Below are 82,664 nucleotides of genomic sequence, written 5' to 3'. Positions count from 1 at the left end.
GGACGGCGTACATCCATGTACGCCGCCCTTCGGGTTTTTCCCCGCGATGGCCGCCGCTTCGGAAGGGAACCCGGTAAGTCAAAAGCCGGAGCAACAGCCGAAGCACAGCAGAGGCAACGGCAACGGCAACGGCAACGGCAACGGCCAAAGCATCGCGCAAGGCTGCCCGCGTCACACGCCCATCTTCGCTCAGCAACCGCAGCACCCCTGACCTAATCTCCAGGCATCCAACCATGGCCACCCCCGACCTGCCGACCTTCGACAAGATCCTCATCGCCAATCGCGGCGAGATCGCCTGCCGGGTGATCGCCACCTGCCGCAAGCTCGGCATCGCCACCGTGGCCGTGTACTCCGATGCCGACCGCGACGCCCGCCACGTGCGCCTGGCCGACGAGGCCGTGCACATCGGCGCCGCGCCGGCGCGCGAGAGCTACCTGCGCGGCGAGCGCATCCTCGAGGCCGCGCAACACAGCGGGGCGCAGGCCATCCACCCCGGCTACGGCTTCCTGTCCGAGAACGCCGAGTTCGCCGAGGCCTGCGCCGCGCGCGGGCTGGTGTTCATCGGGCCGCCGCCGGCGGCGATCCGCGCCATGGGCGACAAGAGTGCGGCCAAGGCGCTGATGCAGGCCGCCGGGGTGCCGCTGACGCCGGGTTACCACGGCGAGCAGCAGGATGCGGATTTCCTGCGCGCACAGGCCGCGGCCATCGGCTACCCGGTGCTGATCAAGGCCAGCGCCGGTGGTGGCGGCAAGGGCATGCGTCGGGTCGATCGCGATGAGGACTTTGCCGCCGCGCTCGCCGCCTGCCAGCGCGAGGCGCAGGCCGCGTTCGGCAATGCGCACGTGCTGGTGGAGAAGTACGTGCTGCGGCCGCGGCACATCGAGATCCAGGTGTTCGGCGACACGCATGGCGAACTGGTCTACCTGTTCGAACGCGACTGCTCGGTGCAACGCCGCCACCAGAAGGTGCTGGAGGAAGCCCCCGCGCCAGGCATGGACGCGGCGCGGCGTGCGGCGATGGGCCAGGCCGCGGTGGAGGCGGCGCGCGCGGTGGGCTACGTCGGTGCCGGCACCGTGGAGTTCATCGTCGCGCCCGATGGTGCGTTCTACTTCATGGAAATGAATACCCGCCTGCAGGTGGAGCATCCGGTCACCGAGTGCATCACCGGCACCGACCTGGTGGAGTGGCAGTTGCGCGTGGCCGCCGGCCAGCCGCTGCCGCAGCGCCAGCACGAACTGACGATCCACGGCCATGCGCTGGAAGCGCGGCTGTACGCCGAAGACCCGGCGCGCGGCTTCCTGCCCTCGATCGGCACGCTGCAGCACCTGCGCCTGCCCGCCACCGATGCGCATACCCGGGTCGATGCCGGCGTCGAACAGGGCGATGTGATCGGCCCGCACTACGATCCGATGATCGCCAAGCTGATCGTCTGGGATGCGACCCGCGAGCGCGCGCTGCGGCGCATGCAGGCGGCGTTGGCCGCGTGCCAGGTGGTCGGTGTGTCGACCAATGCCGCGTTTTTGCAGCGCCTGGTCGGCACCACCGCGTTCGCGCAGGCGGACCTGGACACCGCACTGATCGAGCGCGAGCACGCCGCCCTGTTCGACACCCGCGCCCCGACCACCGACGCGCTGTGGAGCCTGGCGGCACTGGCCTGGCAACTGCACGAGCACGCGCCAGCGGCGCAGGCCGCCGATCCGCAGTCGCCGTGGGATCTGCGCGACGGCTGGCGGCTGGGCGCGCCGGCGCCGCGTGCGCTGACCCTACAGCACGGCGAGACGCAACGCACGCTGCAGCTGACCGCGCATGCCGGCGGCTGGCGGATCCGCGCCGCGCCAGCGCAGGACGCGCTCGAGGCGAGCGGCCAGTTGCGCGACGGGCGCCTGTCCGCGTTTCTCGGCACGCAGCGGGTGCAGGCCGATGCGGTGTTCGCCGGCACGCAGCTGCACCTGTTCGTCAACGGCCACGGCTATCTGTTCGAACGCCACGACCCGGTCGCCGATGCCGACCAGCCGGCGGTGGAAAGCGGCGGCCTGACCGCGCCGATGCCGGGGCGCATCGTCGCCCTGCTGGTGGCGCCCGGCACCCAGGTAAGCCGTGGCACGCCGCTGCTGGTGCTGGAGGCAATGAAGATGGAGCACACCCTGCAGGCGCCGGCCGACGGCACCGTGCACAGCTTCCGCGTGCGCGAGGGCGAACTGGTCGGCGACGGCGTGGCGCTGCTGGACTTCGAAGCGGCCTGAGCGCCGCCGCCCGCCAAGCCGCGGTCGCCAAGGCCGCGGCTTGGCGTCACACTCGGCGCTGGTCCATCGTCCTGCCCGCGCCATGAAACTCACCGCCCACGTTCTCGACGGCCATACCCTCGACGTGCGCCCTGCGCCACGCGAGCGGCCGTGGATGGACCAGACCGCCGAGCGCTACGCCTACCGCTGCCTGCCGCTGGACATCGCCAACGCGCACGGCTGGGAACTGTTGTGCCAGAGCGCGTTCGAGGCGGAGTGGAACGGCGGCAACGCGCTCGACGACCTGCGCGTGCAGCCGGCGCCGGGCACGCACGCGCCGGCGGTCAGCCACTTCGGCTATGGCGTGCTCACCTTCCACGTGCCGTGCCTGTTCCGCACCGAGGCCGGCGTGGACCTGTACGTCACCGCGCCGGTGAATCGGCCCAAGGACGGCATCGCCGGGCTCACCGGGCTGATCGAGACCGACTGGAGTCCGTACACCTTCACCATGAACTGGCAGTTCACCCGGCCCGGCCGGGTCCGGTTCGAGGCCGGCGAACCGTTCTGCCACTTCTTCCCGGTGCAGCGCCGGGTGCTGGCCGAGACCGAGCCGCGCTGGCAGCCGCTGTCGCAGACGCCGGAGCTGGAGCGCGAACACCAGGCGTGGATGCGCAGCCGTGGCCAGTTCCTGCACGACCTGGAGCAGCCCGATTCCGACGCCAGCCGCGAAGGCTGGCAGCGCAGCTATTTCCGCGGACCGGCGCCGGGCCAGTGCCCGGCCGGCGTGGAGCACCGGGTGAAACTGCGGCTGGCGCCGTTCACCCGCGACGACGCCGCGGAGTGAGGACAGCTCAGCGCGCGTGGCGCTGGCGCACGCGGGTGGACAGGCGGAACACGCCGTAGGCCAGCAGCATGCCCAGGATCCCGGCCACGGCATGCGCCCAGTCGAATACGCGCGGGCCGATGCCGCCGACCTGGTCGCCCCACAGGTTGAACAGCACCAGGACGATGGCGGTCAGTCCCAGGCCGGCCAGGAACGCGGCGCGGTTGGCGCCCAGCGCGTAGAACAGGAACGGCAGGCCCAGCCCGACCAGGAAATGCACCGGGAAGAAGTACACCGAGCCGTACGGCCGCAACAGCGTCCAGACGATGGCGGTGAAGACCGCGACGAAGACGAACAGACCCAGCGACAGGGCGCGGGTCTTGGCGGGGGAAAGACGTGGCTCGGTCATGCGTCACCTGCAGGCAATCGGCGACCGTAACGGAGTGCGGATCACGGCCCGGTCAAGACCCCGCGTTGCCCACGCGGCTGCAGACGCTCAACGCGAGGCTCGGCACCACTGCCGCTCGCACGGCACGCCGTCGTGGTTGCCGTCCATCTCCACACCCGGGCAGTGCTGCAGGAAATACACCGCTTCGTCGCACGAGGTCATCTGCGCACAGTGCGTGCGGCCGTCGCAGTGGAAGGCGGGCGCCGTCGTGGGCGCGGTGCGCGCGGTGGCCGCTGACGACTCCGGCACCGAGGGCGCCGCAGGGCTTGCCTGCGGTGCCGCCACGAAGCGCAGCGCCGCGTACGCCGCGATCGCGAGCACCGCCAGCAGCATCAGCACGCCGAGCCAGAGACCGCGACGCGGACGCGGTGCCGCACGCTTGGGCGATGCCGGTGCCCGACCGGGACGCATCACCCGCAAGGCCCGCGGCCGTCCCTGCGCGTCGTGCTCCAGGTCGAAGGAGATCAGTTCGCCCACCCGCGGGGGAACGCCGTCGGCAGGAAACGCCGCGCGTTGCACCTCGGCTTCGGTCTCGCGATGGGCAAGGCGCACCCGGCCGCAGCCGCGCTCCTCGTTCCAGTGAATCAAGGTCCCGTGCGTGCGCATGGCGTCACCGCAAGAAAGTGCATCGCCGCGGTGGACGCCGCCGTGCCCGGTGCGTCCACCGTCCCCACCGCGCCTGCTCCCGCCAGGCGCGGCCCCGCGTGCAGCATGCCATGGCTGTGGCCGGCGTGCCGACCGGCCACCTGCTGCAGGCGCGGTCGCGCGACGGCCGGCCAGCCACGCGCCGCGGCGTCGCCGGCGGTCGCAACTGTCTACCACCGGCGGCGCGGCGCTCGCTAGAGTCCAAAGCGTCGAGCAACGCCGACGCCCGCTCCCACGCGGGGTTGGCGATCGACGCGCAACCCGGCATCGCGGCCGCCGCATGGCGCCGCCCCCGCAGCATTCGTCCCCCGATGCTGCCCTGCCGGGCACGCGCGTTTCCCCCACGCTCGACGCGACAACAATCTTCAGCGCAGTTGCCTTCCACACGGGGTCAGGAGAGCGACATGGACACGTCTTCGGTCCGCTAGGCCGTTTCACGCATCTACAGCAGCGCCGCCGCGTCTCCACGGTAGCGGTGGATGCTGCACCTCCCATCGCGTCTCCCGCTTCGTCTGCGCGCGCAGGCGGATGCGTACGCCCGTGCCTGCGCGTGGCCCTGGCGCGACGGGACTCCTTCCATTGCGGCCGCGCAGCAGCGCGGGCGTGCGGCCGGTCCGGGGCCAGGGGATGTCCGGACACAGGACGCGGCATCGCCCGCACGCACCGACGCACACGACCGGAGGTCCATCATGCAACTGCCCCATCCGCGCATTCTCGCCATCGCCACCGTGCTGACCCTTGCCAGCGGCGCCGCCTCCGCCGGGCGCTTTCCGGATTTCGGCTACGCGCCGCCTTCCACCTACAAAGGGCCGCTGTTCCAGCTCAGCCAGGACTATCCGCAGCAGCCGCCCAGCGGCCCGTTGCCGGCGTTCTTCCAGAAGCTGCCCAAGCCGCTGAGCAACAACTTCGAAGCCTGGCGCGGCTACGCCGACGCAGTGAAGGCCTACTGCCTGGAAGGCAACGTCGAAAGCGACTGGTACGTGCAGAACAACAAGGTGCGGCGCTGGTACCACGCGCCCTGGCAGCACTACGGCCCGCTCGGGCGCGAAGGCGTGCATGGGCTGACCAAGGAGGCGCAGATCCAGGTCAAGCAACTGGCGCCGACCCAACTCACCACCGGCCAGACCTTCGCGGTCGGCATCTACAACGATGTCGGCGCCTACACCTTCGGCCAGGTGTGGAAGGACCCGCAGAACCCGGACCCGAGCTTCACCACCAAGCCCAACACCTTCCGCGACGGCACCGTGGTGTGCAAGGCGCTGTTCGCCGACGTGGATCTCAGCCAGGTGCCGTTCCTGCAGAACCCGGTGCTGTGGAACGCCTGGGTCACCAACAGCTTCAAGTCCGCCGACCGCGGGTTCAAGCAGGTGGCGCTGATCCAGATGGATTTCGCCGTGCGCGACAGCCGCGTGCCCGGCACCGGCTGGATCTTCGGCACCTTCCAGTACAACGGCGCGGTCAGCGGCAAGCCCGGCTGGCAGAACCTGGTGCCGGTGGGCGTGATGTGGGGCAACGATCCGCAGAACACCGGCGACGACTACACCAACAAGCAGCCGACCCAGACCCGGATCAATCCGCGCATCCTGCAGTCGGCGATCAATGCCAGGCCGGAACTGCCGCCGACCCACCTGGGCTGGAACGGCCGCCTCAACGGCCCGGTGGACAATCCGATCAGCTCCTGCATGAGCTGCCACATGACCGCCGAGTCGCCGCAGCTCTCGCCGATGAACCCGACCTTCCAGGCGCCGGACAAGGTGCCGCCGGTCGGCTCCAAAGAATGGATGCGCTGGTTCCAGAACATCCCCGCCGGGCAGCCCTTCGACGCGTCGGCCAAGAGCACCGACTACAGCCTGCAGTTGGCCGGCGGCATCGCCAACTTCTACGACTGGAAGTGCACCCAGGACGGCGTGTTCGTCAGCGGCGGCAACCTGTGCGAGCAGAGCAAGACCTCGCTGAAGCTGATGCGCTCCACCACGCCGCCGCCGACCGTGTACCCGGTCGAGCGCGGGCTGAGCAACCAGGACCTGGAGTAAGCACCGCAACGCCGTGCCTGCTGCGTGCCGTCCGACGGCATCGGCAGGCACGGCTGCGCCGAGTGCGGCGCAACACGCAGGGATGAGCGGCGTCAGACGTGCTGCCGCCTGCGCTCGCTCAGCCGATCTGCTGGCCGACCCACCAGGTCGTGCCGCCGGCATCGCGGAAGCCGCCACGCCGGTCCGGATCGTCCTTCTGCACCGGCGCCTGCACCGCCGTGGCACCTGCGGCCAGCGCACGCTGGTAGGTCGCATCCACATCGCGCACGTAGACGTGCACATGCGCCGGCAGCGCCGGCCAGCCCTCGACCGCATCGCAGAACATCACCACGGTGTCGTCGATGCGCACCTCGCCGTGGGCGAGCAGGCCACCCTCGCCGGGAATCTGCCGCAAGGGTTCGGCGTCGAACACCGCGACCAGGAACGCGATGGTGCGCTGCGCACCATCGACAATGAGATACGGCGAGACCGAGGTGTAGCGCTCTGGCTTGAACGACATGAAGAACTCCCGAGGGTCGAGTGTCGCAGGCGGGTCGACGTGTGCGGTGGTGAAGCGCCTCATGCAACGTGCGGTGTGCCGGGAAGCCAGTGCGCCGCGGCGCACCGCCGCGCTCACAGCGCGCAGGTGCTGAGCCGCGCGGCCAGGGTAAAGGGAACCGTGCCCAGGTCGCCCAGGCCTTCGACATCGAACGCATACGCGCCCTTGGCCACGAGCGTCAGTTGCCCGTCGCGCGAAAGATTGAAGGTCAGCGTGTCGATATCGACCGGGTGGTGCGCGCCGGCCACATACAGCGAGCCGTCGATGTAGCCGTCCTGCGGGTTGCGCGGGAAGTCGAAGCGCTGGCCGGCCAGCTCGCCGAGCCTGAGCGACGGCAGCGCGATGCCGTCCAGGCGGATCGCGGTGTCCACGATCTCGCCGGCGTGCAGGAACGGGCGCAGCAGGATCTCCAGCGAGGCGGCGCCCGGCAGGCCGGACAGGATCGCGTGGCGCGGCTTCAATGCGCTGGGCGAGAACGTCGACATCGCGGCGCCGTCCTCAGTGCTGCGCCACCGGCAACACCACGTCCATCAGCGTGGCGTCGTCCGGATCCGGCGTGGCCTTGAAGCCGAGCTGCCGGCACATCGCCAGCATGGTGCGGTTCTCGCGCAACACCTGGCCTTCGACCACCTTGAGGCCGAGCCAGCCGGCGTACTCGATCATGATCCGCATCAACTGCCAGCCGATGCCGTGGCCCTTGAGGTCGGAGCGGATCAGGATGCCGTACTCGCCGCGGTCGTAATCGGCGTCGGCATGCAGGCGCACCGCGCCGAGCATGTCGCCGCTGCGTGGCTCGATCGCCACCAGCGCGATCGAGCGCGCGTAGTCGAGCTGGGTCAGGCGCGCGATGAATTCGTGACTGAAATGCTTGACCGCCTGGAAGAAGCGCAGGCGCAGATCTTCATCGGTGACGCGGGCGAAGAAGCTGCGGAACAGCGCGTCGTCCTCCGGCCGCACCGGGCGCACGAACGCGGCGCTGCCGTCGTTGAGCACGATGCGCCGTTCCCACTCCTTGGGGTACGGGAAGATCGCGAAGCGCGGATGGCCGCGGCCCTTGTGCAGGCGCCGCGACGGCGCCACCGCCACCCGCGCGTCGACCGCGATCACCCCGTCGCGATCGGCCAGCAGCGGATTGATGTCCAGTTCGCGAATCTCGGGCAGGTCGGCGGCCAGTTGCGCGAGCTTGACCAGCACCATCGCCACCGCACGCTCGTCGGCGGCCGGCACGTCGCGGTAGGCCTTGAGGATGCGGCTGACGCGGGTGCGGCCGATCAGTTCGTGGGCCAGGCGCAGGTCCAGCGGCGGCAGCGCCAGCGCCTTGTCGTCGATCACCTCCACCGCGGTGCCGCCGCGGCCGAACACGATCACCGGGCCGAAGGTCGGGTCGTCGGCGATGCCGGCGATCAGTTCGCGCGCCTTGGGCCGCAGCAGCGAGGGCTGCACCAGCACGCCGTCGATGCGCGCGTCCGGACGCGCGGCGCGTGCGCGGGCGAGGATGCCCTCGGCCGCATCGCGCACCGCCTCTACGCTGACCAGGTTGAGGCGCACGCCGTCCACGTCGGACTTGTGCGGGATGTCGGCCGAATGGATCTTCACCGCCACCGCCGAGCCCTGCGCCAGCATCGGCGCGGCCACCTGCGCCGCGGCCTCGGCATCGGCGGCGTGCGCCACCGGCGCGGTGGGGATGCCGTAGGCGGCCAGCAACCGGGTGGTCGCCAGCGGGTCCAGCCAGGTCTGCCCGGCGGCCAGCGCCGCGTCGACGATGCCGCGCGCGGCGGCGGCGTCGAAGGCGAAATCGTCGGGCAGGCTCGGCGGCGTCTCCATCAGCGCTGCCTGCGCCTCGCGGTAGCGCACCAAGTGCATGAAGCCGCGCACCGCGTCGGCCTCGGTGGCATAGGTGGGGATGCGCGCGGCATTGAGCGTGGCGGTGGCGCTCTCGTCGTTGCCCAGCCACACCGCGAACACCGGCTTGTCGCGGTGATGGCGCGGGCGCTGGCCGAGGATGCGGGTCAGCGCCTGCGCCGCCTCGGCGGAGGAGGTGAACGCGGTCGGCACGTTGACCACCAGCACCGCGTCGTTCTCCGGATCCTCCAGCAGCGCACCGGCGGCGGCGGCGTAGCGTTCGCCGTCCGCGTCCACCACGATGTCCACCGGATTGCGATGCGACCATTCCTGCGGCAACGCCGCGTCCAGTTGCTGCTGGGTGGGCGCCGACAGCGCCGCCAGGGTGCCGCCGAGATCGGCCAGCGTATCCACCGCCAGGCGGCCGACGCCGCCGCCGTTGCTGAGGATGGCCAGGCGCCGGCCGGGAAAGGTGCTGAGCCGGCCCAGCGTCTCCGCCGCGGCGAACAGTTCGTCCAGCGCGCGTACCCGCAGCAGCCCGGCGCGGGCGAACGCGGCGCCGTACACCGCATCGGAGCTGGCCAGCGCCTGCACGTGGGTGTCGGCGTTGGGATCGATGCGCAGCTGCCGGCCCGACTTCACCACCACCACGGGTTTGGCGCGCGCGGCGGCGCGCGCGGCGGACATGAACTTGCGCGCGTCGCGGATGTGTTCGACGTAGAGCAGGATCGCGCGGGTGCGGTAGTCGGTGGCGAAGTAGTCGAGCAGGTCGGCGAAGTCCACGTCCAGCGCGTCGCCCAGCGAGACCACGGCGGAGAAGCCGACCGCGCGCGCCACGCCCCACTCCACCAGCGCCGCGGCGATGGCGCTGGATTCGGAGATCAGCGCCAGGTCGCCCGGCTGCGGGCAGTGCGCGGCGATGCTGGCGTTGAGCCGCGCATGCGGCGCGATCACGCCCAGGCAGTGCGGGCCGAGGATGCGCAGGCCCTTGGCGCGCGCGGCGCTTTCCACCCGCGCCGCGGCCGACCCCGGCCCACTGCCGAGCCCGGCGGTGAGGATGATCGCCGCGGCGACGCCGCGCCGGGCGGCGATCGACACGATGCGCGGCACCATCCGCGCCGGCGCGGTGATCACCACCAGGTCCGGCACCCAGGGCAGGTCGGTGAGGCGGCGCACCGTGGGCACGCCATCGATCTCGCGGTAGCGCGGGCTGACCCAGCCGATCTGCCCGGGAAACCCGGCCGCGCGCAGGCTGCGCACCACCGCCCGCCCGGCCGAACGCTCGCGCGGGCTGCCGCCGACGATGGCGACCGAAGCGGGGCGGAACACGGACTGCAGGTGATAGGTGCTCATGGCGGCGGCGGAGGCGAGCGAATGCGCTAACGGTACACGGCTGGCCGCTGCGCGGGGATGATCCGGGTCGCGCGCTGCGGCGTTGACGGCGATGCCGCGCATCCGGCGACAGCTGCGCTGGCGAGATTCCGGCCTCCGCGCGTCGGGGCTGAAGCCCCTCCCACAAGGACTCCAGTCGGCCGCCCGGTGCTCATCGCTCACGTGTGCTGCTGGGTCAGGAGCGGCATCGCCGGCAGACCTCCTTGAGGAGGCGCTTCAGGACACCTCGAATCCCCTTTTCTGCGACGCATCGCGCTGTCTGGTAGGAGCGGCTTCAGCCGCGACGAGGCGTTACCGGTAAGGCACGGTCGCGGCTGAAGCCGCTCCTACGGGTGTGCGTTTGTGCTCGCTCGAGGCGCGCTTCAGGCGCGACGCGACCAAGCCACAGGCCCACAAGGACAGCGCCCTGATCGGGCTGCCGTCCCCTCCCCGACCGCAAGGCCAGCACCGCCCCCCGGTCCGTCCCCAACCTCTCGGGTTCGCAAAGCCAGCGAACACCACCCACACGCCCCGGGTCAGCACCCGGTCGCATTGGCGGCCGCATAATGCGGCGATGGAGACGACTCGTGCATAGCGGCGGCCTGGAACTGGCGCTGGTTCTGCTGCTGGCCGCGGTGATCGCGGTGCCGGTGTTCAAGCGCCTGGGCTTGGGCGCGGTGCTGGCCTACCTGGCCGCGGGCGTGGTGCTGGGGCCGGACGGGCTGGGCTTCGTGCAGGACACCGAGCGGATCCTCAACGCCGCCGAGATCGGCGTGGTGATGCTGCTGTTCCTGATCGGCCTGGAACTGTCGCCGGCGCGCTTGAAAGTGATGCGGCATGCGGTGTTCGGCGCCGGCAGCGCCCAGGTCGCGCTGACCGCGCTGCCGCTGGGCGCGCTGGCGCTGTGCATGGGCCTGAACTGGAAGAGCGCGCTGGTGATCGGCCTGGCGCTGGCGCTGTCCTCCACCGCGGTGGGCCTGCAACTGCTGGCCGAGCGCAAGGCGCTCAACAGCGACTACGGCCGGCTCGGCTTCGCCATCCTGCTGTTCCAGGACCTGATCGCGATCCCGCTGCTGGCCGCGGTGCCGCTGCTCGGCGGCGCCAAGAACGACACCCTGACCTGGACGGAAGTGGGCCAGGCGCTGGGCGCGCTGGCGCTGGTGGTGCTGTGCGGGCGCTTCGTGCTGCGCCACCTGTTCCGCACCGTGGCGCGCACGCGCATGCCCGAGGTGTTCACCGCCAGCGCGCTGCTGGTGGTGCTGGGCAACGCCTGGTTCCTGCAGAAGGCCGGGCTCAGCCCCAGCCTGGGCGCGTTCCTGGCCGGTGTGCTGCTGGCTGATTCGGAGTTCCGCCACGAACTGGAGGCGCAGATCGAGCCGTTCCAGGGCCTGCTGCTGGGCGTGTTCTTCATCGCCGTGGGCATGGGCATCGACCTGGACCGCATCGTCGCCGAGCCGTGGCTGATCGCCGGCGCCGTGGCCACGCTGCTGCTGGTCAAGTTCGCGCTGCTGGCCGGCATCGGCCGCGTGCTGCGCCTGCCCTGGCGCAGCGCGCTGCTGCTGGGCAGCCTGCTGTGGCTGGGCGGCGAGTTCGCCTTCGTGGTGTTCACCGAGGCGCAGCGCGTGCGCCTGCTCGACGACGCCACCCACGACCGGCTGGTCGCGGTGGTCGGCGTATCCATGGCGCTGACGCCGCTGCTGCTGATCGGCATGCAGCGCCTGCTCGGCGCCAGCGAGGCCGGCAAGGGCAAGCAGCCGCCACCGCCGGCGGCGCAGTACGACACGGTGGACACGCAGCGCGCGCAGGTCCTGATCGCCGGCATGGGCCGCTTCGGCCAGATCGTCGCGCGCCTGCTGACGGCGCAGCGCATCCCGTTCGTGGCGCTGGAACACAATCCGGACACGGTGGAGGACCTGCGTCGCTTCGGCAACCAGCTCTACTACGGCGACCCCAGCCGTCCGGACCTGCTGCGCGCGGCCGGCAGCGACGGCATCCGCATCTTCGTGGTGGCGATGGACGACCCGGAGACCAACATCAAGACCACCCGGCTGATCCGCCGGCTCTACCCCACCGCCAAGGTGCTGGCGCGCGCGCGCAACCGCCAGCACGCCTGGCGGCTGATGGATCTGGGCGCCGAACCGTTCCGCGAGGTGTTCGCCTCCAGCCTGGAGCTGAGCGAGCAGGTGCTGCTCGGCCTCGGCCTGGATGCGGCGACCGCGCGCGACCGCATCGCCCGTTTCCGCGAGCACGACACGCAACTGCTGCGCGCCCAGCACCTGGTCTACGACGACGATGCAGCGGTGGTGCAGACCGCGCGTGCGGCGCGCGCCGACCTGACCAAGCTGTTCGAGGCCGACGTCAACGATCCCACGGCGGGGCCGGCGGAGACGGCGGGCGCGGGGCAGCCGCGCGGTTGAGGCGGGTGGCTTGGATGCTGCGGCCGGGGCCGCACGGCCAACGGCGTCGCAGGCGTGCGCTGCGCGCTGTGCGCTCGTCGCTGCCGATCGCGGTGGGTCACGTCGGGCATGTCATCGTCGCGTTCGACGGAGCGCGATTGGATACTGACTAATCGCCCAGCAGCGCACCGACTACAGCGTGGTGCACGTGAAGGGCACCTCTAACAACGCGTCATTGCCGCGGCTCGGCACGATGTATCTCCGCGATTGTAGGAGCGGCTTCAGCCGCGACAGGCATCACCGGGAATGCCCGTCGCGGCTGAAGCCGCTCCTACGAGGGAATTCGACGGCTTCCGCCGCGGTGACGCAGCCGCTGGGCGGCGATGATAGGGACGACGGAAGTGGGCACTGGCATGCCGACACGAAGGCTGATGGCGGGCGCACTCGCTGTCCATTGTGGGAGGGGCTTCAGCCCCGACTGCTGGATCCAGCCGCCATGCATCCGCCCGCCTTTTCATGGAGGCATCTCCCCGAGCACTGGCGCGCTCACGCCAGCGCCCGGGGCAGCGCTCAGCGTTTGCGCGCGGGACGCTTCGCGGTGCCGCTGGCCGCACGCTTGACGGTTTTCTTCGCGACTTTCTTCGCGGCCTTCTTGGCGACCTTCTTCGCCGCCGGCGTCTTCGCCGGCGCCGGGGCAGTCTTGCGCTTTGTCGACTTGCCTGGCTTCGCCGAAGCCGAGGCATCGCCCGCCTTGGCCCCGCCACGCTTCGGCGCCGGCGTCACCGGCCGGGTCTCGGTGGTGGCGGTGGCTTCCGGCGGGCGCCGCGGCGGCGGACGGCGCCCGGCGGTCAGGGTGCGCCAGGTGTGGCCGCCGTTGAGCGCCAGCAGCGCATCGGCCGCGGCCGGGCCGGCACTGCCGGCCGGGTACTGCGGGGTCTCGTCGGCCGAGGTCTGCCAGGCGTCGAGGATCGGCTGCACGATGGTCCAGGCCGCCTCGACCATGGTCGCGTCCTGGAACAAGCCGGCCTCGCCGTGCATGCAGTCCTGCAGCAGGCGTTCGTAGCCCACCGTGTATTCCTTGGGGAACCAGTCGCGGTAGCGGAAGTCCATGCGCACCGGCGCCAGGCTGACCCGCGCGCCCGGGCGCTTGACGTCGAACTGCAGCGAGATGCCCTCGTCGGGCTGGATGTGCAGCACCAGCCAGTCCGGGCCGTAGCCGCCGATCTCGGCGCTGCGCAGCGGCGCCAGCGGCGCCGGCTTGAAGCGGATCGCGATCTCGGTGGTGCGCTCGCGCAGGCGCTTGCCGGTGCGCAGGTAGAACGGCACGCCGGCCCAGCGCCAGGTGTCGACCTGCAGCTTCATCGCCACATAGGTCTCGGTGTTGGAATCCGGCGGCACCGTGTCTTCCTCGCGGTAGCCCGGCACCGCGTTGCGGCCGATCGCGCCCGCCGCGTACTGGCCACGGACCACGTCGGCCGGACTCAGCGGCCGCACCGCCTCGATCACCTCGGCGCGCCGGCGCAGCATCGCCGCCGGGGTGAACGCGGCCGGCGGTTCCATGGCGATCATCGCCAGCAACTGGAACAGGTGGTTGGGCACCATGTCGCGCAGGCAGCCGGTGGGGTCGTAGAAACCGCCGCGGCCTTCCACGCCGATGGTCTCGGCCGCGGTGATCTGCACGTGGTCGATGCGGTCGCGGTTCCACACCGGCTCGAACAGGCCGTTGGCGAAGCGGAAGGCGAGGATGTTCTGCACCGTTTCCTTGCCGAGGAAATGGTCGATGCGGAACACCTGGTCCTCGTCGAGCACGCGGCCGACGATGGCGTTGAGCTCGCGCGCGCTCTGCAGGTCGTGGCCGAACGGCTTCTCCACGATCACCCGGCGCCAGCCGCCGTTGGCGCTCTGCTTGACCAGGCCGGCCGCGCCCAGCTGCTCGATCACCGGGGCAAAGAAACGCGCCGCGGTGGCCAGGTAGAACAGCACGTTGCCGCCGGTGCGGTACTGCGCGCCGATCTTCTCCAGCAGCGCGCCCAGGCTGCGATAGGTGCCGGCATCGTTGAAGTCGCCGCGCAGGTAGTGCAGGCGCGAACGCAGCCAGCCCCACACCTCCTCGTCCAGGCCATCAGCCTTGAACTCCGCGTCGCGGTCGGCCATCAGCCCGCGCATCGCATCGCCGAGCATGCGCCGCCACGCCACTTCGCTGACCGCGCCGTGGTCCACGCCGATCACCGCGAATTCCTCGGGCAGCGCACCGCTGTGGCGCAGGTTGTACAGCGCCGGCAGCACCAGGCGCCGGGTCAGGTCGCCGCGGGCGCCGAACACCACGATCAGGCAGGGAGGAGTGGTCTGGGAAGCATCGCTCATGGATGGGTGTCCTGTTCGCCGATCAAGCCATGCAGGCGCAGCGCCGCGTGGACCAGCGCCACGTGCGAATAGCCCTGCGGGAAATTGCCGAGCATGCGGCCGCTGCGCGGGTCGTACTCCTCGGCCAGCAGGCCGACGTCGTTGCACAGCCCGAGCAGACGCTCGAACAGGGTGCGCGCCTGTTCGCGGCGGCCGAGCAGCGTGTAGTTCTCCACCAGCCAGAAGCTGCAGGCGATGAAGGTGCCCTCGCCGGCCGGCAGGCCGTCGCCGCTGGCGTCGTCGGCGCGGTAGCGCTCGACCAGGCCATCGATGCTCAGGTGTTCGGCGATGGCATCGGCGGTGGCGGCCACGCGCGGATCGTCCGGCGGCAGGAAGCCGACCAGCGGGATCAGCAGGGTCGCCGCATCCAGCCGCTCGCTGCCGTAGCTCTGCACGAAGTAGCCGTCGCGGTGCACGCCCTGCGCCAGCACCTGCGCATGGATCTCGTCGGCCAGCGCGCGCCAGTGCGCGCGTTGCGCGGCGTCGGCGTCGGTGACGCCGTCGCGCGCGCCGCAGTCGAACGCCAGCCACGCCATCACCTTGGAATGCACGAAGTGCTGGCGCTTGTCGCGAATTTCCCAGATGCCCTCGTCCGGTTCGCGCCAGCGCTGCTCCAGCTCCTCGAGCAGTTGCCGCGCCAGCGAGCGGCCATGCACCGCCGAGGCCATGCCCTCGTGGTGGCCGCGGTGGAACGCGGCGATCACCTCGCCATAGACGTCGAGCTGGAACTGGCCGACCGCGGCATTGCCCACGCGCACCGGCGAGGCGCCTTCGTAGCCGGGCAGCCAGTCCACCTGCCATTCGGACATGCGCCGTTCGCCGCCGATGCCGTACAGCGCCTGCAACTGGTCCGGCGACCCGGCCACCGTGCGCTGCAGCCAGCCATGGAACGCGGCGGCCTCGTCGAAATAGCCGGCCGAGCGCAATGCGGTCAGGGTGAACACCGCATCGCGCAGCCAGCAGAAGCGGTAGTCCCAGTTGCGCTCGCCGCCCAGGCGCTCGGGCAGCGAGGTGGTCGGCGCGGCGACGATCGCGCCGGTGGGCAGATAGCTCAGGCCCTTCAGCACCACCAGCGAACGCCGCACCGCCTCGGTCCACGGGCCGGCATGCAGGCAGCGGTGCGACCAGCCGTGCCAGAACGCCTCGGTCTGCGCCAGCGCCTGTTCCGGCGCCAGCAGCGGCGGCAGTTCCAGGTGCGAGGCGCCGTGGCTGAGCACGAACCAGGTGCTCTCGCCGGCCTCCAACACGAACTCGGCCTCGGTGGCGAAACCGTGGCCGTGCATGGCCTGCGGGCTGCGCAACGCGATCTGGTCCGGCCCGGCCACCGCCTGCAGGCCGCCGTCGATCTGCGATACCCAGGGGATGGTGCGGCCGTAGTTGAAGCGCAACTGCAGTTGCATGCGCAGCGGCACCTTGCCGTCCAGGCCACGCACGATCCGCACCACGTGGTTGTGCAGCACCTCGTCATGGCTGGCGACCATGAAATCCAGCAGCGCCACCGTCCCGGTCTCGGTCTCGAAGCGCGTCTCCAGCACCAGGCTGCCGTTGCGGTAGGCGCGAGTGCTGGTGAAGGCGCCCTGCGGCGCGATCGCCCAGCGGCCGTGGTCGGGCTCGCCGAGCAGGGCGGCGAACAGGGCATCGGAATCGAAGCGTGGCAGACACAGCCAATCGATCGAGCCGCAACGGTCCACCAGGGCCGCGCTGCGGCAGTTGCCGAGCATGGCGTAGTCTTCGATTCGCGAGGCCATCGTCGGCGCCGGGACGGAGGAGCGGCGAGTCTGCCAGCGCCGGTGTTTGCGTCGCGTAATCGCCGCGGCACGCCGTTCAGGCGCGCGCAAGCGCGCGGCTACGGCTACACTGCGGCTGCGCATGACTTCCGATCCCGCTGCCGCCGCCCTGCGCACTCTGGTCCTGGAGGACGATCCGATACTGCGCGATCGCATCCTGGTACCGGGCCTGCGTCGCTTCGGTTTCGCCGCCGACGGCTGCGGCACCGGCGCCGAACTGCAGCAGCGGGTACAGCGCGAGGGCGCCGAGATCGTGGTGCTGGATGTCGGCCTGCCCGATACCGATGGCTTCACCCTGGCCGGCGCGCTGCGGCAGCAGTACCCGGACCTCGGCATCGTCATGCTGACCAGCCTGGGCCAGACCGAAGACCGCATCCGCGGCCTGACCGGCGGCGCCGATGCCTACCTGTCCAAGCCGGTGGAAATCGACCTGCTGGCCGCGACCCTGCACAGCCTGGCGCGGCGCGTGAGCGGGCGTCCGCCGGCGGCGCCGGCGCGCGGGCGCTGGCAGATGAGCGAAGACGGCTGGTGCCTGCTGTCGCCGTCCGGCGCCGCCGCCGCGCTGACCGGCAGCGAACGCCGCCTGTGCCTGCGCCTGCTCGAGCAACCGGGCCTGCTGGTGGCGCGCGAGGCGTTGATCGCCGCCCTCACCGACCGCGTCTACGACTTCGACGCGCACCGCCTGGATTCGATGGTGCACCGCCTGCGCAGCAAGGTGCAGCGCCGCTGCGGCGAACCGCTGCCGCTGGCCGCGGTGCACGGCAAGGGCTACATCCTCGATCCTGCCGGCTGATCCGCCCCGCGCCAGCGCGCGCCGCGTGGCGCGGGCCGCCGCGGCAGGCCAGGCCTACGCCGGCACCGCGGCCGGCACCGCATCGGCATGCGGCAACACGATGCGGAAGCGCGTGCCCACGCCCACCGTGCTGTGCACCTGGATCCGGCCACCGGCGCGCACCACCAGGTCGCGCACCACCGCCAGGCCCAGGCCGGTGCCGCTGTCGGCGGGCTTGGTGCTGTAGAACGGCTCGAACACCTGCGCGGCCACCTCCGCCGGCATGCCGTGGCCGTCGTCGGCGACCTCGATGACGGTGCCGTCGTCCTCGCTGGAGACGGCGATGTCGAAATGGCCGCGGTCGGCGATCGCGTCGCGGCTGTTGGACGCCAGGTTCAGCAGCATCAGGTCGAACTGGCTGCGCTCGAAGCGGATCGGTGCCGGCGCCGCCGGTAGCGAACAGCGCAGCACGATCCGCGCTTCCAGCAACTGCCGCAGCATCGGCTGCAAGGCCTCCACCGCGGCCGCGGCGTCGAAGCGTTCGACATGCTCGGCATCGCGACGGCTGAAGCGCAGCAGCCGGCGCACGATGGTCATGCCGCGTTCGGCCGATGCCTCCACCGCCGCCAGGCTGTCTTCCAGTTGCGCGATGCGTTGCGCGTCGCTGACCAGGTCGTCTTCGTGGCGCGTGGCGGCGAAGCCGGACATCACCGCCAGGATGTTGTTGAAGTCGTGGGCCAGGCCGCTGGCCATGCGCTCGGTGATCTCGCGCTTCTGCGCGTGGATCAGTTGGGCCTGTGCGCGTTCGCGCTCCTGCATTTCCTGCTGCAGGCGCTGGCCGCGCGCATTGGACTCGCGCAGGCTTTCGCGCAGCGCCTCGGTGGTGCGGTCCAGCAGCAGCGCCACCAGCAAGTAACTGAACAACACCGGCAGCACGTTGAAGAGCGCCTGCGCCGGGGCGCCGGCCAGTTCTTCCAGCGCATCGCGGCCAACGCCGACACCGAGCATCAGCAGCAAGACGGCGAAGGTCACCCACAGCGCGCGGCGCCCAAGCACCAGTCCGGCCAGGATCAGCGCCAGCAACTGCGCCAACTGGTCCGGCAATTGCCGCTGGAAGCCGTGGATGGCGGCGTTGACCAGCAACGAGCCGAGCATCGCCCCGAGCAGCAGCCGCACGCCGCCGCGCAGGGCGCCATGGCGCACGCGCACGAAGCCGATCGCCGCACATACCCCGATCAGCAGGCTCATGGTCAACGAGATGATCAGGCCGGGCTGCAGCGGCTGCCCGCGCAACTGCGGCCAGGCCAGCACCAGCGCGATCGCCAGCGTGGCGGGAATGGTCACCGCCAGGAACAGCAGCAGCAACTGGATCACCCGCGCGTTGCGCCGGTCCACCTCGTCCAGCAGCGGCGCGCGGCCCAGCCAGTTCCAGAACGCCTTCATGCCGCCGTGCCCAGCCCGTTCAGTGAGAATCCTGTGATGATCATGCGAGAACTTGCGGGTGACAAGCCGGTGACGGCGGGCCTAAGTTCACATGACGGAACGCGCCCGGGGACGACGGCGCGACATCCAGACCACTCCTGACCGATACGGAGGCGCACACGCGCCGCCGACGTCGCCTTCTGCCTGCCGTTTCCCAGCCCGAGATCGCCATGAACGATTGTACTTCCCCCCTTGGCACCGCCGCCCGTCATCCGATTCCCCGCGCCTACAGCACCCTGGCCCTGGCCTGCGCGCTGTGCCTGGCATCGACGGCCATGGCACAGACCCCCTCCGCTACGACCGCCACCACCGCGACGACCACCGCGCCCGCCCAGCCCGCCCAGCCCGCCACCACCGGCACCGGCACCGGCACCGGCACCGACGCCAACGCCAACGCCAACGCGACCCCGGCCGCGACCACCTACGACCCCAGCGTCTACTTCAAGGCCACCGGCAGCGCCAACAGCAATGCCGGCGCCGACGCCGAAGGCGACGAAGCGCTGGCCGCCGGCGAGGCCGCCTCGGCGGTCGGCACCGGCGCCATGGCGCTGGGTGGCGGTGCGGTCGGCTATGCCGACCACGCGCTGGCGGTGGGCCACAACAGCCTGGCCACCGAGATCTCCACCACCGCCGTCGGCGGCATGCTCGACGTGGACTACTCGTACCTGTCCGGCGGCGTGAAGATCCTGCAGCAGACCTCCGCCACCGGCATGGCCGCCACCGCGCTGGGCGCCGGCGCCCAGGCCAGCGGCAAGTTCAACGTGGCCGCCGGCGCCGGCGCGATCGCCAGCGACCGTTCCAGCGTCGCCGTCGGCGGCATCGTCGACATAGGCGAAGACGGCTTGAGCGCGGAAGGGATGCAGTTGCAGGCCACCCAAGCCACCGGTCCGCTGTCCACCGCGCTGGGCGGCGGCGCGCTGGCCACCGCCTACAGTTCCACCGCGGTCGGCGCGCTGGCCGAGGCCAGTGCGAACCGCACCGTGGCCGTGGGCTCCAGCTCGCTGGCCAACCAGTACGCCGCCGTGGCAGTGGGCGCGCAGAGCCAGGCCACCGCCGAATGGGCCACCGCCTTCGGCAATGGCGCACGCGCCTGGGGCACCCACAGCGTGGCCATGGGCCCCAGCGCGTTCGCGCAGAGCGACGACGGCACCGCGGTCGGCCCGGCGGCGTTCGCCGGCGGCGTCGGCGCCACCGCGCTCGGCAACGGTTCCTGGGCCGGCGGCACCCGCAGCCTGGCCCTGGGCGGGGGCATGGTGTGGAACGGCGAGTTCTTCCGCGAGACCCCGGTGCTGTTCTACGACAGCATCGCGGTGGGCACCGGCGCGGACGTGTTCGGTGACCATTCGATCGCGATCGGCCCCGGCGCCCGCGTCGGCAACTCGCAGTTCGTCAACGGCCAAACGACCATCACCAACAACAGCGTGGCGCTGGGCGCCGGCTCGGTCGCCGAACGCGACAACACCGTGTCCATCGGCGCGGCGGGCGCCGAGCGCCAGCTCACCAACCTGGCCGCCGGCACCATGGACACCGACGCGGTCAACCTGGCGCAGCTGCGCAACGTCGCCGCCGCGTTCGGCGCCGGCAGCGTGGTCGACGCCAACGGCACCCTGATCGGCGGCAATTACCTGGTGCAGGGCAGCCACTACACCGACCTGGGCTCGGCGATGGGCGCGCTCGACACCGCCCTGACCGGCTTCGGCAACCGCCTGAACACCATCGGCGGTTCCGGCGGCATCAGCGTCGGCGGCGGCGACGGTGCGGCGAGCGCGCCCAGCACCGGCGCCGGCACCAATGCCGTGGCCGTGGGTTCCGGGGCCACCGCCAACGGCAACAACGGCCTGGCGATGGGCGCGCAGGCGCTGGCCTATGGCCCCAACGACACCGCCATCGGCGGCAACGCCACGGTCAATGCCGACGGCAGCACCGCGGTCGGCGCCAACGCCCGCGTCGCCGCGGTGGCGACCAATGCGGTCGCGCTCGGCGAGAGCGCCAATGCGTCGGCCGCCTCGGCCACCGCGCTCGGCCAGGGCGCCTCCGCCAGCGCCGCCAACGCGGTGGCGCTGGGCCAGGGCTCGGTCGCCAACCGCGCCAACACGGTCTCGGTGGGCAGCGCCGGCAACGAGCGCCAGGTCGCCAACGTCGCCGCCGGCAGCGCCGACACCGACGCGGTCAACGTGGCGCAGATGCGCGCCGGCAACAACGCCACCCTGAGCAGCGCCAACGCCTACACCAACACCCGCATCACCGCGCTGGACGACAGCTTCAACCAGTTGCGCACCGACACCGAGCATCGCCTGGACGGCATGGACCGGCGCATGGACAAGCTCGGCGCGATGAGCGCGGCGATGCTCAACATGGCGGTCAACGCCGCCGGCACGCAGAGCCCGCGCGGGCGCGTATCGGTCGGTGCCGGCTTCCAGGGCGGGCAGCAGGCGCTGTCGATCGGCTACGCCCGCAAGCTCGGCGAGCGCGCCTCGTTCAGCCTGGGGGGCGCCTTCAGCAACGGCGAGTCCTCGGCCGGCATCGGCGTGGGTATCGATCTGTGACGTACCGCGGCGCCGCGAGCGCCGCGGGTTTCTCCTTCTTTCCTCTCTCTTCCAGGATCCGCAGATGATGTCTTCCAACACCCTCGCCGCCGCCCTCGCCGCCGTCCTGTTCGCCGGTGGCGCGCAGGCGGCCACTCCCACCATCCCCCTGGGCGGCGTGCAGGGCCCGGTGCCGCAATCGGCCAGCGCCAACGACCTGGGCCAGCGCTTCATCGTCAAGACCCGCGATGGCGGCACCCAGGCACGCAGCATGCTCGCCACCACCCTGAGCAGCGCGGTGGCGCGCAGCGGCATGCAGCGCGCCCAGATCGGCAGCAATGGCCTGACCCTGCGCAGCGCGGTCAGCGCCAAGGTGCTGCGCGACATGGCGGTGCCGGGCTGGCACGTGGTGCAGACCTCGCGCCACCTCAGCGACAGCGAGCGCACCGCCTTCATCAACGAACTGAAGGCCGACCCGTCGGTGGTGTCGGTACAGGTCGACCGCCTGTACCAGCGCCTGGACGAGGCCAGCGTGCGCGGGCCGGCCGTCGCCGCGGCCGCCGCCTCCACCACCCCCAACGATCCGGCCTACGCCAAGCTGCAGTGGAACTTCAACAACGCGGTCGGCGGGGTCAACGCCGAGCAGGGCTGGACCCGCTCCACCGGCAAGGGCGTGGTGGTGGCGGTGGTCGACACCGGCGTGGTCAAGAACAACCCCGACCTGGCCGCCAACGTGCTGCCGGGCTACGACATGATCACCGACCACCGCGTCTCGCGCCGCGCCACCGATGGCCGCGTGCCCGGCGGCGACGACCTGGGCGACTGGGTGGAGGCCGACTACTGCGTCCCGCTGGGCGCCAGCGGCAATGCGCCGGAAAACAGCTCCTGGCACGGCAGCCACGTCTCCGGCACGATCGCCCAGGTCACCAACAACAACCTGGCCACCGCCGGCCTGGCCTACGACGCCAAGATCCTGCCGGTGCGCGTGCTCGGCTCCTGCGGCGGCTTCGGCAGCGACATCGCCGACGGCATGCTGTGGGCCGCCGGCCTGCCGGTGGACGGCCTGCCGACCAACCCGAACCCGGCCGAGGTGATCAACATGAGCCTGGGCAGCAGCGCCCCGGACAGCTGCCCGCAGCTCTACCAGGACGCGATCGACAAGATCAACGCCAAGGGCACCATCATCGTCGTCGCCGCCGGCAACTCCAACGCCGATGCCGGCACCTACACCATGTCCTCGTGCAGGGGCGTCATCAGCGTCGGCGCCTCGCGCATCAACGGCGGCCGCGCCAGCTACTCCAACTACGGCACCCGCGTGGACCTCGCCGCGCCGGGCGGCGGCGGCGACGTCGACGGCAACCCCGGCGGCTACATCTTCCAGGTGATCAACGGCGGCACGCAGAGCCCGACCGGCGACTGGCAGATCGGCGGCATGGCCGGCACCTCGATGGCCTCCCCGCACGTGGCCGCGGCGGTGGCGATGGCGCAGAGCATCGCCAAGACCCCGTTCACCTGGACCGGCATGCGCGAGCTGCTGCGCGCCAGTGCGCGGCCGTTCCCGGTGGCGATCGCCAGCACCACGCCGATCGGCGCCGGCATCCTGGACGTGGACATGCTGCTGCAGATGGTCACCAACCCGCCGTGCGATCCGTCGGACAGCAGCTGCGTGCCGCCGACCAAGACGATGACCAACAAGGTCGAGATGCGCGGCCTCAGCAGCCAGGGCGGCGACGCGCTGTACAGCTTCCAGGCCGCGGCCGGGAGCACGGTCAGCTTCATGACCTTCGGCGGCACCGGCAACGTGGCGATGTACGTGTCGGCCGGCAAGGTGCCGACCAGCAGCAGCGCCGACGCCCGCTCCACCCGCCCCGGCACCACCACCCAGACGGTCCGCCTCACCCCGTCCAGCGCCACGACATACTACGTGCGCCTGAGCGGCAGCTACAGCGGCCTGACCGTGGTCGGCCGGCAGTAAGGCCCTATCGCGCGGCGGCGCCGTTCGCCGCCGCGCGGCGTGCGCGGGAGGAGACCCTCCCGCCGCGCATCCGAAAGCAGCGACGTGCCCGCCATGACGAAATTCGCCCGCCCTCCGGCGGGCATTTTCTTGGGCGCTGCGGCGTACCGCGATGCCGCGCGATGCCGCAAGCCCCTCTCCCACCGGGAGAGGGGTTGGGGTGAGGGTGCGGCACGAGGCGTGGCGCACTGGGCGAGGCGGGGCTGCGCCCTACCCTCATCCGGCCCTACGGCCACCTTCTCCCGGTGGGAGAAGGAAGATCGCTAGCGGCTTTCGCGCAGGAACCGCGCCATCGACGACACCCCCGGCAGCGCCGGCTGGAACTGCCCGGCGACGTCGACGAAGCCGCGCATCACCGCGATCTCGCGCGGGGTGCGGTTCAAGGTATCGCGCAGTTCCGGATCGGCGCCGGCGCGCAGCAGGCGCTGCACCAGCAGCGGCAGGCCGTGCAGCGCGGCCAGGTGCAGCGGGCCGAAGCCACGCGGATCCTGCACCTCCAGGCTGACCTCCTCGTCGAGCAGGCGCTCGACGCCGGCCAGCACCACCGGCTCCTCGCAGGCCGTGCCCGGTTCGGCGCGCGCGCCCAGCAGCAACAGCAACGGCGTGACCCCGCCGGCGGAACCGCGGTCGGCCTCGGCGCCGGCCAGCAGCAGCGTGTCCAGCAGGGCCAGCAGGCGCGACTTGTCGCGCGCGGTGAAGCCGTACAGCGCGGCGCAATGCAGCGGCGCCAGTTGCTGGGCATCGCCGGCATGCACGTCGGCACCGGCGGCCAGCAGCCGCGCGGCGATGTCCGGCAGACCCAGTGCGCAGGCCAGCATCAGCACGGTGACCCCGCCCGGCAGGCGGTGTTCGATCTGCGCCCCGGCCTGCAGCAAGGCCGCGACGATCTCGGTCTGGCGCATGCTCACCGCCGCCGACAGCGGCGTGGCGCCGCTGGCCGCGGCGTGCTGCAGATCGGCGCCGCGCGAGAGCAACAGTTTCACCGCCTCGGCATGGCCGCCGCCGGCGGCGCGCAGCAACGCGGTGCAGCCCTGCGCGTCCACCGCATCCACCGGCAGGCCGAGGTCGATCAGGCGGCGGATCGCCTCGGCGTCGCCGACCATCGCCGCGGCCGGCACGTCGGCCTCGCGCAGCGGGCGCCGCGGCAGCGGCCAGGTGCGCCAGTCCAGCCAGTCGGCCAGGTCGCGGCGGCCGCTGGCCAGGGCCACGCCGAGTGGGGTCTGGCCGTCGGCGGCGCGCGCGTCCGGCGAGGCGCCCTGCTGGATCAGCAGTTTCAGGGAGGCCTCGCGGCCCAGCGCGGCGGCCAGGTGCAGCGCGGTCATGCCGTGGCTGTCGCGCGCTTCGCGGTCGGCGCCGCGCTCGAGCAACTGCAACTGCAACCGCAGCCAGCCCAGCCGCACCGCCAGCGACAGCGGCGGATCGCCAGCCGGCGACGACGCGAACGGATCGGCGCCGCGCTCCAGCAGTTCCAGGGCGAACTGTTCCAGCGCGCGCGAGGCGTGATCGTGCTGGGCGCAGGCGGCGAGCAGCCGGGTCAGGCCGCCGCGGCCGGCCGGCGACACGCCGTGGCGCAGCATCGCCTGCAGGCTGGGCACCGCCTCCACGCCGCGCGAGAGCAGCGCGAACATCGGGGTGTCGCCGCAGGCATCGAGCACCTCCGGCTCCGCGCCATGCGCCAGCAGCCAGTCCACCGCCTGCGCGTTCAACGCCAGCGGCGGCTCGTGCAGCAGCGCGCCCAGTTCCTCGGCCGCGCACAGCCGCGCCAGCGCGGCCAGGCCGTCGCGCGGCTGGCCCAGTTGCAGGCCTTCGCGCAGCAGTTCCAGCGGCGGCCGGTCGGGCAGTCCGGCCGGGCCGGTCTCGCCCTGACCGTCGCTGACCGCGGCCGGCAGCGGATAGTCCGGGTCCAGCGCGGACACGATCGCCCAGCGCCCGGCCTCGGCGGCGAGGTCGACGGCGCGGCGGCCGCTCTGGTCCGGCTGCGCCGGCGCCACGCCCAGTTCCAGCAGGCGCCGGATCAGCCCGGGGGCGACATGGTCGGCGGTGCAGGCCAGCAGGATCGCGTTGCGGCCATCGGCATCGACCGCAACCAGGTCCGGCTTGTGCGGCAGCAGCCGTTCCAGCACCGCCACGCGGCCGTGGCGGGCGGCTTCCAGCCACGGCGTGCGGCCCAGCGCGTCGCGCGCTTCCAGGTTGGCGCCGGCGCCGAGCAGGGCCTGCACGATCTCCACGTGGCCGGCCTGCGCCGCCTCGTGCAGCGCGCTGCGGCGCTGGCGATCGCGCGCGTCGACCCGCGCCTTGTGCTTGAGCAGCAATTGCACGCCGGCCGGATCGTCTTCCTCGGTGCCGGCCGCGGCCAGCAGCACCGGGCTGGCCTCGGCCGGCTCCGGCTTGGCGCCGCGTTCGAGCAGGAACTTGGCCATGCGCCAGTTGCCGACCTGGCAGGCCACGGCCAGCGGGGTCAGGCCGTCGCGATTGGCCGCGTCCAGTTCGGCGGCGGCGTCGCGCAGCAGCGCAGCCACGCCCGGGTCGGAGCTGCGTGCGGCGTGATGCAGCGGGGTGTTGCCGTCGCCGTCGCTGGCGCGCGGGTCGGCGCCGTTGGCGAGCAGGGTCATCACCGCCTCCGGGCGGCCATGCCAGCTGTCGCGGGTGGCGGCCAGCAGCGGGGTCATGCCCAGGTGCGGGCGATTGACGTCGACCCCGCGCACGATCAGTTCGCGCAGCAGGCGCAGGTCCGGCAGCACCGCCGCCAGCACCGGCAGGCTGCGCTGGTCGCGCCACTCGGCGGCGGGCAGCGCATGCGGATCGGCGCCGGCCTGCAGCAGTTGCAGCGCGCGATCGACGCGGCCACCGCGGGCGGCGTCGTACAGCGCCGCATGCAGTTCGTCCTGCGCCGGCGGCGGCTCGTCCGCGCGCGGCGCGGCGGTGGCGCTGAGTTCGGCGAACAGGTCGGCGGAGGACACCGGCGGGGTCAGCGTCTGCGGCGGCGCCACCCGTTGCAGGCCGGCGTGCAGCAGCGGCGACAGCAGCGCATAGGCCAGCGCCAGCGGCCAGCGCGCGGCCTCGGCGAGCAGCCCCGGCCAGGCCATCACCACGCCGAGCCCGGCCAGCACCAGCACCAGCGCGGCCACCGCCAGCCCGCGCCAGGCCTGCACGTCCTGCTGCGCCAGCGCATGCCAGCGCGCGCCCAGCGGGCCGCCCTCGGCATCGCTGCCGTGCCACAGCGGCCAGGTCCGCCACAGCCCGAGCAGCGCGGCACTGGCGGCCACGCTCAGCGCCAGTGCGGCGGCCAGGCTGCCGCTGTCGTGCAGCGCCGCCAGCGGCCAGGCCACCAGCACCGCGACCAGCGCCATGCCGCCGGCCCACAGCACCAGCAGCGGCGCCGCCGCGCCGACCAGCTCGCGCGCGGCGCGCGGACGCGGCCGGCTGCCACGGTGCCAGGACAGCGCCAGCGCGAACGCCGGTTGCGCCAGCCATGCACCCAGGGCGGCGGCCAGCGGGCCGATTCCGGCGGCCAGCGCCAGCACCGCGCCCAGGGCGGCGGCGAGCATCGGCGCACGCGCGCGGAGGAAAGAGTCAGTCATCGTGTCGATCGGTGGTGCCGGGCAGGGACGGCGGCAATTGCAGATGGAAGCCGCAGCCGGCGAGGTTGGCGCGCACCGCGGCCGGATCGGCGCGGGCCAGCGTGCGTTCGGCGGTCAACGCCACCTCGAGCACGAACGCCAGCGGCTGCAGCGACGCCAGCAGCGCCGGCGGCAGACGGCCGAAGTCGTCGCGGGCGGCGAGATACAGATAGGTGTCCGGCTTGCGTTGGCTTTTGTAGACGTAGGCTTGCATGCCCGTGGCGTGCGCCTGGCGTGGAAAGGCAAGCGATTGTGGAGGAAATGCGCCAGCGGCGAAAGCGCACGCCGGCCCTGCGCTGAACGGATCCGGGCGCGGGCGCTATTCACGTTCGCGTCGCCGGTGTTTCACGGCATGACCGGATGCGTCGATATACTGCGGTGATTGTCCTTGTATGGAATACCGCGTGACCGAAGCGTCCCCGTCGCCCCGCATGGCCCCGGTGGCCATCCGCGCCTACACCGCGACCAACGCGCTCGGCAGCGGACTGCAGGCCCAGGCCGCGGCGCTGCGCGAGGGCCGCAGCGGCCTGCGCCGCAACGACTTCGGTCCGCAGCCGCTGGAATGCTGGATCGGCCGGGTGGACGCGCTGGAAACCGCCGCGCTGCCGGAGCCCCTGGCCGCGTGGGAATGCCGCAACAACCGCCTGGCCTGGCTCGCCCTGCAACAGGACGGCATGGCCGCCGCCGTGGCCGCCGCGGCGCAACGCCACGGCGCCGAACGGGTGGCGGTGGTGATGGGCACCTCCACCTCCAGCATCGGCGCCAGCGAGGAGGCCTACACCCGGCTCGAGCACGACGCGGACGGCCCGCGCATGCCCGCCGACCTGGACCGGCCGATCGTGCACACCCCGCATTCGCTCGGCGATTTCGTGCGTGCCGCCACCGGCCTGCGCGGCCCGTGCATCACCGTTGCCACCGCCTGCTCGTCCAGCGCCAAGGTGTTCGCCCAGGCGGCGCGGCTGATCGCCGCCGGCGTGGTCGATGCGGCGCTGGTCGGCGGCGTGGACACGCTGTGCGGCAGCGTGCTGTTCGGCTTCAACTCGCTGCAGGTGGTGTCGCCGGAACCGTGCCGGCCGTTCGACGTGCGCCGGGTCGGGCTGTCGCTGGGCGAGGCCGGCGGCTACGCGCTGCTGGAACGCGCCGATGCCGCCGACGCGCCGCCGGCGCAGGCGCTGCTGTGCGGCTACGGCGAATCCAGCGACGCCCACCACATGTCCGCGCCGCATCCGCAGGGGCTGGGCGCCGGCCTGGCGATGCGCGGCGCGCTGCAGCGCGCCGGCGTGGACCCGGCCGAGGTCGGGTATCTCAACCTGCACGGCACCGCGACCCCGGCCAACGACAGCGTCGAGGCCGCCGCGGTGGCGGCATTGTTCCCGCCGACCCTGCACGCCAGTTCGACCAAGGCCTGGACCGGGCACACGCTCGGCGCCGCCGGCATCGTCGAGTCGGTGTTCGCACTGCTGGCGCTGCGCGACGGCCTGTTGCCCGGCACCCTCAACAGCGAACTGCCCGACCCCGCCTGCGGCCCGCAGATCCGCTTCGCCACCGCCCATGCACAGGTCCGCTACGCGATGAACAACTCCTTCGGCTTCGGCGGCAACAATTGCTCGCTGCTGTTCGGCCGCGCATGAGCACGCCCATGCTGAGCGCCACGATCGAAGGCATCGGGTTCTGGGCGCCCGGCCTGCCCGGGTGGGCGGTCGCGCAGGCCTTCGCGCGCGGCGACGGCGCGCTGCTGGAGACGCCGGCGCGGCCCTCGCCGCAACTGCTGGCGCCCAACGAGCGCCGCCGCGCGCCGGACACGGTGGCGGTGTCGCTGGACGCGGCGCTGGCCGCCTGCCAGGACGCCGGCCGCGATCCGGCCACGCTGTCGTCGGTGTTCACCTCCACCCACGGCGACCTGGCGATCACCGACTACATGTGCACCACCCTGGCCAGCGAACCGCTGTCGGTGTCGCCGACCAAGTTCCACAACTCGGTGCACAACGCCGCCGCCGGCTACTGGACGATCGGCGCCGGCGCCACCGCCGCGGCGACCGCGATCAGCGCGCACAGCGGCAGTTTCGCGCAGGGCCTGCTGGAAGCGCTGTCGCAATTGGCCGCAGGCGAGGAGGCGGTACTGCTGGTCGGCTACGACAGCCGCTCGGTGGGCGCGCTGGGCCGGATCGCGCGCAGCGAGGGCCTGCTCGGCGGCGCGCTGGTGCTCAGCGCCGGCGCGCGCGACGGCAAGCCGCAGCTGCAGGTGCAACTGCGCGACGGCACCGCGCCGGTCGGCGATGGCGCGCTGGCGCGGCATGCCGCGGGCAACGCGATGGCGCCGATGCTGCCGCTGTTCGACGCGCTGGCGCTGGGCGGCAGCGGCTGCGTACTCGATGCCGGTGGCGGCCGCTGCCTGCAGGTGGAGCTGCGCGCATGAGCCGCACGCCGCTGAGCGCCGCCGACGCGGCGATCCTGATTCCGGCCCTCAACGAACGGCTGCGCATCCGCGAGGTGGTCAGCGACGCGCTGGCGCACTGCCCGCGGGTGATCGTGGTCGACGACGGCTCCGACGACGGCACCAGCGACTGCATCGCCGACCTGCCGGTGACTCTGCTGCGCCATCCGCAACGCCGCGGCAAGGGCGCGGCGTTGCGCAGCGGCTTCGCCGAGGCGCAGCGCCAGGGTGCGCGCGCGGTGATGACCATGGACGGCGACGGCCAGCACAGCGCCGCCGACTTCCCGCGGTTGCTGGCCGCGGCCAACCGCCATCCCGGCTGCGTGATCGTCGGCGCGCGCCTGCGCAAGCGCGCCAGCCAGCCGCCGATCCGCCGCATCGGCAACGATTTCGGCGACTGGGGCATCGCCTGGGGTTGCGGCTTCCGCCTGGTCGACAGCCAGAGCGGCCAGCGCCTGTACCCGCAGTCGGTCTACACCCTGCCCGACGTGCCCGGCGAAGGTTTCGTGTTCGAGGCGCAGCTGCTGATCTCGGCCGCGCGCCAGGTCGGCGCACGGGTGGTGGCGGTGCCGATCGAGACCCGCTACGCCAACCAGACCCCCGGCACGTTCCGCAAGAGCCACTTCCGGCTGGTGCGCGATCTGTGGAAGATCACCTCGCACGTGATCGTGCAGGTGTGGACCTACGGCCACGTGGTGCGCGAGTACCGGCGCACCCGCGCCAATCCGGTGCTGATCGACGACGTCGACGGCACCCTCGACACGGCCCCCCTGGCCGTCGCCAAGGAAAAGACGACATGAAGGCAGCGCAGGCGGATGTGGCGATTCTGGGCGGCGGACTGGCCGGACTGACCCTGGCGCTGCAATTGCGCCAGCGCGATCCGCAACTGCGCATCCGCGTGCTGGAACGGCGCGCGCACCCGGTGCGCGAGGCCGCGTTCAAGGTCGGCGAATCCTCGGTGGAAATCGGCGCGCACTACTTCGCCGACGTGCTGGGCCTGCGCGACCACCTGGATGCCGAACAGATCCGCAAGTTCGGCTTCCGCTTCTTCTTCTCCGACGGGCGCGCCGACATCGACCAGTGCACCGAGCTGGGGGTGAGCCAGTTGCTGCCGACCCCGTCGTGGCAGATCGACCGCGGCCGCTTCGAGAACTTCCTCGGGCAGCGCGCGCGCGAGATGGGCGTGGAGTTCCTCGACGGCAGCACGGTGCGCGGCGTCGATTTGGCCGAGGACGACGGCGACCACTGCGTGCGCTACAGCCGCGACGGCGCCGAGGCCAGCCTGCAGGCGCGCTGGGTGATCGACGCCAGCGGCCGTGCCGGCCTGCTCAAGCGCAAGCTCGGCCTGGCCCAGGACAACGCGCACCAGGCCAATGCGGTGTGGTGGCGGGTGGACGGGCTGGTCGATCCCAACGGCTGGTCGCAGGACAGCGCCTGGCTGCAGCGCTGCACGCCGCCGGACCGCTGGCGTTCGACCAACCACATGTGCGGCCCCGGCTACTGGTTCTGGCTGATCCCGCTGTCCTCCGGCGCGCATTCGCTGGGCATCGTCTGCGATGCCGCGATGCATCCGCTGGAGACCATGAACACCCACGCCAAGGCGATGGACTGGCTGCGCACGCACCAGCCGCAGGTGGCCAGCACGCTGGAGCGCAGCGAGCACACGGTGCAGGATTTCCTGTTCCTGCGCGACTTCTCCTACGGCTGCAAGCAGGTGTTCTCGGCGCAGCGCTGGGCGCTGACCGGCGAGGCCGGCGTGTTCCTGGACCCGTTCTATTCGCCGGGCAGCGACTTCATCGCGATCAGCAACACCTACATCTGCGAACTGATCGGGCGCGAGCGCGCCGGGCGCGACATCGCGCCCTACGCCGAGCTGTATCAGCAGCTGTATTTCTCGTTCTACGAGAACACCCTGACCCTCTACCAGGACCAGTACCCGCTGTTCGGCGACGCCCAGGTGATGCCGGTCAAGGTGATCTGGGACTACACCTACTACTGGTCGCTGCTGGCGCCGCTGTACTGCACCGACCGCATCGCCGACCTGGCCGTGCTGGGCCGGCTGCGCCCGGCGCTGCAGCAGGCCAGCGCGCTCAACCTGGGCATGCAGGCGCTGCTGCGCGACTGGGGCGCGGCCAACCGCGCGCAGGCGGCGGCGGTGGCCGACGGGCGCCTGCTGGACCAGTACCTGATCGGCTGGTTCCACGAACTCAACCGCGCCCTGAGCGACCGGCTGGACGATGCCGCCTTCGTCGCCCGCCTGCACGGCAATGTCGCGCGCATGGCGGAACTGGCCGGGGAGATCCTGGCACGCGCCCGCCAGCAGCATCCCACGCTGGCCGACCACGGCCTGCTGGACGCCTGCCGCGACGCGGCGACGCCGCTGCCGGTCCTGTCGCCGGCCTGGTACGCGGACGCCGCCTGATCCACGCGCAGGGCCGTGCCGCCCTGCAACAACGCGCGCTTCGCTTCCCCGCCGCGAGGCGCCGGGCGAGCGCGCAATTGCGCGGCACGCGTCACATGGGGCGAATATCGCCCGCGCATTCGGGTTTTCGCACGCACGACGGTTGACGCCTTGCCGCCACCGGCGCGACACAGGCCCGCCGCGCCCGGCGCGTCCTCCAGGAGAACTCCATGCGCTCCACGCTGCTCGCCTTGGCCCTGCCGCTGGCCGCTCTCGCCGCCTCCTCCACCGCACATGCGCAGACGACCGCGCGCGCACCGGCCTCGCCGGCACCGCTGCAACAGTCGTGCGACGCGCTGGCGAGCCGGCTCGCCTATCCCGGCACCCGCTTCACCGCGGTGCGCAGCGTGGCCGCCGGCGCCCTGCAGGTGGCCGGCCAGCCGATCGGCGCGCACTGCCAGGTCACCGGGCTGATGCACGAGCGCGTCGGCGCGGACGGCCAGTCCTATGCGATCGGCTTCGAGATGCGCCTGCCGGCGGCATGGAACGGGCGCTTCTTCTACCAGGCCAACGGCGGCCTGGACGGCAACGTGGTGCCCGCGCTCGGCGACATCGGCGGCGGCGGCCAGCGCGACAACCCGCTGCGCATGGGCTTTGCGGTCATCAGTTCCGATGCCGGGCACAGCAATGCGCAGAACCCGCTGTTCGGCCGCGATCCGCAGGCGCGCCTGGACTACGGCTACCAGGCGGTGCAGGCGCTGACGCCGATGGCCAAGCGCGTGGTGCAGATCGCCTACGGCAAGGCGCCGGACTACAGCTACTTCGGCGGCTGCTCCAATGGCGGCCGCCACGGCATGGTCGCCGCCGCGCGCGACGCGCAGGACTACGACGGCATCCTGGTCGGCGACCCCGGGTTCCACCTGCCCAAGGCGGCGATCGCCGACCTGGCCGCGGCCCAGCAACTGGCGGCGCTGGCGGGCGGCAGCGACACGCGCAGCGGCCTGACCGCCGCCGAGCGCAGCCTGGTGGCCGAGCGCATCGTCGCCACCTGCGATGCGCTGGACGGCGTGCGCGACGGCATGGTGCAGGACGTGCTCGCCTGCCAGCGCCGCTTCGACCTGAACCGCGACGTCGCCACCTGCGGCAGTGCCGGGCGCACCGGCCAATGCCTGACCCCGGCGCAGAAGCGCGCGCTCGGCGCCATCCACGCCGGCGTGCGCAACAGCGCCGGCACGCCGCTGTACGCGCCCTTCCCCTACGACCCGGGCATCGCCAGCGGCGACTGGGCCGGCTGGCGGCAGGACGCCTCGCTGACCCTGGTGCCCGGCTCGGTGGCCTTCGGCTTCGTCACCCCGCCGGAGGATCCGGCGGTGCTGCAGGACCTCAAGCGCTACGCGCTGCAGTTCGACATGGATCGCGACGCGCCGAAGATCTTCACCACGTCCGGCGCCTTTGGCGAATCCGCCTGGGCGTACATGACCCCGCCGAACGAGACCCAGCTGACCACGCTGAAGAAGCGCGGCGGCAAGCTGCTGATCTACCACGGCACCGGCGACGGCATCTTCTCCTTCGCCGATACCGCGGCCTGGTACGACCGCCTGCGCACGGCCGATGCCGATGCCGCCAGCTACGCACGCCTGTTCGCGGTGCCGGCGATGGCCCATTGCGCCGGCGGACCGGCCACCGACCAGTTCGACGCGCTGACCCCGCTGGTCGCCTGGGTCGAGCAGGGCCAGGCGCCGGCCGCGATCGTCGCCAGCGCACGCGGCAGCGGCAGCGCCGCGCCCAACAACGAGGTGCCGGCCAGCTGGAGCAGCCAGCGCAGCCGCCCGCTGTGTCCGTATCCGCAGGTGGCGCGCTACGTCGGCGGCGACGTGGAGGCGGCATCCAGCTTCGTCTGCCGCTGAGGGCCGACCACCGTTGCGCCGGCAGCGTGGCGGTGCAACGGCCGCGTCGCTTTCGAGGCGGTCAGCCCATGCCGCCGTTGATGCCGATGACCTGGCCGTTGATGTAGGCGGCCGCGTCCGAGCACAGGAACGCGACCAGCGCCGCCACTTCCTCCGGCTTGCCCGGGCGCCCGGCGGGGACCATCTGCTTGATCGCCTCCGGCGGGAACGCGCTCTCGGCCATTGCGCCCTGGATCACGCCCGGCGCGACCACGTTGACGCTGATGCCGCGGCTGGCCATTTCCCGCGCCAGCGACATGCTGGCGCCGTGCAGCGCCGCCTTGGCCGCGGCGTAGTTGGTCTGCCCGCGGTTGCCCAGCACCGCCGACACCGAGGACACGCTGACGATGCGGCCCCAGCGCGTGCGCGCCATCGGCAGCAGCAGCGGCTGGGTGACATGGAAGAAGCCGTGCAGCGAGACGTCGATGACCGTGTGCCACTGCGCCGCGCTCATGCCCGCCATCGGCGCGTCGTCGTGGATGCCGGCGTTGTTGACCAGCACCTGGATCGGGCCGGCCTCCAGCAGCGTCGCCAGCGCCTGCGCGCTGGCCTGCGCGTCGGCCACGTCGAACGCCACCGCCTCGGCGCTGCCACCGGCGGCGACGATCGCCTCCACCACCGCCACGGCGCGCGCGACGTTGGCATTGGCGTGCACGATCACGTGCAGGCCCTGCGCGGCCAGGGCGTGGCAGATCGCGCCACCGAGATCGCCGCTGCCGCCGGTGACCAGGGCGCGGCGCGGTGCGGGGGATGCAGACATCGGGAATCCTCGGTCGCAATGAAGATGGGCCGTCATCCTAACGGTTCACCCGCGCGCCCGTAGGCGCGGTTTCAGCCGCGAGGACGTGCAGGGAATACGCGGCGCGGCTGAAACGCACCGCCGATCACCACGCGACGTCTTTTTGTAGGAGCGGCTTCAGCCGCGATGGGCATTACCGGGGCGCGGCCCTCGCCCAGCGGTTGCCCCGGCATGCACGATGCGGGTACAGGGAGTTGCATTGCGTTGCCCGGGTGCACTTTGGAGGGACTTCAGTCCCGACGCCTTGCAGTCTTGGATACTCGGCAAGCTGCGCTCGCCGCGCACGCAGGGCCGTCGACGCCTACGCGGTCACGCCGCGCCCAGCATCACCGTCGCGCGGCCCTCAGCCAGCAACTGCCCGGCATTGGTGATGCGGAAGGCGTACTGCTGGCTGTCCTCGGCCTGCAGCAGCACCTCGGCCTCGCCTTCGATCGGCCCGGCCAGGTCCTGCAGTTCGCTGACGTGCAACTGCACCCCGCGCAGCGCCACCAGCATGCCCGGCCGCACCGGCGTGCCGGCCGCACGGCCGAGCAGGCCGCCATGCACCGCCATCGCCTGCGCGCCGTACTCGCACAGGTGCAGCGCGTGCAGCCGGCCGCCGCTGCGCAGCGGATGCGCGGCCTGGCGATGCGCGACGCTGCGCAACAGAACGCGCTGCGCGTCCCAGGCGGCCACCTCTTCCCACAGGCACATCAGGCCCTGGTGCGGGACCAGGGCGGCGATGGCGTCGCGTCCGTGCAAGGGCTCAGTGTGCATGGCGGTTCTCCTGGACGTCGCTGGCGGTCTCGCGCGAAATCAGCAGCGCCAGCACGAAATTGAACAGCACGCCCAGCGCCACGGTGCTGCCGATCGCGCGCAGCACCGGGATGCTCGAGGCAGCCAGCAGCGCGAACACCAGCAGGGTCATCAGGCTGCACACGATCAGCGCATGCAGGGTGCGCAACTGATCGGCGCGGTCGTCGCCGGCGTGGTCGAAGAACAGCGCATAGTCCAGGCCCAGGCCGGCGGCCAGGATCAGCGCGATCAGGTGGAACAGGTTCAGCTCGACCCCACAGCCGCGCAGGATCGCCAGGATCAGCAGCGTGGTCAGCGCCATCGGCAGCAGCACGCGCACGATCCGCCGCGGCGTGCGCAGCGCGATCGCCACGGTCAGCGCCAGCAGCACCGCGGCCACGCCGAGCGCGGCGAGCACGCGGCCGCGGTAGGCGGCGACCAGCGATTCGGAGGCGTCCTTCAGGTCCAGCAGTTGCGCGCCGCTGCCCTGCACCGCGCGCGCCAGCTGCGCCGGATCGCGCAGCCCAGTCAGCGACACCAGCGCAGTGGCGCGGTCCGGACGCTCCAGCAGCAGGCCGCCGACGGGCGTGGCCAGCGGCGTGCCGCGCAGCGCGCGCGCGGTCAGCAGCGGCGCCGTGCGCGCGGCCTGCAGGTCGGCCAGGAACGGCGCGAACGCGTCGGCACGGAACGGCGTGGCGGCGACCGCGGCGGCGGTGATCGCCTGCGCCTGCGCCGGATCGGGCAAGGCGGCCTGGCGTCGGCGCTGGGTGGCGGCGCTGGGCAGGTAGCGCGCGGCCATGTCGTAGCCGGCCAGTTCGCCCTGCGCCACCAGCGCGTCCAGGCGTGGGCGCAGGCGTTCGGACGCGGCCAGCGCGGCATCGGCGGAGGCCGCCGGCAGCGCCAGCACGTAACGCACGTCCGGCGCGCCCAGTTCCTGGCGCAGGTGCGCGTCGCGGGCCAGGCCGTCGGCCGGCACCGGGGTCAGCTTGGACAGGTCGTTCTGCCAGAACGGGCCCGGCGCGAACACGATGACCGCGGCCGCCAGCAGGGCCAGCGGCAGCAGCGACCAGCGCGGCCGCGGCAGCCGCGCGATGCCGCGCCACAGCCGCTCCAGCATCGGCGAGTCGGCATGGTCGCGCGGCGAGGGATCGATCAGCGCCGGCAGCAGCAGGCGCGTGGTCAGCGCGGCCACCAGCAGGCCGGCGATGGTGAACACCGCCAACTGGCGCAGGCCGTCCACGCCGGAGAACAGGAACGTGACGTAGGCGATGCAGGTGGAGACCACGCCGGTGGCCAGCGTCGGCCACAGGTGACGCGCGTTCTCGCGCGGATCCAGGCCCGGGCGCTGATGGCTGAACAGATGGATCGGGTAGTCCTGGACCACGCCGATCAGGGTGAAGCCGAACGCCACGGTGATGCCGTGCACGCCATCGAACAGCAGCGCCACCGCGCCCAGCCCGGCCAGGCCGGCGCTGGCCAGCGGCAGCACGCCCAGCACCGGGATCTTCCAGCTACGGTAGGCGACCAGCAGCAGCACGATCAGCCCCACCGTATCCAGGGTGCCGATCCATTGCGCCTCGTTCTGGGTGCGCCCGCCGATCTCCACCGAGAACGCGCCGGGACCGGTCAGGGTCAGCTTGCTGCTGGTGCCGGCGCTGACCTTGGCGAAGGCGGCGTGGATCGCATCGACCGCGCGTTGCTGGCCGGTGGGGTCGAAGCCGGCGGCACGGGTCTGCGCGACCAGCAGCGCGTCCTTGCCGGCGCGGTCGAACCAGACACCGTCGCGCTGCTGCGGGCCGCCGGCCGGCTGCAGGCTCTCGGCCAGGTGCAGCACTTCCAGGGTCGGATCGCGCGGCAGCAACGGCTCTACCATCGCCGCCGCCGGCGAACCCAGGTCCTGCAGCCGCGCCTGCAGCGCATCGCGCAGGGTCGGCGCATCCAGCGGTCTGGCGTCGAAGCTGTCGCTGAGCAGGTAGCGGTACGGCAACAGGCGCGGCGGGATCGCGTCCAGGCCGGCATCGGCACCGTTGGCGACCAGTTCGAACACGTCGTGCTGCGCGGCCAGTTCGGCATGCAGGGCCTGTGATTGCTTGGCCAGCGTGGCCGGATCGGCCCCGGACAGCGACATCAGCAGCAGCCGCGAGCCAGGGCCTTCGCCGAGTTCGTCGAGCAGGAGTTTCTGCGCGGGAGTGCGGGCTTCCGGCATGAACTTGCGCAAGTCCCCCGACACCTGCAGCGCATTGCCCAGCCAGATCCCGGCTACGGTCAGCAGCGCCAGCCACAGCAGCGCCAGCGAGATGCGCATCTTCGAACTGAGGGCACGCTTCATCGCCGCGTCCCCACGTCTGCCTGCACCGCGCGATCAGCCGCCGCGCGCGCAGCCGTCGGGCCGGCAGCACGCTGCCGGAGGGCGCCTCGTGCGGGGATCACGCCGCGTCGCCGTGGCACAGCGCGGTCAGCGCAGCGCCGTCGGCGACGGCACCGGCGGCCTGCGCGGCACCGGCCAGCAGGGTACGCTGAACGTCGCCCTTGGCCGGGGTGGTCTCGATGCAGCGCAGTTCGGCACCACGGCCGTACAGGCGCAGGCTACGCACGTGCGCGGCCACGGCCGGGTCCTTGGGCTGCAGCTGCAGCTGCCAGCGCTCGCGGGTGCCGGAGCTGCTGATGGTGTACTGCTGCTGCAGCAGTGCGCGGTCGCCGGACAGCAGCGCGCCGAAGCCGCTCTGCAGGCCGGCCAGTTCCGGCACGCGCGTCAGCGAGAAGCGCCGCGGCGGCTTGCCGTCGCGCTCCAGCGTGGCTTCGCCGCCGCGCAGGGTGGTGGTCTCGTGGTACGGCGCGGTGACCTCGCGCACCAGGGTCTGCGCGTCCGGGCGGCGGTACTCGCCCTGCACCCGCAGCGGCGCCTTCAGCAGCGCCGAGCCGCGCAGTTCGACGAAGGCGGTGCTGACCGGCGCCGGCCGCGCCAGCTTCTGCAGGATCCAGTCGGCGTCCGGCGCCTCAGGCGATGCGGCGCTCAGCGGTGCGGCGCTGCACAGCAGTATCAGCATCCACGGCAAGGTGCGGCGCATCGGCATGGCGGTTGTTCCAGAAGTCGTAGAAGTTGAACCAGTTGTAGGGCGCGGAGCGGGTGTAATGCTCCAGCCTGGCGGCGTAATCGCGGATGAGCGCGGCCAGCACCGGCGCACGCTGCCGGCGCGGCAGGTCCAGGCCTTCGCTGAAGGTCTCGAACACCAGCTCGTAGCGGTTGCCGCCGCGGTACAGCCCGAACGCCAGCACCACCGGCACCTTGAGCGCGGCGGCGATCAGCCACGGCGACGTCGGGAACATGGCGCCCTGGCCGATGAACGCGGCCGGCAGCGCCGGATCCTCCGGGCGCGGCCGGTCCACCAGCAGCGCGACCAGCGCGCCCTCGTCGGTGGCCTGCTTGATCGCCATGACGATGGAGGTGCTGTCCATGCCCGCGTCGATGATGTTGGCGGCCAGTTGCGGGTTCAGCGCGCCCAGCAGGTCGGTCATAGCCGGGTTGTGCGCCTTGTCCAGCACCACCTTGACCTGCACGTCCGGGCGCTCGGTGGCCAGCACCCGCAGCGCGTCGAAGCTGCCCAGGTGCGAGCCGAAGATCAGCACGCCGCGGCCGCGGTCCATCTGCGTGTGCAACTGGTCCAGGCCGCGGATCTGCACCCGGAACCGGTGCATCTGCCCGCACAGCATGAACACCCGGTCGAGAATGGTGGAGGCGAAGGTGTGGATGTGCCGGGCCACCTCCAGCAGCGTGGCCGGGCGGTCGAACACGCGGCTCAGGTAGTGCCGCGAATCGCGCCGCTCCGGGCCGCGCACCAGCAGGAAGTACAGGGTGATCGGATACAGCAGCAAGCGCCCGACGGCGCGGCCGCCGTAGCGGGCGATGCTGCGGATCAGCCACAGGGCGAAGCGGCCGCCGCCTTCCGGGCGCTGCTTCCAGCCGGCGCTCACGGCGCCGCCTCGGCGTTCAGTTCGCCACTGACCAGCAGGTCTTCGCCACGCAGCACGCGGAAGCGCCAGCGCGGCGCGGCACCGTCCAGTTCCACCCGCGCCGGCTGGCCGGGCAGCAGCGGCTGCAGGAACTTCACCTGCGGCAGGCGCAGCGGCGCGCGCGCGCCGTGCGCCGCCTCGACGGCCTGCAGCACGTGGTCCAGCACCACGACGCCGGGCACCACCGGGCGGCCCGGGAAGTGGCCGGGCAGGCTGGGATGATCATGCGGTACGACGAATTGCATACGGGCGACTCATATCCTGGGTTCGAGCATGGCAAGGACAGCCTGGTGCGCGCGCTGGGTCACTTCCTGGCGGTTCAGCGGGCCGTCCTCGCCGTTCACCCGGATCGGCGTGCCGATCCGCACCCGAATGACGCCGGGCCGGACCCGGAACAGGCTGGTCGGCGGCAGCACCTTGCCCGCCCCGTCCAGCGCCACCGGCACCACGTCCACTCCGGCGTCGATCGCGGCCTGCAGCAGCCCGGCCTTGAACTCGGCCAGCGCGCCGCTGCGGCTGCGGGTGCCTTCCGGGAACAGGCACAGGTCCTCGCCGCGGCGCAGCAACGCCGCCGCCTCGCGCCGCATCATCGCCCCGGCGCGGCGGCTGTCGCGGTCCAGGAACAGCATGCCGGTCGCGCGCGCATACCAATTCACGAACGGCACCTTCAGCATCTCGTCCTTGAGCAGGAAGCGCAGCGGCACCGGCAGCGCCATGAACAGCACACAGATGTCGATGATCGACTGGTGGTTGCTGACGAACAGGTGGTTGCGCGACCAGTCCACCCGCTCCTGGCCCTCCACCTCCAGCCGTGCCCCGGCGCCGAACAGCAGCACCGGCGCCCAGAACCGCGCGCCCATGCGCAGCGGCAGGCGCGGCCCGGTCAGCCACAGCAGCACCAACGCGACGACGATGCCCAGCGCGGTATGCGCCAGGGTAAATGCCAGCTGCAGGGTGTTCCACACGGCCCAGGCCATGCGCGAGGGCATCCCTGCCTGCGGCAACTTGCTGTTTTCCTTGATGATCTGCACGACCCTTGCGTCCCCTGCACTTCGCGCGTCAGCGCAACAGATCGCGCCAAAAAACCGGCCCCAGCCGCGCCAGCCGGTGCAGGAAGTCGGGCAGATTACGGTAGGGACGCTGCGGAAACCAGCGCCCGCGCAGCAGGTACTCGCCGACGAAGAAGCCGCCGATGACCCCGTAGCCCAGCAGATTGGCGAACAACGAGGCGCGCGCATCGCTGATCGGCAGCGGCGAGGCCAGGCCCAGCTGCGCCAGCACCCCGCTGGGCTGGGCGCACAGCGCCAGCAGCAGGTTCAGCAGCGTCAGCCCGACCAGCAGCAGGGTCCAGGCCAGGGTCAGGCGACGGGTGTAGCGCAGTTGCTCCGGGGTGATCGGCATGCCGGCCTGCCGGTACAGGGCCTCGACGATGCGAGTGATCAGCGGCGTGCGCCCGCGCTGCAGGCTGCGCCCGAAGAACCAGGCCACCCAGGCGGTGAACAGCACCGGCGGCGCGGCCAGCAGCAGCAGGGCGTGCGGCGAGCGCCACAGCGGCACCAGCGCCGCCGTCGCGGCGATGGCCAGCGCCCAGGCCCAGGGCCGCCAACGCGCCATCGGCTCCACCAGCACCATCAGCACCAGCGCCGCGCCGGCCAGCACCGCCAGGTCCGGGCGGTGCGCGGCATTGGCCCAGTGCGCCAGTGGCGAGTAGGCCAGCGCCAGCAGCACGCCCAGGGCCAGCGCCCAGGGCGCGGCGTCGGCCGGCTCAGCTGGTCTTGTTGGCTTCGACATGCGCCGACAGCGCGCGCAGCGAGGCGAAGATGCGGCGGTTCTCGTCGTTGTCCGAGCGCAGCTGGAAGCCGTAGCGCTTGCTGATCGCCAGCGCCAGTTCCAGGGCGTCGATCGAGTCCAGCCCCAGGCCGGTATTGAACAGCGGCGCCTCCGGATCGATGTCGCCGGGCTGGACGTCTTCCAGGTTCAGGCTCTCGACCAGCAGCTCGGCCAGTTCACGTTCGGCGGCGGTTTGCGAAGACATCCAGGGGCTTCCAGGCGAAAGGACGGGTGCGACAAGATGGTGCATCGGGCGCTGCGGCGCAACCATCGGCCCGCGAACGGCACGCTATCATGCCGTTTCGCCCCGCCGTTGCGCCCGCAGGTTCCCTCAGGATGACGTCCGCCGCTGTTGCTTCCCCTCCCCCCACCGCACGCGACGCCGCGGCAGACACGCCCGACGTGCTGGTGATCGGCGGAGGGCCGGCCGGCTGCGCGGCGGCGATCGTCCTGGCGCAACGCGGCTGGCGGGTCACCGTGCTGGAAAAGGACCACCATCCGCGCTTCCACATCGGCGAATCGCTGCTGCCGATGAACATGCCGATCCTGCAGCGGCTGGGCGTGCTCGACCAGGTGCGGGCGATCGGCGTGCTCAAGCTCGGCGCCGATTTCCCCAACGATGCCGGCGGCTACAACACCTTCCGCTTCGCGCACGCGCTGGGCGCGCAGTCCGACTTCGCGCTGCAGGTGCCGCGCGCCGACTTCGACCGGGTGCTGTTCGCGCAGGCGCGCGCGGTCGGCGCCGACGTGCACGAGGGCGTCCGCGTCGAGGCGGTGCAGCTGGACGGCGAGGCGCCGACGGTGCAGGCGCGCGGCGCCGACGGCGTGCGCCACTACCGGCCGCGCTACCTGATCGACGCCAGCGGCCGCGACACCTTCCTCGGCAACAAGCTCAAGCTCAAGCGCGCCAATCCGCGGCACCAGTCGGCGGCGCTGTTCAGCCATTTCCGCGGCGTGGCGCGGCGCCCCGGCGAGGACGCCGGCAACATCAGCATCTATCGCCACGCGCACGGCTGGATGTGGCTGATCCCGCTGCCCGACGACGTGATGAGCGTGGGCGCGGTGTGCGACCCGGAGTACATGAAGACCCGCCAGGGCTGCGACAGCGAGACGTTCCTGCTGCGCACCCTGGCGCTGAATCCGGACGTGGTGGCGCGCATGGCTGGCGCGCAGCGCGTGGCGCCGGTGCACGCCACCGGCAACTACGCCTACGAATGCACGCGCATGAGCGGGCCGCGCTGGCTGATGCTCGGCGACGCCTACGCCTTCGTCGACCCGATGTTCTCCTCCGGCGTGTATCTGGCCATGCACAGCGCCGAGCGCGGCGCGTCCGTGGTCGACGCGGCGCTGCGCGACCCGGCCAGCGAGGCGCGGCTGCAGCGGCGCCTGGAACGGCACCTGCGCGGCGGCCTGGACGAGTTCAAGTGGTTCATCTACCGCTTCACCTCGCCGACCATGCGCGAGCTGTTCGCGCAACCGCGCAACGTGCTGCAGGTGGAACAGGCGGTGGTGGCGATGCTCGCCGGCGACGTCTTCGACAACCGTGCGGTACTGCGCCGCCTGCGGGTGTTCCGTGCCATCTATGCGCTGTCCGCAGTGGCGATGCTGCCGCGGGCATGGCGCGCCTGGCGCCACCGCCGCCGCCAGGCCCGCGAATCGTTCCACGGCGACACCTTGCACGGAGAAACACCATGAGCCGCCCGCACCTGCAGTTTCCGCACCACACGCAGGGCCATCCGCAGTTGCAGGTGGACTACGTCGCCGAGACCGATCCGGGCCGGTTGCTGGCCGAGGACCGAGTGCTGGCGGTGTTCGGCTTCGGCGAGACCGCGCCCTACCACGACGACCCGCGCTACCTGCGCGTGCCGCTGCAGCCGCACGGCCCGCGCATGCTCGAGGTGTGGCGCACCGATGCCCCGGTGCACAGCGGCCGCGACGGCGCCATCGCCTGGGCCAGCGACGGCCGCCTGCAGTTCGGCGTCATCGAGATCGACGAGCGCCAGGTCGACCTGGACATCGAGGAAGCCGCCGCACTCGCCTACGCGCAGATCAGCGCCTTCGTCGCCGGCAGCGCCACCCCGCGCCTGCTGCGCATCTGGAACTACCTCGACGCGATCACCCTGGGCAGCGGCGACCGCGAGCGCTACCGGCGCTTCTGCGTCGGCCGCGCGCGCGGGCTGGGCGATTTCGACGCCACCCAACTGCCCGCGGCGACCGCGGTCGGCCGCTGCGACGACGCGCGGGTGATGCAGATCTACTGGCTGGCCGCCGCGCAGGCCGGCACCCCGCTGGAGAACCCGCGCCAGGTCAGCGCCTACCGCTACCCGCGCCAGTACGGCCCGCAGCCGCCCAGCTTCGCCCGCGCCATGCTGCCGCCGGCCGGCAGCGACATGCCGCTGCTGCTGTCCGGCACCGCCAGCGTGGTCGGCCACGCCTCCATGCACCAGGGCCAGTTGCTGGCGCAGCTGGAGGAAACCTTCGCCAACTTCGACGCCCTGCTGGCCGCCGCGCGCGAACACGCCCCGGACCTGCCGCCGCAGTTCGGCGACGGCACCCGCCTCAAGGTCTACGTGCGCGAGCCCGGCGACCTGCCGCTGGTCGCCGCCGCCCTCGATACCCGCTTCGGCGACCGCGTCCCGCGCCTGCTGCTGCACGCGGTGATCTGCCGCGACGAACTGGCGGTGGAGATCGACGGCGTGCATGGTTGAACATCTGCGTCGCTAGACGCACCAGCTCGCCATCGCCGCGACGGCGGTGCGGTTCGCTCGATCAGGCGTCGAGCGATGCAGGACGGTAGGCCACCACGGTTGCCCCGGTTCGCCGCTTGCAGACACGCTTGCCGATTCCCAAGTCGCGTCGCCAGCTGAGCGGTGGCGTCCGTTCCAGACCTTCGCACTGGCCTGCCATGTCCGACAGTCCCCGCAAGATCGTGATCGTGTCCGGCGCGCCTGGCGCAGGGAAAACCACCTTGGCAGTGCCGCTCGCCACACGACTCGGATTTCCGCTGTTCTGCAAGGATGTCATCAAGGAAACCCTGACCGACGCCCTCGGCGACAGCGGCGGCGATCTCGCCGCGTCGCGCCGGATTGGCGGCGCGGCGATGGAACTGCTCTGGTCGCTGGCACGCCACGCGCCGCACGCGGTGCTGGAAGCCAACTTCCGGCCCCGCAGCGCGTACGAGCGCGGCAAACTGGCCAGCCTCGACGCCGTCATCGTCGAAGTTCACTGCGACTGCGGCCCCGACGAAACCGCCCGACGTTTTCGGGAACGTGCAGCGGCCAGTGGGCATCACGCCGCGCATCCGTTGAAAGAACTGACGCCGGACATGCTTGCCGAGTACGCCGGACCGGTGGGACTAGGCGCCGTCGTCACGGTGGATACGCGCGTGCCGGTGGACATGGAGCGCCTCGTCGCCGAGGTGTCGAGACGCTTGTCCGAGTGACGCGCACCGTCGCTTCGAACTCGAGCGACGCCGGGAACGCTCAGGCGCAATCATGCGCAGTCCCGACGCGTCGATCACCGGCCGGGCCTGGCGATCGGTGCAACCTGCCAGACCGCGACTCAGCCGTCGCAGTCCCCAGCCAACAACGCCAGCATGCGATCGCGCGGCAGCTTGCCGGTCTCGTTGCGCGGCAGGGCGTCGAGCAGGCGCAGCCGGCGCGGCAGGAACACCGGATCCAGCTCGCGGCGCAGCGCGGCGAGGATCGTGGCCTCGTCCAGGGTCGGTGCCACCACCACCGCGGCGATGCGGCCCACCGCCTGGCCCGGCTCCGGATCCAGTTGCAGCATCGCGCCGTCGACCACGCCCGGCAGGGCCAGCAGACGCCGGGTGAGGTCGGCCAGCGAGGCGCGCTTGCCGGCGATCTCCAGCAGGTCGGCCTGGCGCCCGCGCACCTGGAAACGGCCGTCGGCATCCACTTCCATCAGGTCGGCCAGCAGCACCGGCTGCGGCAGATGCGGCGCGTGCACCAGGGTGCCGTCCGGCTGCGGCGCCACGCGCACGCCGGGCAGCGGCGTCCACGGCACTTCGCAGGCGGTGCGACGACTGGCGAACACGCAGGTCTCGGTGGAGCCGAACATCTCGCGCACCTCGCCGCCGAAACGCGCCTCGGCAGCGGCGGCCAGTTCCTGCGCGAGCGGCGCGGTGGCCGAGACGATGCCGGCCAGCGGCGGCAGGGCGACGCCGGATTCGACCAGCGCGCGCAGATGCACCGGCGTGGTCACCAGCAGCCGCGGCGCCGGCAACTGCGCCAGTGCGCGGGCCACGTCCTCGGGAAAGAACGGGCGCCCGGCGTGCACCGCCAGCGGCGTCACCAGCGGCAGCAGGATCGACAGCTCCATGCCGTACATGTGCTGCGGCGGCACCGTCGCCACCACCTGCGGCACCGCCGTGTCCGGCCACAGCCCGACCAGCGCCAGCAGGTCCTGGCGGGTGCTGGTGAGGAAGCTGCCCCAGGTCTTGGGATTGGGCTTGGGCGCGCCGGTGCTGCCGGAGGTGAAGCCGATCGCCACCAGCGCGTCGTCGGCCAGTTGCGGCATCGGCCCGCCCAGCGACGGCAATACGTCCGGCAACTGCCAGTAGCGCGGCGGCGGCTCGGCCAGCGCCAGGTCGCCCAGGCAATAGCAATCGGCATGGCTGCGCTGCACCTCGGCCACCACCGCCGGCGCACGCGAGGACGGCAGCAGGGAGGTCTGCCCGCGCAGCGCCACCGCACAGAACGCGACCATGAAGCGATAGCGGTCCTCGCACAGGTTCAGCGCGTGCCGGCCGGCCGGCAGCACCGCGGCCAGGCCGCGCACGTGGCCGAGGAAGGTGGCCAGGTCGATGTGTTCGCCGTTGGCGAAGGCCAGCGGGCGCCGCGCGTCGCCGACGGCAAGCGGATGCAACAGGGGCGCGGCGGGAATCTCGGAGGAAACGGCGGACATGCGGGGCGGCGGCTCGGGCGGGCGATGACCCGCACGGCGCGGGAGCCGGTAGCTTGGCCGCCACCGCCGCCGCTGGCAAGCCGGCCGGCCGCCGCGGCGGCCGCCGTCAGTGGTGGTAGCCGGTGTCGGCGGTGATCTTGCCGCGGAACACCCGGTACGACCACGCGGTGTAGCCCAGGATCACCGGCAGCAGCACCGCCAGCCCGGCCAGCACGAAGCCCTGCGAAGACGGTGGCGAGGCCGCTTCCCAGATGGTCAGCCCGGGCGGCACGATGTTCGGCCAGATGCCCAGCACCAGGCCGAAGAAGCCGAGCACGAAGAAGCACAGGGTCAGCACGAACGGACGCGCATCGCGGCCCTGTGCCATCGCCGCACGCCACAGCGCCACCGCGTTGACCAGCACCAGCAGCGGCACCGGCGACAGCCACCAGAAATTCCCGTCGTGGAACCAGCGCGCCATGATCCGCGAGTCCAGGAACGGCAGCCAGGCACTGACCAGGCCCATGAACACCACCACCACCAGCACCAGCGGCCGGGTCAGGGTGCGGGCGATGCGCTGCATCGCGCCCTCGGTCTTGAGGATCAGCCAACTGCCGCCGAGCAGCGCATAGCCGAACACCACCGCCGCGCCGGTGAGCATCGAGAACGGGCTGAACCAGCCCAGCACCCCGCCCAGGTACTTGCCGTCCTGCAGCGGCATGCCTTCCACCAGCGCGCCCAGGATCACCCCCTGCCAGAACGCCGCGCACAGCGAACCCAGCGCGAACGCCCAGCCCCACAGGTACTTGGAACTGCGCGCCTTGAAGCGGAACTCGAAGGCCACACCGCGGAACACCAGGGCGATCAGCATCAGCAGCACCGGCAGGTACAGTGCCGACAGCACGATCGCGTAGGCCTTGGGGAAGGCCGCCAGCAGACCGGCGCCGCCGAGCACCAGCCAGGTCTCGTTGCCGTCCCAGATCGGCGCGGCTGTATTCATCATCAGGTCGAGCTGGTCCTCGTCCTCGGCGAACGGCGCCAGGATGCCCAGGCCGAGCACGAAGCCGTCCAGCAGCACGTACATCAGCACGCCGAAGCCGATCACGCCGAACCAGATCACCGGCAATACGGTCGCCATGTCCATCAGCGGGTCTCCTCGATGTCGTCGTCGGCCGCCGACAGCGGCCGCGCCGGGGTCTTGTCGCCCTCCTGCATGCGCGGCGCCGGCTCGTGCGGCAGCGGCCCATGGCGCAGCATGCGCAGGATGTACCAACTGCCGAAGCCGAACACCAGCGCGTAGGCGAGCACGTAGACGCTCAGCGAGATCCACACCATCGCCGGGCTGAGCGTCGGGCTGACCGCATCGCGGGTGTGCAGCAGGCCGTAGATCACGTACGGCTGGCGCCCGATCTCGGTGACGAACCAGCCGGCGACCAGCGCCACGAACCCGGCCGGCAGCATCGCGTTCCACGCCAGGTGCAGCGCACGCCGGCGCAGCAACGTGCCGCGCCACCAGAAGAACAGCGACACCAGCGCCAGCAGCAGCATCGCCATGCCCAGCCCGACCATCACCCGGAACGCATAGAACACCGGCTTCACCGGCGGCCGCTCGTCCCGCGGCACCGCGGTCAGCGGCGTGATCTCGCCATCCAGCGTATGGGTCAGGATCACGCTGCCCAGGCGCGGAATGGTCACCTCGTAGTCGTTGCGCTCGGCGGCCTCGTTGGGCACCGCGAACACCACCAGCGGCACGCCCTGCCCCTTCGCCTCGCCATGCCAATGCCCTTCCATCGCCGCCACCTTGATCGGCTGGTGCTCGAGCGTGTTCAGGCCATGCGCATCGCCAGCGGCGATCTGCAGCGGCAGTGCGATCGCGGCGAACGCCACCGCCAGCTTGAGCATGCGCCCGGCCGCGTCCAGATGCTCGCCGCGACGCAGGTACCAGCCGCTGACCCCGCCGATCACGAAACACGTCGTAATGAACGCAGCCAGCACCATGTGCGTGAGCCGGTACGGGAACGACGGATTGAAGATCACCTCGCGCCAGTTGGCCGGGTGGAACACGCCCTCGACCACGGCGTAGCCGGCCGGCGTCTGCAGCCAACTGTTTGCCGAGAGGATCCAGAACGTGGAGATCAACGTGCCGATGGCGACCAGGCAGGTCGCCAGGAAGTGCAGCTTCTCCGGCACCTTGTGCCAGCCGAACAGCATCACCCCCAGGAACGAGGCCTCCAGGAAGAACGCGGTCAGCACCTCGTAGCTGAGCAGCGGGCCGAGGATGTTGCCGGCCCGTTCGCTGAGCACCGCCCAGTTGGTACCGAACTGGAAGCTCATCACGATGCCGCTGACTACGCCCATGCCGAAGGACACGGCGAAGATCTTCAGCCAGAAGAAGTACAGATCGCGCCACACGGTGTCGCGAGTGCGCAGCCAGCGCCACTCCAGGAACGCCAGCCAGCTCGACAGGCCGATGGTGAAGGCCGGGAACAGCACGTGGAAACTGATGACGAATCCGAACTGGATGCGCGACAGCAGCAGGGCGTCCATGGGTAGCGCCTGAGGCAGCGGAAACGATGCCTATTGTTGGTGCAGCGCGGCGAAATGGGATGTGACGGTTTGTCGCAGCGGCGTCTTGTCGCAGCGGCGGCGCTACGTGATTGCGCAGGCGCCCGTGTGCGTCCAGCACAACGACGCTCACACGAGTGATGCAGATGCCGACGACGCCAACCCGCCGTTTCCGTGCATGTGGAAGCGCATGCACGGAGTCCGCGTTTCTGTTGCGCTTGCGCGCGACCTGAGGTGCGGCATGCCGGATCGCGTCTTCCACTTTCCCCCGAAAGTGCATCGGAACCGCCGGTGCAGGCCTGCGTCACGGCAGCACGATCGGTGGACTGCAGCAGGCGTCGTTTTCCTGAATAGGTGCGGCCTTGGCCGAAGAGCGGTGCACGGCGGCCACTCGCCCGGATCGCCCTACCCGGCGCGCACATGACCGATGGCGCAATCGCCGCCACCCTGGCGGCTGCTACGCTTGCGGTTTGCCGTTCGTCCGGAATTCCAGATGCGTCGTCTCGCCCTGAGCGTTGTTGTGTTGCTGTCCCTGTCCTGCCTACCGCCGCTGGCCGCGGCCCAGGATGCCGCCGCCCCGCTGACCATCGAGCAGGCCATGGCCGATCCGGACTGGATCGGGCCGCCGGTCGAGGACGCGTGGTGGGCCTGGGACGGGCACCAGGTGCAGTACCAGCTCAAGCGCACCGGCAGCCCGGTGCGCGACACCTACCGCCAGGGCGTCGACGGCGGCGCCGCGCAGCGGGTCGAGGACGCGCAGCGCAGCACCCTGGACGCGGCCAACCCGGTCTACGACGCGCGTCGCCAGCGCATGTTGTTCGTGCGCAACGGCGACGTGTTCCTGCGCGACCTGCGCAGCGGTGCGCTGACCCAGCTGACCCGCAGCAACCAGGCCGCCGCGCGGCCGCAGTTCACCACCGATGGCGGCGCGCTGTGGCGGGTCGGCAACGACTGGTACCGCTGGAGTCCCGGCGGCGGCGTGCAGCAGGCCGCGGTGCTCAAGGCCGAGCGCGATCCCGATGCCGCGCCCAAGCCCGACGTGCTGCGCGACCAGCAGCTGCGCACCCTGGAGACCCTGGCCCGCGACCGCGCCCAGCGCGAGCTGCTGCGCCAGCAGGAGCAGGCCTGGCGCCGCGCCGACAGCAGCCGCGCGCCGGCGCCGGTGTACCTGGGCGACGACGTGGTGGTCGACGACAGTGCGCTGTCGCCGGACGGCCGCCACCTGCTGGTGGTGACCCATGCCAAGGGCGCCGAGGAAGGCCGCGACAGCAAGATGCCGCGTTACGTGACCGAATCCGGCTATGCCGAGTTCCAGGAAGCGCGCACCCTGGTCGGCCGCAATTCGCCGGTGGCGCAGACCCTGTGGCTGGTCGATGCGGTGGCCGGCAGCGCGCGCAAGCTCGACCTGTCGGTGCTGCCCGGCATCGGCACCGATCCGCTCGCGGCGCTGCGCAAGGCCGCCAAGCAGGAGCCGCTGCAGGGTCCGCGCGCGGTCCGCGTGGAAACCGACGGCGACGGCAGCGGCGCCTCGATGCACTGGAGCGAGGACGGCCGCAACGTCGCCGTGCTGCTGCGCGCGGTGGACAACAAGGATCGCTGGATCGCCAGCGTCGACCTGGACAAGGCGGTGCTGCAGCCGCGCCACCGCCTGACCGATCCGGCCTGGATCAACTGGAGCTTCAACGACTTCGGCTGGATGCCGGACAACCAGACGCTGTGGCTGCTGTCCGAGCAGTCCGGCTATTCGCACCTGTACACCCAGCGCGGCACCGAGAAGCCGCGCCAGCGCACTTCCGGCAAGTGGGAAGTGTCCGCGCCGGTGGTCAGCGCCGACGGCCAGGGCTTCCTGTTCCTGTGCAACCGCAAGTGGCCGGGCGACTACGAGGTCTGCAAGCTCGACCTGCGCAACGACAGCGTCGCCGAGCTGACCTCGCTGGACGGCGTCGAGGACTTCGCGCTGTCGCCGGACGGCCAGCAGCTGCTGGTGCACTACTCCGGCCCCTACCTGCCGCCGCAACTGGCGGTGCTGCCGGCCGCCGGCGGCAACGCGCGCGTGCTCACAGATACCCGCAGCGCCTCGTTCAAGGCGCGCCAATGGGTGCAGCCGCAGTTCGTGCAGGTGCCGTCCAAGCACGGTGCCGGCACCGTCTGGGGCAAGTACTACGGTCCGGCGCAGCCGGAGCCGGGCAAGCGCTATCCGGTGGTGATGTTCGTGCACGGCGCGGGCTACCTGCAGAACGTGTCGGCGCGCTACACCCCGTACTTCCGCGAGCAGATGTTCCACAACCTGCTGGTGCAGAAGGGCTACATCGTGCTGGACCTGGACTACCGCGCCAGCGCCGGCTACGGCCGCGACTGGCGCACCGCGATCTACCGCGACATGGGCCATCCGGAACTGGAGGACTATCTGGACGGCCTGGACTGGCTGGTCGACAGCAAGCAGGGCGACCGTGGCCGTGCCGGCATCTACGGCGGTTCCTACGGCGGCTTCATGACCTACATGGCGCTGTTCCGCAGCCCCGGCACGTTCAAGGCCGGCGCCGCGCTGCGCCCGGTGGCCGACTGGAGCCAGTACAACCACGAGTACACCTCCAACATCCTCAACACCCCGGACCTGGACCCGGAGGCCTACCGCACCTCCTCGCCGATCGAATACGCCAGCGGCCTGCGCGACCACCTGCTGATCGCCCACGGCATGGTCGACGACAACGTGTTCTTCAAGGACTCGGTGGACATGACCCAGAAGCTGATCGAGTTGCACAAGGACAACTGGGAGATCGCGCCGTACCCGCTGGAGAAGCACGGCTTCACCCGCGCCGACTCCTGGCTGGACGAGTACAAGCGCATCCTCACGCTGTTCGAGCGCGAACTGCGCTGAGCCGGCCACTCGCCGAAGCGCCTGCCGTCGACGTGCGGCAGGCGCCGGGAGCCCCGCGCGGTGCCCGCAGACACCGCCAACCTCCTGCGTCCGCCACGCATCGCGCCGCTCCTTAGGAGTCAACTGTCGTGCAGCCGCGACGCGCGACGTGGTGAGCCTTCCGATGGCGCAATGCGTCGGGACTGAAGTCCCTCCCACAGTGCACCCGGCGGGCTCGCCGCAAGCCCCTGTGGGAGCGACTTCAGTCGCGACGAGGCTTTCCCGGTAAGGCCCGTCGCGGCTGAATCCGCTTCTACGCGAGCGCCCGCAGCCAAGCCGTCCGGCATCGGCACGACCTTAGCGCCCCGCTCATGGCGACACCGGATCGGCCGCGCCCTGACCAGAGACCGCGCACCGGCACAGGCGCCCCCTCGCGCGCCACGCCGGCTTGCGCCCTGCCCCGCCATCCCTATCCTTGCCGGACGGCCGCGGCGCGATGGCGCCAGCGCCGCCCTCCCCGAAGGACCGCCGATGCCGCCTCCGCCGCTGCCCCGCACTGCCGCCCGCAACCAGAATATCGATGCGATGGCCAAGCTCTCGCTGCTGATCGGGGTGCTGTCGCTGCTGTACTCGCTGGGCCAGGCGCTGCTGTTGCTGACGCTGCCGGACGGGGCGATCGAGGGCGTGCTGCGCGAGGCCGGCCTGCCGTTGCCGCCGCTGCTGCAGTGGTGCGTCGCCCATGCGCTGGCGCTGTCCTGGCTGTCGGCGCTGCTGTCGGCGGGCCTGTGCGCAGCGTCGTGGGCGCTGCTGCAGCGGCGCGACTGGGCGCGGCGGGCCTTCATCGTGTTCCTGGTGGTCACCGCCGTAGCCAACTTCGCGGTGCTGCCGCTGCTGTGGCAACTGCTCGACCTGCTGCAGGCCTGGGCGCCGCAGCACGCCTTCGACCCGCAACAACTCCAGCACGACCTGGCGCTGGGCCGGATCACGCTCATGGTCAGCGGCGCGCTGACCGCCCTGGTCTTCGCCGGCCTGCACGGCTGGCTGGTCTACCAGCTGTGCCGCCCCGCGCTGCGCGCCGAGTTCCGCCGCTGACGCACACCGACCGGCCCGCGCAGTCCGGGCAGCGCGCCGCAGACGCCTGACACAGCCAGCTTCTAGAATGGCGGCATGCATACCTTCGACCGCGTTCGCGACTATCTCACTGGCCTGCAAGACCGCATCTGCGCGGCGGTCGAGGCCGCCGACGGCCAGGCCCGTTTCGCCGAAGACCTCTGGCAGCGCGCGGAGGGCGGCGGCGGCCGCACCCGCATCCTGCGCGATGGCGCGCTGTTCGAGCAGGCCGGCATCGGCTTCTCCGACGTCGCCGGCACCCGCCTGCCGCCCTCGGCCAGCGCCAACCGCCCGGAACTGGCCGGCGCCTCATGGCGCGCGGTCGGCGTGTCGCTGGTGTTCCACCCGCTCAGCCCGTACATCCCCACCACCCACGCCAACGTGCGCTACTTCGAGGCGCAGCGCGACGGCGCCACCGTGGCCTGGTGGTTCGGCGGCGGTTTCGACCTGACCCCGTACTACCCGTTCGACGAGGACGCCCGCCACTGGCACCAGACCGCGCACGACCTGTGCACGCCCTTTGGCGAAGACCGCTACCCGGCGCACAAGCGCTGGTGCGACGAGTACTTCTTCCTCAAGCACCGCAACGAGACCCGCGGCGTCGGCGGCCTGTTCTTCGACGACCTGCATGCCGATTTCGAGCGCGACTTCGCCTACCAGCGCGCGGTCGGCGACGGCTTCCTCGACGCCTACCTGCCCATCGTGGAACGCCGCCGCGGCCTGCCCTGGGGCGAGCGCGAGCGCGAGTTCCAGCTGTACCGGCGCGGCCGCTACGTCGAATTCAACCTGGTCTACGACCGCGGCACCCTGTTCGGCCTGCAGAGCGGCGGCCGCAGCGAGAGCATCCTGATGAGCCTGCCGCCGCGGGTGCGTTGGGAGTACGGCTTCCAGCCCGAACTGGGCAGCGCCGAGGCGCGCCTGGCCGAGTACTTGGTCCCGCGCGAATGGCTGGCATGAGCGCGCCGGCACGCACCGCCGTGCTGGGCCGCGAGGACAAGCGTGCCATCGCCGAACAACTGCAGGCCTACCTGCGCACCGAGCTGCAGCAGCAGGTCGGTGCGTTCGAGGCCGAATTCCTGCTGGACTTCGTCGCCGAGCGCATCGGCGCGCATTACTACAACCGCGGCCTGGACGATGCCCGTGCGCTGCTGGCCACGCAGTTGGACACCCTGGACGACGCGATCTACCAACTGCAGCAGCCCACCGACGCGCGCCGCTGAGCCGGGTCGCGCACGCCGCCAGCGCGGGGTCAAAAATCTGCGGGCATAAAAAAGCCCCGCGGACCAGGGGGAGGTCGGCGGGGCCAGGGAACGGAGACTTGGGGAGGAGTCGCCGTTCCTGGATCTGCTCCAGGGGATGGGAGGAGATCCGCGACAGGTATTGCGCCTGTCGAGGGATATAAGAACATTCCCCACCTTGCTCGTTCGTGAAGATTTAAGTTAAAAATTTGTCAGATTAAGGACGGATTCATTCCCAAAAATCCGTGCAAATAAACCGCGTCAAAATTCCGTTCAATCAAAGCGGTCCTGCACGCGTCGAGGTGTGACGCCAGTAGGAATTTTGCGACGTGTCGCGCCCGATCGGGTCAAAAAACCAACGCGAATGGGATAGCGAAAATCGCGGGCGGGATAATCCTTCGGAAAACCCATTGCGATATACGGCGTGCATGCGCATGCGATGTCTACGCAAGACACCGCAGCGCCAGGTCGGGTCCCGGGTGCATGCCCGGAACCCGGGCGCTCAATGCGCCTCGTCCCAGTTGTCGCCCACCCCGCTGTCCACAACCAGCGGCACCTTCAGCTCCGCCGCGGCGGACATGCGCCCGGTCACTTCCGGCAGCAAGGTGTCGACGAAGTCGGCATCGGCCTCGAACACCAGTTCGTCGTGCACCTGCAGGATCATCAACGCGCGGTCGCGGTGGTCCTGCAGCCAGGCATCCACGCCGACCATGGCGCGCTTGATGATGTCGGCGGCGGTGCCCTGCATCGGCGCATTGATCGCCGCACGCTCGGCACCGGCGCGCAGGCCCTGCTGGCGGGCGTTGATGTCGTTCAGGTACAGGCGGCGGCCGAACAGGGTCTCCACGTAGCCCTGGGTGCGCGCCTGCTCGCGCATGCGCTCCATGAAGTCGCGCACGCCCGGGTAGCGGCTGAAGTACAGCGCCACGTAGTCCTGGGCCTCGCCGCGGCCGATGCCCAGGTTGCGGGCCAGGCCGAACGCGCTCATGCCGTACATCAGGCCGAAGTTGATCGCCTTGGCGGCGCGGCGCTCGTTGCCGGTGACCTCTTCGAGCTTGCGCCCGAACACCTCGGCGGCGGTGGCGCGGTGCACGTCCACGCCGCTGCCGAAGGCGCGCAACAGGCCTGGGTCCTCGGACAGGTGGGCCATGATCCGCAGCTCGATCTGCGAATAATCGCAGGCGATCAGCTTGCGCCCGGGCGGGGCGACGAAGGCGCGGCGGATGCGGCGGCCGTCGTCGGTGCGGATCGGAATGTTCTGCAGGTTGGGATCGGAGGAGGACAGCCGCCCGGTGGCGGCGCCGGCCTGGTGGTAGCTGGTGTGCACGCGACCGGTGTCGGGGTTGACCATCTCCGGCAGCTTGTCGGTGTAGGTGCTACGCAGCTTGGCCAGGCCGCGGTACTCCAGGATCACCCGCGGCAGCTCGTGCTGGTCGGCGATCGCCTCCAACGCCTCCTCGTTGGTGCTGGGCTGGCCCTTGGGGGTCTTCAGCACCGCCGGCAGCTTCAGCTCGTCGAACAGCACCGCCTGCAGCTGCTTGGGCGAGTCCATGTTGAAGCTGCGCCCGGCCAGCGCGGTGGCTTTCTGCTGCGCGGCCAGCATGCGCTGGCTCAGGTCCTGGCTCTGCTTGCGCAGCTCGGCGATGTCCACGCACACGCCGTTGGCCTCGACCCGCGCCAGCACCGGCACCAGCGGCATCTCGATCTCGCGGTAGACCCGCGCCAGCGCCGGCTCGGCGTCCAGCTGCGCCGACAGCGTGCGGTGCAGGCGCAGGGTGATGTCGGCGTCCTCGGCGGCGTAGCCGGTGGCGTCGTCGATGGCCACCTGCGAGAACGCGATCTGCTTGGCGCCCTTGCCGGCCACGTCCTCGTACTTGACCGTGTCGTAGCCCAGGTAGCGCCGGGCCAGCGAGTCCATGTCGTGGCGGCTGGCGGTGGAATTGAGCACGAAGCTCTCCAGCATGGTGTCGTCGGCGTAGCCGCGCACGTCCACGCCGTGGCGGCGCAGCACGTGCAGGTCGTACTTGCCATGCTGGCCGACCTTGGCCTTGGCCGGGTCCTCCAGCAGCGGCTTGAGCATCTCCAGCGCCAGCGCGCGATCCAGTTGCACCGGCGCGCCCGGGTAGTCGTGGCCCAGCGGCAGGTAGTCGGCGCGGCCCGGCTTGGTGGCGAAGCTGAGCCCGACCAGGTTGGCGCGCATCGCGTCCAGCGCGTCGGTCTCGGTGTCGAAGGCGAAGCCGTCGGCGGCGCGCAGGCGCACCAGCAATGCTTCGAACGCCTCGGGTGTGGTCACCGCGGTGTAGTCGCCCTTGGCGGCCAGCGCCGGGTCCAGCGCCGTATCGGCGATTGGCGCCGCGGCCCGGGCATAGCCGGCGGCGGTGCCGCGCAGGCTGGGCGTCGCCTCGCTGGCGGCCTCCGGTGCGGCCACGCCGCCGTCCAGGTCGCGCAACGCCTGGGTGAAGCCGTAGCGCTGGTACAGGCCGCGCAGTTGCTCCGGCTCCTGTTCGCGCAGGCCCAGGGTGCGCGGCCCGCCGGCCAGCGCCACGTCGGTCTTGATGGTGACCAGTTCGCGGTTCAGCGGCAGGCGCTGCAGCGCCGCGCGCAGGTTGTCGCCGATCTTGCCCTTGATGGCGTCGGCATGGGCGATCACCCCGTCCAGGGAGCCATACTCGGCCAGCCACTTGGCTGCGGTCTTGGGTCCGCACTTCTCGACGCCCGGCACGTTGTCGATGGCATCGCCCATCAGTGCCAGCAGGTCGACGATCTGGTGCGGCCAGACCCCGAACTTCTCCATCACCGCCGCGTCCGAATCCATGCGGCTGCCGCTCATGGTGTTGACCAGTTGCACGCCGGGGCGCACCAGCTGGGCGAAATCCTTGTCGCCGGTGGAGATGGTGACGTCCAGGCCGTCGCCGGCGCCCTGCAGGGCCAGCGTGCCGATCACGTCGTCGGCCTCGACCCCGTCCTGGCGCAGGATGGTGATGCCCAGCGCATGCACGATCTGGCACATCGGCTCGACCTGCGCGCGCAGCTCGTCGGGCATCGGCGGACGGTTGGCCTTGTACAGCGGGTACAGGTCGTCGCGGAAGGTCTTCCCCGGCGCATCGACCACGAAGGCCACGTACTCGGGGCGCTCCTTGAGGGTGGCGCGCAACATGTTGACCACGCCGAACAGCGCGCCGGTGGGCTCGCCGGCGGCATTGGTCAGCGGCGGAAGCGCGTGGAACGCGCGATACAGGTAACTGGACCCGTCGATCAGGACTAATCGGCTCATCGGCCAATTCTACGCTGCCGCGTGTAGCCCCTCTCCCACCGGGAAAGGGGTTGGGGTGAGGGTACGACGCGAAGCGACGCGCTGGCTTGGTCCACGCCGCTGCGCCCGTACCCTCATCCGCCCCTGTGGGGCACCTTCTCCCAAGGGGAGAAGGGAACTGCGAGCCCCTCTCCCACCGGGAGAGGGGTTGGGGTGAGGGTACGGCGCGCAGCGACGCGCCGGCTTGGTCCACGAGGCTGCGCCCGTACCCTCATCCGCCCCTGCGGGGCACCTTCTCCCGATGGGAGAAGGGAGAAGCCGTAGCCCCTCTCCCACCGGGAGAGGGGTTGGGGTGAGGGTACGGCGCGCAGCGACGCGCCAACCTGATCCACTAAGCAGCCATCCGCCCGCGCCATTCCCACACCGCATGCAGACACTCGGCGCATACTCTGCGCATGTCCTGCCCGTGGAGAACACCGCAATGAAAGCCCTGATCCTGATCCCGCTGTTGCTGCTGGCGGGCTGCGCCTCCACCGGCCTCGGCCCGGACGGCGCGCCGATGGACGTGCGCGGCGCGGAAACGACCCAGCGCAAGATGGACAACGGCGACACCGTCGACGAATACCGCGTGGGCGGCCAGCTGCGCATGGTCAAGGTGACCCCGGCGCGCGGCCCGGCCTACTACCTGTACGACCGCAACGGCGACGGCCACATGGAAGTGGACGGCAGCAAGGACAATGTGTCGCCCGTGTACTGGAAGCTGTACAGCTGGTGACGTCGCGCCCGGCACGCCGCCCAACGGCGGCGCGCGTGGGCGTGAGCGCGTCTTCCCGATCTGCCAAACGGACGGATGCACGCGCGTGCCGGCTGGTAGCCCCTGTCGCGGCGTCGCCCCTCGGCGCAGCCGCGTGACAGGGCCGAAGCGTCGCGGCAAAGCGATAAGTCGCTCCCACCAGTGGCCGGATGCCGGCCTCGAACGTGTTCGGCACCGCGCCGACGCCGGCGCGGGCCGATCAGCGCCTCAGCGGATCACCAGCACCGGCACCTGGCTGTTGGCGAGCACTTCCGCGGTCTGGCTGCCGAGCAGGACCCGGCTCATGCCGCGGCGGCCGTGCGAGGTCATCACGATCAGGTCGCTGTTGGAGGCCACGGCCATGTCGATGATGCCCTCGGCGGCGTAGCGGTCGAGCACGTGGCGACCGTGCGCGGTCACTCCGGTGGCCGCGGCGGCGGCCAGCGCCGGCGCGAGGATCTTCTGCGCGCCGGCTTCGCGATCCTCACGGTATTCGGGGCTGGCCTCGTAGCCCACGCTCCAGCCCATCGCATCGTACATGCCCATCGCCCAGGGCTCGGACACGGTGACGATATCCACCTCCGCGCCGAGCGCGGAAGCTAGCGCCAGCCCTTGCTGCAAGCCCTTGGCGGACAACTCGGAACCATCGATGGCGATCAGGATGCGCTGGTACATGGCGGTGCTCCGGTAACGCCGCGCGTGGCGGCCAGGAAAGCATTGCACACCCATTGCGCGGCGCCTGCCTTGACCCGGATCAAATTCAGTCGCTGTGCGGCTTCAGCAGGCGTGCCGGATTGCCGGCCACGCGCGCGCCGGCCGGCACGTCGCGGGTGACCACGCTGCCGGCGCCGATCACCGCGTCGTCGCCGATGGTCACCCCCGGCAGCACGATCGCGCCGCCGCCGATCCAGACGTTGCGCCCGATCGTCAGCGGCCGTCCCAACTCCAGCCCTTCGGCGCGCTGCGCGGCATCGCGCGGGTGATCGGCGGCATAGAGCTGCACCGCCGGTCCGATCTGGGTGCCGGCGCCGATGTGCACCGGCGCCACGTCCAGGATCACGCAGTTGAAGTTGAGGAACACGTCCTCGCCGAGATGGATGTTGTAGCCGTAGTCGCAATGGAACGGCGGCCGCACCACCGCGCCACGTCCGACGGAACCCAGTCCTTCGACCAGCAGCGCGTGCCGCCGCGCCGGTGGCTCGGCCAGCGCCGCGTTGTAGCGCTGCATCCAGGCACTGGCCGCGTCCTGCTCGGCCTGCAGCTGTGCGTCGTTGGGACGATACGGTTCGCCGGCCAGCATCTTCTCTTTCTCGCTTCGCATCCTCGCCCTCCCAGGCATCGGTCGATGCCGCCATGATCGCATCGCACTGCGTGACGACCGACGTGCGCCGCCACTGGGTCGTCACACACAGGCGGCTGCAGCTGCGTCGTGACCTGCACGCTACGCCGCATTCACCGTCTGGCAACGCACACGCATCCGATCATCGAACGCCCATGCCGGCGCATTCCAGCCCGCGCGGGCTCTCTCCCAGACAAAGGCGGTGTGCGATGTCCGAGCGTGTGGAAGCAGGTCAGATGGTGTTCGTCGCCGATGGCGAAGTCGGTGTGGGTGCGGTGCGCGAGGTTCGCGAGGGCGGCGCGACGTTCGTCGTCAACATCGAGAATGGCGGCGATTTCGTGGTGCCGTCGAGCGCGGTGCGCGACGTGCATTTCGGCAAGGTGATCCTGGCGGTGGAGCGGCTGCCTGAGCCGCTGCGCGAAGCGCTGCGGCATCCGCACGCCGCGGAACTGCCAACCTCGACCTATGCCGCCAGCGATCCGAACGACGGGGCGCTGAAGGACTAGCCGCGCGGCGACACGTGCACGGTGGCGTATAGGCGATCGACTGCGCCGCCCTGGCATCGTCGGCCGACGGTCGGCGCCGGTAAACGGCATGCCCTGGCCTGGATGCCTGCATCCTCGATCAAGACACCGGTTCATCGAGCGCGTCATCGCGAGTTCCATCACCGCGCGTCGCGGTTGAAGCCGCTCCCACAAGGCCAAGGTCGGCATCGCGGATAGCCTCCCCGTCTGCGCGATCCGGGTAATCCGATCGCCCACCGGCGCCGCGACGGCCACTGCGGACCAGGAACACCCCAGTCGCTGGCGATGGAACAGGTCGCCAAGGTCATCATTGCGCCCTGCACCCCGATCGCCACAAGCCACACGGCTCCCGCATGAACGGCATCGCTTGGCGTTCCTAGGCCAGACAGACACGGTACGCCAGCGACGGCGGCAGGTGCTAACGTTCCGCGCTTCGCATCCCATCCCGCCCTCGGAGCCGCGCATGTTCGCCACCGCTTTCCCCGCCTCCCGTTGCGCCCGCCGGGCGCTGGTCCTCGGCATCGGCCTGGCGCTCGCCGGCGCCGCGCAGGCGCAGGTGGTGCGCACGCCCGACGTGCCGGCGCCGCAGGACACGCCCTACCCCGGCACGCTGACCCTGCAGGTGGACGCCGGCGACGTACGCCAGGGCATCTACCGGGTGCACGAGACCATCCCGGTCAGCGCCGGGCGGCTGACCCTGCAGTACCCGCAGTGGATCCCCGGCGACCATTCGCCGAGCGGGCCGGTGGCGATGCTGGCCGGCCTCACCCTGACCGCCAACGGCAAGCCGCTGCCGTGGCGCCGCGACACCTTCGACGTGTACAGCTTCCACGTCGACGTGCCGCAGGGCGTGAGCGCGATCGATGCCAGCTTCCAGTACCTGTCGCCGCGCGACGACGGCTTCGAGATGACCGACAAGATGCTGCAGCTGGAGTGGAACAAGGTGGCGCTGTACCCGGCCGGCCACGACACCCGCGGCATCACTGTGGCGCCGAGCGTGACCCTGCCGGCCGGCTGGGAATTCGGCACCGCGCTGGAGACCGCCAGCCGCGACGGCGCCACCACCACCTTCAAGCCGGTGGACTTCACCACCCTGGTCGACTCGCCGATCTACGCCGGGCGCTACTTCAAGCGCGTGGACCTGACCCCGGCCGGCGGCGCGCCGGTGCACCTGGACGTGGTCGCCGATGCGCCGCGGTTCCTGGACATCAGCGCCGAGCAGTTGCAGGCGCACCGCAACCTGCCGGTGCAGGCGATCAAGCTGTTCGGCTCGCATCACTACGCGCACTACGACTTCCTGTTTTCGTTGTCGGACGTGCTCGGCGGCAACGGCCTGGAGCACCACCAGTCCAGCGAGAACGGGCTGGGCGCCGACTACTTCAGCGCCTGGAACGAGAACGCGCCGGACCGCGATCTGCTGGCGCACGAGTACACGCACTCGTGGAACGGCAAGTTCCGGCGCCCCGCCGACCTGTGGACGCCGACCTTCAACGTGCCGATGGGCGACTCGCTGCTGTGGGTCTACGAGGGCCAGACCCAATACTGGGGCTATGTGCTGACCGCCCGCGCCGGGATGTGGACGCCGCAGCAGTTCCGCGACGCACTGGCGATGACAGCCGCCAACTACGACCGCAACCGCGCCGGCTTCCGCTGGCGCTCGCTGGAGGACACCACCAACGACCCCACCGCCGCGCACCGTGCGCCGCTGCCCTACCGCAGCTGGCAGATGAGCGAGGACTACTACAGTGGCGGACAGATGGTGTGGCTGGCGGTGGACGCCAAGCTGCGCGCGATGAGCGGCGGGCGCAAGTCGCTGGACGACGTGGCCAAGGCGTTCTTCGGCGTCGACGACGGCAGCTTCGCGGTCAAGACCTACACCTTCGACGACGTCATCGCCGCGCTCGACGGCGTGGTCCACTACGACTGGGCCGACTACATCAACCGGCGCGTGTACCAGGTGGATCCGCCGCTGCTGGAAGGCCTGCAGGCCAGCGGCTGGAAGCTGGTGTACACCGACCAGCCCAGCGAATTCGAGAAGCAGTACGACGGCCGCCACCAGTCGGCGCGGCACCGCTACAACTTCGCCTGGTCGATCGGCCTGGTGATGAACGACGACGCCAGCATCAATGACGTGCTGTGGGATGGCCCGGCGTTCAAGGCCGGGGTCAGCAGCGGCGCCACGGTGCTTGCGGTCAACGGCCAGGACTATTCGCGCGACACGCTCAAGCAGGCGATCGCCGACGCCAAGGGCGGCAGCGCGCCGATCGTGCTGACGCTCAAGTACCAGGGCGGCGTGCGCGACGTGCCGGTGAACTATCACGACGGCCTGCAGTATCCGCACCTGGTGCGGGTCGAGGGCACGCCGGACTACCTGAGCAAGATCATCGCCGCACGGCGCTGAGCCGACCCGCCGCCGCTGCGGTCAACGCAGCGGCGGCAGGTGCGCGACGCGACACCGTCACGCGCCGCACGCGGATGCCGACGACAATGGCAGGCGGAGTTTCCGCCCCGTCCCGTCCCGGCATGCCTGCGATCGAGTTGCTGACCATCAATGCGCACATGGGCTTCAGCGTGCTGAAGCAGCGCTTCATGCTGCCGGAGTTGCGTGCGGCGATCCGCGCCCTGCCCGCGGACCTGGTGTTCCTGCAGGAAGTGCTGGGCGAGCATCAGCTGCATGCCGGCCGCCACGCCGACTGGCCGGCGCAGAGCCAGTACGAATTCCTCGCCGATACGCTGTGGCCGCAGTTCGCCTATGGCCGCAATGCAGTGTATCCGCATGGACACCACGGCAACGCGCTGCTGTCGCGCTTCCCGATCGCCTCCTTCGTCAACCGCGACGTCTCCATCGCCGGCCACGAGCACCGCGGGCTGCTGCATGCGGTGCTGGAGATCCCGGGGCATGCGCTGGCGGTGCATGCGATCTGCGTGCACCTGGGCCTGCGCGAGGCGCACCGGCGTCGGCAAATCGGCCTGCTCGGTGCGCTGATCGCCGAACTGCCGTCACAGGCGCCACTGATCGTCGCCGGCGACTTCAACGACTGGCGCCAGCGCGGGCATCCGCTGCTGCAGCGGCACGGGCTGACCGAGGCCTTCGCCCACCTGCACGGGCGCGTGGCGCGCAGCTTCCCGGCGCGCTGGCCACTGCTGCCGCTGGACCGCATCTACCTGCGCAACGTGCGCATCGAGGCCGCCCGGGTGTTGACCGGCCGCCCATGGTCGCACCTGTCCGACCACGCTCCGCTGCACGCCAGGATCGTGCTGTGAGCCGTGCAGCGAACCGCGACACGCGCTGGCGCCAGGGCCACCGCCTGCAGTTGCTGGAGAACGGCGATGCATATTTCCCACGCGCCTTCGCCGCGATCGACGCAGCCCGGCACGAGGTGCTGCTGGAGACCTTCATCTGGTTCGAGGACAAGGTCGGCCTGGCGCTGAAGGACCACCTGGTCGCCGCCGCGCGCCGCGGCGTGCGCGTACACCTGCTGGTGGACGCGTTCGGCTCGCCGGATCTCTCGCCCGGGTTCGTGCGCGAACTGACCGAAGCCGGCGCCGAGCTGCGCCTGTTCGACCAGCAGCCGACCCTGCTCGGCGTGCGCCTGAACGTGTTCCGGCGCATGCACCGCAAGCTGCTGGTGGTGGACGGGCGGATCGGCATGATCGGCGGCATCAACTGGTCGGCCGATCACCTGGCCGATTTCGGCCCGGAGGCGAAACAGGACTACGCGGTGGAGGTACACGGCCCGGTAGTGGCGGACATGGTCGCGTTCGTGCGGCAGACGCTGGCCACCCACGGCACCGGAGCGGGTTGGGTACCGCAGGCGCAGGTCGATGTGCCCCCGTCCGGCGCGGCCGAGGTGTGCTTCCTGCCGCGCGACAATGCCGGCCGCTCGCGCAGCATCGAACGCGCCTACCGGCAGGCGTTCCGCGGCGCCCGGCACGAGATCGTGGTCGCCAACGCCTACTTCTTCCCCGGCTACGGCTTCCTGCGCGATTTGTGCGCCGCGGCCCGACGCGGCGTGGCGGTGAAGCTGATCTTCCAGGGGCAGCCGGACACGCCGCTGGCGCTGTTCGCCGCACGCGCGCTGTACCGGCATCTGGTCGACGCCGGCGTGCAGATCTTCGAATACTGCGAGCGCCCGTTCCACGGCAAGGTCGCGGTGATCGACGGCCACTGGAGCACGGTGGGATCGAGCAATCTCGATCCGCTGAGCCTGGCGCTGAATCTGGAAGCCAACCTGGTGATCCGCAATGCCCGCTTCGCGCGCGACCTGCATGGGCGCCTGCAACGGCTGATGCAGCGGCATTGCCGCGAAGTCGTGCCCGCGCAGCTGCCACGCGGGCGCTTCTGGCAACCGCTGCTGCGGCCGTTGCTGTTCCACGTGCTGCGCAACGTGCCGCAGTGGGCCAGCCGCCTGCCCAAGCGCACGCCGCGCACCGCGGTGCTGCGGCGCAAGCGGCACGCGCCATGAACCATCCGCGCACGCGTTGGCGCATGCTGCGCCACTTCGCTTATCTGGCCTTCCTGGTGTTGGTGGCGGTCTTGCTGGTGCGCGCCGCGCGCACCGTGGACTGGGCGCAGGTCGGCACCACCCTGGCCGGCTACGGTGCCGGCACCCTGGCCGCCGCCGCAGGCCTGAGCCTGGCCAGCTACGTGCTGTATGCCGGCTACGACCTGGCCGCGCGTCGTTACGCGGCGCATGCGGTGCCGACGCCGCGGGTCATGGCGATCGCGGACATCGCCTACGCCTTCAGCCTGAATGTCGGCGCGCTGATCGGCGGCACCGCGATCCGCTACCGCCTGTACGGACGCGCCGGGCTGGGCCTGGCGACGATCAGCCGCGTGGTCGGCTTCGCCATCGCCACCAACTGGATGGGCTATCTGCTGCTGACCGGCGTGCTGTTGCTCAGCGGCCGCCTGCGCACGCCGGCGCAGTGGCCGCTGAGCGGCGCGGTGCTGCCATGGGTCGGCGCCGCCATGCTGGGCTTGGTGGTGGCCTACCTGATCGCCTGCCAGCGCGCGCATGGCCGCAAGCTGCAGGTGCGCGGCCACGTCCTGCACCTGCCGCCGTTGCCGCTGGCCCTGCTGCAACTCGGCCTGGGCACCGGCAACTGGACGCTGATGGGCGCCCTGCTGTACGTGCTGATGCCGGCCGGCGTGGCCTATAACTCGGTGCTCGGCGCCCTGCTGGCGGCGGCCGTGGCCACCGCCATCGCGCACGTGCCGGCCGGCATCGGCGTGCTGGAAGCGGTGGTGTTGCCGCTGCTGGGATCGCAGGCACCGCAAGCGGAACTGCTGGCGGCATTGCTGGCCTATCGCGCCTTCTACTACCTCGGCCCGCTGCTGCTCGCCTGTGCGGGCTACGCGGTGCTGGAGGCGCGGAGACGGCGCGGCGCGGGCTGAGCGAGGCCGTGCGCGCGCCGGCCCCGGACCCGTGACGACCGTACTTGTTGCGGTGCGCCTCCGGTGCTAGCGTCGCAGCGCACGCGTCCTGGAGCAGGGCGGTCATGCCGCCGCACGGACGCGCTCTTCGGCACCCCGGCACGGCCGGCCGAGTGAACGCGCGCAGCGCACACCATTGGCTGTCCTCATCGCCGCACACCATTCCCGGGAGGTCGCATGAAACTGCTGTTCGCCGTCGCGTTGGCGACGCTGCTGTCACCGTGTCTGTCCGCATCCGCCGCACCCGCTGGGCCCTCGCCCCTGCTCGGCAACTGGGCCGTGGACGTGGCGCGCCTGGATCGGGCGCCGCAGGATCGGCCCAAGGCCGTCACCCTGCGCTTCAGCGAGGCGGGCAAGGGCAAGTGGGCCGTCAAGGTCGACATCGCCGAACAGGGCGGCGGCACCATGCATGCCGAAGGTGTGGCCGCGCTCGATGGCCGCGCCACCCCGGTGAAGAACAACTTCGAGGCCGATGTCTTCGCCCTGCAGATGCCCGCGCCCAACGTGCTGGTGATGATGCTGTCCAAGGACAGGAGCGTGGCCTCGACCCGCATCTACACCGTCGCCGCGGACGGACGCTCGATGACCGAAACCGTGTCCGCATTCGCACCGGACGGCACGCCGACGATGCGCACCAACTACTTCACCCGCGTCGCGGCGTCGCAGCGCTGACGCATGCGCAGGGTGACGCATCGCCTGCGCACATCAGAACGCGGGCTGCCAAGGATGGCAGCCGTGGCTGTCTGGACGAGCCTGCTCGGCGGGTGCGGTGCGGCGGGATCACCATCGCATCCCTCGCGCAGCGAACCGCCGCCAGTCTGGATCGGCATGCCGTGTTCGGCAACGACACGGCAGCAGGATCGGCGTCTGCTCGCATCGCCTGCCGACAATTCGAAGATCTGCGTGGATCGCGGTGCGGCACGCCTGGACTACCGCCCGGATGCACTGCGCATCGTCGTTTACCGCAATGAGGTCGCCGCCGTGCTGTTGCAGTGCGCATCGGCGCAGCAGGCGGCGACGTTCTTTCGCGAGAACCAGGGCAAACGCGCAATTCTGGTCGTGGGTGACACTGCGATCAGTGAACCTCACGTGTCATTGCCCATGATGGGGTGCGGGTGGCAATCCGCCAGCGACCTGCAGGACGCCATCACCCAATGCGAACGCATCGCCACCGCCTGGTCACGGCCGGCGCAGCGCTGCTGGAGCGTGTGCGATCAGGCCGAAAACGCGGGCAACGACGGCATCTGCATCGCGCACAAGCGCACGCCCTGATCGCGAGGCGGCACCAGGTCCGCCTGCTGCCGCCACTCACAACACCGTCAGATTGGCGTACGCCATCACCAGCCACTTGGCGCCGGCCTCGTCGAACTGCACCTGCACGCGGGCGTGGGCGCCACTGCCTTCGTAGTCGATGACCACGCCGCCGCCGAACTTGGGGTGCTGCACGTTGGCGCCGAGCTTGATCGCCGGGGCCTCGATCACGCTGTGCCCCATGCTGCGCGGCGCGCCCAGCGAGGCGCTGCGCGACACCTGCACCTTCGGCCGCACTTCGTGCAGCAGCTCGCGCGGGATCTCGCGCAGGAAGCGCGAGGGCACGTTGTAGTTGTCCTGGCCGTGGATGCGCCGCGACTCGGCGTAGCTCAGCACCAGCTTGTGGCGGGCGCGGGTGATGCCGACGTAGGCCAGGCGCCGCTCTTCCTCCAGGCGCCCGCTCTCTTCCAGCGAACGCGCACTGGGGAACAGCCCGTCTTCCATGCCGGCCAGGAACACGATCGGGAATTCCAGGCCCTTGGCCGAGTGCAGGGTCATCAGCTGCACGCCCTCCTCGCCGGCCTGGGCCTGGCCTTCGCCGGCCTCCAGCGAGGCGTAGGCCAGGAACGCGACCAGCTCGGTCATCGCCTGGCGGCCCTCGTCGGCGTCCTCGTCGCCGTCGGCGCGGACGAAGCGCGAGGCCACCGACACCAGTTCGTCGAGGTTGTCGGTGCGCGATTCCGAATCCAGGCCGCCGCGGCTCTCCTTGCTCCAGTGCTCGCGCAGGGTGGAGCGCGCCAGCACCTGGTCGATCTGTTCGGGCAGCGGCAGCCCGGCCACGTCCAGGGCCAGTTGTTCGATCAGGCCCAGGAACTGGCCCAGCGCGTTGCGCGCGCGTGCAGCCAGGTCGCCGCCCTGCTGCGCGGCCTGCTGCGCCGCGGCCCACAGCGACAGCGAATGCGCGCGCGCCAGCCGCCGCACCTCGTCGAGGGTGCGGTCGCCGATGCCGCGCGTGGGTGTGTTCACCGCGCGCTCGAACGCCGCATCGTCGGCGCGGTTGGCGACCAGGCGCAGGTAGGCCAGGGTGTCCTTGATTTCGGCGCGCTCGAAGAAGCGCATGCCGCCATAGACACGATACGGCACCTGTTCGGCGATCAGCGCCTCTTCGAACGCGCGCGACTGCGCGTTGCTGCGGTAGAGCACCGCCGCCTCGCTGTAGCTGCCGCCGTCGCGCACCCACTGGCGCACGCGCTCGACCACGTAGCGCGCCTCGTCCACCTCGTTGTAGGCCGCGTACAGGTCGATCGGCTCGCCGTCGCCCGAATCGGTCCACAGCTGCTTGCCGATGCGGTCGGGGTTGTGCGCGATCACCGCGTTGGCGGCGTTGAGGATGTTGGCGCTGGAGCGGTAGTTCTGCTCCAGGCGGATGGTCTGCGCGCTGGGGAAATCGGTGAGGAAGCGCTGCACGTTCTCGACCTTGGCGCCGCGCCAGCCGTAGATCGCCTGGTCGTCGTCGCCGACCACGAACACGTGGCCGCTGTCGCCGGCAAGCACGCGCACGAACGCGTACTGGATGGCGTTGGTGTCCTGGAACTCGTCGACCAGGATCTCGCCGAAGCGGGCGCGGTAGTGCGCCAGCAGCGCCGGGGTGTCGCGCAGCAGCTCGTGCGCGCGCAGCAGCAGTTCGGCGAAGTCGACCAGGCCGGCGCGGTCGCAGCGCTCCTGGTACAGCGCGTAGGCGTTGCGCAGGGTGGTGACCCACTCGTCGCGCGGCTCCGGCTGGATGTGCTGCGCGCGGCGGCCCTCGTCCTTCTGCTGGTTGATCCACCACACGATCTGCTTGGGCGGGAACTTGCCCTCGTCCAGCTCCAGCTGCTGCACCACGCGCTTGACCAGTCGCAGCTGGTCGTCGGCGTCGAGCACCTGGAAGCTCTCTGGCAGCTTCGCGTCCTGCCAATGCAGGCGCAGCAGGCGGTGCGCCAGGCCGTGGAAGGTGCCGATCCACATGCCGCGGCTGCCGTTGCGCAACTGCAGGTCGGCGCGGTGGCGCATCTCGCCCGCGGCCTTGTTGGTGAAGGTGACCGCCAGAATGCCGTGCACCGGCACGCCATGCACCTGGTGCAACCAGGCGATGCGATGGGTAAGCACGCGCGTCTTGCCGGAGCCGGCGCCGGCCAGGACCAGATAATGGCCGGGCGCGGCGGAAACGGCCTCGCGCTGGGCGGGGTTCAGATCGTCGAGCAAATGAGAGACATCCACCCGCGCATTTTAGCCGGTGCAGCGGCGCAGCGGCTGCGACAGCGCGCGCCGCCGAACAGGCGATGTGGCGTCAATCGGTGCGAAACAACCGTTCAGCGAGGAAATCCACGAACACGCGCAGCTTCGGCGATAGCTGCCGACGCGACGGCCACACCACGAAGAACGCGCCGCCATCGGCCATGTGTGCGCCCAGCAGCGGCTGCAGGCGGCCATCGGCCAACGCATCCCGGGCCAGGAACGCCGGCATGCAGGCGATGCCCAGGCCGGCGATCGCCGCCGCGCGCACCGCTTCCATGTTGTTGCAGGTGAGCACCGCCGGCGGCAGCGGCGTCGGTTCCGCAAGCGGCCAGTCCTGCGGCTTGCCGGTGCCGGGAACGCGGAACAGCACGCCGTCGTGCGCGGCCAGCTGCGCCGGGGTCTGCGGCACGCCGCGGCGGCGCAGGTAGTCCGGCGCCGCGCACAGGTGGAAACGGAACGGTCCCAGGCGCCGCGCCAGCAGCCGCGAGTCGGCCTGCACGCCGCTGCGGATCACCGCGTCCAGGCCGTGTTCGAGCAGGTCGACCACGCGGTCGTCGAACTCCAGGTCCAGTTCCACGTCCGGATAGCGCTGGCGGAACTCGGGCAGCAGCGGCACCAGGAAGCGGTAGCCGATGGTCGGCAGGCCGACCCGCAGCCGCCCGCGCGGCGCCTGCCGGGTCTGCGCCAGCGCGTCCTCGGCCTCGCGCAGGTCGGCCAGCACGCGCTGGCAATGCTCCAGGAACAGCGCGCCCTCGGCGGTCAGCGCGATGCGCCGGGTGGTCCGCTGCAGCAGACGTACGCCGAGCTCGCGCTCCAGTGCGGCCACGCTCTTGCCCACCGCCGAGGCCGAGAGGCCGAGCACGCGGCCGGCGCCGACGAAGCTGCGCTGTTCGGCGGCACGGACGAAGGCGACGATGCCGGTGAGGCGGTCCATCCCAAGATATTAGAGCGTTCCATTCCGTAAAGCGCGGAGGATCGCGGCCTTTTTCGCGGATTGCCGCCTGGGTATCTCTAGTGGCCTCCCGACATCCGCCGCAAGAGGCCCTCCGATGACCCTCGCTTCGATCCCCGATTCCACTCCCCTGCCGCGCCGCGGCGCCGCCCTGGCCGCGGTGTGCCTGGCGGCCCTGGCGCTGCCGCTGAACTTCTCCGGCGGTGCCGTCGCCACCCCGGCGATCGGCGCGGCCCTGGGCGGCGGCGCGCTGGCCCTGGCCTGGATCACCAACGCCTTCATGCTCAGCTTCGGCAGTCTGCTGCTGGCCGCCGGCGCGCTCGCCGACCGGCATGGGCGGCGCCGGGTGTTCCTTGTAGGCCTGGCGCTGTTCGCCAGCGCCAGCCTGGGCGTGGCCGTGGCCGGCTCGGTCGCGGCGATCGACCTGTGGCGGGCGCTGCAGGGCGTCGGTGCCGCCGCCGCGCTCGCCGCCGGCACCGCGGCGCTGGCCCAGCTGTATACCGGCGCGGCGCGCACGCGCGCGTTCAGCCTGCTCGGCACCACCTTCGGCACCGGCCTGGCGTTCGGCCCGCTGGCCGCCGGCGCGCTGAGCGAACGGCTGGGCTGGCGCGCGATCTTCTTCGGCGTGGCCGCGGTCGCGGCGCTGGCGTGGGCGTTGGCCGCGCGCTGGCTGCCGGCCTCGCGCGATCCGGCCGCCGGCCGGACCGCGCCGGCGCGCTGTGTTTCAGCGCGGCGCTGGCGCTGTTCACCGCCGGCCTGATCCAGGGGCCGCACAGCGGCTGGGGCAGCGCCGCGACGCTGGCCCTGCTCGGTGCCGCGGCCCTGTTGCTGCTCGCCTTCGTGTGGATCGAACGGCACCGCCGCCATCCGCTGCTGGACCTGAGCCTGTTCCGCTACCGGCGCTTCGTCGGCGTGCAGTTGCTGCCGGTCGCCACCTGCTACAGCTACGTGGTGCTGCTGGTGTTGCTGCCGCTGCGCATGATCGGCGTGGATGGCGCGCCGGCTGCCAGCGCCGGCCTGACGCTGTTGGCGCTGTCGGCGCCGATGCTGCTGGTGCCGAGCCTGGCCGCCGCATTGGCGCAACGCATCAGCCCGGCCTGGCTGTCAGCGGCCGGATTGGCGGTAGCCGCGGCCGGCCTGTGCTGGTTGGGCGCGCGGCCACCGGCGCAGGCGCTGCCGGCGCTGCTGTTGATTGGCGCCGGCACCGCCCTGCCCTGGGGCCTGATGGATGCGCTGTCGGTCAGCGTGGTACCGACCGAACGCGCCGGCATGGCCGCCGGTCTGTTCGGCACCCTGCGCGTGGCCGGTGAAGGCATCGCCCTGGCCAGCGTGGCAGCCCTGCTCGCTGCCTTGGTGCAGATGCGGCTGGCCGCGGTCGCGCCGCAGCTGCCGCACGCCGCCCTGGCGGACACCGCACAGCGGCTGGTCGCCGGCGATCTGGCGGCATCCACGCAGGACGGCGCGCTGTCCGCGGCGCAACTGCGCCTGGCCTACGCCGCGGCCTTCGGCACGCTCACCCGGGTGCTGGCGGCGATCACCGCGCTGGCGGCGATCGCGATCTGCGTGCTGCTCGGGCGCACGCCGCAGGACGCGGTGGAGGGGAGCCGCTGATCGCAACCGGCGACGCACCTGTAGGAGCGGCTTCAGCCGCGACAAGTGTGGCCGGCAATGCCCCGTCGCGGCTGAAGCCGCTCCTACGAGGTCACACGTCGGCCCGCCGCCGCAAACGCGCGCGATGTGAGGAACCCAAATTTCGGCCGCGCCGCACCGCACCGGATCGCGGCGGAGGCATGCGCCGCGGCGGCGCTCAATGCACGGCGGACACCGGCAGCTCCAGCGCCAGCAGCGCCTGCGCGGTCTGCTGTGCCTGCACCCGCAGTTCGGGGATCGCCAGGCTTTCCCACAGGCTGCCGATGCGCAGGCTGCCGAGCACGCGGATGCGCGGCGTGGCGCGGCCGTCGGCGTCGAGCAGCGCGCCGTCGGCGGCGCTGCCCACGCCGATGCCGTGCGGCCCCGGCTGCGCATGGCCGCAGCCGAGCAACTGGTGCAGCAGCGGATTGCGCATGGTCTGTGCGCGCAGTTCGACGCCGGTGGCATTGATCACGCAGTGCGCGTCGAGCTGCAGCGGCGCACCGTCGGCGCCCATGCCGTTGACCTGCACGCAGGCACCGACCGGGAACACCGTGTCCAGCCGCGCGCGGTGCAGGCGCAACTGGCCGACCCGGCGCATCGCCTGCAGTTGCGCGAAGACCGGCGCGGCGATGCGATGCCGGTGCACGTCCCAGTAGCGCACTACGTGGCGCAGGAAGCGGCGCTGTTCGGTCACCGACAGCGACTGCCACAGCGCCTGGCTCAGCGGGCGCACCCGGTCCATCACGCTCTGCCAGGGCTGTCCCTGCGCCTGCGCCGCGGCAGCGTGGCGGCGTAGCGCGCGCATCCGCAGGCGCAGCGGCATCGCCAGCAGCGCCTGCGCATCGAAGTCGGCCGGTGCGCCATGTGCGGCATGCGGCAACGGCAGCAGCGCGTGCCGCGAGACCACGTGCACCGGGCCGCGGTGCGCGTTGGCCAGCAGGGTCAGCACGCTGTCGGCCATGCTCAGGCCGGAGCCGACGATGCAGACCGTGGCCTCGCGCGGAATCGCCTGCAGCTGCGCGTAGTCCCAGGCCTCGATCCGCGACGGCGCGTCGAGACTGGGGGCACCGCGCGCCGGCAGCGGACGCAGGCTGTTGCCCAGCGCCAGCACGGTGGCGCCGGCGTGCAGCGGGCCGCCCTCGTGCAACTGCAGGAGCTGCCCACCGGTCGGCTGCGGGTGCAATGCCAGTACCCGCGCCTGGCGCCATTGCAAACGCGCCGGCCCGGCGGCCTGCGCCTGCCACAGACGTGCGCGCAGATAGGCGGCGTAATGGCGGCGTTGCACATAGGCCTCGGCCAGTGCGGCACGCGACAGCTGCGGATACAGCGCCTGCTGCTGCAGCCAGTCGAGGAAGTCGTCGGGCGCCTCGGCGAAGGCGCTCATGCGCCCGGCCGTCACGTTCAACAGGTGTTCGGCGCAGGGCGTCGCATAGGCCACGCCCTGCGCCAGCGCCGGCTGCGATTCGATCAGTTGCACGCGCAGCGCGATGCCGGCCTGGCGAAGCAACTGCAACGCGACCAGCACGCCGGCCGCGCCGCCGCCGACGATGGCGATGTCGCAGTCGTCCTCGGCCGGTTCGCTGGGCACAAGCTCATTCATGCCGCGATTGTAAGGGAAGCCCCCACCGGCCCGGCCCGCGGCTGAGAACCGTCGCGCATGTGCCGGCACCGATCGCGCATGAGCGCGTCATGCGCCTGTCATCGGCGTGCGTCACATCAGCGCATCGGCCAGGCGCGCGATGCCTTCGCGGCTGCGCCGCCAGGCCGGCCGCTTGCGCCAGTCCTGCAGCGTCAGCACCCGCGCATCGGCCAGGTAGTCGGCCTCCACCGCGCGCAGCCGCTGCACCACCGCGGCGCTGTAGCACAGCATGCCGACCTCGGCGTTCAACGCGAACGAGCGGATGTCCAGGTTGATCGACCCGACCAGGGCGATGCCTTCGTCCACGCTCAGGTGCTTGGCATGCAGGAAGCACGGCCGGTACAGCGCGATCTTGACCCCGCTGCGCAGCAGTTCGTCGTAATAGGCCTCCTGCGCCCAGGCGGTGAGCCGCTGGTTGTTGCTCTCGGACAGGATCAACTGCACGTCCACCCCGGACAGCGCGGCGATGCGCAGCGCGCTGAGCGTGGCCTCGTCCGGCACGAAGTACGGCGTGACCATGACGATGCGCCGCCGTGCCAGATGGATCAGCGCGTTGACCGTGTCGCGCGCGTTCTCGAACGGGTACGCCGGCCCGCTGGGCAACAGCTGCGCGGCGACGCCGCCGCCGTGGATGGAGGCGGGCGCGACCACGCTCAGGCGTTGCCCGGTCTCGATGAACCAGTCGCTGGCGAACACCGCTTCCAGGTGCGCCACCACCGGTCCCTGCACCCGCGCCACCAGCTCGCGGTTGGGATGGCCGGGCACGAACTGCGGCTCGGCCAGGTTCTGCGAACCGATGTAGCCGACACGGTTGTCGATCACCGCGATCTTGCGGTGGTTGCGCAGGTCCATGCGGCCGCTGCGGCGCCAGCGCAGCCCGCCCGGCAGCAGCGCCTGCACCTCGACCCCGGCCGCGTGCAGGCGCTTGCGGTAGCGGCGCAGGCCACGACGGCCGCCGCGCGCATCCAGCAGCAGCCGGCAGCGTACGCCGCGTGCGGCGGCGCGCAGCAGCGCCGCGCTCACCGCATCGCCGACCGCGTCGTCGAACATCAGGTAATACAGCAGGTGCACGCGCTCGACCGCCGCGTCGATATCGTCGATCAGCGCCTGCAGCGAGGCCGCGTAGCGATCCAGCAATTCCACGCTGTTGCCGTGGGTCGGCATGAAGTCGCCCTGGCGCTCGACCAGCGGCACCACTTCGGCGACCACGGTGTCGGCCGGCGGCGCCCAGCGCAGCGCGGTCAGCGGCACCTGCTGCTCGCGGATCACCTGCGAGGCCAGCGCCTGGCGGCGGATGCGCTCGCGCGAGAGCCAGGGATGGCCGAGCAACAGGTACAGCGGCAACCCCAGCAGCGGCACGAAGCCCACCAGCAGCAGCCAGCTGCGCGCCGCGCCGGGGGTGGTGCGGGTGGGGATCCACAACAGCGCCACCAGCCGGATCAGCCAGTCCAGCGCCAGCAGCCACGTGCCTTCCAACCAGACCGGCAGCATCGCGATCCTCGCAACCCAGGTCGCCCGATTCTGCGGACTGCGCCGGCAAACGCAACCATGGCCGCAGCGGCGTCGCGCTTTTTCGTTGCCCCAGACGCAGGAAACCCGCCTTGCGGCGGGTTCCGTATGCAACGTGAGCAGCGATCCGAGGATCAGCCGATCACTTGATCTTGCCTTCCTTGTACAGGACGTGCTTGCGCACGACCGGATCGTACTTGAGGAATTCCATCTTCCCCGGGGTGTTCTTCTTGTTCTTGTCCGTGGTGTAGAAGTGGCCGGTACCGGCCGAGGAAATCATACGGACCTTATCGCGCTTGCCTGCCATGATGCTCTACTCCTCAGACCTTTTCGCCGCGCGCACGCAGCTCAGCCAGAACGCTGTCGATGCCGTTCTTGTCGATGGTGCGCAGCGCGTGCGCGGAAACCTTCAGCTTGACCCAGCGGTTCTCGCTGGCGACCCAGAAGCGGCGCTCGTGCAGGTTGGGCAGGAAGCGACGACGGGTTCTGTTGTTGGCGTGGGAGACGTTGTTACCCGTCTGCACACGCTTGCCGGACACTTGGCATACGCGGGACATTGCGCACCTCGATAGTAGTTTGAGTCGCCCATAGCCTGGGAGACGGCGGCCCCGGCAGCCCTGCGGCCACCACGCGACGTGGGAAATCAAGCGGTTACGCTGGAAGAGGCCGGCCGGAGATCGCGCATCCGGCCGCCGTTCCGACCGGAGCCGGGCACAGCGAGCCGCGTATTATGCAGGTGATCAAGGACTTGTGCAAGTTGTCCACAGGCGGCCTGGCCGACTTGAACGGCCGGGGCGGCACGTGCGGCCTCGCACGCCGCTGGCGATGGTCGTCGCCGGCACCGACTAGACCGGCTCCGCGGGGCCCAGCACCTCCACCGCCCACTCGATGAACGCGCGCAGCCGCTGGCTCATGTGCCGGTTGGGCGCGAACATCAGGTGCATCGGCATCGGCGGCAACAGCCAGTCCTGCAGCAGCGGTCGCAGCGTGCCCTCGGCCACGTGCGATGCTGCCATGTAGGACGGCAACACGACCACGCCCAACCCCGCCAGGCCGGCGGCCAGATAGGCGTTGCCGTCGTCGAAGCCGACCTGGTAGCGGCCCTGCACCTCGCACTGCTCCTCGCCGCGCCGCGCCTGGAAACTGCGCGCGCGGCCGCTGCGTGGGCTGAGGAAGCCCACCGTGTGATGCGTCGGCCCGTCCAGCGCGCGCGGATGGTCGGGCACGCCGTGCCGGTGCAGGTACGCCGGGCTGGCGTGGAAGCCCAGCGGCAGACTGGCCAGCGGCCGCGCCACCAGCGCCGGATCGGCCGGCACGCCGCCGCGGATCACGCAGTCGACCTGGTCGGCGATCACGTCGACCTCGCGGTCGCTCACGCCCACGTCGAGCTGGATCTGCGGGTAGCGGGCATGGAAGTCGGGCAACGCCGGCACCAGCCGCAATCGCGCGTACGGGCCTGGCACGTCGATGCGCAGGCGCCCGCGCGGTGCCGCCGCGGCGCTGCCCAGGCCGGCCTCCACCTCTTCCAGTTCGGCCAGCAGGCGGGCGATGCGCGGGTAGTAGGCGGCCCCGTCGGCGGTGACGCTGACCCGCCGGGTGGTGCGGTGGAGCAGGCGCAGCCGCAGGTGCGCCTCCAGTTGCTGCACCAGTTGGGTCACGCTGGTGCGGCTGAGCTGAAGGGTATGCGCGGCGCGAGTGAAGCTGCCGGTCTCGACCACGCGCGCGAAGGCCCGCATCGCCTCGAATCGGTCCATCGGCCGCCCCGCGATTGTTTGGAATCTGCAATCAATCTAGATGGATCATTGCGGTTTATCCAGACAACGCCGCCGGCCACGATGGCGACTCCGGCACGCGCAGCGCGCTGCCCCCTGTCTGGAGCATCCCCATGTCCCATCGCGATGTCGTCTTTCCCGCCGGCCGTCAGGCGCTGTACGCGCGCAACCGCTACTCGCCGGCGATCCGCTGCAATGGCTTGCTGTTCGTCTCCGGCCAGGTCGGCAGCCGCGAGGACGGCTCGCCCGAGCCGGAGTTCGCCGCCCAGGTGCGCCGCGCCTTCGACAACCTCAACGCGGTGCTGGCCGCCGCCGGCTGCACGTTCGACGACGTGATCGACGTGACCGTGTTCGTGGTCGATCCGGAACGGAACTTCGCCACCGCCTGGGCGATCGTGCCCGAGTACTGGGGCGAGGCGCCGCATCCCACCCTGACCGGCATCGGCGTGACCTGGCTGTACGGCTTCCAGTTCGAGATCAAGGTGATCGCGAAGCTGCCCTGAGCATGCGACAGCGGGCGGCGCGTTGATATTGTGTCCGCGCCGAAGCGCTTGTTAGTCTGCCGGCCTCATGCGCCGCCTGTTCCGTCCACTGCGTACCTCCCTGCTGATGCTGCTGCTGGCGGCGTTCGTGGTCGTGCCGGTGGCCGATGCGCTGGCCTGCGCGCTGGAGCCGGAATCGGCCGACGCCGTGCACGCGCCCGCCGCGGCGCATGCCGATGGCGAGGACAGCGACAGCAAGCATGCCGGTACCTGCAGCCACAACCATTGCCACCACTCGAATCTGAGCCTGCCGGCGAGCGCCCTCGCCGTGTTCGGCGCGCCGCGACCGGCGCGCTGGATGCAGGCCATCGACGCCTCCCCTGCGGGCGTCGTCCAGGACGGATTGAAGCGCCCGCCCAGAGCGTGAGTTGAGCGTGTCCCGCGTTCGCGGGTTTCCGTTTCCCTCATCTCTGGAATTTCTTCATGTCGACTCCGACACGTCGGCCGCCGCGCGCGGCCGGGCGGGTCGTCGCCGTGCTGCTGGGCCTGGCCCCGGCCGCGCTGGCGATGGCGCAGACCGCCCCTTCCTACGACACCTTGCTGCAACGCCTCGACCAGTTGCCCGGCAGCCGTGCGGGCACGGCGCTGGCCGAGGCCGCCGACGCCCGCGCCGCGCAGGCGCGGGCGCTGCCCAACCCCACCCTGTCCTGGTCCGCCGAAGACGCCGCCGGCAGCGGTGCCTATGCCGGCATGGGCAAGGCGCAGACCGTCCTGACCCTGTCGCAACCGCTGGAGCTGTGGGGCCAACGCGGTGCGCGCCTCCGTGCGGCCCGCGCCGACGCCGACGCGGCCGCCCTGCGCGGCACGCAGAGCCGCAGCGAGGCCGCCGGCGAGCTGGCGTCGGCCTACGCGCTAGCCGAGCGCGCGCTGCGCCGCTACGCGCTGGCCGAGGAAGCGCTGGGCCTGATCCGCGACGATGCAGCCGCCGTCGACGCGATGGTCGCGCAGGGCCGCGAGCCGCGACTGCGCGCGGTGCAGGCGCGGAGCGAAGTGGCCGATGCCACCGCGGCGCTGGACGAAGCGCAGGCGTTCCGCGACGCGGCACTGGCGCGCCTGGCGGCGATCGCCCTGCTGGAAACGCCGGTGCAGTCCCTCGATGGCAGCCTGCTCGACCGCACGCCGCCGTTGCCGCGCGCGACCGATGCGGCAGCGCTGCCGGTGCGCATCGCCGCTGCGGAAGCCGACGCTGCTGATCGCCAGGTCGAGGTGGAGCGCAAGCGTGCCCTGCCCGACCTGAGCCTGACCGCCGCGCAGACGCGGTTCCGCGAAGACCGCGCCCACGCCTACACGCTCGGCGTCAGCCTCAGCCTGCCGCTGTTCGACCGCAACCGCGGCGGCATCCGTGCCGCCAGCGCCGAACAGCGCGCGGCCGAGGCGCGCCTGGAGCAACAACGTCGCACCAGTGCCGCCGACCGCCTGGCCGCGCTGGCCACGCTGAAGGCCGCCGGCAGCCGCACGCGCGCGGCCGACGACGGCGTGGCGGCGGCGCAGGAGGCCTATCGCCTGGCCCGCATCGGCGTCGACGCCGGTCGCATCACGCAACTGGAATTGCGCAGCACCCGCGCGGCGCTCATCGCCGCGCGTGGCAGTGCCGTGGACGCGCGCCTGGCGCGCGTCGCGGCGGAAATCGAGCTGGCCCGCCTGGAAGGGCGCGCGCCGTTCATGGAGGCCCAATGAACCTGTCCCGTCCGATCTCCCTTGCCGCCAGCCTGCTGCTGGCACTCCTGCCGGGCGCCTGCGCCGGCGACAAGCAGGCTGTCCCGGCAGCCGACGCCGCGCACGGCGATGACGCCGGGCACCAGGGCGCAGCGCGCATGCCAGCGGCCAAGACCGCGGCCAACGCCGAAACCGACGAGGTGGTGCGGCTGACGCCGCAACAGATCGCCGCCTCCGGCCTGGACGTGGTCGCGGTCGGCCGCGGCGGCGGCGCCTCGGTGCGCCTGGCCGGGCGGGTCGAACCGGCGGTGGGCGCGCGCGCCTCGGTCGCCTCCACGGTGACCGGCCGGGTCGAACGCGTGCTGGTCGCGCCGGGTGCCGCGGTGCAGGCGCAGCAGCCGCTGGCCATCGTGGTCAGCGGCGAGGCCGCGGTGTTCCGCGCCAATGCGCTGGCCGCCGCGGCCGAGGCCAAGGCGGCCGGCCTGGCGCATGCCCGCGACCGTGCCCTGGTCGCGCAGGGCGTGGTCGCCCGCCAGGAACTGGAAACCTCGCACGCGCGGGCGCTGGCGGCGCAGGCGCAGGCTGCCGCCGCGCAGGCCCAGGCCGCCGCCAACGGCACACCGGATGCCAGCGGCCGCGTGCGCGTCGTCAGCCCGGTGGCCGGCATCGTCGGCAACGTGCAGGTCACGCCCGGCAGCGTGGTCGCCGCCGGCAGCGTGGTGGCCGAGGTCGCCGATCCGGCGATGAACGAACTGGTGTTCAGCGCACCGCCGGCGCTGGCGGCGCAGGTCGCACCCGGCATGCCGCTGGAGGTGCGCGGCGTGGGCGGCAGCTTCGCCGCCCGGGTCACGGCAGCGGCGGCCGACCTGCGCCAGCCGGGCGGCGCCGCGGTGATCCGCGCGATGCCGGTCGCTGCGCCCTTGCCGCCGGCCGGCTCGCCGGTCTCGGCGGTGCTGGTCGCCGACGGCCAGGACAGCGCGCTCAGCGTCCCCGCCGATGCGGTGCAGAGCGTCGAGGGCCGCAACGCGGTGTTCGTAGCGGTCGCGGGCGGCTTCAAGGCGCAACCCGTGCTGGTCGGGCGGCGCGCCGGCGACCGCATCGAGATCCTCGGCGGACTGCGCGGCGACGAACGCATCGTCGGCACCAACGCCTTCCTGCTCAAGGCCGAACTGGCCAAGGGCGACGCCGACCACGGCCACTGAGGAGGCGACCATGTTCAAGCTGATCATCGACACCGCCGTGCGCCACCGCTGGCTGGTAGTGGCCCTGGCCGCGCTGCTCGCCGCCGTGGGCCTGTTCCAGTTGGGCAGGCTGCCGATCGACACGGTGCCGGACATCACCAACCGCCAGGTGCAACTCAACACGGTGGCGCCGGCCCTGACCCCGGAACAGATCGAGCGGCAGGTGACCTACCCGCTGGAAACCGCACTGGCCGGCATTCCCGGCCTGACCGCGACCCGCTCGCTGTCGCGCAACGGCTTTTCGCAGGTCACCGCGATCTTCACCGATGCGACCGACATCTACTTCGCCCGCCAGCAGGTGGCCGAACGCATCCGCGCGGCCGCGGACGACCTGCCGGAGGGCGCATCGCCGCAACTGTCGCCGGTCACCACCGGCCTGGGCGAGGTGCTGATGTGGACGGTGGACTTCGCCGCCTTCGACCCGTCCCGGCTGGCCCGGCCGGGCGCGGCGGGCTGGCAGGCCGGCGCGGTCTACCGCACGCCGGAAGGCGAACTGCTGCGCACGCCGCAGGAGCGCGCCACCTATCTGCGCACCGTGCAGGACTGGATCATCGCGCCGCAGATGCGCGCCAGCCCGGGACTGGCCGGCGTCGATACGGTCGGCGGCTACGTCAAGGAATACGGCGTGCATCCGGATACTGCCAGACTGGCCGCGCACGGCCTGGGCCTGGCCGACCTGGTCACCGCCCTGCAGCGCGCCAACGTGCAGGCCGGCGCCGGCTTCGTGCAGCGTGCCGGCGAAGGCCTGGTGGTGCGCGCCGACGGTCTGGCCCTGAGCGCCGACGACCTCGCACAGGCGCCGGTGGCCGTCCGCAACGGCATCGTGGTGCGCGTGGCCGACGTGGCCGAGGTCGCCTCCGGTCGCGCCCCGCGCCTGGGCGCGGCCAGCCGCAACGGCCACGAGGCGGTGCAGGGGACCGCGCTGATGATCGCCGGCGGCAACAGCCGCACCGTCGCGCAGGCCGCGGCCGCGCGGCTGGCGCAGGTGAACACGTCGCTGCCGCCGGACATCGTCGCGGCACCGGTGCTGGACCGCAGCGTGCTGGTCAACGCGACCATCAAGACCGTGGCCAGGAACCTCACCGAAGGCGCGCTGCTGGTGGTGGTGATCCTGTTCCTGCTGCTGGGCAACCTGCGCGCGGCCGCGATCACCGCGCTGGTGATTCCGCTGTCGTTCCTGTTCGCGGTGATCGGCATGCAGCGCTTCGGCATCAGCGGCAACCTGATGAGCCTGGGTGCGCTGGACTTCGGCATCCTGGTGGACGGCGCGGTGATCGTGGTCGAATCGACCCTGCTCATGCTCGGCCAGCGCCGCGCCGCGCTGGGCCGCGGGTTGACCGCCGCCGAGCGCCTGGGCGTGGCCGCCGAGGCGGCGCGCAAGATGGCGCGGCCGGCCGCCTTCGGCCAGTTGATCATCCTGCTGGTGTTCGCGCCGATCCTCACCCTGCAAGGCGTGGAGGGCAAGACGTTCCAGCCGATGGCCGCCACCTTCATGCTGGCCCTGGTCGGCGCGTTCCTGTTTTCCTTCACCTTCGTGCCGGCGATGGCCGCGCTGCTGGTGCACGAGCCTAAGTTGCCGGACGACGCGGCGCATGCGGCCAAGGGCGCGCACGAGACGTGGCTGATCCGCGCGCTGCGCACGCGCATCGCACCGGCGATCCGCGCGGCCGTCGCGCATCCGCGCACGGTCGCCGCCGGCGCGGTGGCGATGCTGCTGGCGGGCATCGGCGCGTTCGCGCTGCTGGGCCGCGAGTTCATGCCGACGCTGGACGAAGGCAATGTGGCGATGCAGGCCCTGCGCGTGCCGTCCACCTCGCTGGAACAGTCGCTGGCGATGCAGCTGGCGCTGGAACAGGCCATCGCCACGCAGCCGGAAGTGGCGACGGTGTTCTCGCGGACCGGCACCGCCGAGGCGGCGATCGACCCGATGCCGACCAACATCTCCGACAGCGTGATCGTGCTCAAGCCGCGCAAGCACTGGCCCGATCCGGCGCTGGACAAGGAGCGACTGGTGGCCCGCCTGGAGGCGCTGGCGGGGCAGCAGCTCGGCAACAGCTTCGAGTTCAGCCAGCCGATCGAACTGCGCTTCAACGAGCTGATCTCCGGCGTGCGCACCGACCTGGCGGTGATGATCTTCGGCGACGACTTCGGCCAGTTGCGGAAGGTGGCCGAGCAGGTCGCCTCGACGCTGCGCGCAGTGGAAGGGGCGGCCGACGTGCGGGTGGAGCAGATCTCCGGCCTGCCCACGCTCGACGTGACCATCGACCACATGGCGGCGGCGCAGGTCGGGCTGAGCGCGGCAGACGTGAGCGACGCGCTGGCCACCGGCATCGGCGGCCGCGCCGCCGGCAAGATCTTCGAGGGCGACCGTCGCTTCGACGTGGTGGTGCGGATGGACGATGCCGCGCGCAACGATCCGGACCAGTTGGCCGCGCTGCCGATCGCCACCCCGACCGGACAGGTGATTCCGCTGTCGTCGGTGGCGCGCATCGCCGTCAGCGAAGGGCCGAACCAGATCAGCCGCGACAACGGCAGCCGCCGCGTGGTGGTGCAGGCCAACGTGCGTGGCCGCGACCTCGGCGGTTTCGTCGGCGCGGCGCAGGCCGCGGTGGCCGGCGTGCCGTTGCCGCCGGGGGCCTACCTGCGCTGGGGCGGCCAGTTCGAGAACCTGCAGCGTGCCGAGCGGCGGCTGGCGACCGTGGTACCGGTAGTGTTCCTGCTGATCGGCGGCCTGCTGTTCATGGCCCTGCGCAGCGTCAAGGAAGCGGTGCTGGTGTTCAGCTGTGTACCGCTGGCGCTGGTCGGCGGCCTGCTCGCCCTGCTGCTGCGCGGCATGCCGTTCTCGGTGTCGGCCGCGGTGGGCTTCATCGCCGTCTCCGGCGTGGCCACCTTGAACGGCCTGGTGCTGATGCAGGCGATCCGCGAACGCCTGGAAGCCGGCGACCTGCCGCTGCAGGCAGCGATCGACGGCGCGGGCAGCCGCCTGCGCGCGGTGCTGACCACCGCGCTGGTGGCGATCGTCGGCTTCATTCCGATGGCGATCGCCAGCGGCTCCG

General features: G+C 71.5%; 65 protein-coding genes and 3 pseudogenes (1 of these 68 cut by a window edge). 36 read left to right on the top strand and 32 right to left on the bottom strand.

Features of this window, described 5'->3' with window-relative positions:
• The 4 genes and pseudogenes from PIQ37_RS12415 to PIQ37_RS12405 all read left to right on the top strand — a co-directional run.
• A pseudogene (locus PIQ37_RS12415) lies at positions 1-211 on the top strand (hypothetical protein); the annotation flags it as partial.
• A 22-nt stretch (positions 212-233) separates the two neighbouring features.
• Positions 234-1,934, top strand: a pseudogene (locus PIQ37_RS12410) (acetyl-CoA carboxylase biotin carboxylase subunit); the annotation flags it as partial.
• 42 nt (positions 1,935-1,976) lie between these two features.
• A pseudogene (locus PIQ37_RS20665) lies at positions 1,977-2,243 on the top strand (acetyl-CoA carboxylase biotin carboxyl carrier protein subunit); the annotation flags it as partial.
• Positions 2,244-2,325: 82 nt separating this feature from the next.
• Positions 2,326-3,066 (top strand): DUF6065 family protein, encoded by a 741-nt coding sequence (locus PIQ37_RS12405; RefSeq protein ID WP_342073704.1) that lies wholly within the window; start codon positions 2,326-2,328, stop codon positions 3,064-3,066.
• A gap of 7 nt (positions 3,067-3,073) precedes the next feature.
• On the opposite strand, the gene PIQ37_RS12400 is transcribed toward PIQ37_RS12405, so the two are convergent.
• Both PIQ37_RS12400 and PIQ37_RS12395 read right to left on the bottom strand, forming a co-directional pair.
• Positions 3,074-3,454 carry a hypothetical protein gene (locus PIQ37_RS12400; protein ID WP_342073703.1) on the bottom strand — a complete coding sequence of 127 codons (381 nt, stop codon included), beginning with the start codon at positions 3,452-3,454 and terminating at the stop codon, positions 3,074-3,076.
• Positions 3,455-3,541: 87 nt separating this feature from the next.
• A complete protein-coding gene (locus PIQ37_RS12395; protein ID WP_342073702.1) occupies positions 3,542-4,099 on the bottom strand; it encodes an excalibur calcium-binding domain-containing protein in 558 nt (185 codons plus the stop codon).
• Between the two features lie 728 nt (positions 4,100-4,827).
• On the opposite strand from PIQ37_RS12395, the gene PIQ37_RS12390 reads away from it, so the two are divergent.
• Positions 4,828-6,171, top strand: coding sequence for a hypothetical protein (locus tag PIQ37_RS12390; RefSeq protein WP_342073701.1), 1,344 nt, complete (start codon positions 4,828-4,830; stop codon positions 6,169-6,171).
• Positions 6,172-6,289: 118 nt separating this feature from the next.
• Here PIQ37_RS12390 and PIQ37_RS12385 read toward each other — a convergent pair whose 3' ends face one another.
• From PIQ37_RS12385 to PIQ37_RS12375, 3 genes are all read right to left on the bottom strand, one after another.
• Entirely contained in the window at positions 6,290-6,670 is a 381-nt protein-coding gene (locus PIQ37_RS12385) for a VOC family protein (protein ID WP_342073700.1), read from the bottom strand.
• Between the two features lie 113 nt (positions 6,671-6,783).
• Entirely contained in the window at positions 6,784-7,194 is a 411-nt protein-coding gene (locus PIQ37_RS12380) for a hypothetical protein (RefSeq protein ID WP_342073699.1), read from the bottom strand.
• Between the two features lie 13 nt (positions 7,195-7,207).
• Positions 7,208-9,904 (bottom strand): bifunctional acetate--CoA ligase family protein/GNAT family N-acetyltransferase, encoded by a 2,697-nt coding sequence (locus tag PIQ37_RS12375; RefSeq protein ID WP_152235927.1) that lies wholly within the window; start codon positions 9,902-9,904, stop codon positions 7,208-7,210.
• A 605-nt stretch (positions 9,905-10,509) separates the two neighbouring features.
• On the opposite strand from PIQ37_RS12375, the gene PIQ37_RS12370 reads away from it, so the two are divergent.
• Positions 10,510-12,339, top strand: a complete 1,830-nt coding sequence (locus PIQ37_RS12370) for a monovalent cation:proton antiporter-2 (CPA2) family protein (RefSeq protein ID WP_342073698.1) — start codon at positions 10,510-10,512, stop codon at positions 12,337-12,339.
• A 549-nt stretch (positions 12,340-12,888) separates the two neighbouring features.
• Here PIQ37_RS12370 and zwf read toward each other — a convergent pair.
• Together zwf and PIQ37_RS12360 are read right to left on the bottom strand one after the other, a co-directional pair.
• A complete protein-coding gene (zwf, locus tag PIQ37_RS12365) occupies positions 12,889-14,682 on the bottom strand; it encodes a glucose-6-phosphate dehydrogenase (protein WP_342073697.1) in 1,794 nt (597 codons plus the stop codon).
• Positions 14,679-16,469 carry a glycoside hydrolase family 15 protein gene (locus PIQ37_RS12360; RefSeq protein WP_342073696.1) on the bottom strand — a complete coding sequence of 597 codons (1,791 nt, stop codon included), beginning with the start codon at positions 16,467-16,469 and terminating at the stop codon, positions 14,679-14,681. The genes zwf and PIQ37_RS12360 overlap by 4 nt, the downstream gene beginning before the upstream one ends.
• 121 nt (positions 16,470-16,590) lie before the next feature.
• Between PIQ37_RS12360 and PIQ37_RS12355 the strand changes: the two genes are divergently transcribed.
• Positions 16,591-17,301, top strand: coding sequence for a response regulator transcription factor (locus PIQ37_RS12355; RefSeq protein ID WP_010341557.1), 711 nt, complete (start codon positions 16,591-16,593; stop codon positions 17,299-17,301).
• A 54-nt stretch (positions 17,302-17,355) separates the two neighbouring features.
• Here the strand turns inward: PIQ37_RS12355 and PIQ37_RS12350 are convergent, their stop codons facing one another.
• Entirely contained in the window at positions 17,356-18,723 is a 1,368-nt protein-coding gene (locus tag PIQ37_RS12350; protein ID WP_342073695.1) for a sensor histidine kinase, read from the bottom strand.
• Between the two features lie 209 nt (positions 18,724-18,932).
• Here PIQ37_RS12350 and PIQ37_RS12345 point away from each other — a divergent pair, with 209 nt between their 5' ends.
• Together PIQ37_RS12345 and PIQ37_RS12340 are read left to right on the top strand one after the other, a co-directional pair.
• Positions 18,933-21,308 (top strand): YadA family autotransporter adhesin, encoded by a 2,376-nt coding sequence (locus PIQ37_RS12345; RefSeq protein WP_342073694.1) that lies wholly within the window; start codon positions 18,933-18,935, stop codon positions 21,306-21,308.
• A 64-nt stretch (positions 21,309-21,372) separates the two neighbouring features.
• A complete protein-coding gene (locus tag PIQ37_RS12340; RefSeq protein WP_342073693.1) occupies positions 21,373-23,262 on the top strand; it encodes a S8 family serine peptidase in 1,890 nt (629 codons plus the stop codon).
• Between the two features lie 302 nt (positions 23,263-23,564).
• Here the strand turns inward: PIQ37_RS12340 and PIQ37_RS12335 are convergent, their stop codons facing one another.
• Together PIQ37_RS12335 and PIQ37_RS12330 are read right to left on the bottom strand one after the other, a co-directional pair.
• Entirely contained in the window at positions 23,565-26,882 is a 3,318-nt protein-coding gene (locus PIQ37_RS12335; protein ID WP_342073692.1) for an ankyrin repeat domain-containing protein, read from the bottom strand.
• On the bottom strand, positions 26,875-27,135 hold the full coding sequence (locus PIQ37_RS12330) for a YcgL domain-containing protein (RefSeq protein ID WP_017909431.1): 261 nt from the start codon (positions 27,133-27,135) through the stop codon (positions 26,875-26,877). The genes PIQ37_RS12335 and PIQ37_RS12330 overlap by 8 nt, the downstream gene beginning before the upstream one ends.
• A gap of 217 nt (positions 27,136-27,352) precedes the next feature.
• Between PIQ37_RS12330 and PIQ37_RS12325 the strand changes: the two genes are divergently transcribed.
• The 5 genes from PIQ37_RS12325 (at position 27,353) to PIQ37_RS12305 (ending at position 33,663) form a co-directional block, all read left to right on the top strand.
• Entirely contained in the window at positions 27,353-28,552 is a 1,200-nt protein-coding gene (locus tag PIQ37_RS12325; protein ID WP_342073713.1) for a beta-ketoacyl-[acyl-carrier-protein] synthase family protein, read from the top strand.
• A gap of 8 nt (positions 28,553-28,560) precedes the next feature.
• Positions 28,561-29,337: a beta-ketoacyl synthase chain length factor gene (locus tag PIQ37_RS12320; RefSeq protein WP_342073712.1), complete on the top strand. Its 777-nt coding sequence runs from the start codon at positions 28,561-28,563 to the stop codon at positions 29,335-29,337.
• Entirely contained in the window at positions 29,334-30,155 is an 822-nt protein-coding gene (locus tag PIQ37_RS12315; RefSeq protein WP_342073691.1) for a glycosyltransferase family 2 protein, read from the top strand. The genes PIQ37_RS12320 and PIQ37_RS12315 overlap by 4 nt, the downstream gene beginning before the upstream one ends.
• Positions 30,152-31,777, top strand: coding sequence for an NAD(P)/FAD-dependent oxidoreductase (locus tag PIQ37_RS12310; protein WP_342073690.1), 1,626 nt, complete (start codon positions 30,152-30,154; stop codon positions 31,775-31,777). Before PIQ37_RS12315 ends, PIQ37_RS12310 begins: the two co-directional genes overlap by 4 nt.
• A gap of 209 nt (positions 31,778-31,986) precedes the next feature.
• Positions 31,987-33,663 carry a tannase/feruloyl esterase family alpha/beta hydrolase gene (locus PIQ37_RS12305; RefSeq protein ID WP_342073689.1) on the top strand — a complete coding sequence of 559 codons (1,677 nt, stop codon included), beginning with the start codon at positions 31,987-31,989 and terminating at the stop codon, positions 33,661-33,663.
• Between the two features lie 61 nt (positions 33,664-33,724).
• On the opposite strand, the gene fabG is transcribed toward PIQ37_RS12305, so the two are convergent.
• The 9 genes from fabG to xanC form a co-directional block, all read right to left on the bottom strand.
• Positions 33,725-34,462 (bottom strand): 3-oxoacyl-ACP reductase FabG, encoded by a 738-nt coding sequence (fabG, locus tag PIQ37_RS12300; protein WP_342073688.1) that lies wholly within the window; start codon positions 34,460-34,462, stop codon positions 33,725-33,727.
• 348 nt (positions 34,463-34,810) lie between these two features.
• Positions 34,811-35,242, bottom strand: a complete 432-nt coding sequence (locus PIQ37_RS12295) for a phosphotransferase (RefSeq protein ID WP_342073711.1) — start codon at positions 35,240-35,242, stop codon at positions 34,811-34,813.
• 4 nt (positions 35,243-35,246) lie between these two features.
• On the bottom strand, positions 35,247-37,604 hold the full coding sequence (locus PIQ37_RS12290; RefSeq protein WP_342073687.1) for an MMPL family transporter: 2,358 nt from the start codon (positions 37,602-37,604) through the stop codon (positions 35,247-35,249).
• Between the two features lie 97 nt (positions 37,605-37,701).
• Complete coding sequence (locus tag PIQ37_RS12285) at positions 37,702-38,349, bottom strand: LolA-related protein (protein ID WP_342073686.1); 648 nt, start codon at positions 38,347-38,349, stop codon at positions 37,702-37,704.
• A complete protein-coding gene (locus PIQ37_RS12280) occupies positions 38,273-39,247 on the bottom strand; it encodes an LpxL/LpxP family acyltransferase (protein WP_342073685.1) in 975 nt (324 codons plus the stop codon). Before PIQ37_RS12280 ends, PIQ37_RS12285 begins: the two co-directional genes overlap by 77 nt.
• Entirely contained in the window at positions 39,244-39,531 is a 288-nt protein-coding gene (locus PIQ37_RS12275; protein ID WP_342073684.1) for a hypothetical protein, read from the bottom strand. The genes PIQ37_RS12280 and PIQ37_RS12275 overlap by 4 nt, the downstream gene beginning before the upstream one ends.
• 9 nt (positions 39,532-39,540) lie before the next feature.
• Complete coding sequence (locus PIQ37_RS12270; protein ID WP_342073710.1) at positions 39,541-40,290, bottom strand: lysophospholipid acyltransferase family protein; 750 nt, start codon at positions 40,288-40,290, stop codon at positions 39,541-39,543.
• A 55-nt stretch (positions 40,291-40,345) separates the two neighbouring features.
• Positions 40,346-41,077: a COG4648 family protein gene (locus PIQ37_RS12265; RefSeq protein WP_342073683.1), complete on the bottom strand. Its 732-nt coding sequence runs from the start codon at positions 41,075-41,077 to the stop codon at positions 40,346-40,348.
• Positions 41,052-41,321, bottom strand: a complete 270-nt coding sequence (gene xanC, locus PIQ37_RS12260) for a xanthomonadin biosynthesis acyl carrier protein XanC (protein ID WP_003470209.1) — start codon at positions 41,319-41,321, stop codon at positions 41,052-41,054. The genes PIQ37_RS12265 and xanC overlap by 26 nt, the downstream gene beginning before the upstream one ends.
• 131 nt (positions 41,322-41,452) lie before the next feature.
• On the opposite strand from xanC, the gene PIQ37_RS12255 reads away from it, so the two are divergent.
• The 3 genes from PIQ37_RS12255 (at position 41,453) to PIQ37_RS12245 (ending at position 44,558) form a co-directional block, all read left to right on the top strand.
• Complete coding sequence (locus PIQ37_RS12255; protein WP_342073682.1) at positions 41,453-42,811, top strand: NAD(P)/FAD-dependent oxidoreductase; 1,359 nt, start codon at positions 41,453-41,455, stop codon at positions 42,809-42,811.
• Positions 42,808-43,824 (top strand): chorismate transformation enzyme, FkbO/Hyg5 family, encoded by a 1,017-nt coding sequence (locus PIQ37_RS12250; RefSeq protein ID WP_342073681.1) that lies wholly within the window; start codon positions 42,808-42,810, stop codon positions 43,822-43,824. The genes PIQ37_RS12255 and PIQ37_RS12250 overlap by 4 nt, the downstream gene beginning before the upstream one ends.
• A gap of 197 nt (positions 43,825-44,021) precedes the next feature.
• Positions 44,022-44,558 carry an AAA family ATPase gene (locus PIQ37_RS12245; protein WP_342073680.1) on the top strand — a complete coding sequence of 179 codons (537 nt, stop codon included), beginning with the start codon at positions 44,022-44,024 and terminating at the stop codon, positions 44,556-44,558.
• Positions 44,559-44,677: 119 nt separating this feature from the next.
• Here the strand turns inward: PIQ37_RS12245 and PIQ37_RS12240 are convergent, their stop codons facing one another.
• The 3 genes from PIQ37_RS12240 to PIQ37_RS12230 form a co-directional block, all read right to left on the bottom strand.
• Positions 44,678-46,042 carry an AMP-binding protein gene (locus PIQ37_RS12240; RefSeq protein ID WP_342073679.1) on the bottom strand — a complete coding sequence of 455 codons (1,365 nt, stop codon included), beginning with the start codon at positions 46,040-46,042 and terminating at the stop codon, positions 44,678-44,680.
• Between the two features lie 106 nt (positions 46,043-46,148).
• Positions 46,149-47,165 (bottom strand): cytochrome d ubiquinol oxidase subunit II, encoded by a 1,017-nt coding sequence (gene cydB, locus PIQ37_RS12235; RefSeq protein WP_267082324.1) that lies wholly within the window; start codon positions 47,163-47,165, stop codon positions 46,149-46,151.
• Positions 47,165-48,568: a cytochrome ubiquinol oxidase subunit I gene (locus PIQ37_RS12230; protein ID WP_017910339.1), complete on the bottom strand. Its 1,404-nt coding sequence runs from the start codon at positions 48,566-48,568 to the stop codon at positions 47,165-47,167. The genes cydB and PIQ37_RS12230 overlap by 1 nt, the downstream gene beginning before the upstream one ends.
• Positions 48,569-49,079: 511 nt before the next feature.
• On the opposite strand from PIQ37_RS12230, the gene PIQ37_RS12225 reads away from it, so the two are divergent.
• The 4 genes from PIQ37_RS12225 (at position 49,080) to PIQ37_RS12210 (ending at position 53,773) form a co-directional block, all read left to right on the top strand.
• Positions 49,080-51,464: a S9 family peptidase gene (locus tag PIQ37_RS12225; protein WP_342073678.1), complete on the top strand. Its 2,385-nt coding sequence runs from the start codon at positions 49,080-49,082 to the stop codon at positions 51,462-51,464.
• A 510-nt stretch (positions 51,465-51,974) separates the two neighbouring features.
• Positions 51,975-52,535 carry a hypothetical protein gene (locus PIQ37_RS12220; protein WP_342073677.1) on the top strand — a complete coding sequence of 187 codons (561 nt, stop codon included), beginning with the start codon at positions 51,975-51,977 and terminating at the stop codon, positions 52,533-52,535.
• A gap of 75 nt (positions 52,536-52,610) precedes the next feature.
• Positions 52,611-53,510 (top strand): oxygen-dependent coproporphyrinogen oxidase, encoded by a 900-nt coding sequence (gene hemF, locus PIQ37_RS12215; RefSeq protein WP_342073676.1) that lies wholly within the window; start codon positions 52,611-52,613, stop codon positions 53,508-53,510.
• Entirely contained in the window at positions 53,507-53,773 is a 267-nt protein-coding gene (locus tag PIQ37_RS12210; protein ID WP_342073675.1) for a DUF2164 domain-containing protein, read from the top strand. The genes hemF and PIQ37_RS12210 overlap by 4 nt, the downstream gene beginning before the upstream one ends.
• Before the next feature lie 520 nt (positions 53,774-54,293).
• On the opposite strand, the gene polA is transcribed toward PIQ37_RS12210, so the two are convergent.
• The gene (gene polA / locus PIQ37_RS12205; protein ID WP_342073674.1) at positions 54,294-57,065 is read right to left on the bottom strand and encodes a DNA polymerase I; all 2,772 of its coding nucleotides are present in this window, start codon (positions 57,063-57,065) and stop codon (positions 54,294-54,296) included.
• Positions 57,066-57,525: 460 nt separating this feature from the next.
• Between polA and PIQ37_RS12200 the strand changes: the two genes are divergently transcribed.
• Positions 57,526-57,819, top strand: a complete 294-nt coding sequence (locus tag PIQ37_RS12200; RefSeq protein WP_254459595.1) for a DUF2782 domain-containing protein — start codon at positions 57,526-57,528, stop codon at positions 57,817-57,819.
• 246 nt (positions 57,820-58,065) lie between these two features.
• Here the strand turns inward: PIQ37_RS12200 and PIQ37_RS12195 are convergent, their stop codons facing one another.
• On the bottom strand, positions 58,066-58,512 hold the full coding sequence (locus PIQ37_RS12195) for a universal stress protein (protein ID WP_342073673.1): 447 nt from the start codon (positions 58,510-58,512) through the stop codon (positions 58,066-58,068).
• A gap of 85 nt (positions 58,513-58,597) precedes the next feature.
• Entirely contained in the window at positions 58,598-59,158 is a 561-nt protein-coding gene (locus PIQ37_RS12190; RefSeq protein ID WP_295864992.1) for a sugar O-acetyltransferase, read from the bottom strand.
• Between the two features lie 227 nt (positions 59,159-59,385).
• On the opposite strand from PIQ37_RS12190, the gene PIQ37_RS12185 reads away from it, so the two are divergent.
• The 7 genes from PIQ37_RS12185 to PIQ37_RS12155 all read left to right on the top strand — a co-directional run bounded on the left by PIQ37_RS12185 (position 59,386) and on the right by PIQ37_RS12155 (position 66,409).
• The gene (locus PIQ37_RS12185; protein WP_342073672.1) at positions 59,386-59,682 is read left to right on the top strand and encodes a hypothetical protein; all 297 of its coding nucleotides are present in this window, start codon (positions 59,386-59,388) and stop codon (positions 59,680-59,682) included.
• 481 nt (positions 59,683-60,163) lie between these two features.
• Positions 60,164-62,101: a M61 family metallopeptidase gene (locus PIQ37_RS12180; RefSeq protein WP_342073671.1), complete on the top strand. Its 1,938-nt coding sequence runs from the start codon at positions 60,164-60,166 to the stop codon at positions 62,099-62,101.
• Between the two features lie 122 nt (positions 62,102-62,223).
• On the top strand, positions 62,224-62,964 hold the full coding sequence (locus PIQ37_RS12175) for an endonuclease/exonuclease/phosphatase family protein (RefSeq protein ID WP_342073670.1): 741 nt from the start codon (positions 62,224-62,226) through the stop codon (positions 62,962-62,964).
• Complete coding sequence (gene clsB, locus PIQ37_RS12170) at positions 62,961-64,166, top strand: cardiolipin synthase ClsB (RefSeq protein WP_342073669.1); 1,206 nt, start codon at positions 62,961-62,963, stop codon at positions 64,164-64,166. The genes PIQ37_RS12175 and clsB overlap by 4 nt, the downstream gene beginning before the upstream one ends.
• Positions 64,163-65,098, top strand: coding sequence for a lysylphosphatidylglycerol synthase domain-containing protein (locus tag PIQ37_RS12165; protein ID WP_342073668.1), 936 nt, complete (start codon positions 64,163-64,165; stop codon positions 65,096-65,098). Before clsB ends, PIQ37_RS12165 begins: the two co-directional genes overlap by 4 nt.
• A 216-nt stretch (positions 65,099-65,314) precedes the next feature.
• Complete coding sequence (locus PIQ37_RS12160) at positions 65,315-65,809, top strand: hypothetical protein (RefSeq protein ID WP_342073667.1); 495 nt, start codon at positions 65,315-65,317, stop codon at positions 65,807-65,809.
• A gap of 63 nt (positions 65,810-65,872) precedes the next feature.
• Positions 65,873-66,409 carry a hypothetical protein gene (locus tag PIQ37_RS12155; RefSeq protein ID WP_342073666.1) on the top strand — a complete coding sequence of 179 codons (537 nt, stop codon included), beginning with the start codon at positions 65,873-65,875 and terminating at the stop codon, positions 66,407-66,409.
• A 36-nt stretch (positions 66,410-66,445) separates the two neighbouring features.
• Here the strand turns inward: PIQ37_RS12155 and uvrD are convergent, their stop codons facing one another.
• Both uvrD and PIQ37_RS12145 read right to left on the bottom strand, forming a co-directional pair.
• Positions 66,446-68,647, bottom strand: coding sequence for a DNA helicase II (uvrD, locus tag PIQ37_RS12150; protein ID WP_342073665.1), 2,202 nt, complete (start codon positions 68,645-68,647; stop codon positions 66,446-66,448).
• A 70-nt stretch (positions 68,648-68,717) separates the two neighbouring features.
• Positions 68,718-69,599 carry a LysR substrate-binding domain-containing protein gene (locus PIQ37_RS12145; RefSeq protein ID WP_342073664.1) on the bottom strand — a complete coding sequence of 294 codons (882 nt, stop codon included), beginning with the start codon at positions 69,597-69,599 and terminating at the stop codon, positions 68,718-68,720.
• A 115-nt stretch (positions 69,600-69,714) separates the two neighbouring features.
• On the opposite strand from PIQ37_RS12145, the gene PIQ37_RS12140 reads away from it, so the two are divergent.
• Positions 69,715-70,377 (top strand): MFS transporter, encoded by a 663-nt coding sequence (locus PIQ37_RS12140; protein WP_342073663.1) that lies wholly within the window; start codon positions 69,715-69,717, stop codon positions 70,375-70,377.
• Positions 70,266-71,228, top strand: coding sequence for an MFS transporter (locus tag PIQ37_RS12135; protein ID WP_342073662.1), 963 nt, complete (start codon positions 70,266-70,268; stop codon positions 71,226-71,228). The genes PIQ37_RS12140 and PIQ37_RS12135 overlap by 112 nt, the downstream gene beginning before the upstream one ends.
• Before the next feature lie 196 nt (positions 71,229-71,424).
• Here the strand turns inward: PIQ37_RS12135 and PIQ37_RS12130 are convergent, their stop codons facing one another.
• From PIQ37_RS12130 to PIQ37_RS12110, 5 genes are all read right to left on the bottom strand, one after another.
• Positions 71,425-72,849 (bottom strand): FAD/NAD(P)-binding protein, encoded by a 1,425-nt coding sequence (locus tag PIQ37_RS12130; RefSeq protein ID WP_342073661.1) that lies wholly within the window; start codon positions 72,847-72,849, stop codon positions 71,425-71,427.
• Between the two features lie 111 nt (positions 72,850-72,960).
• On the bottom strand, positions 72,961-74,379 hold the full coding sequence (gene cls, locus PIQ37_RS12125) for a cardiolipin synthase (RefSeq protein WP_342073660.1): 1,419 nt from the start codon (positions 74,377-74,379) through the stop codon (positions 72,961-72,963).
• 160 nt (positions 74,380-74,539) lie between these two features.
• The gene (rpmG, locus tag PIQ37_RS12120) at positions 74,540-74,707 is read right to left on the bottom strand and encodes a 50S ribosomal protein L33 (RefSeq protein WP_169411268.1); all 168 of its coding nucleotides are present in this window, start codon (positions 74,705-74,707) and stop codon (positions 74,540-74,542) included.
• A 10-nt stretch (positions 74,708-74,717) separates the two neighbouring features.
• Entirely contained in the window at positions 74,718-74,954 is a 237-nt protein-coding gene (gene rpmB / locus PIQ37_RS12115; RefSeq protein ID WP_160969509.1) for a 50S ribosomal protein L28, read from the bottom strand.
• 288 nt (positions 74,955-75,242) lie between these two features.
• A complete protein-coding gene (locus tag PIQ37_RS12110; protein ID WP_342073659.1) occupies positions 75,243-76,151 on the bottom strand; it encodes a LysR family transcriptional regulator in 909 nt (302 codons plus the stop codon).
• Between the two features lie 131 nt (positions 76,152-76,282).
• Between PIQ37_RS12110 and PIQ37_RS12105 the strand changes: the two genes are divergently transcribed.
• The 5 genes from PIQ37_RS12105 to PIQ37_RS12085 form a co-directional block, all read left to right on the top strand.
• The gene (locus tag PIQ37_RS12105; RefSeq protein ID WP_342073658.1) at positions 76,283-76,672 is read left to right on the top strand and encodes a RidA family protein; all 390 of its coding nucleotides are present in this window, start codon (positions 76,283-76,285) and stop codon (positions 76,670-76,672) included.
• A 67-nt stretch (positions 76,673-76,739) separates the two neighbouring features.
• Positions 76,740-77,078 (top strand): hypothetical protein, encoded by a 339-nt coding sequence (locus PIQ37_RS12100; protein ID WP_342073657.1) that lies wholly within the window; start codon positions 76,740-76,742, stop codon positions 77,076-77,078.
• 56 nt (positions 77,079-77,134) lie between these two features.
• Positions 77,135-78,388 (top strand): TolC family protein, encoded by a 1,254-nt coding sequence (locus tag PIQ37_RS12095; RefSeq protein ID WP_342073656.1) that lies wholly within the window; start codon positions 77,135-77,137, stop codon positions 78,386-78,388.
• Positions 78,385-79,569 (top strand): efflux RND transporter periplasmic adaptor subunit, encoded by a 1,185-nt coding sequence (locus PIQ37_RS12090; protein ID WP_342073655.1) that lies wholly within the window; start codon positions 78,385-78,387, stop codon positions 79,567-79,569. The genes PIQ37_RS12095 and PIQ37_RS12090 overlap by 4 nt, the downstream gene beginning before the upstream one ends.
• A 10-nt stretch (positions 79,570-79,579) precedes the next feature.
• A protein-coding gene (locus PIQ37_RS12085) for an efflux RND transporter permease subunit (protein ID WP_342073654.1) crosses the window boundary here: on the top strand, positions 79,580-82,664 show its 5' portion. Its footprint extends 125 nt past the window's final position; 3,085 of the gene's 3,210 nt are visible here — the first part of the coding sequence; it begins with the start codon at positions 79,580-79,582; its stop codon lies off the right edge, out of view.

It is taken from the genome of Xanthomonas protegens (genome assembly GCF_038442435.1).
Lineage (GTDB): Bacteria > Pseudomonadota > Gammaproteobacteria > Xanthomonadales > Xanthomonadaceae > Xanthomonas_A > Xanthomonas_A sontii.
Note: the sequence above shows the minus strand (reverse complement) of the source record. Positions and strands in the feature narration are given on the sequence as shown.

Bases quoted from the DNA above. Each gene is read 5' to 3' on its own strand.
- PIQ37_RS12405 (WP_342073704.1), top strand. From the start codon at position 2,326: ATGAAACTCACCGCCCACGTTCTCGACGGCCATACCCTCGACGTGCGC.
- PIQ37_RS12400 (WP_342073703.1), bottom strand. From the start codon at position 3,454: ATGACCGAGCCACGTCTTTCCCCCGCCAAGACCCGCGCCCTGTCGCTG.
- PIQ37_RS12395 (WP_342073702.1), bottom strand. From the start codon at position 4,099: ATGCGCACGCACGGGACCTTGATTCACTGGAACGAGGAGCGCGGCTGC.
- PIQ37_RS12390 (WP_342073701.1), top strand. From the start codon at position 4,828: ATGCAACTGCCCCATCCGCGCATTCTCGCCATCGCCACCGTGCTGACC.
- PIQ37_RS12385 (WP_342073700.1), bottom strand. From the start codon at position 6,670: ATGTCGTTCAAGCCAGAGCGCTACACCTCGGTCTCGCCGTATCTCATT.
- PIQ37_RS12380 (WP_342073699.1), bottom strand. From the start codon at position 7,194: ATGTCGACGTTCTCGCCCAGCGCATTGAAGCCGCGCCACGCGATCCTG.
- PIQ37_RS12375 (WP_152235927.1), bottom strand. From the start codon at position 9,904: ATGAGCACCTATCACCTGCAGTCCGTGTTCCGCCCCGCTTCGGTCGCC.
- zwf (WP_342073697.1), bottom strand. From the start codon at position 14,682: ATGAGCGATGCTTCCCAGACCACTCCTCCCTGCCTGATCGTGGTGTTC.
- PIQ37_RS12360 (WP_342073696.1), bottom strand. From the start codon at position 16,469: ATGGCCTCGCGAATCGAAGACTACGCCATGCTCGGCAACTGCCGCAGC.
- PIQ37_RS12355 (WP_010341557.1), top strand. From the start codon at position 16,591: ATGACTTCCGATCCCGCTGCCGCCGCCCTGCGCACTCTGGTCCTGGAG.
- PIQ37_RS12350 (WP_342073695.1), bottom strand. From the start codon at position 18,723: ATGAAGGCGTTCTGGAACTGGCTGGGCCGCGCGCCGCTGCTGGACGAG.
- PIQ37_RS12345 (WP_342073694.1), top strand. From the start codon at position 18,933: ATGAACGATTGTACTTCCCCCCTTGGCACCGCCGCCCGTCATCCGATT.
- PIQ37_RS12340 (WP_342073693.1), top strand. From the start codon at position 21,373: ATGATGTCTTCCAACACCCTCGCCGCCGCCCTCGCCGCCGTCCTGTTC.
- PIQ37_RS12335 (WP_342073692.1), bottom strand. From the start codon at position 26,882: ATGACTGACTCTTTCCTCCGCGCGCGTGCGCCGATGCTCGCCGCCGCC.
- PIQ37_RS12330 (WP_017909431.1), bottom strand. From the start codon at position 27,135: ATGCAAGCCTACGTCTACAAAAGCCAACGCAAGCCGGACACCTATCTG.
- PIQ37_RS12325 (WP_342073713.1), top strand. From the start codon at position 27,353: ATGGCCCCGGTGGCCATCCGCGCCTACACCGCGACCAACGCGCTCGGC.
- PIQ37_RS12320 (WP_342073712.1), top strand. From the start codon at position 28,561: ATGCTGAGCGCCACGATCGAAGGCATCGGGTTCTGGGCGCCCGGCCTG.
- PIQ37_RS12315 (WP_342073691.1), top strand. From the start codon at position 29,334: ATGAGCCGCACGCCGCTGAGCGCCGCCGACGCGGCGATCCTGATTCCG.
- PIQ37_RS12310 (WP_342073690.1), top strand. From the start codon at position 30,152: ATGAAGGCAGCGCAGGCGGATGTGGCGATTCTGGGCGGCGGACTGGCC.
- PIQ37_RS12305 (WP_342073689.1), top strand. From the start codon at position 31,987: ATGCGCTCCACGCTGCTCGCCTTGGCCCTGCCGCTGGCCGCTCTCGCC.
- fabG (WP_342073688.1), bottom strand. From the start codon at position 34,462: ATGTCTGCATCCCCCGCACCGCGCCGCGCCCTGGTCACCGGCGGCAGC.
- PIQ37_RS12290 (WP_342073687.1), bottom strand. From the start codon at position 37,604: ATGAAGCGTGCCCTCAGTTCGAAGATGCGCATCTCGCTGGCGCTGCTG.
- PIQ37_RS12285 (WP_342073686.1), bottom strand. From the start codon at position 38,349: ATGCCGATGCGCCGCACCTTGCCGTGGATGCTGATACTGCTGTGCAGC.
- PIQ37_RS12275 (WP_342073684.1), bottom strand. From the start codon at position 39,531: ATGCAATTCGTCGTACCGCATGATCATCCCAGCCTGCCCGGCCACTTC.
- PIQ37_RS12265 (WP_342073683.1), bottom strand. From the start codon at position 41,077: ATGTCGAAGCCAACAAGACCAGCTGAGCCGGCCGACGCCGCGCCCTGG.
- xanC (WP_003470209.1), bottom strand. From the start codon at position 41,321: ATGTCTTCGCAAACCGCCGCCGAACGTGAACTGGCCGAGCTGCTGGTC.
- PIQ37_RS12255 (WP_342073682.1), top strand. From the start codon at position 41,453: ATGACGTCCGCCGCTGTTGCTTCCCCTCCCCCCACCGCACGCGACGCC.
- PIQ37_RS12250 (WP_342073681.1), top strand. From the start codon at position 42,808: ATGAGCCGCCCGCACCTGCAGTTTCCGCACCACACGCAGGGCCATCCG.
- PIQ37_RS12245 (WP_342073680.1), top strand. From the start codon at position 44,022: ATGTCCGACAGTCCCCGCAAGATCGTGATCGTGTCCGGCGCGCCTGGC.
- PIQ37_RS12240 (WP_342073679.1), bottom strand. From the start codon at position 46,042: ATGTCCGCCGTTTCCTCCGAGATTCCCGCCGCGCCCCTGTTGCATCCG.
- cydB (WP_267082324.1), bottom strand. From the start codon at position 47,165: ATGGACATGGCGACCGTATTGCCGGTGATCTGGTTCGGCGTGATCGGC.
- PIQ37_RS12230 (WP_017910339.1), bottom strand. From the start codon at position 48,568: ATGGACGCCCTGCTGCTGTCGCGCATCCAGTTCGGATTCGTCATCAGT.
- PIQ37_RS12225 (WP_342073678.1), top strand. From the start codon at position 49,080: ATGCGTCGTCTCGCCCTGAGCGTTGTTGTGTTGCTGTCCCTGTCCTGC.
- PIQ37_RS12220 (WP_342073677.1), top strand. From the start codon at position 51,975: ATGCCGCCTCCGCCGCTGCCCCGCACTGCCGCCCGCAACCAGAATATC.
- hemF (WP_342073676.1), top strand. From the start codon at position 52,611: ATGCATACCTTCGACCGCGTTCGCGACTATCTCACTGGCCTGCAAGAC.
- PIQ37_RS12210 (WP_342073675.1), top strand. From the start codon at position 53,507: ATGAGCGCGCCGGCACGCACCGCCGTGCTGGGCCGCGAGGACAAGCGT.
- polA (WP_342073674.1), bottom strand. From the start codon at position 57,065: ATGAGCCGATTAGTCCTGATCGACGGGTCCAGTTACCTGTATCGCGCG.
- PIQ37_RS12200 (WP_254459595.1), top strand. From the start codon at position 57,526: ATGAAAGCCCTGATCCTGATCCCGCTGTTGCTGCTGGCGGGCTGCGCC.
- PIQ37_RS12195 (WP_342073673.1), bottom strand. From the start codon at position 58,512: ATGTACCAGCGCATCCTGATCGCCATCGATGGTTCCGAGTTGTCCGCC.
- PIQ37_RS12190 (WP_295864992.1), bottom strand. From the start codon at position 59,158: ATGCGAAGCGAGAAAGAGAAGATGCTGGCCGGCGAACCGTATCGTCCC.
- PIQ37_RS12185 (WP_342073672.1), top strand. From the start codon at position 59,386: ATGTCCGAGCGTGTGGAAGCAGGTCAGATGGTGTTCGTCGCCGATGGC.
- PIQ37_RS12180 (WP_342073671.1), top strand. From the start codon at position 60,164: ATGTTCGCCACCGCTTTCCCCGCCTCCCGTTGCGCCCGCCGGGCGCTG.
- PIQ37_RS12175 (WP_342073670.1), top strand. From the start codon at position 62,224: ATGCCTGCGATCGAGTTGCTGACCATCAATGCGCACATGGGCTTCAGC.
- PIQ37_RS12165 (WP_342073668.1), top strand. From the start codon at position 64,163: ATGAACCATCCGCGCACGCGTTGGCGCATGCTGCGCCACTTCGCTTAT.
- PIQ37_RS12160 (WP_342073667.1), top strand. From the start codon at position 65,315: ATGAAACTGCTGTTCGCCGTCGCGTTGGCGACGCTGCTGTCACCGTGT.
- PIQ37_RS12145 (WP_342073664.1), bottom strand. From the start codon at position 69,599: ATGGACCGCCTCACCGGCATCGTCGCCTTCGTCCGTGCCGCCGAACAG.
- PIQ37_RS12140 (WP_342073663.1), top strand. From the start codon at position 69,715: ATGACCCTCGCTTCGATCCCCGATTCCACTCCCCTGCCGCGCCGCGGC.
- PIQ37_RS12130 (WP_342073661.1), bottom strand. From the start codon at position 72,849: ATGAATGAGCTTGTGCCCAGCGAACCGGCCGAGGACGACTGCGACATC.
- cls (WP_342073660.1), bottom strand. From the start codon at position 74,379: ATGCTGCCGGTCTGGTTGGAAGGCACGTGGCTGCTGGCGCTGGACTGG.
- rpmB (WP_160969509.1), bottom strand. From the start codon at position 74,954: ATGTCCCGCGTATGCCAAGTGTCCGGCAAGCGTGTGCAGACGGGTAAC.
- PIQ37_RS12110 (WP_342073659.1), bottom strand. From the start codon at position 76,151: ATGGACCGATTCGAGGCGATGCGGGCCTTCGCGCGCGTGGTCGAGACC.
- PIQ37_RS12105 (WP_342073658.1), top strand. From the start codon at position 76,283: ATGTCCCATCGCGATGTCGTCTTTCCCGCCGGCCGTCAGGCGCTGTAC.
- PIQ37_RS12100 (WP_342073657.1), top strand. From the start codon at position 76,740: ATGCGCCGCCTGTTCCGTCCACTGCGTACCTCCCTGCTGATGCTGCTG.
- PIQ37_RS12095 (WP_342073656.1), top strand. From the start codon at position 77,135: ATGTCGACTCCGACACGTCGGCCGCCGCGCGCGGCCGGGCGGGTCGTC.
- PIQ37_RS12090 (WP_342073655.1), top strand. From the start codon at position 78,385: ATGAACCTGTCCCGTCCGATCTCCCTTGCCGCCAGCCTGCTGCTGGCA.